We start from the raw sequence: 113,686 nt of genomic DNA on the forward strand, positions 1-113,686 counted from the left end.
TGAAGCCGCTCCCCAGCCGGCCAGCCGCCGACTGGCCGGCGACTTCCGACGGCCGGCGGGTCGGTCCTTCTCAAGGCGCGGAGGGTTTGCCCGCGATCGCGTCGTAGACCCTGATCCGCAGGCGGCGCTGCCAGCCGTCGCGTTCCTCGCGGGCCCGGGCCCGTTCGGCCTTCCGGCTGCCGGCCGGGTAGCGGGCGCGCGCCCAGGGGGAGCCGGGGCGGGCCAGTCGGAGGGCGCCGATCACGGCGAAGAGCGGGACGAGCATCCCGAGCAGACCGGTGAACGCCTTGCCCTTGCTGAGGGCGGCCAGCGCGAAGCCCGCGTTGACGGCCACCACCGACGCGTACGACCAGCCGGAGACCGGTTCGCCGTCCGCTGACGCCTCGTCGGCTCCGAACGGGACCGCTCCGAGCAGCAGCAGTCCGCAGACCGCGGCGCCGAGCACCACGGTGTCCACGGAGAGTCGGCCCTCCTCGGACCAGTAGACGTCCCGCAGATGGAGGATCAGCGCGAACTCGTCCAGGACGAGCGCGGTGCCGATGCCGAAGAGGGCGGCCGCGATGTCGGCCCACGGATGTCTGCCGCCGACCGGCGAGGCCAGGCCCAGGCCGCTGATGATCATGAAGACCACGCCGAAGACCACGTGATGGATGTGCAGCCCGCCGGGCGTGACGTTGTTCGGCCACCAGGAGACCTCGGCCCGGATCATCCGCACGCTCAACCGGATGAAGAGGAACGCCCCGAGGAAGCCCAGCAGCAGGAAGAGCAGCGGCTGCTTGCCCGGGTCCAGGATCTCCTGCCGGTACCAGTCGCCCACTGCTCAGGCTTCCCGCTCGGCCGACTCGGCGGCTTTGGCCCGTCGGCCGCGCCGGGTCCGGGAGAAGATCAGGACCCCCACGAAGACCACCACCGCCGTGATCGCGCCGACCAGGGTGGCGCCGCGGAACCAGGGCGCGTTCACGTCCATCACCCGCTGCCCGGCGTGTGCGGCGCTGCCCCGGCCGACCACCACGCTCAGCGTCCACAGGTTCGGCAGCGCGAGGAGCACGGCCAGCGAGAGCCAGCCGACCACGGCCTTCCAGGACCGCCGCTTGTGCAGACCGATCCAGGCCACGACGAGCGGCAGCAGCGTGCAGCTGACACCGATGGCCAGACCGATCACCAGCCCGGTGCTCAGATGCCCGCGCACCGCGTCGCCGACCCGCTGCGCCCACCAGCGCGGGATGGTCGCGGCCAGGATGAAGTAGGCCGCCACCAGCACGGCCAGCGCCCCGCCGCCCAGCAGCAGCCGCTTGCGCCAGTCGGGGCCTGCCGCCGGCTCGCCGGTCTGATCAGCTCTCATATGCCGATGCTGGCACCGGCGCAGACCGCACGCAGTGTGACGGCCCCTCAAGGCGGTACGTGGCGGAGCCGTGTGGTCTAACGCCTCACCCCGGCAGCGAGCCGGGGTGAGGCGGTGTCAGAACTGACTCGGTCAGCTGTAGTACGGCGAGTCCAGGTCGACGCTGGCGTCCTTGACGATGTCGCCGTCGAACAGTCGGGTCGTTGCCGGGGCTCCGGCCCGGCGGGCTTCCTCGGCGAAGGGGCCCTGGGCGAAGGCCAGGGCGTTCTCGGCGCTGTCGAACTCGTAGAAACCGCCGATGGTGTGGGTGCCGATCCCGGACAGCCAGGTCTTGCGGATCAGACCCGGTGCGGTCTTCAGGGCCACGTTGACCTGGTGCCAGTCGAACCGATCGAACGGCACTGCCGCCTGGATCTCGGTGTAGAGAAAGGTCTTGCCCATGACGGAACCTCCGGCTGCGGGGCCTGTTCGGCCCATCTCGCTAGTACGTGCGTCCTAGCAAGGTGGAGCATGGAGTAGGATGGCCGTACTAGTCAAGGGGGGTCGCGATGGCCGCGGACACGAAGTCCCGCATGATCAGCGCAGCGATCGGGCTGCTGCAACGCCATGGTCTGGCCGCGATGTCCTTCACCGACGTCCTGGCCGAGAGCGGTGCCGCGCGCGGGGCGATCTACCACCACTTCCCGGGCGGCAAGCAGGAACTCGCGCTCGAAGCCGCCCGCCGCAACGCGGAGGACGTCCGCGGTCACCTGCACGAGCTGCCGGCCCGCACGCCACGCGAAGTGGTGGAGGCGTTCCTCGGCAACGTCCGCCCTGTCGTGCAGGCGTCCGCCGGGGGCGGCGGTTGCGCGGTCGCGGCGGTCACCGTCGACGGCGGTGCGGCCATGGCCGACCAGAGCAGCCTGCGCGCTGTCGCGGCCGAAGGATTCGCCGGCTGGGTCGGCGAGCTCACCGGAAAGCTCACCCACGCCGGAATGAGTCCAGCCCAGGCCGCCGATCTGGCCACCCTCATGATCGTCACACTCGAAGGCGCCCACATCCTCTGTCGCGCAGCGGGCAGCATCGCGCCGTTCGACAGCGCCGCCGCTGCCCTGCTCGCCGCCCTCCCGAGCTCGGGCTGACCCGGCGAAAGGCCAACACGCCTCGCTAGCTACGTGCCGCCGCCAACAGGACTTCGGCAGCCTCGGTACGGACGTAGAGCACGTACCGCCCGCTGCGGTGCGCATCCACCAGCCCGGCGGCGCGGAGCGCGGTCAGGTGCTGGGAGACGCCGCCGGCCGTGATCCCGGTGCGCCGGGCCAGGTCGGTGGTCGAGGCCGGGGTGTCGAGTTCGGCCAGCAGGACGGCCCTGGACCGGCCGATGACGGCGGCCAGTGCGTGCGGGGGAGGGGTCCGCCGCTCCCAGAGCGTGGCCACGCCGGGTGGCGGGTAGCGCAGTACGGGCTGCCAGTTCGGGCTGGTGACCGAGAAGACCTGGGGCCAGGCGAACACCGACGGTACGAGGAGCAGACCCTGCCCTCCGAGCTGCCGGCTGCCGCGGACGTGGCGGTGCCGGACGTACAGCGTGTCGGCGTCCCAGGCCACTTGGGGGTCGAGGTCGTTGAGCAGCCGCTGCGCGCCGCCCTCGGCGAGCAGCCTGGCCCGGCGGAGCACGTCGCCCTCCAGCAGGGAGCGCAGCCGCGGCCAGTACGGGGCGAGGGCGATCTCCCAGTAGGCCGCCATGACTTCGGCGAGTTCGGCCAGGCCGCGGTGCGGATTGTCCAGGAGCTGCTCGATCCGCTCGGAACGCGGCGACCGCCGACCGCTGAGACCCGACCGGACCTGCTCCGGCGCGGTGGACTTCAGGACAGCCAGTTCGAGTCCGATGTCGGGGACCGAGGCGGTGGGCGGTGGGGCGATGAACACCGGTATGAGCTGCGGCGGTTGCGGGACCAGGTCGGCGAGCAGGCCCCAGTCGAGGCCCGATGCCGCGAGCCGTGGTCGGACCTCGTCACTCCACGGCCGGAAGAACGGGTGCTCGGCGGGGTGCTTGACGACCCGGACGCTGGCCACCAGCTCCCACAGCGGTGACAGCGCGAACCTGGTGCGGGCCAGATCGCGAGTGGAGAACGCCAAGTCGAGCACGGGTGCGTCCCTTCCGTACGGCAGCCACCCCGGGTGGTCCCGATTCAGTACAGGCTGAATCTATCGCCGTCGGGCCGGGCCTGCCGCAGGCTCCCCTCATGACCACCACCGATCAGACCCGGCAGTCCGGCATCACCACGCCCGCACCAGGACCGCGCCGTTCACTGCTCCGCGACCGGGGCTTCCGGCTGCTGCTCACCGCGGCGACGGTGAGCAGGCTCGGCACCTCGGTCGGCTCCCTCGCCCTCCCGCTGACGGCCGTGCTCGCCCTGCATGCCTCGGCCGGGCAGGTCGGGCTGCTGGCGATGCTGGGCACGCTCTCCTTCCTGCTGATCGGCCTGCCGGCCGGTGCCTGGATCGACCGGATGCGGAAGCGGCCGGTGATGATCGCCGCGGATCTGGCCCGGGCCGCGCTCTTCGGGTCGGTGCCGGCCGCCTGGCTGCTGGGCGTGCTGACCATCCATCAGCTCTATCTGGTCGTGCTGCTGGCGGGCACGGCCACGGTCTTCTTCGACGTCGCCGCCCAGAGCCACCTCCCTGACCTGGTCGAACGGGACCGGCTCACCGAGGCCAACGCCCACCTGGCGACGACGGACGCCGTCACCCAGGTCGGTGGCAGAAGCGCGGGCGGGTTCCTGACGGCGCTGCTGACCGCCCCGGCGGCCGTCGCCGTCGACGCGGTCAGCTACCTGTGCTCGGCGGTCTGCCTGCTGCGGATCCGCCGACCCGAACCGCTCCCGCGGCCGCACCTGGCCGGCCGCAGCCTGGCCGGGGAGATCCGGCAGGGCCTGCGCTTCGTGTTCGGCCACCCGTTGTTGCGGCCCCTGGTCCTCGCCGCGGCGGCCGGCAACCTGTCCATCCAGGTCTGCCAGACCATGCTTCCGGTGGTGTTCGTCCAGGAGTTGGAGCTCCCCGAAAGCGCGCTCGGCCTGTTCTTCGCCACCGGCGGGATCGGTGTTTTCCTCGGCTCGCTGTCGGCCCGCCGGCTCGCGCACCGCCTCGGCGCGGGCCGGGTGTTGTGGCTCATGGGCCTCGCCGTAGCCCCGGTGGGCGTTCTGGTCGCGGTGGTCGACCGGGGCCCGGCCCTGTGGCTGGCCGCCCTGGCCTGGCTCGTCACGACCTTCAAGGTCGGCATCAACAACGTGATCATGGTGAGCTTCCGTCAGAGCGTCACCCCCGACCTGCTGCTCGGCCGGATGAACGCCACCGTGCGCGTGGTGCTCACCGGGTCGCTCGCGATCGGGGCCGCCCTGGCCGGACTGCTCGGCGAGTTCGCCTCGCCCCGCACCGCGCTGTGGGTCGGTGCGGTCGGCCTGGCCACGGCCTGGCTCCCGATCCTCCTCTCGCCGCTCCGTACCGGAGCCGAGCGCTGACGGTTGCTCAGCGGGCGCGGCTCAGTCCGGGCGCGAGGTCCGGACGGCGGTGGCGAGCCGGCGGGCGGCTTCGGTGAGTTCGGACGGGGCAGCGGCGGCGGCGAAGCCGAGGCGCAGGTGGGCGGTCGGCGGTTCGGCGGGGAAGTAGCGGTGACCGGCGTTGACGGAGACGCCGTGGGCGCGGGCGGCGTCGGCGACAACGGCGTCGGTGAGGGCGGGCGGCAGGCGGAGCCAGAGGTGGAGGCCGCCCGCCGGGAGGCCGGCGAGGGTCCAGTCGGGGAGTTCGCGGGCCAGGGCGTCGGCCAGGGTGGCGCGGCGGTCGCGCAGGGCGGTGGACAGCGTCCGCAGGTGGCGGTCCCAGGCGGGGGTGCTGAGCAGTTCGACGGCGGCTTCCTGGAGCGGGCGGGCGATGAAGAAGTCGTCCACCCGGCGCATCGCCCGGAGGCGTCGCATGACCGGGCCGCGGGCGATCACGGCGCCGATCCGCAGGCTGGGCGAGGCGGGTTTGGTCAGCGAGGTCAGGTGGACCACGGTGCCGTCGCGGTCGTCGGCGAGCAGCGGGCGCGGCACGGTACGGCCGTGGCCGAGGTGGCGGGCGAAGTCGTCCTCGATCACGAACGCCCCGGCGGCCCGGGCCACGTCGACGACCTGGCGGCGGCGTTCGGGCGCGAGCACGGTGCCGGTGGGGTTGTGGAAGGTCGGCTGGCAGTAGAGCAGCCGGGCTCCGGTCATGGCGAACGCCTCGGCGAGCAGGTCGGGGCGGATGCCGTCCTCGTCCATCGGAACGGGGACCGGCCGCAGTCCTGCGGCGCGGGCGGCGGCCAGCGCGCCGGGGTAGGTGGGCGACTCGACCAGCACCGGACTGCCCGGCCCGGCGATCGCCCGGAACAGCATGGACAGCGCCCCCTGACCGCCCCCGGTGACCAGGACGTCCTCGGGGCCCACGCCGCTCCCGGCCTGCCGGGCGAAGATCGCGCGCAGCGGCGCCAGGCCCGCTGCCGGGGCGCGGTGCCAGGCGTCCGGACGGCGGGCGGCGCGGGCCAGTGCCGCGCCGAGCGCCTTGGTGGGCTGGAGGCTCTCGTGCAGGTAGCCGCCGGAGAGCGTGAGGACGCCGTCCCGCAGGTGTTCTGACGAGTCGTCGGCTTCGCCGGGGTCGTAGTCGCGGCCGGCCAGGGCGACGGCCTGCCAGGAGGTGTCCGACGCCTCGTCGGCTCGGCCGGGCCGGCGCGGCGCCACGTACGTGCCGCTGCCCGGACGGGTCACCACCACGCCCTCGGCGGCCAGTTGGGCGATCGCGCGGGACACGGTGACCGGGCCGACGCCGTGACGGGCGATCAGATCGCGGCTGCTGGAGAGCCGGTCGCCGGGGGCGAGCCCGGCGATCTCGCTCCGGAGGATGGCCGCCAGTGCCTTGATACTGCTACCGTCATTCATGGAGATACAGAATAGCGCTTCTGCGTCAACGGCGGAACCGCTCCTCGACCTCACCGCCCTGCGAGCCGACACCCCCGGCTGCGATGCGGTGATCCACTTCAACAACGCCGGCTGCGGCCTGACGCCCCGTCCGGTGCTCGACGCGATGGTCGCCCACCTGAACCTGGAGGCCGCCATCGGCGGCTACGAGGCCGCCGCGGCGCGGGCCGCCGAGATCGCCGACTTCCACGCCTCGATCGCCGAGCTCGTCAACACCCGCCCCGAGAACATCGCCTTCGCCGGCAGCGCCACCCACGCCTACTCCAAAGCCCTGTCCGCGATCGACTTCCGTCCCGGCGATGTCGTCCTCACCACCCGCAACGACTTCATCTCCAACCAGATCGCCTTCCTCGCGCTGCGCCGACGCCACGGCGTCGAGATCGTGCACGCCCCCGACCACCCGGACGGCAGCGGCGTCGACGTCGAGGCGATGGCCGCGCTGATGCGGGCCCGCCGCCCGCGCCTGGTCGCCGCCACCCACGTGCCCACCAACTCCGGCCTGGTCCAGCCGGTGGCCGAGATCGGCCGGCACTGCCGCGAACTCGACCTGCTCTACCTGGTCGACGCCTGCCAGTCGGTCGGCCAGTACGAGATCGACGTCGAGCTGATCGGCTGCGACCTGCTCACCGCGACCTGCCGCAAGTTCCTTCGCGGGCCGCGCGGTTCGGGCTTCCTGTACGTCTCGGACCGGGTGCTGCGAGCGGGGTACGAGCCACTGTTCATCGACATGTACGGCGCACGCTGGACCGCGCCCGGCGAGTACCGCCCGGTCGACACGGCCGCCCGGTTCGAGGAGTGGGAGTTCCCGTACGCGACCGTGCTCGGCTGCGCGGCCGCCGTCCGCTACGCGCTCCGGGTCGGCCCGGGGCCGATCGCCAGGCGTACCCCGGCCCTTGCCGGACGGCTGCGCGAACGGCTGGCCGACCTCCCCGGCGTACGTCTGCTCGACCGCGGTCCGGCACCCGCCGCGCTGGTCACGTTCGGGATCGACGGCTGGCGGGCGCGGCCGTTCAAGGCGGCGCTGGACGCACGCGGCATCAACTCGGCGTTGAGCTACCGGGAGTTCGCGCAGTTCGACTTCGCCGACAAGGACGTGGAGTGGTGCCTGCGCCTGTCGCCGCACTACTACAACACCGAGGACGAGGTCGACACGGTCGCCGCCGCGGTCGCCGAGCTCGCGGGGGGCTCCCGATGACCCAGACGTCGATCGGGTCGGGGCCTGGTGCCGCCACTGACGCGTCGTCAGGGGAAAGCCTGTGGCACAACGGCGACTTCCTCAAGTTCTGGCTCGGCGAGACGGTGTCGCTGCTCGGCACCCAGGTCACCAACCTCGCCCTGCCGCTGACCGCCATCAGCGCCTTCGGCGCGACCGACGAACAGGTCGGGCGGCTGCGCTTCCTGCAACTCGTCCCCTACCTCGGGCTCGCCCTGCTGATCGGGGTCTGGACCGACCGGGTGCGGCGCCGACCCGTGATGCTGGGCGCCAACCTCGTCCGGCTGGTCCTGCTCGCCCTGGTCCCGCTGCTGTACTGGTGGCACGCCCTCGACCTGCCCCTGCTGCTGGCGATCGCCTGCGCCGTCGGCATTGCGTCGGTGGTGTTCGACGTGAGCTGGATGTCGTACGTGCCCGTCCTGGTGCGGAAGCCCGAGCACTACGTCGAGGCCAGCGCCAAAACGGGCGTCAGTTCCTCCGCCGCCGACGTGGCCGGGCCCGGGCTCGCGGGCGTCCTGGTGTCGGCGCTCACCGCGCCGGTGGCGCTGGTCGTGGACGCCTGCTCGTACGCGGTCTCCCTGGTCTCGCTGCTGCTGATCCGATCGCGATCTTCGTGCTCTCCTTCTTCACCACCTACCTCGGCCTGGGCGTGGCGGGCGTCATCATCGTCAGCCTGCGGCAGACCGTCACGCCCCGGTCGATGATGGGGCGGATGACGGCGGCCTTCCGGACCCTGCTGTTCGGCGGCGGCGCCCTCGGCGGCCTGACCGCCGGCCTGCTGGCCGGGCGGATCGGCGCCGAGGGTGCGCTGACCGTGGCCGCGATCGGCTCCGCCGTCGTCGTCATCGGCCTGCTCGTCTCCCCGGTCAGCCGGCTGCGGGCCCTGCCCGTCGCACCGTCTGCGCCTGACGCCGCCGGGTAAACGGGCTCGACCACACCCGTCCGGCCTCTCTAGCATGGGCGCCGCCCCGGTACCCGGGTCCTGTTGCCTGAGCTGAGACGGGATCAGATCTTCAGCCGTAACCCCACCCATCACATCGAGCGCGGCCAGACCTACCGGGAGGCGAGACTCCGGGACGCTGTCCGGCCGGCGGTGATCCAGGTGCAGGACTTCCTGCCCGCCGGCCGGGTGGCCGTGATCGACGCCTGGACCGGGCGTTGGCACCGCCCGGTCCCGGTGGAGGCCCTGCACCCCTACCCCCGCACCATCGTCGGCCGGCGACGGCGCAGCGGCTGGATCTTCATCAGCCCCGGTGACCATCTCGCCGAGTACCTCGACTCCGTACTGCCCGGTCCGGACTGGGTGGCCCACGGCTGGACGGGAGTGCGCGACCACTGCTTCTTCGCAGGCAGTGGCACCGTCACGCTCTGGAACCCTGACGACATCGCCCGGGCGATCACCGCCCTCGCAGCCATCGGCTGGTACGCCGACGACATCACCGGCTCGTCCGGAATCCCCGAGCTGAGCGTCCGTCACCTGGGTGCGGTCGGCCTGTGCCCGGTGAGCCTCCACCACGGCGGCACCCTCCTGCGGTGCGCCAGGCCCCGCAACCACGGCGGCCACCACGGGGACGCCGGTCCGGACTGGTCGACTCTGCCACCGTACCTACCGGAGGTGCCTTGACCCGCCCGGTCGGTCGGGCCTACGCCCTGCCGAAGCGGTCCTGGGCGGCGAGGACGGCGTCGCCGTAGGCCGCCGACCAGGCGCCCATCGCGCGGATGGGGGTGAGGAGAGCGGTCCCGGCCTCGGTCAGGGTGTCGTCGACGCGGGGTGGTGCTTCGGCGTAACGGTGGCGCTCCACCAGGCCGTTGTGCTCGAGGCGGCGCAGCGCCTGGTTGAGCACCTTGGGGCTGATCCCGCCGATCCGGTCCAGCAGCGCTCTCGGCCGCATCGGGCCGTCCTCGCCGAGGACGTGGACCACCACGCTGTCCCAGCGGTTCGCCAGGACGTCGAAGGCGATCCGGGCGCGGCAGTCCGCGGCGAACACGTCGCCTCCCATGTCGGCCACTCCGTCCGGTTCTCCCATGGGGACATCCTGCCCCGTCCGATGCCTACCGTGGGGTGTGTACCGGCTCTCCTAGCGTCTGGGCCAAGGCATTTGACGATGTGAACAGGAGTACGGCGATGCGTATCGGCATTCTCGGAACGGGCGCCATGGCGGCGGCACTCGGCGGTGCCTGGGTCCGGGCGGGCACGAGGTCATGGTGGGCGGACGGAGCGAGGAAGCGGCAGCACGGACGTCCGCCGGCATCGGGGCGGCCGGCTACGGCAGTCTCGGCGAGGCGGCCCGGTACGGCCGGGCGGTGCTGCTCGCCGTACCCGCCGGGGCCGCACCGGAGTCGGCCGCGGAGCTGGCCCCGGACCTGGCCGGGCGGGCGGTGCTCGACTGCACGGTGCCGATGGCCCCCGGCACCGGCGGCCCCGGGCTGACCACGGCCGGCGGCACCGATTCGATGGCCGCCCGGATCGCGTCCGCCGCACCGGCCGCACGGGTCGTCAAGGTGTTCGGCATCTGCCACGAGAGCATCTGGACCCTGCCGCGGCCGGTCTTCGAAGGGGCTCCGCTTGTGGTGCCCTTCTGCACCGATGACACGTCAGCCGGCTTCCTGGCGGCAGAACTTGTCACTTCGATGGGGTGCACCCCGCTGGCCTGCGGCGGGCTGGACCGGGCGGGGTTGCTGGAGGCGGCCGCGGTCTTCGCCATCGGCGCCTGGTGGTCCGGCGGGGAGGCCCGCCACGCCTTCCCCTCACCCGCCCTGGCGCCCGGCGCCACGGACGACTGAGGGGCGGGTGCGGGCCTGCCGACGGCGGTGCTCCGTTCGGAGCACCGCCGCTTGTCCGCCGGTGGGTCAGACCGTCTGATAGAGGCCGAGCAAGTCGACGATGAAGTCGATGCTCTGCCCGCCTTGGTTCCAGATGTCGACGATTCCGCCCTTGCCGCCGGGGGTCTGTGCGACGTTCGGGACGGCCGCGCCCGCCGTCCAGTTCAGCGTCGAGGAGGCGGGCGGCGGCGGGGTGGCGGGGGTGCCGCTCTCGTAGTCCGACCAGAAGTTCGGATCGGGGGTGACCGACAGGAAGCCCGGCCCTGTGGTGTTGGTGACCGTGGTGTTCAGCACCCAGCCGTCGACGCGGGGGTTGGTGGTGTCACCCTCCAGCCGCATCGCAAAAAAGCTGCGGGCCGGCAGCTGACCGGCCTTGCGGCCCCAGCTGTCCTTGCGGCTGTCGACGATCCGGAACGGTACCCAGGCCGACACGAAGGCGGAACGGCTGTCGGGGGTGTAGTAGCCGACCACGTCGACGACCACGTCGGCCGCCCGCCCGCTGCCGTTGAGCACGGAGATTTTCCCGTCCGGTCCGACCGGCACGATCACCGCGTTGGCGACCGACTGACCAGCGGTGAAGTTCAGGCTGGAGGTGGACGGCACCGCCTGTCCGCTGGGGTAGACGGTCAGGTAGCCGGCCGCCTGCGGGGCGGTGACCGTTAGGTTGAGCGCCACGGCGGTGACGCCCCTCGGTACGCCGTGGCGCCCGGCTATCTCGGTGTCGAAGCTGATCCGGCCGGGGACCGGGCCCCGGGCCGTCCCCAGGCCCTCGCGGGTGTCGACGGCGCGCACGGACGGCAGCGCCCGGTAGCCGCTGGCCGGTGCGGGGGTGAAGAAGCCGGTGACGTCGGAGACCAGGTCGACTGCCTCCCCGCCGCCGTTGAACAGATGTACGTAGCCACCCTCGCCGACTGTCACGACCACCAGGTTCGGGACGCTCTGACCGGCCACGTAGTTCAGGTTCGACGTCTCGGCGCGCTCGGCGAAGTCCTTCTCGGCCTGCACCGAGACGAAGCCGGCTGCCGTGGTGTTGGTGACGGTGACGTTGAGGACCACGACGGATACCCCGGCCGGGATCTGCGCCGCACCCGCGACCTTCAGAGCGACCGAACTGCGCCCGGCGACCTTGGCCTTGGCCGTGCCGATGCCCTCGCGCGTGTCCAGCAGACGGGTCGGCTGGTGCGGGGTGAACTCGGAGCCCGAGGTGACGACCCTGACCTCGTTCACGGCCTCCAGGCCCTGCGCGGTGTCCTTCACCGTGACCTTGACGTCGTACGAGCCGACCGCAGGGTACGTGTGCTTGGTGTAACGGATGTCCGAGGGATAGCCGAGGACGGTGGCGGAGAAGGTGTCCGTGGTCCCGTCGCCCCAGGCGATGGTGGCGTCGACCTCGGCGCTGCCGAGGATGCTGACGAGGGTCCGCAGCTCGACCGAGTGCGCGCTCGGAGTCGTGGCGTACAGACCCACCGAGAGGTACGAGCCGCTCGGCGCACTCTGCCCCCGCGGCGCTACGTCGGTGCGCTCGCCGGACTTCTGCGACAGCACCATACGGTCGGCGGGACTGCTGAAAGCGCTGCCCCCTCGTGCCGCGTCCGCAGCCGCCCCGAACTGGGGTGAGGCGGCCAGGCCCTGGGAAGCGGGTACCGGGGACGCGGCGCCGGGACCAGCCGCCTCGGCGATCCCGGGGGCGAGACCAACACTGGCTGCCACGAGAGCAGCAGGAACCACGAGTCGGTGAGTGCGCACCGAGCCCCCCGATTTTCAGTCAATGGTCGAACAGTTCGACTACGTGCTCAGGGTACAAGCCGTGCAAGGAGGGACGGTCCCGAGGGGAACCGACGCAGGGCACCCGCGCGCGAGGCGGGACACTCCGGGGCAACCGTGTCAGGCCTCGATCCCTTGGTCTTACGAGCGTGTCGGAGCGACAGCACAGCACCCGCCCGCTAGCGTCAACGGCGTCGGCTTGCGGAAGCTGGCTCCTGCTCGTGGCCCGCCGACCCTCAGGGCCAATGCGGCAGGCAAGGAGCGTGGCTCCATCCGCCCCTCTGCGGAGGGCAACTCACAAAGGCACGGTCTCTGCGAGTCCACACCATGCTCCGTGCTCAGGTCGGCAGCACGGCGGACGGATTTTCCAGTGGCCCGTAGCGTTCTCAGAGATCTCGCGCGTCAGCGTTTGTCCTATACCAACGAGGGCTACCGCAACGCGCTGGAAGCCGTCCGGTCCCTCCCAAGCAGTGGACCGCTGATCCCCCGCGCGGTAGGTGATCAGGAACTCTTTGAAGCCGCAGTCTTTTCTCATCTACTGAAACCCTGTCACTTCGGCCTGCACCCACTGCGGATTGCCGCAGCGCGGCCGTACCCAGAACACTTGGTCCTCGTGATCGACAGCTCCTATCACCTGGTATTTGATGTGCTGCGTGACCTGCTGCCGGTCGGTGACCGCGACGGCGCCGAGGTCCACGGCGTCGAGGGTCTGCGAATCCGTCGGTGGCGACGCGACGGCCTGGATCTCCATCAACCTGGTCGGCGCACGGCGATTCGGCTCATCGGGGCACCGCAGGCGATCTGGCGTCGAGCAGAGCAGCAGATCGCGAACGACGTGGATGGTTCCCTGTTCGTCCCGTGCTGGCGCACCGATCCTGCAGGCTGGACCGCAGGCGAAGTCTCACAGGAGCGTGATGACGGCAGTTTCTACGTCAGGATCGCTCGCTCCGGGGCCTGGCTGGCCAGCGGCCTGCTTCGCCGAGTCGCCATTTTCCACACCACGGCCGTCCCCTGGACCGCCGACGGTTGGCGGGGTTTGTCTCCCCGGTTGTTGTGGAAATTCGACCTGGCCTGCTATCCGGACCTTCCACTGCACATGGACGAGGTCGCTGCGGCGCTGACCCATTCCAGGCTGGGGCTTCCCGTGCGAGCTCACCCGGTGTCGCCCCGCTTTCCGAACGTGCTCCGCCTGTCCGCCATCAACGGCGACGAGGCGTTGGAGCTGCACTTCATGCGCTGGGAGGCGGGCCGTCAGTGGATGATCGATCCTGATTGTGCCCGTACCGTCCGGCGACGTGCTGAGACCGTCGTCGCGCGTCTTGCGCGGCAGTAGCACTGCGATGCGGCGGCTCCGGGCTTTTTGGCGCTTGGGCCGCCGCATCGGCGTCGATCGGACTCACAGTTCCCGGTCGTGAAGGTGCAGTTCGGCTTCGGCGAGCCGGATGACCCAACTTCGAGCCGACGTACGGGTCGCTGTGGCGCCGGTGATCCCTGCTACGGGGTGGGTAAGTGCGGCTACGAGGTCATCCGGAAACGGATAACCGCGCCATTCCAGATCCCATCGGCCGTGGTACCCCCACAGTCGGCAGTCCGATGCCCAGTGCGCCCGCCCGGGTTTGCGGTAGAGCGGATCATTGAACCAGCCACCGAGATGGAAGGTCCCTCCGGGATCGCGTAGGGACATGCGAACCCAGAGCCCGGCCAGGAGCCGCTTCATGGGGGGACTGATCTCAGGAACGGCGGCCAGCATGGCCAGCTCCACTTCAGTGAGCGGATCCGCCATCCCTGACCGTCGCCTCGGGATGGGTCGGCGCTTGCCTCGGTCAGCCGTAGTAGGGAGGGTGGCGCGTTCACAGACGTACAACTGGGCGTTGGTGGTCAGGTGCCGTAGCTGCCACAAGTCATAACCTCGGCACTCCTCCACACGCATGGCAGGCATATTGGGGTTATTCGGGGTTCCGGCAAGGTGGAGCGCTACGTTGTCGCACGCATCGACGATCAGTACCAGATGATCGAATCGAGGAGAGATGATCGGTGCATACGCACCGATGTGCCCGACGGCCCACCGAATGGAAGGCGCCATCAGTGCTCCCTGGTTGAAACACGCCAGAGCCAACAAAGCACGGAGCTCTGTCTGCTCCGGCGTGCAGTGGTCCAGGCCCATTCCTCCGGACCGATCGATCCCTGGACGAGCCGTGGCTTTGGCCTCTCCAGTGAATCGAGCTCGGAGGGCCGAGGCAGCCTTGACTGTGGAGTGCGGCATGGGGACGAATTCCTTCGCTGCTGCCGGGCCAGCAGGGGATCGCATCCGCGTTCGCACATCGTAAGATCTGCTCACAGAAGCGGAGTGGGCGCGCCGCACCCTGAATGAAAACGAGAAGGCCCGGGCTCACCGCTTCACCCACCGGGCCTCCGCGGACCGGTTGTTGCCGACGATACCTGTTGGGCGTTTGGCCGGACCCGAAGTTTGGGACGGTGTCATCCGAACGGACCTGAGGTGTCCGCTGTGGCGATAAGCGGAAGCTGGAAGCGTCAATAAAGTTACTTATCGTAGTAATCGGTTACACTCGGTACTGCCCACGGGAGTTGACCGGCAGGACCGAGGAGATCAGCGCGATGGCCAGCGAGAGCACCGATGTGGACCGTACCGACCCGGTGTACCGGGCGTGGCTCAAGGAGGCGGTGCGCAAGGTGCAGGCCGACTCGAACCGGTCGGCCGACACGCATCTGCTGCGCTTCCCGCTGCCGGAGGAGTGGGGGATCGACCTCTACCTGAAGGACGAGTCGACGCATCCGACCGGGAGCCTGAAGCACCGGCTGGCCCGGTCGCTGTTCCTGTACGCGCTGTGCAACGGGTGGATCCGGCCGGGGAAGCCGGTGATCGAGGCGTCCAGTGGGTCGACGGCGGTGTCGGAGGCGTACTTCGCCAAGCTGATCGGGGTGCCGTTCGTCGCGGTGATGGCGAAGACCACCAGCCAGGCCAAGATCGACCTGATCGAGTTCCATGGCGGCGAGTGTCACCTGGTCGACAGTGCCTGTGAGGTCTACGAGGTCTCGGCGGAGCTGGCCGAGCAGACCGGCGGGCACTACATGGACCAGTTCACGTACGCGGAGCGGGCCACCGACTGGCGGGGGAACAACAACATCGCCGAGTCGGTCTTCGCGCAGCTGCGGCTGGAGCCGCACCCGGAGCCGGCCTGGATCGTCGCCACCGCGGGGACGGGCGGCACCTCGGCCACCATCGCGCGGTACGTGCACTACATGCAGCACGACACCCGGATCTGCGTCGCCGACCCGGAGAACTCCTGCTTCTTCGAGGGCTGGGTCGACCACAACCCGGACGCCACCTGTGACCGCGGGTCCCGGATCGAGGGGATCGGGCGGCCGCGGATGGAGCCGAGCTTCGTGCCCGGGGCGATCGACCGGATGATGAAGGTGCCTGACGCCGCGTCGATCGCCGCGATGCGGGTGCTGGAGCGGGTGCTCGGGAAGACGGCCGGGGCGTCGACCGGGACGGGGCTGTGGAGCGCGCTGCGGATCGTCGCCGAGATGCGGGCCGCCGGGGAGCGCGGCAGCGTGGTGACGCTGATCTGCGACCCGGGCGACCGCTACCTGGACAAGTACTACTCGGACGACTGGCTGGCCGGCCAGGGGATCGACATCGCCCCGTACGAGGTGGAGCTGGAGCGCTTCCTCAAGGGCGAGGGCGGGCTGAGCTGAGCCGCCCGCCGGTTAACCGCTGGCGCCCGGACCTGGTCGGATGATAGTCAGTGCGGCATGAATGATCTTCTGACCGAACGCCTGATCCTGCACCCCTTCACCCCCGAGGAGGCAGGACGGGTGGCCGCCGGCGAGCCCGGCCCCACCGACGTCTGGGCCCCCGGCTACCCGACCGAGGGCGAGCGGACCGGCGCCCGGATCTTCCTGAACGGCTGTCAGGACGGCAACGACCCGCACCCGTTCGGGAACTTCGAGATCCGCCGCCGCGAGGACGGCGCCGCGATCGGCGGCATCGGCTTCCACGGCGGGCCGGACGAGAACGGTGCGGTCGAGGTCGGCTACGGCCTGGCCGAGGCCGTCCGCGGCCAGGGCTACGCCACCGAGGCGGTGCTCGGGGTGCTGGCGCACGCCAGGTCGGCCGGTGCGCTGGTTTTCCGGGCCGAGACCACGGTCGACAACCCGGCCTCCCAGGGCGTGCTGCGCAAGGCCGGGCTGGCGCTGGTCCGCACCGAGGGCGAGTCGCTGCACTACGAACTCCCGCTGTAGCGGCGTCAGTCCGCGATCAGCAGCTCGCGCAGCTGCGTACGGGCCTCGGCGGCGGCCGCGGCCGGGATGCCCGGGTCGGTGACCCAGCTGTCCACGGCGGCGAGTGGGGCGATGGTGGAGAGCGCCACCACGCCCCACTTGGTGTGGTCGGCGACCACCACGGTGCGGCGGGCCGACTCGATCAGCGCGCGGTTGGTCTCGGCCTCGGCCAGGTTGGGGGTGCTCAGTCCGGCTTCGGCGGAGAGGCCGTGGGCGCCGAGGAAGAGCAGGTCGAAGCGGAGTGAACGGATCGCCCGGTCGGCGACCGGACCGACCAGGGCGTCGGAGGGGGTGCGGACGCCACCGGTGAGGATCACCGTGGTGGCCGCGCCGGTGCCCTGGCGGCGGGCCCGTTCGAAGACCTCGGAGACCGGCACCGAGTTGGTCACCACGGTCAGCCGGTCGATCTCCAGCAGCTGCTGGGCCAGCGCGTACGTGGTGGTCCCGCCGGAGAGCGCGATCGCGCTGCCGGGGGTGACCAGGGCGGCGGCGGTCCGGGCGATCTGGTGCTTGGCGGAGGGTTCGAGCGAGGACTTGGCCTCGAAACCCGGCTCGTGGGCCAGCGGGGCACCGGGCGCGACCGCGCCGCCGTGCACCTTCTCCACCGCGCCGGTCCTGGCCAGCGCGTCCAGGTCCCGACGGATCGTCATGTCGGACACGTTCAGTCGCTGGGTCAGTTCGTTGACCCGGACCCCGCCGCGCCGCCGGACCTCGTCGAGGATCAGCGCCCGGCGCTGCTCGGCCAGCAGGTTGCTGGTGTCGGACATCTGATCGGCCCTTCGCTGGATTCCCTCCGCCATCCTGTCAGATCGTCACACCGGGAAGGGCAGCCGCACCGCTCCGGGGCGGGGGCACCGGCAGATCGGCGGGCACCAGCAGCTGGAGCTCCTCGGTGGACGGGTCGGCCAGCTGGGCCACCCGCATCGCGTGCCGCTCCACCATGGTCTCGAAGACCTGCCGCGCGGTCCGGCCGTTGCCGAAGCCCGGGCCGCGCTCCAGCCCGGCGAAGTGCTCCAGCAGGGCGCCCTCGGTCGCCCCGGCGAGGGCGTACTCGTGCTCGGCGCACTGCGATCGGGCGATCTCCAGCAGCTCGGCGGCGGTGTAGTCCGGGAAGGTGACGGTGCGGGAGAACCGGGAGGACACCCCGGGGTTGGCGCTCAGGAAGCGCTCCATCTCGACCGTGTACCCGGCCACGATCACCACCACCTCGTCCCGGTGGTCCTCCATCAGCTTGACCAGGGTGTCGATCGCCTCCCGGCCGAAGTCCCTGGCACCGTCCTCGGGCGCCAGCGCGTACGCCTCGTCGATGAACAGCACCCCGCCCCTGGCCTTGTCGAAGGCGGCCTGGGTGCGGATCGCGGTGGAGCCGATGTGCTCGCCGACCAGGTCGACCCGGGCCACCTCGACCAGGTGGCCCTGCTGGAGCACGCCGAGCGAGGCCAGGATCTCGCCGTAGAGCCGGGCCACCGTGGTCTTGCCGGTGCCGGGGGAGCCGGTGAAGACCAGGTGGCGGCGGAGCGAGGGGGCCTTGAGCCCGGCCTGCCGGCGGCGGCGGCCGACCGAGATCAGGTCGATCAGGGTGCGCACCTCCTGCTTCACGGTGGCCAGGCCGATCAGCGACTCCAGCTCGGCCAGCGCCTCGTCGGCCGGGCGGCAGTCCGGGATCGGGGCGATCGTGGCGGCCACCGGGGCGGCGGCGGTGGTGAGTTGGGCGGTCCTGGGGGCGGGCAGCTCCGGCGCGGCCGGGGCCACGTCGTCGGAGACGCAGCCCTCGGTGACCGGGCCCGGCTCGGAGAACTCGAAGCCCGCCTGCTCGTTCTGCTCGGCCCGGCAGCGGGTCAGCGCGGTGCGGCAGCCGTCCAGCACGTAGAAGCCGAAGCCCTTGCCGTGCGAGACCCGGCAGTCGGTGAAACTGCCCCGGCCCTGGGCGAAGACGTAGACGGCGGCCTCGGCCGCGCCGCGCACCGTGCAGTCGGAGAGCTCGGGGTCGGCGCCCTTGGTGACGATCACCCCGGTGCTCACCTCGGAGATCTCACAGCCGGTCAGCCGCCCGCCGCTGCCGTGGTCGCGGAACCAGAGCCCGGTGCCGGCCTCCTGGATCCGGCAGTCGGCCAGGGCCACCGTGGCGCCGCCGCTGACCGAGACCGCCGAGCTGCCGATCCGGCTGAACGAGCAGTCCGTGGCGGTCACCCGGGAGCCCTGGTCGAGCACCGAGAGGGCGTCCCGCAGGTCGTGCAGCGAGCAGTCGGTGAGGGTGAGTTCGGCTCCGGCGCAGACCCAGACGGCGGGGAAGTCGCTGCTGCTGGAGTGGATCTCGCTGGCCACTGCCTCGGCGTGGGTGCCGGGCTCCCAGACCGAGAGCGCGCCCCGGCCGAAGTCCTGCAGGGTGGTCTGCTCCAGGCGCAGCCGGGAGCCCCGGCGCAGGTCGGCGGCGTTCTCCGGCAGGTCGTGCACCCGGCAGCCGGTCAGGGTCAGCTCGGCGCCGGTGTCCAGGGTGAGGCCGTTGCCGGTGACCCGGTGGATCTCACAGTCGGTCAGCCGGCCGCTCGCCTGGGACTCGGCCTGGACGCCGCTGCCGCGGATCTCGTAGATCTCACAGCCGGTCAGCTCGGCGGTGCTGCCCTGCTCGGCGAGCAGCACCCCGGCGCCGCCCGCGTGGTGCACCCGGCAGTTGGTCAGCCGGGCGCTGGCGCCGTCCAGTACGGCCAGACCGGCCTGGGCGGAGGCGGCCAGTTCGGTGTCCTCGGCGAGCAGCGCGGCGCCGGAGCGCAGCCGTACGCCGAGGCCGCTCGGGTTGAGCACGGTGCAGCCGCGCAGCACCGCCTCGGCGCGGTCGGTGAGTTCGACGCCGACGGCGGCCCGGGTCTCCACCCGGCAGCCGGTGAGCTCGGCGGTGGCGTCCGGGCCGGTGATCAGGACCGCCGGGGCGGTGGACTCGCCGCCCTCGATCACCAGGCCGTGCACCTGGGCGGCGGCGGTGACGGTGAGCGGGACGCCGCCGGCCGGGTTGATCCGGACGCTGCCCGGGCCGTCGGCGGGGCGGAGCACGACGGCCTTGTCCAGGACCACGTTCTCCCGGAAGGTGCCCGCGCGCAGGGTCAGCGTGTCGCCCGGCTCGGCGGCGGCGAGCGCCTCGGCCAGGGTCTCGTACTCGCCCGCCCGGCGCCGCCAGCGCGAGGCGCTGTCCTGCGTGACCCGGACCCTGTGCTCAGCCATGACGACCTGCCATCCCCACCTCAGTCAACGACCTGCCCGGACGCTGCGGTTGCCACACCGGGTACAACGAGCGAGCAGGTTTTCGGTTCCGACGCGCCGGGCCGCGGGGCTACTCCAGGACGGTCAGTTCGTCGCCGAGGTGCAGGGTGCCGAGCAGGCCCCTGAAGCCTTCGGGGCGCTCGGGGATCAGGTTCTGACCGAAGACCAGCTTCTGGCCGATCTTGTGGTGGCGGCCGAGCGCGCGGAGCGGCTCGGGGCCGCGGCGGACGCCGGTCTCCTGGTCGGTGGTGGTGACCAGGCAGCGGCCGCAGGGCCCGGCCACCCGGAAGGTCAGCTCGCCGATCCTGACCCGGCGCCAGTTGTCCTCGGCCCAGGCGGCGGTGCCGTCGACCACCAGGTTGGGGCGGAACCGCTCCATCGGGAGGGCGGCCGCCTTCTGCTCGTCGTCCGGGTGGTCCTCGGCGATCCGGGCGTTCAGCTCGTCGAGCGAGCCGGTGGTGGTGAGCAGCAGGGGGTAGCCGTCGGCCATCGTCACGGTGTCGCCGGGGCCCGCGTGCTCGGGGTCGACCGGCCGGCTCAGCGGGTCGTCCAGGTGCACCAGCCGGACGCCGGGGAAGTAGCCGGCGAACCAGTCGTTGACCTCGGGGGCGGCCAGCGCGGTGGTGAAGAAATCGCCGAACACCTCGGCCTTGACCTCGGGGTCGCCGTCGGCGGTGGAGGGCGCGGCCACCTCCAGCCGGTCGCCGTCGGGCGCGGTGATCGCCAGCGAGCCGTCCGGGGAGGGCAGCACCCGGAACTGGCCGAGGGCGGGTTCTTCGCGCTGGGTGACCGCCCGGCCGCTCTCGTCCACCAGCATCCAGCGCCGGTCGCCGAGCAGTCCCCAGGGCTCGACCTGGGCACTCTCCGGGCTCAGCCGGTAGACGGACTTGATGGGGTAGATGTACAGACCCGTGAGCTGTGGCATGGTCCCATCCTGCCAGTTGTCCCGGCGGCGCCGTACGAGGGTGGTCCGCACACGCGCGGGAGACGCGCGAAGGCCGCCCGGACCGTGGTGCGAAGTGGTCCGGGCGGCCCTCGGGACGACCGTGGTGCCCTGCTCCGTCCGGCTCCCCCCTGGGGCCGGGCAGGTGGTGCGGTGGCTGGGGTCAGTAGGCGTTCCCCTGGAAGCCGGGCTGCGGGTACTGGCCCTGCTCGGCGTACTGCGGGCGGGGCTGCTGGACCGGGCGGACCGGGGCCACCGGAGCGGCCGGGCGGAGCTGGTTGCCGCCGAAGCTCTGGTCCTGGTAGCCCTGCGCGGACTGGCCGTTGAAGCCCTGCGGCGCGCCCTGGTAGCCGCCCTGCGGGGCGAAGTTCGGGGCGGTGGCGTAGCCCTGCGCACCGAAGGCCTGGCCGGCCTGCTGGTACTGCTGGAAGCCGGGGCCGGGTGCGGCGGGGCGCTGCGGCGGCAGGTACGGCTGCTGCTGACCGCCGTAGCCGGGGACCGGCGGCTGCGGGGCGGCGGCGTACTGCTGGGCCGGGATGTACTGGGTGGCGGGGGCGGCACTGCTCGGGCCGGGGCTCAGTGCGAGCCGGGCCGGCGGCAGCGCGGGCAGGTTGCTCGCGGGGCTGTCGAAGCCCGTAGTCCCGTACCCGGAACCGTAGTTGGAGCCGTAGCCGTATCCGCCGGTGGCGGGCGGAAGGGCGGCGGGCACATTGATGGGGGCGATCTGCGGGACACCGCGCTCTGCGACCAAGCTGTCGTAGATGGGCGTGCCGGAGCTGAAGGACGGAGAGGGGTAGCCGACTCCGTCGTAGGAGCGGGGCGAGGTCATGGGGCATACCGTAAGCCCACAATGTGCCTGCTGAGGAGAGTGGGAGGCGTAGGAGTTCCAGTGTTTACGTACTCTTCGCTAGAACAACTCGCTCGAAAGTGTGACAGTCGGACATTTCGCCATCGCTTTCCGGCCAATCAGGGGTTGCGGCGGAGGGCTGACGGAGGGTCGAACGGTCGGCGAACGGACCGTGTCCGCGCGCACCCGTGAACCCGGCGGCGAGCCGAGGGCGCGTGGCGTGATCCGTGAGCCCCCCGGGCCGGGCGCCGGACATGCCGCGGCCCGGCAGCACGGGACTGCCGGGCCGGGCGGGCGCCGCGGGGGCTAGCGGGAGGCGAGCGCCTGGGCCGGGAAGCCGGGGCGGCCGGCCAGCTCCGAGGTGCAGTGCGAGCAGCGCACGGCGGCGGCCGGAATCGAGCTCAGGCAGTCCGGGCAGTCGGTCTTGGCCACCGGGACGTCCTTGATCGGCTCGAACCGCGCCTGCAGCCGGCCGACCGGGAGCACCACGGCGAAGTAGATCACCGCGCTGATCAGGATGAAGCTGATCAGGGCGTTCAGGAACGCGCCGTACGGGAAGCTGGTGCCGCCGATCTCGAAGGAGCGCTTGCTGTAGTCGCCGACCGCGCCGGTGGCGACACCGAGCAGCGGGGTGAGGAAGGCCGTGACGAAGCCGGTCACGACGGCGGTGAAGGCCGCGCCGATCACGATACCGACCGCGAGGTCCACGACGTTTCCGCGCAGCAGGAAGCTGCGGAATCCCTTGAACACCGGGAACTCCAAACCATGAGTAGGCCGGGAGACCGGCCGGGGGAGGGTGGGGCCAGCAGGCCCAGCGGGTCATTCTGCCCACCCAACCCCCTTGTGGTCCAAGTGAGTTCACCCTATCCGCCTAATCGCCGCACCCCCGTGCGAGGCCCGAAAGGGCTTGCCGCCCGGCCCGTGCGGGCACCGGGCGGCAGACCGATGGCCTCAGAGCCCGGCGGCGCGCAGGCGCTCCGCATACGCCTGGATCCGGACCACCGCCGCGGCGGTCCTGCGCACGGTCGCGGCGTCCATCTGGGTCCACAGCGGAACGGTGAGCACGGCGGCGGCCAGCCGGTCGGTGACCGGCAGCGCCTCGGCCTGGCCGAGGTGGGCGTACGCCTGCTGACGCTGCACCGGCGGGTGGAAGTAGCGCCGGGTGTCGATGCCCTCCGCCTTCAGCGCCCGGCCCAGCTCGTCCGCGGTGAGGCCGAAGACCTCGGCGTCCAGGATCAGGGTCAGGTCCTTGAAGGTGGAGACGTCGCCCTCCTCGGGCAGTGCCAGCCGCAGGCCGGGCAGACCCGCGGTGGCCCGGGCGAACTCGGCCACCAGCTCGCCCCGGTGGGCCACCCGCTCGGGCAGCCCGGCCAGCCAGGTCAGCCCGACCGCCGCGTGCAGCTCGCTCATCCGGGCGTTCAGACCGGGGAAGAGAGTGTTGTAGTCACCGGGGTTGCCGTAGTCCCGGCCGTGCCGCAGGGTCTGCGCGAGCGCCGCGTCCCGGGTGGCGACCAGGCCGCCCTCGCCCGCCACCGCGACCTTGGTCGGGCTCATGCTGAACACCTCGGCCAGGCCGAAGTTGCCCACCGGCACGCCCTTGCGGCTGGAGCCGAAGCCGTGCGCGGAGTCGTAGACCAGCGGCAGCCCGGCCGAGTCGGCGATCCGCTGCAGCTCCTCGGTCTGGCAGGGGGTGCCGTAGACGTGGGTGGCCATCAGCGCGGCCGGGTTCTCGGCCGCCTTCAGCCGGGCCTCGGCGTCCGCCGGGTCCAGCGTGATGTCCGCTTCCCTGGCCTCGGCGAACAGCGGGGTGCCGCCCGCCCAGTGCGCCGCGTGCGCGGTGGCCGAGAAGGTGAAGCCCGGCATCAGCACCGGCCGGCCCCCGCCCACCCCGGCGGCCTGCAGCACCAGCATCAGTCCGGCGGTGCAGTTGGACACCGCCACCACGTGCGGCACGTCCAGCAGTTCGGCGGCCCGCTGCTCGAGCTCGGCCACCGTCCGGCCGTTGGTCAGCATGCCGCTGTCCAGCACGGCGCCGAGCCGCTCCAGCAGGCCGGCCCGGTCCGGTACCTGAACCCGGGTCAGCGGCAGTCCTTCGGGGAAGGCGGGCGTGCCGCCGAGGAAGGCGGGCGAAGAAGCATCAGTGGAAGTCATGGTCGGGTCGATCCCCCCTGGGTCGAGGTGGTGGCTGGGAATTGCCGCCGGGACCGCCCACGCGGGCCGGGCGGAGCACGGTGGTCGGCCGGTGTGAACCCCACTGGCCCGGCTGCACCCGCCAGACCGGCGGCCGGGAGCGCCGGCGGCCCGCCGGGCGGTCGTCGGCGCCTTCGGGCCGGGGCACGGCCAGCAGGACGAGCACCAGCGGCAGCACCTGGACCCGCTCGCGGGACAGGATGCCGAGGTTGTTGATGGTCGAGAAGGCCCAGCAGAACAGCAGCGTGTACACCAGCGCGAAGGCGATGTACGAGCGGCGCAGGAACAGCCGGGGCAGCTGACGCATCCTCGGCCAGCCCCGGATGAACATCACCAGCAGGGCGAAGCACTCCACCGACTGGAACAGGCTCTGGATGTTGGACGCCTCGAACGGGAACGGCCGGAACAGCACGCTGACCACGGCCATCGGCAGCCCGGCCGGGTTGAGGCTGAAGGCCGGGGCGGCGTCCTCGGCGGGTGCCTGGTTGATCACCGAATTGCCCTGCGAGGTACGGCGGGAGGTCTCCGAGAGCACCTGGTTGACCGAGTCGCCACCGCCGCCGGTGGTGCCGAAGAAGGTGTTGACCTGTTGCAGCATCAGCATCACCATCGCGCCCAGCACCACCACGGTCACCACCATCCGCAGCGGCCCCAGCGCACTGACCTGCTTGGGCCGCTTGCGCAGCACGTACGCCACGGTGAGCCCGGCCCCGGCCAGCACGGTGACGTGCGGGCGGACCATCGCGGTGCCCAGCGAGCCGAGCGCGATGAACAGGAAGGCCCCGAACCGGCGGTCCAGCAGCCGGGCCACCCCGTAGGTGGTCAGGCCGAGACAGAACATCATCCAGGCGTCCTTGCCGATGCTGGACGGCCAGAACAGCAGCGAGGGCAGGAAGAAGACCAGCTTGGCGTAGCGCCGGGTGTCCGCCTCCGGGAAGGCGATCTGCAGCGCTCGCCAGAACAGCAGCAGCCCCCAGAAACCGAGCCAGGAGAACACCAGGAAGCCACCGACCAGGGACGGACCGGTGATCGCGTAGACCACCCCGGTGACGATGATGATGAAGCCGGTGCCCGCGACCTTCATGCCGAGGTCGTAGTGGATGCCCGAGGAGAAGTCCGCCTGGTCCAGGAAGAGCGCCAGTTCGCCGCCCTTCTGGTGGTACATCTTGGCGTCCGCCGCGCCGCCGTAGAGCACGAAGGCCATCAGGTAGCGGGGGAAGGCGCAGAGCAGTTTGAGCGCCATCGCCAGCATCAGCAGTTTGAAGATGTCCCGCTCGGGGTTGGCGGCGGCCACCCGGGCCAGGATCGGGGTGCCGATCGCCATCAGGGCCGGCAGCACCAGCAGGGCGCCCCAGGTGTCGTAACTGGTGTGCACCATGGCCAGTACGAACACGGTGACGTACCCGAGCACCAGCGCCCCGGCCACCACGGACGGCCAGGGGACCGCCCGCAGCAGCGGGTGCCGGCCCATCAGAAGACCTCCAGGTCACCGAGGGTGAAGCGGAACTCCGTGCGGCCGGGCGGCGGTTGGCCCGCCGGGGTCCTGGCGGCCAGCCGCAGGCCGGTGCGCGGTGCGCGCAGGTAGCCGACCCGCAGCGCCGCCCGGGCGGCCTCGGTGCCGGGGGCCAGATGGGTGGCGACGTGGTCGCCGCCGGCCCGGGCCGCCGCCCGGAGCAGCCGGGCCGCGGCCTCGCCGTCGCCGGGGCGGACGATCAGGTCGGCCAGGGTGAACTCGACCAGCGGCCCGCGTCGCCGGGGCCGGCCGAACGCCACCCCGGCCAGCTCGCCGCCCCGGTGACAGGTGATCACCCGGTAGTCCAGGCCGGGTGCGTCGCCGTACCGCCAGCGCAGGAACTCCTCGGTGCGCGGCACCGCGATCCGGCCGTCCGGCGCGTCCGCCGCCGCTCGCTCGTCGAGCAGTCCCTTGACCGGCTCGGTGCCGAACCAGTCGGCGGCGGTGGGCAGTTCGCAGGCCACCGGGCCGGCCGCGGCCCGGCGCCGGGTGAGCGCGGCGCGGGCGCCCCGGGCGAACGAGAGCGGGCGGGCCACCCGCAGCGTGACCGGGACCTGGCCGAGGTCCTGCCAGCCCATCCGCAGATAGCCGGGCAGGCTGTTGCCGTTCGGCGTGTTGAAGACCAACTCGGTCTCAGGGGCGACCTGTTCGAGCAGGTCGGTGGTCAGGCGGCGGAAGATGCCCCGGCCCTGGAAGTCGGGGTGGGTGGCGGTGTCCACCGGGCGGACGGCCCGGAGCACCTGCCCGGCGCGCTGCCACTCCCAGCGCAGGAACAGCCGGACGCCGACGATCCGGCCCGCCGGGGTGACGGCCACCAGACCGGGGCTGGCACCGAACGGGTTGCGGCGGTGCTTCCAGTCGAAGAACTCGGCGGTCCGGGTACCGGTCGGGCCGCCCGCCAGCGAGGCGGTCAGCAGGTCCAGCACGGCGGGCGTGTCGGCCGGGGCGAGCGGACGGAAGGTCAGCTCGGCGGCTTCGTCCCGGACTTGCTCGGGGCTCGCGCTCACGATGGTGGTCTTCCTCTCGGAGGGCGCTCGGAGGGGCGGGGCGGGCAAGGGGGCGGGTCAGCTCCGCAGCACCTGCTCGTACACCTGCTCGACGGCTCGCTGGGCCCCGGCGACGTCGAAGCGCTCGGCGCGCAGCCGGGCGGCCGCCCCGAGCCGCTCGCGCAGCCCGGCGTCCCCGGCCAGCCGCCCGAAGGCGGCGGCCAGGCCGGCCGGATCGCCCGGCTCGACCAGGAAGCCCTGGCCGCCGTCGTCCAGTACCTCGGGCATCCCGCCGACCCTGGTCACCACCGAGGGCAGGCCGCTGGTCATCGCCTCCATCAGCGCGACCGGCAGCCCCTCCTGACGGGAGCTCAGGGTGAACACGTCGAAGCCCGGCAGCAGTTCGGGCACATCCGCCCGGGATCCGGCGAACACCACGCCCTCGCCCGCGGCCGCCCGCAGCTCGGCCTCCAGCGGCCCCGAGCCGATCAGCACCAGCCGGGCCCCGGGGTGCTGCTCGCGGAGCAGGCCGAACGCGGTCAGCAGGGTGGCCTGGTCCTTCTTCGGGGTGAAGTTGGCGACCGTGCCGATCACCAACGCGTCCGGTGGCAGCGCGAGTTCGGCCCTGGCGTGGGCCCGGGCGGCCGGGCCGCCGGCCGCGCCGCCCAGATCGGGGCCGTGGTGCACCACGTGGACGAACTCGCCGGCCCGGCGGCGGGCCGCCGGGATCGCCGCGGCCACCGCGTGCGAGACCGCGATCACGGCCCGATTGCGCCGGTAGGTCAGCGAGTTGGCCCACCGGGTGGCGGTCCGGTAGCGCTCCCAGACGTTGTGCTCGGTGTGCACCAGCACCGGCTGCCGCCGGCCCAGGGTGAGCAGCCGGGCCGCCGCGGCCGGGATCGGCATGTGCGAGTGCACCAGGTGGTAACGCCGCCGGGCCAGCAGCCGGGCCAGCCGCCACGGCCAGAGCCGCCCGGGCGCCCCGCCCAGGCAGTGCACGGTGACGCCCGCCGCCTCCAGCGCGGGCACCAGCGCGTCCTTCCAGGGCAGCACGTACGCGACCTCGATCTCGTACCGCTCGCGGTCCGCGTGGCGGGCGCAGTTGACCAGCAACTGTTCGGCCCCGCCCCGGCCCAGACCCTTGGTCAGCCAGAGCACCCGGATCCGTCCCGCGGTCACCGGAGCTCTCCCTCGGGGCCGCCGGTGGCCGGCTCGACGGCCGCGGACGGCGGCTGGTTGCGCCGGGCCCAGGTCGGCGAGGCGCGGTGCCTGGGCTCCTCGCCGTGCTGCTGGAGGGCCGGGCCCGCCGGCTGGGCGGGCACCCCGGGCTGGCCGCTGCCGTGCAGACCGTCGCGCTTGCGGCGGCCGGACTGGCCGAGCGTGCCGAGCAGCGCCACCCCGGCCACCGGCACGCCCGTCCGGGAGAGCAACTCACTGACCCGGTCCGCCTGTTCGGGCGTCACATTGCCCGCCATCACGGTCACCAGCACCGCGTCCGCGTGCCGGACCAGGTCGTACGCGTCGTTGGCGTGCAGCAGCGGGGAGCTGTCGATCAGCACCACGTCCGCGTGCCGCCGGGCCCGCCGGAGCACCTCGCCCGCGCGCAGCACCAGGGCGGCCGGGTAGGCGGTGGTGTTGCCGCCGGTGATCAGGTGGACGCCGTCCACGTTGGTCCGCCGGATCAGGTCGTCCAGCTCGGGCAGCTGCTCACCGCTGAGCAGCTCGGCCATCCCCGGGCCCTCGCCCACGCCGAACTGCACGTGCGCCTGCGGATGGCGGAAGTCGCAGTCCAGCACCAGGACTTCACGGCCGGTCTCGGCCAGCGCGGCGGCCAGGTTGGCCACCGTGGTGGTCCGCCCGTCGCCGCTGCGGCCGGACATCACCAGGATCACCGGCGCGGGCTGGGCCAGCCGCCGGGAGACCAGCTCGGCCGGGTTGAGGTTGCCGTCGGCCAGCTGCGCGGCGAGCGCGGGCGGGCCGGTCAGCAGCAGGGTGGAGCGCAGCGAGCGGAACGCCTCGGCGCCCGGGTCGGACGGCCGGGCCACCACCAGCGGGTCGCGCAGCCGCCGCAGCCGCCGGGAGAGTTGCGGGATCTCGCCGATCACCGGGAGGTTGAAGGCCTCCTCCACGCCGTTGCGGGTGCGCACCCGGGTGTCCATCCGACTGAGCATCAGCGCGGCCACCACGCCCAGGGCCAGACCGAGCACCACCGCGAGGGCCAGCCGGACGCCCCGGTTCGGCGAGCTGAGCAGATTGCCGCCGGCCTCCTTGGCGTCGATCGAGCCCCACTGCTGGATGGCGTCGGTCTGGCTGACGTTCTGCAGGTCGCTGATCGCGGTCAGGGTCTTGGTCAGCGAGGCCAGCGCGGCCGTCAACTGCGGCTGCAGCTTGGGCTGGTCGGCCGGCTTGGCGGCGGAGAACTGCTGCTGGAACTTGTTGACCTGCTCCTGCTGGGTGGCCGCCTGGGCCTCCAGCCGCTTGATCGACTCGCCCGCGCTCTTCGCCGACTCCTGGCTGTAGCCGTTGATGGTCGCCTCGGCGAAGGCGGCGGCGGTGTCCGCGCAGTTGTGCTGGGTCGGCCCGATGACGGTGAAGGTGAGCATCTGGGTGCTCGCGGCGGCCACCGTCCGGCGGGCCGCCAGCGCCGCCACGTCCGTGACGCCGAGCTTCTTGGCGGCCGCGGTGGTGACGTCCGAGCCGGCGGCGTAGGAGAGCACCTGGTCGGCCCGGACCGCCTCGCCCGCGCCCGCCACCGGGGTGATCGCCACCTTGCACTGCCACTTGCCGTTGTCGACGGTGTCGACGGCCGGGGTGAGCAGCAGACCGATGATCAGGGCCGCCACCGTGCAGCCCGCCAGCAGGCGCCAGTAGCGGCGCAAAACCAGGAAATGGTTAGCCGGTTCCACCGGTTGGTTCCCCTCGCGTTCGTGATGCGTCCGCCGTGATGCGTCCGCCGTACGGACCGGCGACAGCTCGCAGCCGCGCGACACCCCCCGACGTCGCCGACTCGCCCCGTGACCCCCGAGGCTGATGCTTGCGGCACCTGACGTGCGGCGCAAGCACTTTGGCCAATCTCATCCCCGGCGCAGTGATCTTTCGTAGAACTCGACCATCTGACCGGAGACATGGTGCAGGGTGAACCGGGTCAGGAACCTGGCCCGGGCCGCCTTCACCCGCAGCGCCGCGGCCGAGGGGTCACCGAGCGTCTCCAGCAGCGCGGCCGCCAGCTCGCCCGGCCGCTCCGGCGGCACCAGCCGCGCGTAGTCCTCCGAGCCGACCGTCTCGCGGAGCGCCGCCACGTCGGCGCAGACCAGCGGAACACCGACCCCCATCGCCTCCATCGCCGCACTGCCGAGACCCTCCCAGCGGGACGGCACCGCGAACGCGTCGGAGGCCGCCATCAGGTCGAACACGTCCGAACGTGGCCCCAGGAAGCGGACGTTGCCCGCCTGGTCGGCCAGCTTCTGCAGCCCCGGGGTCTCCGCGCCCGGGCTGCCGGCCAGCAGCAGCACCGCGTCGGGCAGGTCGGCCCGGACCTTCGGCCAGGCTTCCAGCAGCACGTCCAGGCCCTTCTGGTACTGCTGCCGGGCGGCGGCCAGCACCACGGGCGTGTCGGCGGCCAGCTCCAGGCCGGCCCGGACGGCGGCCCGCCGCTCGGGCGTCACCGAGCCGAGCAGCTCGGGGTCGCGGCCGCGCGGCACCACGTCGATCCGGTCCGGCGAGACGTGCAGCCGACGGGCCATCACCTCGGCCACGTGCTTGGTGAGCGCGTGGAACCGACGGGTGCCCTGCGCGGTCGCCGCGTCCACCGCCTGAGCGGCCCGCACCTTCCACGGGTTCAGGCCGCGGGCGTGCAGATGCTCGGGCCCGTACGCGGAGTTGACCAGACTGGACACCACCGGCACCCCGCTGGCCAGCGCGGCGGAACGGCCGAGCACGTCCGACTCGTAGAGCGTGGTGTGCACCAGGTCGGGGCGTCGACGGCGGACCAGCCGGCGGAGCGCCGCGAGCTCGCCGACCCGGCTGCCCGCGTGCACGCCGAAGACGGTGGCACCGGCCCGGGTCAGCTCCGCCTGGAACCCGCCCGGCGAGTGCCGCAGGTACGCCACGTCCAGCTGGACACCCGAGCGGACCAGCTGCGGCGCCATCGCCACCAGGCCCTGCTCGGCACCGCCGATCCGGCTCACGCTGTCGATCACATAGAGCACGTGCACAGCGGCAACCCCCAGCGAGACCCCCGGCGCAGACCCCCCGGCCCCGCGCGCCCTGACATGACGATCAGCATCCCAGGCCGGACGGGGGGTCCGCCAGCGAATGGGCATACCGACCGGATCGGCGAGCCGGCTGTCATTGCCCCGCGCCGCTGGAGCTTGACCCGTCCAGCGAATGTCCCCGAAGGTTGGCCGCATGGCTGACGGACCTCGCGTGCTGCACCTGATCACCGACCCCCGGGCCCGGGGCGCGCAGAATCTCGCCCGCGACCTGCACGCCGAACTGCTGCGCCGGGGCACGCCGTCCGTGCTCCGCGCGCTCCAGCCGCACCCCGATGCGCCCTCGGACCACGACGCCCCGGTGCTCGGCCCGTCCCGGCACCACCCCGCCACGCTGCGCGCGCTGCGGGCCGCCGCCCGCCGGGCGGACGTCGTGGTGGCGCACGGCTCGAGCACCCTGCAGGCCTGCGCCGTCGGGCTGTTGGGGACCGGGGTGCCCTTCGTGTACGTCAACATCGGCGACCCCAGGCACTGGACCGCGAGCCTGTCCCGCCGCCTGCGGGTGGGCGCGTTCCTGCACCGGGCCGCCGCCGTCTCGGCGATCTCCGACGGGGCCAGGGAGGTGCTGCTGGAACGCTTCCGGCTGCCCGCCCGGAGGGTCCGCACCATCCCGAACGGCCGGGCCGCCGACGCGTACCGGCCGACCGCCGACCCGGCCGAACAGCAGGCCGCCCGGGCCCGGTTGGGCCTGCCCCGGCAGGGCCCGGTGGTGGCCTGGATCGGCGCGCTGGCGCCCGAGAAGCGGCTCGACCTGGCGCTGGCCGCGCTCGACCGGCTGCCCGGCGTGCACCTCGCGATCGCCGGCGACGGCCCGCTGAGCGGCAGCTTCCCGCCCACCGAGCGGGCGCACTTCCTCGGGCGGCTGGCCGACCCTGGCGAGCTCTACCGGGCCGCCGACGCGCTGCTGCTGACCAGCGACAGCGAGGGCGTGCCCGGCGTGCTGATCGAGGCCGCGCTGGCCGGACTCCCCGCCGTCGCCACCGACGTGGGCTGGGTCGGCGACGTCGTCCTGGACGGCCGGACCGGCGCGCTGGTCCGGCCCGGCGACCCGGTCGCGCTGGCCGAGGCGCTCGGCGGAGTGCTGGCCGGGGACCGCGCCGCGCTCGGCGCCGCCGCCCGGGCGCACGCGCTGGAGCGCTTCGACCTGGCCGTGGTCACCGACTCCTGGCAGCAGCTGCTCCGGCAGGTCGGCGCAGGGCGTTAACGATTCGTCAGGAACCCGTCCCGACCTCTGGTTCTCCGGTATGGACGCGCGCATACTGTGCCGCGCGGCCACGCCTGGTGACCGCCACGGGGGAGGTCGGACATGGGATTTCTGGCACTGGCGGGCGCGTTGGCCGTGCTCTGGCTGGTCTTCGGGGTCCGGGTCGTGCAGCAGTACGAACGCGGCGTGGTCTTCCGGCTCGGCCGGGTCCGCGGCAGTGTCCGTGACCCCGGGCCGATGCTGCTGATCCCGCTCGTGGACCGGATGCGCAAGGTGAACGTCCAGGTGATCACCATGCCGGTGCCCGCCCAGGAGGGCATCACCCGGGACAACGTCTCGGTCCGGGTCGACGCGGTGGTCTACTTCCGGGTGGTCGACCCGATCCGGGCCACCGTCGACGTGCAGAACTACACCTTCGCGATGTCCCAGGTGGCGCAGACCTCGCTGCGCTCGGTGATCGGCAAGAGTGACCTCGACGACCTGCTCTCCGGCCGGGAGGGCCTGCACCGCGGCCTCGAACTGATGCTGGAGAGCCCGGCGGTGGGCTGGGGCGTGCACATCGACCGGGTGGAGATCAAGGACGTCGCGCTGCCCGACTCGATGAAGCGTTCGATGGCCCGGCAGGCCGAGGCGGACCGGGAGCGGCGGGCCCGGATCATCACCGCCGACGGCGAGTTCCAGGCCGCGAGCAAGCTCTCCGACGCCGCCCGGCTGATGGACGGCACGCCGTCCGCGATGCAGCTGCGCCTGCTGCAGACCGTGGTCGAGGTGGCCGCCGAGCAGAACTCCACCCTGGTGCTGCCGTTCCCGGTCGAGCTGCTCCGGTTCTTCGACAGCATGAACCGGAGCGGGAGCAACTCCGCAGTTCCCGAGCAGGCCCCCGAGCAGCCCGTCCCGCTCGACAAGACCGACGGCTGACGCGGTTGGGCCGTCCGGGCGAAGATTCGCTCCGGACGGCCCGTCAGCTGGCCCGGCAGGCACCGGCGCTGGCAGCATGACCGCCCGTGAACCCGCTTCTGCGCACCGCCGTGCTGGCCGCCGTCGCCAGCGGACTGCTCGTCACCCCGGCCGCCGCCGCACCCGAAGTCCCGCACGAGGGCGGCCTGGTGGGCCGGATCGACAACCCGGGCCCGGTCCGGGCGATGAAGCAGGAGGCGGTCGAGTTCTTCTGGTACGACTGCGGGCACTCCCAGCAGCTGGAGATCCCGCTCGAGCGCTGGGCGGAGAAGCACCGGTCCGACGTGACGCTCCGTCGGGTGCCGGCGGTCTGGCCGGGCAGCCGCGAGGAGGAGACCCAGCGCGGGCACGCCCGGCTGTACTACACGCTGGAGCAGCTCGGCGAGGTGGACCGGCTGCAGCTCGCGGTGTTCCGCGCGGTGCGCGAGCGGGAGACCGACGTCACCACCGAGGAGACCGCCACCGCCTGGGCGCTGACGGCGGGTCTGGATCCGGACAAGTTCCGGGCGGCGTACCGGTCTTCGGAAGTCGAGCGGGCCACCGAGGAGGCCGGCGAGCTGCTGGCCCGGTACCAGGTGGACGAACTGCCGACCGTGCTGGTGCAGGGCGGCCATCGGGTGCAGCCGAGCCGGGACGGCGGGGTCGAGGGGATGCCCGCCGCACTGGACCGGCTGGTCGACTGACCTCCGACCGACGCGGGCTCTGAGCAGCCCGAATTCTTCACCGAACCAGCCCCTTGCTCGCACACTCTGTGCCAGAGTGGTCGCCGCGGCCGAACTGCCTCAGCAGCGGCCCGGATTCGAGGCTCGTACCTCGGACATCACTCGGCACCGGAGAAGGCGGGGTTCCGTGGGGGGACAGCGCGCGCAGGTCCTGGACCAGCGCGACAACCAGACCGAGGCGCGGCGGGCGGGGGCCGACGGTCCGCCTGCTGAACTGATCTTCAAACGAAGGCTGCGGCCCGCCCAGGTGGCCCGCGAACTGCTCGGAGCGCGCGAGTTGGTCCGCGCGCTCGCCGAACGTGACCTGCGGGCCCGGTACAAGCAGGCGGTGCTCGGCTTCGCCTGGGCGGTGCTCACGCCGCTGGCGCTGTGCGCCATCTTCACGCTGGTGTTCCAGCGGGCGGTGAAGATCGACACCGGCGGGGTGGCCTACCCGCTGTTCGCCTATGTCGGCCTGATCGTCTGGCAGTTCTTCAGCAACACGATGAACCAGGGTGCGCTCAGCCTGGCCAACAACCTCAGCCTGCTGAACAAGGTCTACTGCCCGCGCGAGGTCTTCCCGCTCGCCACCATGCTGGTCGCCAGCGTGGACATGCTGATCGGCATCGGCGTGCTCGGCCTGCTCTTCCTGGCCTTCTGGACGCCCCCGGCGATCACCTTCTTCTGGGTGTTCCCGCTGCTGCTGATCCAGCTCGCCTTCACCTACGGCGTGGCCCTGGTGCTCTCGGTCGCCGTGGTCTACCTGCGCGACGTCCGGCACCTGCTGCCGATCATCACCCAGATGGGCGTGTTCGCCACCCCGGTCGCCTACCCGCTCTCGCAGATCCCGCAGGGGCTGCAGGAGATCTACGTCGGGTTCAACCCGCTCGGCGCCGTGATCGAGGGTTACCGCCGCGCGCTGCTGTACGGCCAGGCGCCGGACCTCGCCCTGACCGGCATCGCCGCCGCCAGCTCGGTGGTCTTCCTGGTCGGCGGCTACCTGGTCTTCAAGAAGCTGGAAACGGGGATCGCCGATGTCGCCTGAGTACCCGCTGGGCACCATCAGGACCGAGCAGGTCTGGAAGCGCTTCAAGGCCGACCAGCAACGGATGCTGCTGCGCGACAAGGTCGAGCAGCTGACCCGCAAACTGCGCGGCGGCCGGGGCGAGGACTGGCGCTGGGCGCTGCGGGACATCAACCTGCACATCGAGCCCGGCGAGTCGGTCGGCCTGATCGGCTCCAACGGCTCCGGCAAGTCCACCCTGCTCAAGATGCTGACCCGGGTGATGTACCCGTACGGCGGGGTGATCGACGTGCGCGGCCGGATCGGCGCGCTGATCGAGATCCGGGCCGGCATCCACCCCGACCTGACGGGCCGGGAGAACATCTACCTGTTCGGCGCGCTGCTCGGCCTCAAGCGCCGGGAGGTGGCCTCCCGGTTCGACGCGATCGTGGAGTTCGCCCGGCTCGGCGGGGCGATCGACCGTCAGGTCAAGTACTACTCCTCGGGCATGCAGATGCGGCTCGGCTTCGCGGTGGCCGCCTACCTGGAGCCGCACGTGCTGCTGGTGGACGAGGTGCTGGCGGTCGGCGACGCGGTCTTCCAGCAGCGCTGCCTGGACCGGATGCGCGAGGTCGCCGAGCAGGGCACCACGATCGTCTTCGTCTCGCACGACCTGCCCGCCGTCGAGTCGATCTGCCGCCGGGGCGTCTGGCTGGAGCAGGGCTCGATCCGGGTGGACGCGGGCATCAAGGAGGCGATGTCCGGCTACCGGGACTCGATCGAGGCGCAGTCCGAGGCCGGTGGCCGGGTCGGCGAGCCGCTCCAGCTGCTCAAGCACGAGATCGTCGGCGACGGCCGGGAGAACCTCACCACCGACGAGCCGATGACCGTCGAGCTCACCCTCGGCGGCGACTACCGGGGCGACGCCACCCTGCACCTGGGTGTCAGCGAGGGCACCTCCAGCCCGATCTTCCAGATCAGCCACGAGATCCGGCTCACCGGCGAGGACCACCAGGTCGCCTGTATGATCCCCAACCTGCCGCTGCCGCGCGGCCGTTACACGCTCTGGGCCGGTGTCTACAGCATCGGCAAGACCGACGGCGGCACGCTGATGAGCTGGCACTCGGTCGGCCAGTTCGACGTCTTCGGCCCGATGCTGGACACCCCGCCACGGGCCGTGGTGCTGGCCGCACCGGTCTTCGTCCCGCACCGCTGGGAGGAGTGAACCGGTGAGCGGCCTCAGAGTACTGGTCCACCTCAACAACCTGGCGCTGGGCGGCGCGCAGCTGAACGCGGTGGACATCGCCAGGACCCTGCGCGACCGGGGCCACCACCCGGTGCTGTTCGCCCAGGGGGTGGACGGGCCGGCCCCGCTGGTCGAACTCGCCGCCGGGCACGGCCTGGAGCTGGTGGTCGAGGGCGGCCCGGACACCCCGGCCCGGGCGGTCCGGCAGCGGCTGAACCGGGTGGCCGAGCAGCACGGCAGCCAGCTGCTGCACGCCTGGGAGGTCCGGGCCGCCCGGAACTCCTTCTTCGGCCCCGGCCGGCTCGGCCGGCTGCCGGTGATCACCACCTTCTACGGCATCCGGATGCTGCGCGGCCTGCCCCGGCACCAGCCGCTGGTGCTCGGGCTCGGCGCCCTGATGGGGGACGGCCGGGCCTTCGGGCACCGCGACGTCCGGCTGATCGAACCGCCGGTGAACACCGTGACGGACGCCCCCGGGGTGGTGGACGGCGCCGCGTTCCGTCGCGAACACGGCATCGGTGAACGGGAGTTGCTGCTCGCCATCGTCACCCGGCTGGTGCCCGACCTGGAGAAGGACGCGGGCGCGCTGCTCACCATCGAGGCGGTCCGCCGGCTGGCCGACCCACGGGTGCGGCTGGCCGTGGTCGGCGCCGGGCCCAGCCTGGAGCGGCTGCGGGCCGCGGCGGCGGCCACCAACACCGCGCTGGGGCGCCAAGCCGTCCTGGTACCGGGCCAGTTGGCCGATCCCCGGCCCGCCTACCAGGCCGCCGACGTGGTGCTCGGGATGGGCGGCTCGGCGCTGCGCGGCCTCGCCTTCGGCAAGCCGGTGGTGGTGCACGGCGCCGCCGGGTACACCGCGCTGCACGAGCCGGGCCCGCTGGTCGAGCCGCATGCGTCCCGCTGCATGTACGGCTTCGGCGACGGCTCCGGATCACCCGAGCGGCTGGCCGGGCAGCTCCGTCCGCTGCTCGACGACCCGGCCCGCCGGGCCGGGCTCGGCGACTGGGGCCGGGACTGGGTGGTCGGCAGGTTCTCGCTGGAGAGCGTCGCCACCGCCTTCGAGGAGCTCTACCGCGAGGTGGTCACCACCCCGCCGGGGCGGGCGAGTTGGCTCCGTGACCTGGAGCAGATGAGCCGGTTCGAGTACAGCAAGCCGACCGCCGCCCGGCTGCTCGGACGGTAGGTCTCCGGCAGGCGAGGCGCCTGCCGGAGACCCGACGGTCCGTCAGTCGGCGCGCCGGAGCAGCAGGGTGAGGAAACCGAGGGTGCCCCGGTAGCCGCCGAGCCAGCCCAAGCGGTGCTCGGCGGCGATCGTGGCGGCCTCGGCGCTGTCCGGGTGCTCGGGGTGGTCCAGGGCCCACTCGGCGAGCGAGCCGGTCCAGGCCCACTCGTAGTCGTCCCACTCCTCCGACGTGCTGATGTGGCCGAGTACAGGCACCCAGCCGGCCTCGGTGACCAGCCGGATGGTGCCGGTCAGATCGGCGTGGTCGTCCGCGTTCGGGACGCCGAGCCCGGCCAGTGCGGCGGCGTCCGGCTCCTGCTGCCAGAAGCAGTCGCCGATCAGCACCAGTCCGCCCGGCGCCAGGTGCTCCCGGGCGGCGGCCAGGGTCGGCAGCAGCCCGCCGTAGGCGTGCGTCGCACCGACGGTGAGCACCACGTCGAACGGCTGGTGGGCCTTGAACTCCTTGGCGTCCTGGTGGTGCAGCCCGATCCGCCGGGCCACCCCGAGCGCCTCGGCGCGTTCCCGGCCGAGGGTCAGCGCGGCCTCGTCCAGATCGACGCCGACCGCCTCCAGTTCCGGGTGTGCGGCCAGTGCCCGGAGCAGCCAGGCGGCCTCCCCGCAGCCGAGGTCGAGCACCCGCCCGGTCCGGCCCCGGAGGGCCCGGTCCAGCAGTCGCTGGACGTTCCGGTCGGACAACGGCGCGGCGATCGGGTGATCGGAGTGGGCGATCCTGCCCCTGAGTTGACGGTCCATCGGGTCAGTCTGACGCAGGACCGTCACCCGGTTCCAGTGTCTTTCCGTACGTCCGCCCCTTCCACGCCGCGCCGCGCCCGCGCCAGTGCTGGACGGCCGAGTCCACCGTCATCAGCAGGTACAGCAGCGCGGTGAACGGCAGCAGCAGCGCGGCCGCCACCGGCTGCCCGTAGTAGCGGAGCATCGGCGTGAAGGTCCCGGCCATCAGCGCCCAGGCCGCCGCGCCCGCCCCCGCCACCCACCACGCCCCGGCGGCCGCCCCGGCCACGGCCGCCACCGGCGGCACCAGGTACACCAGCGTCAGCCCGAGCACCGTGCCGAGCAGCAGCAACGGCGAGTGCCGCAGCTGCGCGTACGCGCTGCGCGAGACCATCCGCCAGAGCTGCGCCAGCTCCGGGTAGGGCCGGACGCTGTCCACCTGCTCGGCCAGTCCGAGCCAGGTCCGGCCGCCGGTGCGCTTGACCGCCCTGGCCAGGTTCACGTCGTCGATCACCGCGCCCCGGATGGCGGCGATCCCGCCCGCCCGCTCCAGCGCCGTCCGGCGCACCAGCGAGCAGCCGCCCGCCGCCGCGGCGGTCCGGGAGCCGGGCTTGTTGCTCCACCGGAACGGGTACAGCTGGGCGAAGAAGTACACGAAGGCCGGCACGATCAGCCGCTCCCAGCCGGTCTCCACCCGCAGCCGGGCCATCTGCGAGACCAGGTCGAGCCGATGGCCCTCGGCCGCCGCGACCAGGGCGGCCAGCGAATCGGGGCGGTGCGCGATGTCGGCGTCGGTCAGCAGCAGGTACTCCGCCCCGCCCGCCTGCTCGACGCCGTGCCGCAGCGCCCAGAGCTTGCCCGTCCAGCCCGGCGGCAGCGGCGGGGGAGTGGTCACGGTCAGCGCCAGGCCGCCGTCGGCCCCGAGCCGCCGGGCCAACTCACCCGTCCCGTCCGAGCTGTGATCGTCCACCAGCACCACCCGGGCCCGCCCCGGATACCGCTGCGCCAGCAGACTGGGCAGACTCACCGGCAGCACCTCGGCCTCGTCCCTGGCCGGCACCAGCACCACCACCTCCGGCCACCGCCCGGTCGCCACTGGAGCGGGCAGCCGCTGGTCGGTCCGCCAGAAGAACCCCTGAGCCAGCGTCAGCCACACCCAGGCCGCCAGCGACAACCACACCAGTACGGTCACCTTCGGCAGTCTGCCACCGCGAGGGCCGCTCACGCCGTAGGCAGGCGCTCAGCCATGGCGCAGCCAGGGGCTCGGGGCTGCGATTCTGCAGGGCGCCCGGTTGCACTATCCAGGGGCTCGGGGAACTGCGAGGAGATCTGGCGCCGGGGTCACATGCGAAAGTGCCTGACCACCCACGCAGCGATCACCTTGCAAGAGGCCGGCGTCGCAGTTCCCCGAGCCCCAGGCCGTAGATCCCCGGCCGGTGCCGACAGCTCGCCGCCGGTCTCAAGTAGAGTCGTGAACCGTGAAGATCGCACTGGTGGACTCCGGAATCGGCCTGCTCGCAGCCGCCGCGGCCCTGCGCCGTCGCCGCCCCGACCTGGACCTGGTGCTCTCCTCCGACCCCGACGGCGTGCCGTGGGGCCCGCGTACGCCCGAGGACATCGCCGCGCACGCGCTGGCCTGCGCCCGGGCGGCGGCCGAGCTCGCGCCGGACGCGCTGGTGATCGCCTGCAACACCGCCTCGGTGCACGCGCTGGACGTGATCCGGGCCGAGCTGGAGCCCGGCCTGCCGGTGATCGGCACCGTCCCGGCGATCAAGCCCGCCTCGGCGGCCGGTGCCCGGGTGGCGATCTGGGCCACCCCGGCGACCACCGGCAGTCCCTACCAGCGCCAGCTGATCCGGGAGTTCGGCGGTAGCGCGACGAGCGTGACCGAGGTGGCCTGCCCCGGCCTGGCCGACGCGGTGGAGCGGGCCGACCAGCAGGCGATCGCCGCCGCCGTGGCCGACGCCGCCGCCCGGACGCCCGCGCACACGGACGCGATCGTGCTCGGCTGCACCCACTACGAGCTGCTGGAGGACCAGATCCGGGCCGCCGTGGCCGCCCCGGGCGGTCCGCTGCCGGTCTGCCACGGCTCGGCCGACGCGGTCGCCGCCCAGGCGCTGCGCCGGATCGGCACCGGCCGGCCCGAAGGCACCGGCACCCTCACCGTGCTGCACAGTGGCCGGGTCGGCAGCCTGTCGCCCGCCGTCCTGCACTACCCCGAGGGCCGGCTGCTGGCCGAGCCCGCCGCGGCGTTCTACCAGTGACCGGGGTGCCGCAGCGCTGACGGCAGCCGGGTGCTCGCGTCGCCGCGGGCCGCGTTGAGCTGAGCCTGGGTCAGGAAGAGCGCCCCCGTCAGGTCGGCCCCGGTCAGGTCGGCGTCCCGGAAGTCCACCCCGATCAGGTCGGCCTCGCGCAGGTCGGCCCGCTTCAGGTCGGCCGCGATCAGGTACGCCCCGCGCAGGTTGGCGCCGCGCAGGTTCGCCCCGGCCAGCTTGGCGCCCATCAGGTCGGCGCCCCGGTGGTTGCGCTTCTTGCCCGGAACCCCGGCCCGGACCAGCTCGCTGACCCGCAGCAGCAGCTCGCCGACCTCTTGACGGATCGTCGGCACGTCCGCCGCGACCAGCTCCGCCGCACTGCCCCGGGTCAGCGTCTCGATCCGCTCCAGGGCCGTCCGCAGCTGTCCGTGCACCGACTTCGCGGGCCGCAGGGCGAGCCCCTCGGTCAGGTAGTACAGCAGCTCGTGCAGCTGCCGCATCACGGGGAACACCTCGTACATCGCCCCAGCGGTCTCCGGTGCCTCCCGCCAGCTGCGCCCCTCGAAGGTGACCTGGGACACCTTCTGCCCGGCGCCGAAGCAGTCGAAGACGGTACAGCCGGTGAAGCCGGAGGTGCGCAGCTCGGTGTGGATGCCGCAGCGGAAGTCGGTCCGCAGGTTCTTGCACGGCGTGCCCGCCGCCTTGGTGACCGCGAAGTCGGCCGAGCGCGCGAACGGCAGGGCCACGCAGCACAGCCCGAAGCAGTTCGCGCAGTCGGACAGCAGCTCAAGGTTCTCGGACACCACTCGGGCACTCCCAGCGCAGGACGGACACCGTGCTTCCCCCGGCGCCCTGGACCGGTCCATTGTCCCCGATCGTCCGGCCGCTCCGCCCCGAGGCCCGGCCGTTCGGATGCGGTCGGACGGCTGCTGGCCAGCGGGGACGGGTTACGTGTATACCAAGAGATCGATGACCGGTCGCAGGACGGTCGCAGCCCCTGACCGAAAGGCCCACGGAGCCGATGTCCCCCCGACTCTCCGTCGTCGTCCCGATCTACAACGTCGAGCGCTACCTCCAGGAGTGCCTCGACTCGATAGCCGCCCAGACCTTCGAGGACTTCGAGTGCGTGCTGGTCGACGACGGCTCGACCGACGGCAGCGCGGCGATCGCCGAGGCGTACGTCGCCAAGGACTCGCGTTTCCGTCTGGTCCGGCAGGAGAACAAGGGCCTCGGCGCAGCCCGCAACACCGGTTGGCGGCACCTCGCCCCGGGCACCGAGTACCTGACCTTCGTGGACAGTGACGACACCCTGCCGACCGGCGCGTACCAGCTGATGATCAGCACCCTGGACGAGACCGGCTCGGACTTCGCCGCGGGCAACGCGCTGCGCCTGCGGGTGGCCGGCCTGTTCCCCTCGCACGGTCACCGCAAGCCGTTCGCCGAGACCCGGCTGCGGACCCACGTGCGCGAGGTGCCCAGCCTGGTCACCGACCGGACGGCCTGGAACAAGGTCTACCGCCGCTCGTTCTTCGACGCCGCCGGGGTGCTGTACCCCGAGGGCATCCTGTACGAGGACGCCCCGGTCAGCGTCCCGCTGCACTTCCTGGCGAAGAGCGTGGACGTGCTCTCCGAGCCGATCTACCACTGGCGGGTCCGGGAGAGCGGCGACCTGTCGATCACCCAGGTGAAGACCGACCCCCGGGGCGTGATCGACCGGGTCCGCTCGATCGAGCTGGTCCGGGAGTGGCTGCTGGCCCGGGACGAGCCCGAGTACGCCGAGTACCTGCGGTCGTACGACCACAACACGCTGGTCGAGGAACTGCCGATGTTCTTCTGGTCCGTGCCGGACGGCGACCGGGCCTACCGGGCGGCCTACCAGGAGCACGTCAGCCGTCTGCTGCGGGCGATCGGTGTCGACCGGATCGACGCGCTGAACGCCCAGCTGCGGCTCAAGTACCGCCTGACGCTGGCCAATCGGATGGAGCGGTTCGTCGCCGTCCAGCGCCTGCACCGCAAGGTCCGCAACCTCCGCTCCCGGCGCGCGGCGGCCTGAGCAGGCCGGCTCGGCTCCCGGTCGCCGGGAGCCGAGCCACCGTCACTCCGCGACGGTCGGGCCCTTGCGCCAGCGCTGCACGGCGGGCTCGAGGCCGGACAGGATGGTGTCGAAGCGCCGGGAGCTGGTGGTGCTGTCGACCTGGAGCCGGCTGATCCGGAGCGGGTGGACGGGCAGCCGGGGGCCGAGCCGGTGGTCGGACAGGAAGCCGAGCCGGTAGCCGAGCTGGCGGAGCAGCGTGTCGGCGCGCGGGTCGTAGCCGCCGTTCGGATAGGCGAACGCGGTCGGCGGCTCGCCGAGCCACCGGGTGAGCGCCTGGTGCGCCCCGGTGATCTCGGCGTGCACGGTCGAGTCGTCGCAGCGGGCCAGGCACGGGTGGCCGAGCGTGTGGTTGCCGATCGCGACGTTGCCGTCCTGCAGGGCCCGCAGGTCCTCGGGGGAGAGCTGGTCCTGACCGGGCGGCCGGCGGCGGGCGCTCACCCGCAGCTCGTGCAGGCTGCGGCGGCGGTCCGGATCCGGCAGCGCCTTCAGCCGGGCGAGCAGCTGCTCCGGCCGGACGTGGCTGCGCAGCGAACGGGCCTGCCCGCCGTGCCGGGCCAGGAAGGCCGCCTCGTGCCACCAGAACGGCCGGTCGGTGCCGATGAGTTCGGAGATCACGAAGGCGGCGGCCGGGATCCCACGGGCCGTCAGCTCGGGCAGCGCGTGGGTGAGCACCGAGCGGTCGGCGTCGTCGAAGGTGATCAGCACCGAGCGCGGCGGCAGCGGCTTCCCCTCGGCGATCGCCTGCTCGACGTCGCACACCGAGACCGGAGTGGCCAGCCGGCGCAGCCGGTCGAGCTGGGCGCCGAACGACCGGGGGTCGGTCACCCCGTGGTACGCGAGCACCGCGAGCCGCTGGGCGGCCCGGGCGCGGAACAGCGGCTGGGCGGGCGAGAACCGCAGCCAGCCGCCCCGGTCGGCCTCGGCCTGGTCGGTGGCGGTGGTGGCAGCGGTGCTGGTGGTCGGTGGTGGGCTGCTGACGGTACTGCTGAGCGTGGTGGCTTCGGACTGCGGCACTGGGCCCCCCTCGGTCGCCGGTGCGGCGTGGTGGTACCACCGGAGGGCGGTGAACGGCCTCCGGCCCCGGGGCGCGGCGGCGCCGCCCTCGGCTCGGCCGATCACGGTGGGGACTCCCAACCCGCTCCGTGGACGGCCTGGTTCGCTGCTCAACTGGTGCTGATTCTCCTGGACCGGACTGACGACGGGCGGTGTGTGGCCACCGTCCGACCGGCAGCCAGGCTCGATCTGGATCGCTCAATGTAGTGGAGACCACCCAAGGGCACCGATGGTTGTACGGCGTTTCGGCGAGTTTTCGCGGGCGTGCGCGGAGCGCCCGGAGGAGCGCGGTAGGGTGCGCCGGTCGCCCGGCCGGGCAGCTGCCGCCCAGGGGCGCCGGGTATACCGTGGGTGGCATGGGAGAGACGCAACGTGATCATGGCGTGACGCGCGCCGCCCGGCTCTGGAGCGGAGCGGCCCTGCACCGGCACCAGCTGCTGCTGGCGGTGGTCGGCGCGGCCTGTATCGCGATGGGCATCCTGACCGCGGTCCTGGTCCCGGAGAGCGAGGGCCCGGCCTGGGCGATGGCCGTGGCCGGCTGCCTGGCCGCGGGCGTGCTGCTGCTCGGCCGGATCGTCTTCGCCCTGCTTCGCCCGAACGGCCGTACCGCCCTCTAGGTCCCCCTCTCACCACGATCGACCCGGTCAGAAGCGGTCCGTCATGGTGACCGGCTGATCGGACCGGCCGATTTTCGGCCTATCTGCGCGCTTCTTTCACAACTTCCGGGCATCAGCCCCACACATCCCCCTAGTGTGGGTCCCGCTCGGCAGCCGACTGCCGCCGTGCGCACGGCCACTTGCACTGCCGGGGAGGGCAGCGCAGAGGGGGGAACGATGGCGGGCAGTGCTGTGTCCGGGGGCGTCCGGGGCAGGGTCAAACAGCAGTTGGCGCGGGTGGCCGGGGGTGTCCCCGGCGAGGGCGCCACCGTGCTGATCTACCACCGCGTCGGCGGCGGCTCCGCCGACGAACTCGACGTCACCACCGCCGACTTCACCGCCCAGGTGGACCTGCTGGCCGAGCTGCCGCCCGGCCGGGTGGTCGGCCTGGACGAGGCCACCGACCGGCTGGAGGCCGGCCGCCGGACCCCGAGCACCGTGCTGACCTTCGACGACGGCTTCGCCGACGTGTACGAGAACGCCTGGCCGCTGCTCAAGGAGCGCGGTCTGCCGTTCACCGTCTACCTGGCCAGCGGCCAGGTCGGCGGCGAGATGCGCTGGGAGGGCTCGACCGCGAAGGACTCCGGTGCCCCGGGCCTGAGTTGGGACCAGCTCCGGGAGATGGCCGGCTCCGGCCTCTGCACGGTGGCCAACCACACCCGCAGCCACGCCCGCCCCGCCCTGCTCAGCACCGCCGAGCTGGACGCCTGCAACGACGACGTCGAAGAGCACCTCGGCACCCGCCCGAAGCACTTCGCGTACACCTGGGGCGTCCCCGTACCGCACATGGACGCCGCGCTGCGGGCCCGGTTCCGCACCTCCGCCACCGGCCAGGTCGGCCGGAACGACCCCGGCTTCGACCCGGTCCGGTTCTGCCGGGTCCCGGTCCGCCGTACCGACCCGATCGACTTCTACCGGGCCAAGCTCTACGGCCGCCTGCTCCCCGAGCGGGCCTACGCCCGGATCGTGGCCACCGCGAAGGCGGTCGGCGCCCGTGCCTGAGACGCCGTCACCCCGGCTGCGCGGCCCCGAGGGCCGGCCGCTTCGGGTGGCCCACCTGACCACCGTGGACATGAGCTTGCACCTGCTGCTCGCCACCGAGCTCAAGGTCGACGTGGAGTCCGGCTTCGAGACCTACGGCATCAGCGCCCCCGGTCCGTACCTGTCCCAACTCGACGCGATCGGCATCCGGCACGAGCCGCTGCCCTCGCTCACCCGGGCCTGGCAGCCGGGCGCGGACCTGGCCGCGGCGCGCGAACTGCTCGCCGCGCTGCGCCGGATCAAGCCCGACGTCCTGCACACCCACAACCCGAAGACCGGCGTGCTCGGCCGCATCCTCGGCCGGCTGGCCGGTGTCCCGGTGGTGGTCAACACCTGCCACGGACTCTGGGCACAGGCCCACGACCCGTTCGCCAAGCGGCTGTTGGTGCTCGGGGCGGAGGCCGTCGCGGCCCGGTTCTCGCACGCCGAGCTGTACCAGAACGGCGAGGACCGGCGGGCGCTGGCCCGGTTCGTGCCGGCCCGCCGCTCCCGGGTGGTCGGCAACGGCGTGGACCTCTCCCGGTTCGGCCCCGACCAGGCGGCCCGGGCCCGGATCAGGGCCGAACTCGGCGTCGCAGACGACGAGTTGCTGGTGGCCGGAGTCGGCCGCCGGGTGGCCGAGAAGGGCATCGTCGAGTACGCGACGGCGGCCCGCGCGCTGGCCGGAAAGGCCAGGTTCGTCTGGATCGGCCCGCAGGACACCGACAAGCCCGACGCACTGGCGGGGGAGGAGGCCGGGGTCGAGTTCCTCGGCAGCCGCTCCGACATGCCCGAGCTGTACGCCGCACTGGACGTCTTCGTCCTCCCCTCCTACCGGGAGGGGTTCTCCCGCTCCGCCATGGAGGCCGCCGCCAGCGGCCTGCCGATGGTGCTCAGCGACATCCGGGGCTGCCGCGAGATCGGCACCCACGGCGAGCACCTGCTGCTCGCCCCACCCGGCGACGCCGGGGCCCTCACCACCGCGCTCGGCCGGCTCCTCACCGAGCCCGCCCTGCGTGAGCAGCTGGGCACGGCGGCCCGTCGCCGCGCCCTGGCCGAGTTCGACCAGTGCGGTGTCGCGGCGGTCTCCCTGGAGACCTACGCGGCCGTGGCCAGAGCCAAGCGGTTGGCCTGGTCGGTCGGCTGAGCCAACCTCACACCACACCCGCTGGGGGAGAAATGAAACGAGGGGGGGACCTCGTGGTCACCGTGCTGGCCGGAAGCATCGCGCTTCCGCTCGGACTGGTGATCGCGATCCTGATCCGCTGCACCATGGGCGGGCCTGTGCTGTTCCGGCAGACCCGGACCGGCCGCGCCGGTGCGGAGTTCGAGATCCTCAAGTTCCGCACCATGCGGGACAAACGCTTCGACGACGAACCCGACGCGCCCCGGATCACCCGGCTCGGCGCACTGCTCCGCACGACCAGCCTGGACGAGCTGCCGCAGCTCTGGAACGTGGTGCGCGGCGAGATGGGCGTGATCGGCCCCCGGCCCACGCTGCCCGAGCAGGTCGTCCACTACTCGCCGCGCCAGCGCGGCCGGCTGGCGATCCGCCCCGGCCTGACCGGCTGGGCCCAGGTCAAGGGACGCAACTCGATCAGCTGGCCGGAGCGGATCGAGCTCGACCTCTGGTACATCACCAACCGCACCTTCGGACTCGACCTCCGCATCCTCCTGATGACCGCCCGTCAGCTGCTCCGCCCGGCCGGCATCACCGCGGCCGGCGGCGTCAACCCGGGCTTCCCGATCCCGACCCCCACCCGCATCGTCCTGCCCCGCCAGGCAACGGCTCCGCGTATCCCGGTGGAAGAGGCTTCCTGACGGGCAGACGTTCGGAAGGCAGGGGCTCGGGGCTCTGCTGATGTGCGGCTCCGCCGCGTGGGCGACGCCGGCCCCGGAAAACGTCACGCGCGCGTAGGCGGTCAGGTACTTTCGCAGTGACCCGCACATGACGAGGAGCGGAATGAACCTGTGGATCGCCGGAGCCGGCGGCGTCGGCCGCGAGGCGCTGGACACCGCGCTCGCGGCCGGTGTCCCGGTGGCCGGGTTCCTCGACGACCGGGGGCAGGGCGGGACGGTGCGCGGCCTGCCGGTGCGGGCACCGAAGGAGCTGCCGCCCGGAGCGGCGTACCTGATCGGGATCGCCGATCCCGCCGTGCGGGCCCGGCTTTCGGTGCTGCTGGACGGCCTCGGCGGGCGCGCGGAGACCCTGGTGCACCCGAGGGCGATCGTCGCGCCGGAGACGGAGCTCGGCCCCGGCTGCCTGGTGATGGGGGGCGCGTACGTCTCCAGCAGCGTCCGGATCGGCGCGCACTGCCAGGTGCACTACAACGCGACGGTCGGTCACGACACGGTGCTGGCCGATCTGGTGACGGTCTATCCGGGCGGCAACGTGTCCGGCTCCGTGCACGCGGAGCGGGGCGCCACCGTCGGCAGCAACGCCGTGGTGCTGCAGGGCCGCAGACTGGGCCGGTACGCGTTCGTCGGCGCCGCCGCGGTGGTCACCCGGGACGTCCCGGCGGCTGCCACGGTGATCGGCTCCCCGGCCCGCCCGATGGCCGGCCGGGGGGCCTGACCCGGGGTCAGGGGCGGCCGACCGCGCGTTCGGCCGCTCGCAGCTCGGCGACGAAGGCCGCGACCTCCGGCCCGTCCTCGCTCTCGTCGTCGTGGGAGTCCGCCAGACCGTCGGCGAGCTGGGTCAGGAGTGCGCGGGCGCCCGCCAGGTCGCCGAGGGTCTCCAGGCAGGCGGCCGCGGCCTGCACGACCTGGACGGCCTCCGGCAGCTCGCCCTCCGCGTCCAGGTGGGCGTTGCCCACCTGGACCAGCAGTTCGGCGTCGAGCGGCCGGACGGCCGCACCGGCGGCGTTCCGCAGCAACTGCACGGCTCGGTCCGGCTGTTCGAGGCGCCGGAAGGCCCGGGCGAGCTGCAGCCAGGCCCGGCCGGTGAGCCGGTGGTCGCCGCTCGTCGAAGCGGTGAGTTCGGCCAGCTTCAGGACCTCGACCGCCTCGGCGGGCTCGTCCGCCGCGATCAGGACCTCGCCGAGCCGGATCCGGACCCGGTTCGTGGCCCGCTCGTCCGCGTGGTGCTCGTGGTGGTCCAGCGCCGTGCGGAGGGTGGCGATCGCCTCCGTCGGCCGGCCGAGGGCCGAGAGTGCCTCGGCGATGCCCAGTTCGGCCTCGCCCCGGGTCTTCCGGCCGGGCAGCGCGAGCAGTGCACGGAACTCCCGCAGGGCCTCCTCGGGCTCCCCGGTCCGGAGCAGGCACCGGCCCAGCATGGCCCGGACGGTGGCGAGTTGGCCGGGCCGGTCCAGCCCGGTGAGCAACCTGACGGCCCGCCGGTATGCGGCCAGGGTCTCGTCGAGCCGTCCCAGACCGGACAGGGCCTGCCCGAGGCCGGTCAGCGACTGGGCCTCGCCGAACAGGTCCTCGTCCTCCCGGGCGGAGGCGATCGCCTCCTCGAAGCAGGTGATGGCCTCCGTCACCTGTCGGACGTCGAGCAGGGCCGCACCGAGCGAGTTGAGCGCGTCCCGGAGCACCGGACGGAACGGCATCCCCGCCGCCACCTCCGGCACCAGCTCGGCGGTGGGCAGCTCCCGGGCGATCTGCACGGCGACCAGGGCGTTCCCGACCGCGTACCCGATCAGGTGCCGTCGCTCGAGGTAGCTCTCCAGGCCGTGGCAGAGCAGCAGCCGGAGATCCGGCGGGCCGTCACCCCCGGCCAGCAGGAAGGCGGTCGTCCAGTTGTCGTCCAGCCACTGCAGGGCCCGGGTCCTGAGCACCGCGACCGGCTGCCCGGCCCTGGGGGCGGTGGCGGTCAGGTCCCGGACGACCGCGTGGACGGTGTCCACCCAGTGCAGCGTCAGCCGGGTCAGCGCCTCCCGCGCTTCCGTGTGCTCCCCGGGGAGGCCGAGCACGAACAGCTCGGTCAGCAACGGCAGCGACCACCGGGTCTCCTGCGAGCCGCCGCTCTCCACCAGATGGGCACTGACCAGGGCGCGCAGCAGTTTTCGGGTGGCCTTCTCCGAGGTCCCGTTCAGCGTCGCGGCGTCGGTGATGCCCACCGGCCCGCCGGGGAGGGCCAGCAGCCGGAGCAACCGGGCCTGGTCCGCCGGCAGCTGACGGTAGGACAGCTCGATCAGCGCCCGCAGGGTCTGCTCGTCGTCGGCGATGTCGTCCAGCAGGGTGCCGAGGTCGGCGAGCTCCGCCACCACCTCGTGCAGCGGCTGGTCCCGGTCCTGGGCGATCAGGGCACCGAGCATCCGGAGCGCCACCGGCAGGTTCTGGCAGAACCAGGTGAGCTCGGCGGCGGCCTCGGGCTCCCGCGCGAAGCGGCCGTCGGGCTTGCCCAGGACGGCCCGGACGGTCAGCTGGAGCACGTCGAGCGCGGCCGGCCCGTCCAGCGCCGCCAGCTCCAGCAGCTGTGCGCCGGACGGTGCGAAGGAGTGCCGCGAGGTGACGATCACCCGGGTCAGCCCGTCGCCGGGCAGCAGCGGTTCGACCTGACCGGCGGAGGCCGCGTTGTCGAGCAGCACCAGGGTGGGCCGCCCCTCGGCCGCCCGCTCCGCCAGCAGCGAGCGGTACAGCTGGGCCCGTTCGGCCTCCCCGGCGGGGAGGTCGGTGGCGGAGACGCCCAGGGCGACCAGCAGGACACCGAGCGCCCGGACCGGGTCCAGGCTCCGTTCCGGCCGGTAGCCGTGCAGGTCCACGAAGAGTTCGCCGCCCGGGAACAGCTTCCCGGCCCGGGCCAGGTGCGCGGCCTGGAGGGCGAGTTCGGTCTTGCCGATCCCGGCCGGGCCGGTCACCAGCACCACCGAGGCGGGATCGGGCTCCGGGGCCGGACCGGCCGGGGCGCCCGCCCCGGGCTGCTCCCACAACGCGTGCCGGATCGGCAGCAACTGGCCGGACGGGCTGCGGACGGCGAACATCCTGAGGTTGTCCGGGATCGGTACGATGCGCCCGTCCGGGGTGGCCATTTCCCAGATCAGGCCGGAGTCGTCCTCGTCGTGGCCGTCCGGCCCGGAGGGCTGCGGCGGTGGCCACGGCACCAGTCCATGGCGCTCCATCAGTTCCGGCAGGGTCCGCTCGGGGCGCACCGCCGGTGCCGCCGGCGGGGGCCGGGTGTCATCGGGGGCGAGCAGCGCCAGCAGTGCGGCCAGCTCCTCCGCCCGCCCGGCGAAGGTCCGGCTGCGGGCCGGTAGGCCGGCCGCCGCGATCCGGCCGGTCTGCGGGGCGGCGACGGTGAGCTGGTCGATCCGGCCGGCCTGGATCACGTCCCGGGCGGTGACCTGGCCGTCGATCAGGTTCCGGATCCAGTCCGAGGTCGGCAGGGGTGGTTCCCCAGCACGTAGGCTCGGGTCCATGGCGATTCCTTCCTTCCTGGCGGAGCTGCGCTCCTTCGTCGGCACCCGTCCGCTCTGGCTCTCCGGCGTGGGGGCGGTGGTCCGGGACGACCAGGGCCGGGTGCTGCTCAACCGCCGCTCCGACTCCGGCCGTTGGTCGATCGTCGGGGGCATCCTCGATCCGGGTGAGCAGCCCGCCGACGGGCTGGTCCGAGAGGTGTTCGAGGAGACCGGCCTGGTGGTCGAGCCGGAGGCACTGGCCTCGGTGACGGTCTCGCCGCTGCTCAGCTACCCGAACGGGGACCAGGCCCAGTACCTGGACCTGACCTTCCGCTGCCGCCGGGTCTCCGGCGAGGCGCGGGTGAACGACGACGAGTCGCTGGAGGTGGCCTGGTTCGCCCCGAGCGAGCTGCCCGAGCTGGACGACTACGCCCGCTACCGGCTGGAGGTGGCGCTGGCCGGGAAGACCGAGACGGTGTTCTCCTTCACCCCGCCCACGGGCGACCCGGCCTGACCTCCGGACGGTCCGTCAGAGCGTCCGGAACCACTCGGCGGTGCGTTCGATGCCCTCCCGCAGCGGCACCGGCACCACCTCGGGGAACAGCTCCCGGAGCCGGCTGTTGTCGGCCTGCGAGTCCCGGACGTCACCGGGCCTGGGCTCGACGTGCTCGGCGGCCAGCGGCAGGCCGAGCACCGAGCCGAGCTCGTCGATCAGCTCCAGCAGGGTGGTCCGGGTGCCGAAGGCCAGGTTCACCGGGTCGGCGTGCACCACCCTCCGGACCACCGCCTCGCTGATCACCTGGGTGACCGTGCCGACGTAGGTGAAGTCCCGGCTCTGGCCGCCGTCCCCGTGCACGGTCAGCGGCCGTCCGGCCAGCGCCGCGTCGAGGAAGGCGGGCAGCACGGCCGCGTACGCGTGCCCGGCGGGCTGCAGCGGGCCGAACACGTTGAAGAACCGCAGCGGCAGCACGCCCAGCCCGTAACAGTGGTGATAGGCCGCCAGGTACGCCTCGGTGGCCAGCTTGCTGACCGCGTACGGGCTCATCGGCGCCGTCCGCATGGTCTCCCGCTTGGGCAGCTCCCGGTTGGCCCCGTAGACCGAGGACGAGGACGCCGCCACCAGGTAGCCGACGCCCGCCCGGCGGGCCGCCTCCAGCACCTCCAGGGTGCCGGTGGCGTTGGCGTGGTGGCTGGCCAGCGGATCTGCCACCGAGCGCGGTACCGAGGGCAGCGCGGCCAGGTGCACCACCGCGTCGGCGCCCGCGAAGGCGGCGTCCAGCAGGGCCGGGTCCAGGATGGTGCCCTCGTGCAGGGTCACGTCCAGACCGGCCAGGTTGGCCTTGCTGCCGGTGCTGAGGTTGTCGACCACGGCCACGTGGTCCACCTCGGGACGGGCCAGCAGGGCCCGGGCGAGGTTGGCCCCGATGAAACCGGCTCCGCCGGTCACGACCACCCGCATGTTCAAGCTCCCCCCACCGTCGGCCCGCGGCCTCCCCGCCTCGGGCGCACTGCGCCGCATGCTATCGGCGCGACCGCCGCCGACGTGCGGATCTGGTGAACTCCGGTGCCGGGAGCAGGGATCGCAGGCTCAGAGCTTGCGCTGGCGGTACATCTCCTCGGCCGCGTCCAGCACCGCCGTCAGGTCGCCGCCCGCGCTGGCGGTGGCCACCGCCGCCACCGCCCCTTCCACGAACGGGGCGTCCGCCAGCCGGACCGGGAACGGCAGACCGTGCTCGTCCGCGTCGGAGAGCAGCGCCCGGACGGTGCCGACCGCGCTGCCCAGGTCGGCCAGCACCGCGACCCCGTGCCCCTGGTCCACCCGGCGGGCCGCCGCGGCGACCAGGACCGCGCTGGTGCCGAGCCCGTCCGCCAGGCTGCCCCCGGTGGCGGCCACGGCCGCCGGGTCCCCGGTGGTGAGCCCGACCGCGAGCGCGGCGACCGCCTCGGCCAGCCGCTGGCTGTGCGAGACCAGCACCACGCCGACCCGCCCGAGCCCGGCCGGCCGGGGGTGCCGCGGAGCCTCGGGTTCCGGCTCGCCGGGGTGTGGCGCGGACGGGGCCTGTGAGATGGGAATCACATCGGCCCGGGGGTCCTCCCGGCGTTCCATGACTGCTCCTCGGGGCCTCTGCGGTACGCGGTCTGACGGGACGTCTTCTGACGGGACGTGGAACAACACTCTCGCAGGCGCACCCGGGCCGCGACCGGATCCGCCCCGGGTGTGTCCGCCTAGCACAGCACGGTCCGCGGGCGGGGCGGAACGACTTATCCGGCCCCGTGCGGAGGAGCGAAAGCCGCAAGTCCGCCCGGGTCGGGACCGGCTGGATACGCTGGGGCCACGTTCGACAGGGAGGAAGAGTCCAGTGGCGGTCGACAGCGGCACCAGCGTGGCGGGCGAGATCGGGACGGCGGTCCAGGGGTTCGGCCCGAAGCCGGAACTGGACCTCACCGGGGCGGAGTGGCTCTCCAGCGACCAGGGCGACGGTGCGGTACAGATCGCCTTCGTCGGCGAGTACATCGCGATGCGCGACGGCCGGGAGCCGGACGGCCCGGTGCTGGTCTTCACCCCGGCCGAGTGGCGGGCCTTCGTGCTGGGCGCGCGGGACGGCGAGTTCGACCCGAGCTGACCGCTACTTCGTCAGCTCGCCGGGCGGGCGTCGACCCCGGAAAGAAATCTGATGGACCGATAGTCGTTGACTGTTCGACAAGTAACGGCCCACAGTTAGAAGCAGACAGACGCCGTGCCCAACGCCCCCACGCGTCCAGGCACGGCGCCTGCTGTGCGGTCCGGGCACAAGTGCCGGACCTCCTCCCGAGGTAGAACCCCGGACGCACCAGGGTGCGCCGTCGCCGGGAGGCGTGGCCTCGACGCCGAGAGCGACTCGGACGCCGGTGCCGGGTTGCCCGGGATCCGCACGCCCCCACGCGGCGGTGTCCCGGGCAGGTTCGCGAGCTGCGACGGGCCGGGGCCCCGCGAACCTGGTCTATGGGTGTTGTGTGTGTACTGCTCTGCCTGACGCTACTCGACGGTCGGTGGACAGCGGAAAGTGCCTGTGCAGGTGACTCGGGTGTCGCACGACGATGTGCATGAGGGAACGCGCACGTGGGCGCGCTGCGACAACACCGCCCCCCGGTGGATCGAGTCCACAGCGGCTGTCGTGCTGAACCGAACGTAGCCCGGACGGTTGCTCAGAGTCAACATTGGTCTCTGAGCGTGGATCTCGCCCGGGGCACCCACCCGCCCCGTGAGCAGGGCGTGACCGCACCGTACGATGGTGTCATGTCATTTCTCCGCCGCCGCTCCGGCTCTCCCGCGGGACCGGACTTCGACGTGCTCGCGATGGACCCGGGCGACTGGCCGGGCGACTTCGGCGCCATGATGATGAGCGGCCCGGACGGCTCCTGTCAGGGCATCTTCCTGCGGTACGACCTGTTCGGCGGCCGCGGCCCCGCGATGTTCATCGGCAACCTGCCCGAGGGATCGCCGGCCCGGGACGCCGAGGACGGCGTGCCGTTCGAGATCCGCCAGCTGCTCACCGCGCTGGAGAACGAGGAGCCGGTCGAGTTCGTCTCGGCCGAGGACTTCCCGGTCATGCTCGGCGACGACCTGCTGATCGTCCGGAAGGTCAAGGTCAGCGAGGAGCGGGTGTTCTGCGCCCAGTTCGGCCGCAGCGACGGCGTCCAGGTCACCATCGCCTCCTGGGACCGGCCGATCGCCGACGACCTCTACCAGTTGCTCAAGCCGCTCCCGGCGGACATGTTCCAGCAGGGCTGATTTCCGGCCAGACCCTGCTTGACGGTACTGATCAACGCTTCGTACAGTCACCAGCATGTCGTGTCGCCGTCTGCTGCTCACGCGCCGCAGCTATCTGGACCTGCGGCGCACCGCGAGCGCGGCGTGTCCGGGCCGCTGAGGGGGAGTCGACTCCTCCGGCGGCCCGCTTCCGGCTGATTCCGGCCGTTCCGCACGAGGTCGCCCTACGGTTCCGCGCGCCACCGCCGGTGCGCCCGCCCGCAGTTCGTCGCGCACCACGCTGCCGCCCGGAGGCACCCGCACATGACCGTCACTGATGGCACCTCACCCGTCGCGGACGCCCTCGCCCGACTGCCCAGGGTGGTCGACCTGCTGGCGGCCCGGGCCGAGGAGCACGACCGGGACGCCACCTTCCCGTACCAGGGCATCGAGGCCGTGCACGAGGCCGGTCTGCTCAACCTGACCATCGGTCAGCGCTACGGCGGCCCCGGCGGCACGCTCGCCGACACCGTCCAGCTGCTCGCCCAACTCGGGCGCGGAGACGCCTCGGTGGCGGTGCTCACCGCCTTCACCCTGCTCCAGCACGCCGAGCAGGCCAGAAACGGCAACTGGCCGGCCGGGGTCTACCGCCGGCTGCTGACCGAATCCCGCCGCGGCCCGGCCCTGGTCAACACGCTGCGCGCGGAGCCGGGCGGCCGGCTGGCCACGGTGGCCCGCTGGGACGGCACCGGCTGGCGGCTGACCGGCCGGAAGACGTTCTGTGCGGGCGCCGAGGCACTGGCCTGGCTGGCGGTCCGGGCCAGGACCGACGAAACGGTTCCGCGGACCGGCCTGTTCCTGGTCCGCGGCGACAGCCCGGGCATCGAACTGGACCCGGTCTGGGACCAGTTGGGCCTGCGGGCGAGCGCCGGGCACGACGTGCTGCTGACCGACGTCGCGGTGCCCGCCGACGCGGTGGTCGGCCTGGCCGGCACCCCGGCCGAGGAGCCGCCCGCCGACCGGCTGGACCGGGCCTGGCGTGAACTCGCCCTCTCCGCCGTGCACCTGGGCGTCGCCCGGGCCGCCCAGGAGTGGCTGGTCCGGTTCCTCGGACAGCGGACTCCGGCCAATCTGACCGAGCCGCTGGCGACCGTGCCCCGCTACCGGACGGCGGTGGCCGAGATCGAAGCCTCGCTGATCGGCGCCGAAGAGCTCCTGTACGGCCTGGCCGCCCGGGTGGACCGCGGCGACCAGGCGGCCGCCGCCCGGTCCGGGGCGGCCCAGCTGCTGATCAACCGCACCGCCACCGCAGCCGTCCAACAGGCCGTCACCCTCACCGGCAACCCCGGCCTCAGCCGCCGCCACCCGCTGGAACGCTACCTCCGCGACGTCCTCAGCGGGCGCACCCACCTGGCGTCGGAAGACGTCATCCTCGACGGGATCGCGCGCACCACCCTGGGCTGACGCACTGCCTCAGCTGTCTACGGTCCAGGGGCTCGGGGAACTGCGACGCCGACCTCGGAAAACGTGATCCATGCGTAGGTGGTCAGGCACTTTGCCCTTTTCGGTCAGCGCGTGCCCACCGCAGTGCGGACCGCCCGGCGGGCGAGCGCTGCGTCGTCGTAGAGCCGGCGGATCATGATGCGCTGCTCCTCGCCCGCGCCCGGCACGTCGTGCAGGCGGATCTCCCGCATCAGTACCAGCACCAGGTTGACCAGGAACGCGTCCCGCGCCACCGTCCCGCCGGACTGGGCGAGTTGGCTGATCTGGCGGCGGGCGGCCGAGTCCCCGGAGAGGACGCTCCAGAGCACCGCCAGGTCGTACCCGGGCAGGTACCAGCCGGCCTGCTCCCAGTCGACCAGGACCGGGCCGGACGGCGCGAGCAGGATGTTGCCGAGCAGCGCGTCGCCGTGGCAGAGCTGGAGCGGGCTGCCGGCCAGGCCGTGCAGCAGGGCCCGCAGGTCGCCCGCGTCCCGGTCGGTGAGCTGGCCGACCGAGTGGAAGCGGGAGATCTCCAGCTGGTAGTCGAGCGGCTTGCCGAACACGTCGGTCGGCGGCCGCCAGAGGTTCAGCGAGCGGATCGAGCCGAGTACGGCGCGCAGCTCGCCGGGGGTCGGCGCGCTCACCGGGTGCCGCTCGCGGGCGGCCTGACGGCCCGGTACCCGCTCCATGACCAGCACGCAGCGGTCGTGGTCGGCGGCCACCAGCCGGGGCAGCCGGACCGGCGGACGGTGCCGGACGAAGGCCCGGTAGACCGAGACCTCGTGGTGGAAGCGTTCGATCAACTGCTCGGCGTGCTCGCTGCGAAGCGCCTGCGGGGCAAGGCACTTGGCGACCACGGGTGCCCGGCCGATGGTGCCGGCGATCAGGATGTGTCGGCTGCCTTCCCGCAGGACCTGGCGGGGAAGGAAGCCAGGGCATATCCGCGCGATGTTGGCGAGCGCGGCCCGTACGGCGGGGGTCTGCAGGGCGGCGGGGTCGAGCCGGTCGGCGGTGGCGGCCTCGAGGGCGCGGCCGCGCTGCATCCGGTCGGTGCCGTTGCGGGCGGCCAGTTGGTCGGCCTGACGGGGGAGCAGGCCGCGTGCGGTGGCCAGCGCCCTCGGGTCGCGGTACGGGGCCGGACCCTGACCGGGGCGACCGCCGGCTGCGGTGGGGGGGCGCAGCGCGGTACGGGTCTGGGTGGGGGTGCCGGTGGTCGCTGAGGAGTACATGGGGTGGTGAGGGTCCCTTCCTGGCCGGCGGCTGGCCTCTGCCGGTGTCTGCTGCGGACTGCCCCGGGTGGCGGAGGTGTGCACCGTCGCGGTGCACCGCCGGGGCGAGGGGTGGAGCGCAGGCGCCGGGCACGGAACTTGACGGGTCGTCACGGCCCGCACCCTGGGGAATGCGTGCCGTGCGCCTGCCTGGCCATGCCCGGCGCCAGTGCGCCACCCTGCCGCGCCACCCCCTCGGATGAGGCCCCGGAAAGTCCGTTGACGGCTGCTCAGGGCAGTCCCTGAGCCGTTTTCGGGCCTTCCGACCCGGAGTCGGGGTGGCGCATCTCTACCTGACACCCGGTCAGCACTGGTGCACCATGTGGCGGACCCTGGCGAAGCGTGGCGAATGGTCGCGCGGCACATGCCAGCGCACTAGGGTCGAGAGCAGCCGAGGATCCTGGGGGCTTCACGTGAGCAAGGGGCCGAACGCCAGATTCGCCGACCTCTTCGCCCTGACCGGTTGGTCGAAGGGCGAGTTGGCGAGGCTGGTGAACCGGCGCGGTGCGGCGATGGGACAGCAGCAGCTGTCCACCGACACCTCGCGGGTACGGCGCTGGATGGAGCAGGGGGAGATCCCCCGCGATCCGGTGCCGAGACTGCTGGCCGCCGTGTTCACCGAGCGGCTCGGCCGTGTCGTCACCACTGAGGACCTCGGTCTGGAACGACACCGGCCCACCAGGTCCGGCAGCACGCCGTCAGCAGAGCCCTGGGAGCCGGATCGGACGGCTGAAGTCCTCACCGAGTTCACGGGAATGGACCTCATGCTCAACCGACGCGGACTGGTGGGCGCGGGCACCGCGCTCGCCGCGGGAACGGTCATCGGCGACAACCTCTACGACTGGATGCGGGGCGCCGACGTGGCGTCGGCGGCCGAACGGCCGGGCCCGCGCAGGATCATCACCCAGGGCGGGCCCCGGCCGGTGGTCGACGTCTACGAGCCGGGCCCGGTGGGCGCGGAGGAAGTGACCGCGCTGGAGCGGTCGGTGGAGGTCTTCCGGGCCTGGGACGCGTCCCGGGGCGGCGGCCTGCAGCGCAAGGCGGTGGTCGGCCAGCTGAACGAGGTCGGCGGGCTGCTCACCCACGACCTGCGGCCCGAGGTGAAGCAGCGGCTCTGGATCGTGGCCGCCAACCTGGCGGTGCTGGCGGGCTGGATGTCGCACGACGTGGGCCTGGAGCCCACCGCGCAGCGGTACTTCGTGATCGCCGCGCAGGCGGCCAAGGAGGCGGACGACCGGCCGCGGGCGGGCGAGGCGATCTCCCGGGCCGCCCGGCAGATGCTCCATCTCGGCCGGGCCGACGACGCGTTGGAGCTGATGCAGCTGGCCCGGGCCAGCAGCGGTGACCGGATGCTGCCGCAGACCAGAGCCATGCTGCACACCGTGGAGGCGTGGGCGCAGGCCGCGCTCGGCCGGGCGGAGGCCACCCGCCGGGTGCTCGGCGAGGCGGAGGAGCTGTTCGTCCAGCACAGCGACCTGGCGGTGCCGACCTGGATGGCCACCTTCAACGAGGCCGAGCTGCACGGGATGCAGGCGCTGGTCTACCGGACGCTGGCGGAGCACGACCCGGGCGCGGCCCGGCTGGCCGAGCAGCACGCGCAGCGCGCGATGGACCTGCGGGCGACCACCGGCCGGGAGCGCTCCAGCCTGCTCGACGAGATCACCCTGGCCTCGGTCTACTGGCTCTCCGGCGAGCCGGAGGGGGCACTGACCCACGCCAAGCTGGCGCTCAACTCGATCGGCCAGACCTCCTCGACCCGGACCTGGGACCGGCTGCGCGAGATGTACCGGCTGTCCAGCCGCTACCAGGGCGTGCCGGCGGTGGCCGAGCTGCGGGCGGAGATCCACGCGGTGCTGCCCGAGCCCCGTCGCGAGGCGTGAGGCCGCGGGCGGTTCAGGCGAGTTGACGGAGTGACATCCGCAGGGCGGTCACCTGGCCGTCCTGGTCGAGCATGGGCTCACCGGTGACCTGGAGGCGGCGCGGTTCGTCGCCGGGCCGTTCGATCGGCACCAGGCCGGATTCGGCCTGCCCGCGCAGCAGGGCGGAGGTGACCACCCGGCGGAGCGTGGGCCGGTCCGCCCGGAGCAGCTGGTCGAGGCTGAGCGGGCCGAGCCGCGGGTCGCGGCCGAGCAGCCGGTAGACCTCGGGCTGCCAGCTGACCTGGTCGGTGCGCAGGTCCCAGACGGCGGTGCTCATCGCTGCCCCTCACGACATATGGGTACGACCCTCCGGCGGTGGACCGACTCTGCCACGAGGGCGCGGCGGCTGTGAGGGGTTCCGGCAAATCCTTCACGGAATTTCCATTGGCATATGCGGCAACAGGGTCGAAGGCCGACCTGATCGGTCCTGTGTGCGTAAGGGGCGCCCAGGCGGTAACCTACGGTGATTCCGGCGCCCGGGCGCCCTTGCAGGAGCCATCAGAACCCCCGGCGACGGAAATCCCGTTGCCACCACGACCGCCGCAACGGATGCTGACGTCATGTTCGAGCCAGTGATAGCGCCCAGTGCCAGCCTCCTCGGCCTCCTCCAGCGAGGCCGTGGTGACGGACAGCTGCATGCGCTCGCGGCCGATCGTCACGAAGCGATCGCCGCTCTGGAGGAGTGCGTCACCAGCGACCCCAGGGCCGACTGGCAGGTCGAGAACCGCTCCCTTTACTACGCCCGCCTCTTCATGGAGCTGGAAGCACCGCTCACCGGGCTCGAACAGCATCTGCACTGCGCGGAGGACGTCCTCGAGCCGGACGACTCCCGGACCGGCCTGGCGCTGGCGGTGCTCGGTCACCTGGCCGCCTACGGCCGCCGGGACGCCCTGGACCTGCTGCGCGGCTACGTCGCGGTCGGCACCAACTGGGCCTGGGCCCTGGACGAGCTGGCCCTGCGCGACGACGACCGCGCGCTGCTCTCGCTGGCCTCCTCGGTGCTCGGCCGCTTCCCGGCCGACCCACAGGGCGACGCCGAGCTCCGGGCCGCGATCAGAGCCGCGTACGAGCCCCGGCCGTGGCGGCTGTGGGCTGCGCACCACCCCCGGATCGCCGCCGCGAGCGAGCAGTCCCCGTTCGATTTGTGGCAGCGGCAGCTGAACCGTGGCGGCATCACCCCCGGCTGGAGCACCACCGACGTGCTCGCCTGGGCCGACCAGGCCGAGCCCGGCAGTTCCACCGAGCGCCGCTCGGCCGCCGCCGCCCGCTGCCTGGCCGCCGTGGTGCGTCCCGAGGACCGGCAGACGGTGCTGGAGGCCGCCCGTACGGGCTCACCCGGCGCCCGGACGGCCGCCCTCCGCTACCTGGTGGACCAGCAGGATCCGGACGCCGCCGAGCTGATCGAGGCCGCCGCCGCCGACATCGACGAAAGGGTCGTCAATGCGGCCCTGTCGGTGCTCGGCCGGATGCGCGGCCCGGCCGCGATGGCCCACGCCCGCCGCTGGGCCGACCCCGCCACCGGCGGTGCCGACAGCGCGCTCGGCGAGGTCGCCGTCCAGTTGCTGGCCGACGCCGGCGACCCGGCCGACGGGCCCCTGGTGGTCGACGGGCTGCGCCAGTGGATCTCGGTCCGCGGCGTGACCGGAGCCGGTCTGGGCACCCTGGTCGACGGTGTGGGGCGGCTGGCCGCCGCCGGAGCCGTCCCCGCCCTGCGCCACGTGTACGGGGAGGCGGCCTCCTCCGAACTGCGCGGCCGGGCCGCCCGCGCGCTGGCCGCCACCGACCCGCACTTCGGGCGCGGGATAGCGGTCGAGTGCCTCTGGGACTGCGAGGAGGCCACCCGCGAGCTGGCCGCCCGCCACGTCACCACCACCGGCGACGTCCGGGTGCTGGAGCGGCTGCGCCGACTGGCCGCCGATCCGGCCGAGGAGGCCGAGGTGCACGCGGTCATCCGCGGGCGCCTGACCGGGCACTGAACAGTGGCTCTTTCGTGCCGCTGAGCGTGAGGCGACTGGCATGATGGACGGGCCCTCCGCCCGTCCGCACCCAGGAGCCTCGCCGCTGATGAACCGTTACCGCTCGCTCGCCCGCGTCGCCACCCCGATAGCCGCCCTGGCCGGGGTGGTGCTGCTCGGCGGTCCCGCCTTCGCGCACACCGGGGTCACCTCCCAGCAGGCCCAGGCCCTCGCGGTGGACGCGGTGCTGTCGTTCAAGGCCGCGGGGGAGTCGGACACCGCCGGGATCGACGAGGTACAGGTGGTGCTGCCGGCCGGGATCGCGCCGGCCGACGTGAGTCTGGTGAAGGCGCCCGAGGGCTGGACGTTCAAGCCGGGGGCCGAGGGCTTCACGGTGGCCGGGCCCGGCCTGGCGCCGGGGAAGAACGCCGAGTACCAGGTGAAGGTGCGTCAGCTGCCGGATGCGCAGCAGGTGGTGTTCAAGACCCTGGTGATGTACACCGACACCCAGGTGGACCGCTGGATCGAGGTCCCGCAGGGCGGCAGTGAGCCGAAGAACCCGGCGCCGGTGCTCAAGCTGGCCAAGGCCGCGCCGGGCGCCGTGGTGCTGGCCGCACCGAGCCCGAGCCCGAGTCCCACCCCGTCGCCGACCCCGACCCCGACCCTGTCGCCTTCGGTGGCAGCTCCCACCGCCGCCAGCGCCGCTCCGGTGCCGGCCGCGAAGTCGGCCGACCAGGGCAACGGCGCGGTCGTCATCGGTGCCGTAGCGGTGCTGCTGGTCGCCGTCGGCGGAGTGATCTGGTGGCGCCGCCGCTCGGCCGACAGCTGAGCGACGGAGCCACCGGGGTCACTTGACCGGCACGCCCGCGTCCGGAGCCAGCACACCTGCCGTCACCAGGCCGATGATCACGATGCCGAGCAGCACCCGGTACACCACGAACGGCATGAAGCTGTGGCTGGAGATGTACTTCAGGAACCAGGCGATGGCGGCGTAGCCGACCACGAAGGCGATCAGGGTCGCCATGATGGTCGGCCCCCAGGCCGGGGCCGGGCCCTCGCCGATCTTGAACAGCTCCAGCACACCGGAGGCCAGTACGGCCGGGATGGCGAGCAGGAAGGAGTACCGGGCCGCCGCCTCCCGGCTGTAGCCGAGCAGCAGGCCCGCGCTGATCGTGCCGCCCGAGCGGGAGACGCCGGGGATCAGCGCCAGTGACTGCGCCAGCCCGTACCCGATGGCATGAGGCAGCGTCAGCTCGCTGATCGGCTTGGCGTGCCGGACCGCCCGGGTGCGGTCGGCGACCGCCAGGATCACGCCGAAGACGATCAGCGTGGTGCCGATCACCCGGAGGTCGCGCAGGGTGGTCTCGATGGTGTCCTGGAAGAGCGCCCCGAAGATGCCGATCGGCAGCGTGCCGAGGATCACGAACCAGCCCAGCCGGGCGTTCGGGTCACTGCGCCGCTCGCGCTTGAAGAGCGCGACCACCCAGGCCGAGACGATCGCCGCGATGTCCTTCCGGAAGTAGATCAGCACGGCCGTCTCGGTACCCAGCTGGGTCACCGCGGTGAAGGCCGCCCCCGGGTCCTGCCAGCCCATCAGGGCCGAGAACACTCGCAGGTGGGCGGAGGAGGAGACCGGGAGGAACTCCGTCAGCCCCTGGACGAGGCCGAGCACGGCGGCGTGGAACCAGTCGATCACCGGGCACCCGCCGCGGTTATCTGGGGGAGGGTGCGCATCAGCTCTGGTCCTCTTCTGTTCACGGAGTCCGGGGCGCGCCGCCCCGCCGTCGCACCGGCACCGCCGGGCTCACAGGGCACCGTCCGGCGCAGCCAGATGATAAGGCTTCAAGATGTACGGCCGCTGCCGAGGGCCCGTACCGAGGACGGCTGATGAACGGTCAGCTCGGTCGCCGACAGGGTGGTCGCGGTGGCGTCGGGCTCGCCGGTGCCGGGATTGCGGGCGTACCGGGGGTGCGGTGCGCCGCCCAGCTGGAGGCGGAGCCGGTGCCCGGCGGCGAAGCGGTGCGCGGTGTGGTCCAGCTCGACCGTGACGGCGGCCGGTCGGCCGCCGGTCGGGGCGAGCCGCAGCACGCCGTCGCAGACGTTGACCGAGCGGCCGCGCGGGTCCACGTCGCAGAGCCGGGTGAACAGGTCCGTGTGCCCGGCGGTGACCAGCAGGTCGACGGCGACCGGGCCGAGCAGCTCGACGGGCTCGGTGAGCGGCCCGGTGCTGAAGGTCAGCACGTCCGGGCGGGCCTCCCGGCGGTTGTTCCGCCGGGGACCGGCCTGCTGGGAGAGCAGCGGGCCGCCGGCCGGGGGCGCCGGGTCGGCCGGGTCGATCCTGACGGTGACCGGCCCCGCCGGCGTCGGCCGCTCGGTGACGAGCCGTCCGTCCGCCAGGTACCAGCGCAGCCCGGTGCCCCCGCCCGGCCAGTCGGCCAGCTCGCGCCAGCCGCCGTCCAGGCTCACCCGGACGGGCTGCGCCCGCAGGCCCGACGGGTCGTCACACAGGTGCGCCCGCAGCCAGGCCAGGCTCTCCCGGAACACCTCGGGCAGGCCGGGGCCGAGCGTGGAGGTGTGCGTCCAGGGCCCGATCAGCAGTGAGCCTGCGCAGCCGGCCGCCCGCAGCCGCTCCCACTGCCGCAGGGTCTGGCCCAGGCAGACGTCCGACCAGCCGGTGACCAGCGCGGTCGGTATGGCGTGCCGCTCGGCGACCGGGCCGAGGTCGCTGCCCGCCCAGTACGGGTCGGCCGGGTCCGGGTGGTCCAGCGCTCCGTCCAGGGCCGCCAGCCGGCCCCCGGTCGCGGCGGGGTACGCGTCGCGCAGCGGCAGGCCCCGGGTGGCGCGGCGCAGGTTGCGCTGCAGGCGTGCGGAGGCGCGCAGCAGTGTGCCGGGGCCGCGGTCGAAGTTCGCCAGGCCGACGGCGGCGACCAGCGCGTTCTCCAGATTGAGGACGCCGCCGGAGTGGAAGAAGGCGTGCGGGTCGTGGATGCCGTTCTGCACCACCATGGCGCGCAGCTCCGGCGGCGGGTCGGCGGCCAGCGCCCACTGGGTGTAGCCGAGGTAGCTCGGGCCGATGGTGCCGAGCCGTCCGTCGAACCACGGCTGTTCGCGCAGCCACTCGACGGTGGCCAGGCCGTCCGCCCGTTCGTGCCGCCAGAGTGCGGCCTCGCCGCCGGAGCCGCCGGTGCCCCGGCAGCTCTGGATCAGCACGTGGAAGCCCTGCTCGGCGAGCGCAAGCCCGTACAGCGGCGCCCAGGGGAAGCCCCGCCCGTACGGCGAGCGGAGCAGGACGGTGGGGAACTCGCCGTCGCCGAGCGGGAGGTAGTGGTCCGTCAGCAGCCGGGCGCCGTCGGCGGCGGGCACCGGCAGGGCGGGGTGGTGACCGACCCGGTACCGGCGGGGCGGCAGCCCGCGCAGGGTGCGGCGGAGCAGGCGGGCGGTGCGGGGCGGGCGCTGGTGGGTGGTGGTCGTCGGCATGGCGGCCTCCTGGAGTGTTTCCGTACTTAGTACGAGAATAGCGAGTGCTTGGATGGAAGTCAGTACCCGGAGGAGAGGAGTGCCCGTGCACGGTGAGGTGGACCCGGAACGGCTCTGGCTGACGGCGGATCAGCCCCGGACGGGGCGGCGCCCCCGGCACAGCCGGGCCGAGATCACCGCCGAGGCGGTGGCCCTGGCCGACGCGGAGGGCCTGGCGGCCGTCACCATGCGGGCCGTCGCGGCCCGGCTCGGGGTCGGCACCATGTCGCTCTACACCTACGTCCCGGACAAGGACACCCTGCTGGAGCTGATGATCGACCAGGCCGGCGGCGACCTGGCCCTGCCGCCCGTCACCGGCGACTGGCGCGCCGACCTGCACGCCCTGGCCCGGGCCCAGCGCACCCTGATGCACCGTCACCCCTGGCTGCCCGCCGCCTACCCGCTGCGCCGCACCATCGGGCCCGGCACGCTGGCCGCCCTGGAGCACGCCCTCGCGGCCCTGGCCCCCACCGGGCTGCCCGGCGCCGCCCGGCTGGAGGTCTTCGCCCTGCTCACCGGCTTCGTGGCCAGCCACGTCGGGTACGAGGTGGCCCAGCGCGAGGCACTGGAACGCTCCACCCGGAGCGCCGCCGACCTCGGCGCGGCCCAGCTCCGCTACCTCACCGCGATGGCGGCGAGCGGCCGCTACCCCCAACTCGCCGCCACCCTGGCCGAACCGCCCGCGCCCGCCGACCCGGAGGCCACCTTCGAACGGCTGCTGGGAAGGCTGATCAACGGGTTGTCGCCATGAGCACGGCATATGGCATCATCCCGGGATGATCACTGCAGCGAACTCCGGTACCTGGACCCTCGGCGACCTGACCGTCAACCGGATCGGCTTCGGTGCGATGCGGCTCACCGGCAGCGCCGCCTTCGACCTCGGCGCCCCCAGCAACCGCGACCGCTCGATCGCGGTGCTCCGGCAGGCCGTCGAACTCGGCGTCAACCACATCGACACCGCCGCCTTCTACTTCTCCTCGCTGCGCTCCGCCAACGAGCTGATCAACCGGGCGCTCGCCCCGTACGACGACGAGCTGGTGATCACCACCAAGGTCGGCCCCGGGCGCGACCCGTCCGGCGACTGGCTGGACTGGGCCCGGCCCGACCAGCTGCGCGGCCAGGTCGAGGAGAACCTGCGTCAGCTCGGCCGCGACCACCTCGACGTGGTCAACCTGCGGATGTACGGGCGCGACTCGCTCGCCGAGCACTTCGGTGTGCTGGCCGGGCTGCGCGAGGCGGGGATGATCCGGCACCTCGGCCTCTCCAACGCGGACGCCGCGCAGCTGGCCGAGGCCCGGTCGATCGCGCCGGTGGTCTGCGTGCAGAACCGCTTCGGCCTCGGCGCCACCGACGCCCAGCAGGCGGTGCTGCGCACCTGCGGCGAGCAGGGCGTGGCCTTCGTCCCGTTCTTCGCGATCGCGGGCGAGGGCAAGGAGAGCGGCGCGGGCGGCACCGACAGTCCCGCGGTGCTCGCGGTGGCCGAGGCGCACGGCGCCTCCCCGGCCCAGATCCGGCTGGCCTGGACGCTGGCCCAGGGCCCGCACGTGCTGGCCATCCCCGGCACCGGCAACCCCGACCACCTGGTGGAGAACATCGCGGCCGGCGCCCTGCGGCTGTCCGCCGCCGAGCTGGCCGCCCTCGACGCTCCGGACCCGCGCCGATGACCACCTCCGCAGCGGAGCTGGCGCTCCGTCACATCACGGCCCGGGCCACCGGCGGGCCGCTGGCCCCCGGCCTGCGGGTCACGCTGAACTTCCACCCGGACCGGGGCCTGCCGGACGGCCGCCCGATCCTGCGCGCGCTGGCCGAGGACGGCGTCTACCACTCGCAGTTCGTCACCGGCACCAGCAACGGTGGCCTGACCGCCCACCCCGGCGGTGACCGCTGGCACTGGGAGAGCCGGATCTTCGGCGGCGCGTACGACGCCGCAGCCGCCGAACAGCGCCCGGTGTACGGCGCGCTGAACTTCCGTCAGCGGCCGGACGGGGCCGCCCCGCGATTCGGCTCCGCGCACTTCCGGCTGACCGCCGGGACGCTCGCCCGGACCACCTTCTGCTACCCCGACAGCTTCCTGGAGCCCGCCGACTTCGGCACCGCCACCCGGATGTCCCTGCTCGAACTGGCCGAGGCCGACGAGCAGGACCTCCTGGACGACTACGTCGAGGCTCATGTGCACGGCGGGGTCCGGCTGGACCACGACGTCGAGGCGCTGGTGCTGGACCCGAGCTTCCGGGGCACCGCCGTCGAGGCCGACGCCGCCCGGCTGCCCTGCCCGGTCGAGTGGCACCCGGGCCACCGGCTCATGGTGGCCGAGCTGCGCCGCCACCCCGGCTACCGGGGCCCCGAGTACGTCGAGCTGGGTGCCGTGATCGCCGAGGACGGGTGGCTCGACCCCCGCGTGCTCGGGGTGGCGGTGGCCGGTGGGGAGCACGACCCGCAGGACCTGAAGCGGGTCTGGCACTACCTGGCCCGGTTCGGTACGGCCGGCTGAAAAGGACGCGCATTCGCGGGCGGCGGTCGGTAGCCTGCGCGGCATGGACCTCGACGCACTGCCCACGATGGAGTTCGCCTTCCCCGGACCGCTGCGCGACCAGCTGGTCGCGGCGGTCCTGTCCGGCGCCAAAACCACCACCACCGCGTTGGTGGCCGGCTACGAGTACGACGGCGAGCCGCTGCCCGAGGCCGGCCGACGGTCCGCGGTGATCGACTCCGCGGGCCGCCGGGTGGCGGCGATCGAGCTCACCGAGGTCCGGGTGCTCCGGCTCGCCGACGTCGACCTCCGGCACGCCCTGGACGAGGGCGAGGGCGACGAGTCGGTGGCCCAGTGGCGGGCCGGGCACGAGGAGTTCTGGCACAGCCCGGAGATCCGCGCGGAGCTCGGCCCCGACTTCACGGTCGACGACGACACCCTGCTGGTGACCCAGCGCTTCCGGCTGCTGCAGGTGGCCTGAGCCGTGTCCTCCGGCCGTGCCCTGCGACCCGGGCCGGTGAGATCATTTGTATGAGAACCCTGGAAGGGGGCGCAATGTCCGCGATCAAGGAATCCGTTGACATCGACCGCCGTCCCGAGGAGGTCTACTCGTACGTCACCGACTTCTCCCACCTGCCGGAGTGGCAGGAGAGCGCGGTGTCCGCCCGCAAGGTCGACGACACCCCGTTCGGCGTGGGCAGCAAGGTGGAGGTGCTGCGCCGGATCGGCCGGCGCGAGTTCCCGATGACCATGGAGGTCACCGAGTTCGACCCGCCGAGAAGCTGGCACCTGCACGGCATCGACGGCCCCGTCCGAGGAGAGCTCCAGGGCACGATCGAGCCCCTCGACGACGGCCGGGGGTCGCGCCTGACCCTGAATCTCGACTTCGAGGCGCACGGCCTGGGCAAGGTGCTCGTACCGCTGGTCGTCCGCCCGCACGCCCGCAAGGAGATGCCGAGGAACGAGCAGACCCTCAAGACCCTGCTGGAGCACGGTTCCTAGCTGTTGGTACGGTGGCGCTCCACCTCACCGTGACGTGCCCGATGGAGAACCCGTGCCCTTGATCGCCGCAGTCGCCGGCCGTACCCCGAAGGTCGACCCGAGCGCGTTCGTCGCGCCGAATGCCGTGGTGGTCGGATCGGTCACCCTCGGCCCGGGCGTGAGCATCTGGTACGGAGCTGTCCTGCGGGGCGACGCCGAGTCGATCACGGTCGGCGCGGACACCAACATCCAGGACAACTGCACCCTGCACGCCGACCTGGGCTACCCGGCCGTGCTCGGCGAGCGGATCTCGGTCGGCCACAACGCGGTGCTGCACGGCTGCACGGTGGAGGACGACGTACTCGTCGGGATGAGCGCCACCGTGCTCAACGGCGCCCGGATCGGCGCCGGTTCGCTGATCGCGGCGGGCGCGGTGGTCCCGCAGGGCATGCAGGTCCCGCCCGGCTCGCTGGTGGCCGGAGTGCCCGCCAAGGTCAAGCGCGAACTCACCGAGGACGAACGCTCCGGCATCAAGGCCAACGGCCAGGGGTACCTGTTGCTCGCCCAGGCGCACGCCACCGAGCTCGGCTAGAGCCGAGAGCGTCAGATCCGTGCCGTGATCCCGCAGTCGGTGGACCAGGCACGGTCGAACGGTGCATCGTCCGCGCTTGCCGGGCTACTTCACCTGGCGGCCGTCCTCATCTGGACCCGCACCGCACAAGCGTGCCAGTCGCAGCCGTAGGGCTGACTGAGCGGATGAGATGCGAGGTGCACGGGGCCAATCGAGTCTGCCGTTAGGCCAAATTCGTCGTACTTCAGCTGCCCTTGAGTGTGCCGCAGGAAGGCACGCCCGGGTGCCGTGGAACCCTTCCCACACTGACGCCCTGTGTGAAGAAGGCATAAAAAGAATGAACCTTAATAGGCGGGCCGTTTTGGTAACCCTCGCAACGGGTGTTGCGGTCTCAGTGAGTCTGTCGCCGATCGCTCAGTCCTCAACCCGCAGCGTAGGGGGTGACGTGACCTCGCGTATCGGCCAGAAGGTGCGGGCCGAACCGACGACGAAGTCGAAGGAAATCGGCCAGTACGCCACCGGGGCGAAGGTCCGGCTCGCCTGCAAGGTCCACGGCGAAAACGTGAACGGCAACGACCTGTGGTACCGGCTCGCCAACCGGGACGGGTGGATGAGCGCGAGGTTCGTACGGAACTCCGCTCCGGTGGCCTTCTGCAGCGATACCGGTGCGGCTGGTGCAGCCGGGGTGGCTGGTGCGCAAGGCCCGAAGGGCGATGCCGGTCCGGTGTGGGATCCGACGAAGGCTACTCCGGAGGAGCTTGCCAAGGTCAAGGGCGACAAGGGCGACGCTGGTGCTCAAGGCCCGAAGGGTGATGCTGGTCCGGTGTGGGATCCGACGAAGGCTACTCCGGAGGAGCTTGCCAAGGTCAAGGGCGACAAGGGCGACGCCGGTGCGGCTGGTGCTCAGGGTCCGAAGGGTGACGCCGGTGCGGCTGGTGCTCAGGGCCCGAAGGGTGATGCCGGTGCGGCTGGTGTTCAGGGGGCGAAGGGTGATGCTGGTCCGGTGTGGGATCCGACGAAGGCTACTCCGGAGGAGCTTGCCAAGGTCAAGGGCGACAAGGGCGACGCCGGTGCGGCTGGTGCTCAGGGTCCGAAGGGTGACAAGGGCGAGCCAGGCGTTGAAGGGACGGTGGGCCCCCAGGGCCCGAAGGGTGACAAGGGCGATAAGGGCGACGCCGGTGCCGCTGGTGCGGCGGGCACTCAGGGCCTGAAGGGCGACAAGGGCGATAAGGGCGACGCCGGTGCCGCTGGTGCGGCGGGCACTCAGGGCCTGAAGGGCGACAAGGGCGATACCGGAGCCGCAGGTGCGGCCGGTGCCCAGGGTTCCAAGGGTGACAAGGGCGACGCCGGTGCGGCTGGCGCGCCCAAGGCCGCCTCGTACGTCAGGGCTTCAGGCACTGTCCCCGGCAACCAGGAGATCAACCTCGATGCCTCCTGCTCGACGGGTGAGACGCTCACTGGTGGCGGTGCCGAGCAGGATGGCACCACCGTGCGGATCATGAAGTCGTTCCCGAGGAATGGCTCCACATGGCGCGCTACCTTCCGCAACGACTCCAGCGGGTCTGTCTCGGTGTACACCTACGCCATGTGCCTTCCCCTCTCCTAGAGCCTGCCTCCTCGATGGGTTGTCTGCGCTGGTCCGACCGGCGGCAGGGACCTTGTGCGGGATCAGGGGCGGTCCGTGTGACCGCCTCTGATGACCCGCCAGTTTCGGGTTCCGCCCGATCGGTCTCCGGCCGGGTGGAACCCGACGTCATGCCAGAGAGCCCGGGGCCGTCTCTTGCATCGGGGCGGCCCCCTCTCGTCCGCCCCGCCGGTTGCCTGCTTCACACGTCGCGGCGCCGGATCACCAGCAGCGCGAGGGCGAGTGTGACGAGCGGCCAGAGCGCGAACACGGCCCAGGACTCCGTGACGGTGGCGATGTGGATCGAATCGCCGGGGAGCTGACCCCAGGTCTGGACGAGCCGGCGCCAGGCGCTGACCACCATCAGCTGGTTGACGTCGGCGGACCACTGCTTGGACACCGGGAAGAGCATCGGCAGGACCAGCAGGCCGAAGCAGGTGCCGAGGACGGCCGCCGCGCCGTGCCGGATCAGCGCGCCGAGGCCCAGGCCGGTCAGCGCGCAGACCGGGGCCACCAGGGCGCAGGCCGCCATCGCCCGCAGCACCCCGGGGTGGGTGATCGGCACCCCGGCGTCCGATCCGCTCAGGATCGCCTGCGAGAGCAGGAAGGCGGCCGGCGAGACGACCGCCCCGAGCACGCCCCAGACCGCGCTGAGCAGCACCGCCTTGGCCAGCAGTACCGAGCGGCGGGCCGGGACGGCCACCGTGGTGGTGCGGATCAGCCCGCTGCCGTACTCGGCGGCGACGGTGACCGCGCCGATGCTGCCGGCCACCAGCATCAGCGTGACGTAACCGGCGGGCGGGAAGGCGTCGAAGCACAGGAAGCCCTGGTAGTTCCGGGACTCCGGGGTGGTGCCCGCCAGGTTCTGACGGTCCGCCAGGGCGGCGGTCACCGCCGAACCGAGGATGAACAGGGTGGTCAGGGCGAGCGTCCACCAGGTGGAGCGGAGCGAGCGCATCTTGATCCACTCTGCGGCGACCAGATCGCCGAAGCGGGCGGCGGGCGGGGCGGGGGCGAGCGTGGTCATCGGGTTCGTCCTGCCTGGTGGTCGATCCGGTCGGCGGTCAGTTCCATGAACGCCTGCTCCAAGGAGGCGGTCCGGGTGGTCAGTTCGTGCAGCGCGATCCGGCGGTCCAGGGCGAGCGCCCCGATCCGGGCGGCCGGAAGCCCGGTCACGGCGAGCTGCTCGGGACCGACGGGCTCCACCGAGGCGCCCGCCACGGTCAGCACGGCGGCCAGTTCGGCGGTCTGCGGGGTGCCCACCAGGACGCTGAGCCGGGCGCTGCGGGCGGCAAAGGCCCGGAGCGGCTCGGCGGCGATCAGCCGGCCCTGACCGATCACCACCAGGTCGTCGGCGGTCTGCTCCATCTCGGTCATCAGGTGGCTGGAGAGGAAGACCGTACGGCCCTCGGCGGCCAGCCGGCGGAACAGGTGGCGCACCCAGAGCACGCCCTCCGGGTCCATGCCGTTCACCGGCTCGTCGAACATCAGCACCGGCGGGTCGCCGAGCAGCGCGGCCGCGATGCCCAGCCGCTGCTTCATGCCGAGCGAGAACCCGCCGATCCGCCGCCCGGCCACCTCGGCCAGGCCGACCTCCGCGAGCACCTCGTCCACCCGCCGCAGCGGGATGCCGTTGCTGCGGGCGAGTGCGGACAGGTGGGCGGCGGCGCTGAGTCCGCCGTGGACGTGGCCGGCGTCGAGCAGCGCGCCGACGTGGTGCAGTCCGCGCCGGTGCTGCCGGAAGGGGACGCCGCTGACGGTGGCGCTGCCTCCGGTGGGTGCGTCCAGGCCGAGGATCATCCGCAGCGTGGTGGTCTTCCCGGCGCCGTTGGGGCCCAGGAAGCCGGTGACCCGGCCGGGCCTGACGGTGAATGAGAGGCCGTGGACGGCCGTCTTGCGGCCGTAGGTCTTGGTGAGTTCGTTGACTTCGATCACGGGAGCAACACTGCCGCCGAGCCCCCGGAGCGGGCATCGGCCCGCGGGCGGCAACCGTCCGGGCAGGTCAGCCCGGGGGCGTACGCCCGTGGGCCAATGTCCGGCGGGTGGTGGACGGCTAGGGTCGCCGCATGACGAAGACGAGGCCGATGGCCTGGGGCGGGGCCCTGCTGTACCCCCTGGTACTGCTGCTGTTGGTGGGCGGCGCGTTCCGCTCCCCGAACCTGTACGGGCTGGGGGCCCTGCTCGCGGGCGGCCTGCTGATCGGGGTGCTGCGCCGATCCCCGGTGTGGGCGCTGGTGTTGACCCTGCTCGGTGCGGTCTCGATGGTGGCGGTGGGCGGCCCGGCGGAGAGCCCGGGCCGGTTCCTGCCGTTCCTGACGGCCGATCTGGTCCTGGGCTACCTCGTCGCCGACCGGTCCCGGCGGGTCTCGGTCACCGCCGCCGTGCTGTCCTCGCTGGTGCAGGTCGTCACCGCCTTCGCCTTCATGTCAGGGGCCGACCACCAGCTCGCCGTCGCGATGATTGCCGTGCTGCTGCTCGGGACCTGCTGCCTGGGCGGCCTGCTGTTCCGGGAGCGTCGCGAGCACTCGGTGGCGCTGCGCACGCAGGCGGTGGCCGAGGCGGTGACCGCCGAACGCCTGCGGATCGCCCGGGAGTTGCACGACATGGTGGCGCACAGCATCGGGATCATCGCGATCCAGGCCGGGGTCGGCAGCCGGGTCATCGAGACCCAGCCCGCCGAGGCCAGGGAGGCGCTGCGGGCGATCGAGGCGACCAGCCGGGAGACCCTGTCGGGGCTGCGCCGCACACTGGTGGCGCTCCGTCAGGCCGACCCGCAGAGCGGAGCGGGGGCGCCGCTCGGCCCCGCCCCGGGCCTCGCCGACCTGGAACGGCTGGCGGTGGCGACCACGGACGCCGGGGTCCTGGTCGAGCTCCGGTGGGCCGGTGAGCGGCGTCAACTCCCCGGTGACATCGACCTTTCGGCCTACCGGATCGTGCAGGAGGCGCTGACCAACGTGGTCCGCCACGCGGGCACCGGGCACTGCCGGGTGACCGTCGACTACGGAGCGGAGGAGCTGTCCGTGGAGGTGCTCGACGAGGGGCGCGGGGTGCCGGGCACGGCGGGCTCCGGCTTCGGGATCACCGGGATGCGGGAGCGGGTCAGCCTGCTGCACGGCCGCTTCAGCGCCGAGCCGCGCCCCGAGGGCGGCTTCCGGGTGGCGGCCCGACTGCCGCTGCCCGAGCCGGTCGTGGCCCGGGCGGGGTCCCGATGAGCATCCGGGTGGTGCTCGCCGACGACCAGCCGCTGGTCCGCTCCGGCCTGCGGGTGATCATGGCCGACCACTCCGACCTCGAGGTGATCGGCGAGGCCGGGACGGGCGCCGAGGCGGTCCGGCTGGCCCGGGAGCTGGTCCCCGACGTGGTGCTGATGGACATTCGGATGCCCGGCACGGACGGCATCGAGGCCACCCGCCAGATCGTCTCGGCGGGCGGCCCGACCCGGATCCTGATGCTGACCACCTTCGACGAGGACGACCACGTCTACGGCGCACTGCGGGCCGGCGCGAGCGGATTCGTGGTCAAGGACATGGCGGTGGACGACATCCTCGGGGCGATCCGGGTGGTCGCCGCCGGTGACGCCCTGATCGCCCCGGGCGTCACCCGCCGCCTGATCGCCGACTTCCTCGGCGGGCCCGGTCCTGCCGCCGGGCGCGCCCCGCAGCCGGTCGAGGGCATCACCGAGCGCGAACGGGAGGTCCTCACCCTGGTCGGCCGGGGCCGCTCGAACACCGAGATCGCGGAGGAGCTGTACATCTCGGTGGCCACCGCCAAGTCCCACGTGGCCCGCCTGTTCAGCAAACTGGGCGCCCGGGACCGGGTCCAACTCGTCATCACCGCCTACGAGATGGGCCTGGCCGGCGCGTCACGCTGAGCGGCTGGACAGGCCAGGCCCGGGGTCAGCCCATGAGCAGCGCGGCGAGCTCGTGGACCCGGGCGACGGTGATGCCCTCGCGCTGCTCGACGGCGAGGGGATGGTCGGTGGGTTCGAGTTTGATCAGCGGGCGGGTGCCGACAGCGCGGGTGTGCACGTGGGTCTTGAGCAGGAGGGTGCTCTCGGGGTAGACCGGCAGTTCGGTGGAGAGCCAGCCGAAGTACGCGGGCTCCTGCTCCCGCTCCGGGTCCTCCCAGAGGTCGTGCATCCGGGCGAAGTTGGGTTCACTCAGGGAGACCCAGACGCCCCAGGAGAACATCTCCTCGCTGTCGCGAACCGGTATCTCGATCAGGCCGTGAACGTAGAAGTGCTGCCCCTTGATCATGCACTGGTCCGCCGTGAGCTCGCTGTCTCGCCGGAGGGCGTACCGCCGCTTCCAGCCCACCGGCGCCGGGGAGCCGTACGAGAACGGGGGCCCGTCCAGGTTCTCGGCGCAGCAGGAGCAGGTGTGGTGCTGATCAGCAGACATGGTGCCGAGCCTATGCGCCGCCGAAACGTACCTGCTCAGCGGGTGAGCGGGACGAAGCGGACCGGGGTGCCCGGGCGGGTCTGGGCGGCGGCGGGCAGGTCGGCGGCCGGGACGACGCCGATCACCGGGTAGCCGCCGGTGGTGGGATGGTCGGCGAGGAAGACCATCGGGCGGCCGTCCGGCGGGACCTGGACGGCGCCGAGCACCATGCCCTCGCTGGGGAGTTCGTCCGCCCGGGCGCGGGGGAGCGGTGGGCCCTCGGTGCGCAGGGCGATCCGGTTGCTGGCGGGCCCGACCAGGTAGCGGGAGCGGGCCAGCAGCGGGCGGGCCGCCGCCGCGAACCAGTCCAGGTGCGGTCCCGGTTGGAGCCGGAGCACCAGCTCGGCCGGGGGCGCGGGCAGCGGGACCAGATCCGCCCGGTCACTCGCGAAGGGCGGCCCGACCGGCAGCAGCTGACCCACCGTCAGCGGGGCCGGGCCGAGGCCGGAGAGCAGATCGGCGGAGCGGCTGCCCAGCACCGGCGGAACGGTCAGGCCGCCCGCCACCGCGAGATAGCCCCGGACCCCGTGGGTGGCCGGGCCGAGGTCGAGCACCGAACCGTCCGGTACGGCGACCGCCGCGCCCCAGGCGACCGGCCGCCCGTCCAGCCGGACCGCCGCCGGTCCGCCTGTGACGGCGACCAGCTGCGGGCCGACCGCACGCAGCGTCACCCCGCCGAGGGTGGTTTCCAGACCGGCCGTCCCGGCGGGGTTGCCGACCAGCCGGTTGGCGGCCCGCAGCGCGGGCTCGTCCAGCGCCCCGGCCCGGGGTACGCCGAGGTGGGCCACCCCGCGCCGTCCCAGGTCCTGAACCGTCGTCAGCGGCCCGGGCCGCACCACCAGCAGCCCGGTCACGCGGCCGCCACCGGCACGAACCGCACCCGCACGCCCGGCGCGAGCAGCGCGGCCGGCTCCCGATCGGTGTCCCAGAGCGCCACCGAGGTCCGCCCGAGCAGTTGCCAGCCGCCGGGCGAGGAGCGCGGGTAGACCCCGGTGTACGGGCCGGCCAGCGCGACCGACCCGGCCGGGACGGAGCTGCGCGGGGTGTCCCGCCGGGGCACCTCGTACGGGGCGGGCAGCCCGGTCAGGTAGCCGAAGCCGGGGGCGAAGCCGCAGAACGCGACCCGGTACTCGAAGGAGCTGTGCAGCCGGACGGCCTCCGCCGGGGAGCACCCCCAGAGCGCGGCGACCTCGGCCAGGTCCGCGCCGTCGTACACGGTGGGCAGCTCGATCAGCGGGCCGTCGGCGGGCGGGTGGGGCGGCAGCCGCCAGCCGGCCAGCCGCTGCCGGGTCAGCTCCGGGTCGGCCAGGCCGTCGAGCAGGACGGTACGGGCGGCGGGCACGATCTCGGTGATCGCCGGAAGCTCGTCCCGCCGGGCCAGCAGGGCGGCGTACAGCGCGGCGACGGTCTCGCCGTCGGGGGCCCGCACCAGCAGTGCGTCGGCGCCGACCTGGCGGAACGTCAGGTCCATCAGACGAAAGCCTCCACGCGAACCCCGGCGGAGGCCAGCGCGCCCCGGACCCGCCAGGCGAGCTGGGCCGCGCCGGGGGTGTCACCGTGCACGCAGAGGGAGCGGGCCTCGACCGCGACCGGCTCGCCGCCGACGGCGGTGACCAGGCCGTCCCGGGCGATGCCGACCGCGCGGGCGATCACCGACTCGGGGTCGTGCACCACGGCCTCCGGGTCGCGGCGGGGCACCAGGGTGCCCGCCCAGGTGTAAGCGCGGTCGGCGAACGCCTCGGTGACCACCGGGAGTCCGACCCCCTCGGCCACCGCGAGCAGCCGGGAGCCCGGCAGGCCGAGCACCGGCAGCGGGCCGTCGCAGACCGCACCGGCCCGGAGCACGCCCGCGACCACGGCCTCGGCCTGCTCGGAGTCGGTGACCACCTTGTTGTAGAGGGCGCCGTGCGGTTTGACGTAGGAGACCCGGGAGCCGGCCGCCCGGGCGAAGACCTGGAGGGCGCCGATCTGGTACGCGATCTCGTCGGCCAGTTCATCCGGCGGGACGTCCATCGGGCGGCGGCCGAAGCCGGCCAGGTCGCGGTAGGAGACCTGGGCGCCGATCCGGACGCCGCGTTCGGCGGCCAGCGCGCAGACCCGGCGCATGGTGGAGGGGTCGCCGGCGTGGAAGCCGCAGGCCACGTTGGCGCTGGTGACCACGGAGAGCAGGGCCTCGTCGTCGGTCAGGGTCCAGCGCCCGAACCCCTCACCGAGGTCCGCATTGAGATCGATCACCGATTCGGTCACGCCAACGCCCGCCTCCCGCACCCGGCATCCGCCGCCGTTCGCTGGGGGTGATCGTAGGGCCTGCGCGCGGGCGCGTGTGCACGTGACCCGAGCCCGGAGCGCGCACCGAACGGTGCGCGCTCCCTCACATGGCGGAACGTTTCCTCCCCGTTCACTGTTCCGGGCTGAGGACCGGTCAGGCCGCCAGCACCGGCGGAGCCTGACGCAGGGCCGCGGCCCACTCCAGTCGGCGGATGCCGCGGAGCACGATCAGCAGCGGGATCACCCCGACGACCCCGAACGACATGTCGACGAATCGCCACGCCAGCGGTATCCCGCGCAGCGGCCCGCAGATCAGCGCCAGCGGGATGATTGCGGCGCAGGCGGTCATCGCCCACCGGATCACCCAGACGTTGCGGACCGGGTCCCGGTACGGCCCCCAGAAGGCGATCGCGATCACCAGGTGGGCGAAGGCCAGCCAGTCGGTCCCGTACGCGAGGAAGGGGTAGCGGACGTTGGTCTCGGCCACCCCGTCCCGGACCCGCTCGGCCCAGGCGGCGGCCGCCGGGAAGTGCTCGGCGAGCGGCGAACCGTCGACCAGGCCGGCCAGCCAGCGGGTCTCGGTCTCCAGCGGAAAGGCCGTCAGGCCACTGAGCGCCAGGCAGACGATGAAGATCACGATCCACCGTCGGACCCGGCGCAGGGTGGCGGTTTCGGCGGCCTTCTGATCCTCGGTCATGTCGCAAACCCCCCATACGGGTAGTGCGGGTCGAGTTCACTGCCCCGACCTGCGCGGAGCTGACTCTAGAGGGATAACTGAACACGTTCAACTTGCTTCGGAAACGGGGACAACGGGGTCGTTTCGGACTCTGTCGGGGTGAACCTCTAACCTTGTCCACCGTGACCGCCATCGCAGACCGACCCACCGGGCAGCCGCTCCGCCCGCCCGCCCCCGGCACCGCCCGGCCCGCCCCGGGCCCGGCCGCCGACGAGGGGCTGGCCCGGCGGCTCAAGGCGCTGGCCTGCACCGCTCCGCTGCACGACCTGGAGAGCCGGAAGGTCAACCTGGCCGGCGAGTACACCTCGTACGCGATGGCCGAGATCGGGCTCGCCGTGATCGACCTGGTCACGCTCAACATGGACTTCGACACCGGGGCCGACCGCGACATAGTGCTCGGCCGCCTGCACCCCCGGGTCGCCGCGCAGAACCCGGGCCGCCCCGCCGCCGAGCACGAGCGGGTGGCCCGCTGGGTGCTCGAGTCGCTGATCAACGTCGGCAGCGTGGACCGCGGCTTCCGCGCCGTCTACGGCACCTTCGGCTCCGACGGCAGCTACGTCCGCCGGGACTACGACTTCAAGCTGATCGAGGAGGTGCCGGGCCCCGACGGCGGCGTCTACCTGCGCACCACCGACGAGGCGGTCAACGTCCTGGTCGGCGCCCTCGACACGGACGTGACGTCCGCTCAGATCGCCGCCGAGGTCAAGCTCGAGGTGCTGATCAGCCGGGGCCGGCTGGCCGACGCCCAGCTCGCCGCCGAGCAGGCCCGCTACCGCACCGTCCAGTACGCCGAGACGCTGCGCCGCGCGCTGGACGCCACCCGGCGCAACGTCCGCGCGGTGGACTGGATGCAGGCCGTCCCCGACCTGATCGACGAGGCGCTCGACCACATCGCCGACCGCTACCGGCACGAGAACGCGATCCTCACCAACATCCGCAAGGCCCGCGACGAGTCCGAGGACGCCGAGCAGAAGCGCCGCGCCGCCGAGCTGGTCGACATCGTCAAGGACTGCATCCGCCGCCACACCCAGCTGCAGACCCGCCTGCTCGAGGCCGGCCCGCTGTTCCGCGCCGAGCAGGACCGGCAGGCGTTCGCCGCCCCCACCGCGCGCAGCGGCATCGACCTGTACGGGCAGCTGCTCGCCCCGCTGCTGGAGCTGCCGGTCGACCAGGCCATCCGGCCCACCGACGCCTTCTTCGCCCGGGGCATCGGGCTGCGCACCCCGGTCTCGGTCCGGGTCGCCGACCTGGTCGACCTGCTGCTCACCCCGCCGGTCGAGCGCGAGCACCTCGGCGCCGAGCTGCCCGACCCCGACCTGGTCGCCACGCCCGACGACAGCCGCTTCACCGAAGCCCAGCTGGAATCCGCCCTGGAGCTGCTCGATCTCCCCCCGGACGCCCCCCGGCGCCTCTCCGGCCTGCTCGCCGAAGCCCGCACCCGGGACGCCGACCTGCCCTACCTGGTCGCCCTGCTCGCCGTGCACGCGGCCAGCCCCCCGGTCGGGACGGCGTACCGTCAGGGCGAGGAACGGCTGCTCTTCGCGGTGGACGACGGCACCCGCCTCGACGACCCGGAGTTCGGCGGCGCGGACCTGATCGTGGGCAGCGCGCTGCTCGACGCCGCCGGCATGGCAGCGGACCGCAAGGACGCATCGTGAAGTGGGTTCACCAGCGAGATCGGTGTACCCAGGGGCGCGGGGAACTGCGCGAAACGGGAGGCAACCCGTCCCGCACGTTCCGCCGGAGAGCACGTCGCACCATCCCGCCGTCGCGGAGTGGCCACCTGGAGACCTTCCGATTCGCGCAGTTCCCCGCGCCCCTGACTTGGCATCACCAATCCCGCAAAGAGGAGCCGACCCCGTGAGCACCGACACCTGGGAGCCCGAGGCCGAGCCGCAAGCCGCCCCGGCGGTAGCCGCCCTCACCCCCGCCGACGTGGCCGACGCCGCGCGCCTGGTCTCGTTCGGCCTGCAGGCCAAGCTGCTCCCCGCCCGCGACGCGGAGTACGCCGAGCTGATCCGCCGTCACCGCGAGGACCCGGCGTTCGCCCGGCTGGCCGACGCGGTGGCGACCGGCATGGGCCTGGTGGTGCTGGAGGTCTCGCCCCGCGCCGGCATGGCGGTGGCGGCCGACGAGGACTCGGTGTTCGCGGTCCGGATGGGCGACTACTCGCGCCGGGCCGCCGGTGAGACCACCGACCGCTTCCTGCACGGGCTGGCCCACCTCGCGGTGGCCGCGATGGCGTTCCCCCGCCCGGAGGACCTGGCCGACGACGGCTACCTCGGCCGGATCACGGTGAACGGCATCGACGCCTTCGTCCGGCAGGCCTGCCGCCGGCTGGAGGAGCGCGCCGAGGCGGCGGGCACCAACACCGACCCGACCAGCGACGCCCCCGGCTTGGAGGCGGCCTGGCGGGTCTGGGCCCGCCGCTCCGCCACCGGCGCCACCAAGGACGCGCGGCGCCTGTCGGGATCGACCATCGGCATCGTCTCCAAGGCGGTGCTCTTCCTGGTCGACTCCGGCTTCCTGCAGAAGACCTCGGACGACGCCGGCGGGACGTACCGCACCACCGCCCGCTACCAGCTCCAGGTCCGCGACCTGGCGGGCAGCGCCGCGATGGCCGAGCTGCTCGACCTGGGCGTCGTCCCGGTCAGCGACGGCACCGCCACCCTGCTGCCCGCCGACCACAGCGAGGAGCTGGTGGCCGACGCGGGCTTGCCCTTCCACTCGCTCTGACCCACCGACCCACCGTTCCTTCTGATCCGCCGTCAAGCTGGAGAACCGCCGCACATGTACGAGCTCAACCGGGTCCGCCTGTACTCGATCGGACCGGCCGGTGCGCGCTACGCCGACACGGTGCTCGACCTGCGCGGAGTCGGTGAGCCGGTGGCCGAGCCCCGGCCGCAGCAGATCGGCCTGTTCGGCGAGGAGCCGGAGGGCCCGCAGCGGCGCCCGGCCCCGGCCGGGGTGCTGTTCCTGGAGAACGGCGGCGGCAAGTCCGTCCTGCTCAAGCTGATCTTCTCGGTGATGCTGCCCGGCCACCGCAACACGCTGGGCGGCGCCAGTTCCGGCGTGCTGCGCAAGTTCCTGCTCGCCGACGACTGCGGTCACGTCGCGCTGGAGTGGCAGCACACCGTCACCGGCGAGCTGATCGTGGTCGGCAAAGTCAGCGAGTGGCGGGGCCGTCAGGTCTCGTCCGACCCGCGCAAGTTCGCCGAGACCTGGTACTCGTTCCGCCCCGGCGACGGGCTGACGCTGGACGCGCTGCCGGTGGCCGAGCGGATCAGCCTGGCCGGTGACCAGCGGGTCCGCGGCCGACGCCGCACCATGAAGGGCTTCCGGGACGCGCTGACCGAGGCGGGCAAGGCGTACCCCGCCCTGGAGCTGGTCTTCGAGGACGGCCACGACCGGTGGAACGAGCACCTCGCCGACCTCGGCCTCGACCCCGAACTCTTCCGCTACCAGCGCGAGATGAACGCCGACGAGGGCGAGGCGGCCGGTCTCTTCGCGGTCAAGCACGACGCCGACTTCACCGACCTGCTGCTGCGCGCCGTCACCGACACCCGGGACACCGACGGCCTGGCCGACCTGGTGCACGGCTTCGCCGCCAAGCTCGGCCGCAGGGCCGAGCTCACCGCCGAGCGGGACTTCACCGCCGGATCGGTCGACCTGCTCCAGCGGATCATCGACGCCACCACGGCGCGCGAGTCGGTCCGCGAGCTGCACCGCACCACCGAGCGCCGCACCCGCAGGCTCGCGCACGCCCTCGCCGCCCGCGGCAGCGGGGAGCGCGAGCGGGCGCACGACCTGGCGATCGAGGTGGCCGCCGCCGCGAGCGCCGTCACCGCCGCCGAGTCCGACCGCACCCGGCACTCGCTGATCACCGCCGAGCTGACCTACCGTCACGCCACCCTCGGCCTGGCCGCCGCCACCACCGAGGCCGCCGCGCTGCGCCGCGAGCTGACCGAGGCCCGTACGCTGCACGCCGCCTGGCAGGCCGCCGAGGCGGTGCTGCGCCAGCGCGCCGCCGCCGACCGGGTGGCCCGGGTCGCGGTCGCGATCCGGGAGGCCGAGCTGGACGCCGCCCCCGCGCTGGCCGCCCGGGCCCGCGCGGCCGGGGCGCTGGCCCGCGCGCTGGAGAGCGCCGCCGGGGCCGCCGAGCTGAGGGCGGATCAGGAGGAGCTGCGGGCCGGGGAGCTGCAGTCCGACGGCGCCGCCGCGCAGGCCGAGGCCACCGCCGCCGCGACGGCTGCCCAGAAGGCCCGCTCCGAGGCGGGCCACCTCGGCCAGCGGCTGGCCGAGGTGGAGCAGGAGACCAGGGCCGCCGTCGAGGCGGGCTGGATCGACGCGGACACCGACGAGCCGGACCCGGCCCGCGCCGCCCTGCACGCCGCCGACGCGGAGCAGGCCGCCACCGCCGCGCTGGAGCAGTCCAGGGCCGCCGCCGAGCAGGCCGCCGCCCGGGCCCGGGAGACCGCCGCACTCGAGGCGAAGGCCGAACTGGCCGCCGCCCGCGCCAGCGACGCGTACCAGAACGCCCACCGCGCGCTCTCCGCCGAGCAGCGCACCGCCGCCGCGCTGGCCGCCGAGCCCCGGCTCGCCGAACTGCTCGGCCTGGCGCCCCATCAGGGCGAGGACGAGGACGGCGCGCTCACCCCGGCCCTGCTGGACGCCAACGCCGAGGCGCTGCGCGAGCAGCTCGACACCGCCGTCGGCACCGCCGAGCGCACCCTCTTCGACCTGCGCACCGCCGCCGCCGACGACTCCCGGATCCTGGCCGCGCTCGGCGACGGCGGCCTGCTGCCGCCGGGCCCGGACGTGCTGGCCACCGTCGAGTTCCTGGGGGAGCACGGCATCCCCGCACTGCCCGGCTGGCGCTACCTGGCCCAGTCGGTCGACCCGGCCGACCACGAGGCGATCCTGGCCGCCCGGCCCGAGCTGGTCGACGGCGTGGTGGTGACGGACCCTCAGTCCCTCGACCGGGCCCGCGAAGCGCTCCAGGCCGCCGCCCTGCTGCCGCGCTCCACCGTGGCGGTCGGCACCGCAGCCGCGCTGATCGCGCCGATCGGGGCCGAGCCGCCGTTCTTCCTGGTGCCGCCGAACCCCGCGATGCACAACGAGGGCGCGGCCGACGACGAGCGCCGCCAGCTGCGCACCCGGGCCACCGCCCGGGAGGAGCACATCCGCGAGCTGGCCGCCCGGCTCGGCGGCGACCGCGCGCTGAACGCCCGGCTCGCCTCCTGGCACCAGCAGTGCCCGCCCGGCACGCTGGCCGAGCTCACCGAAGCCACCCTGGCCGCCGCCACCCAGGCCGAGACCGCCGCCGCCGAACTGGCCACCCTGCGCGCCGAGCACGCCGAGGCCGAGGCCGACCAGCTCGCCGCCGCCGCCGCGCACGAGGAGCGCCGGGAGGCCGCCCAGCGCACCCGCCGCCGGGCCGACGCACTGGCCGGTCTGGCCTTCCGGCTCCGCGAGCGCGGCAACTGGACCCGCCGGCAGCGCGAACTGACCGAGGACGCCGCCGAGTGCGACCGCCGCCAGGCGGTCTGCGCCGAGCGGGCCCGCACCTGCGACGAGGACCGCCGGGCCGCCCAGCGGGCCGCCGACGACGCCCGCCGCACCGCCCGTACGCTGCGCGCCGAGCGCTCCGAGCTGTCCGCCGTCGCCGAGACCGAGGAGCTCACGGAGGTCCCGGCCTCGCTGCCCGCGCTGCGCGAGGCGTACCGGGCCGCCGCCCAGCTGTACGAGAAGGTCGGCGTCGGCGCCGACCTGCGGGCCGAGCAGGCCAGGGCCGAGGGCGACGAGGCCGCCGCCGCCACCGAGCTGGACCGGCTCACCAACAAGGTCCGGGTCCGGGCCGAGGAGCTGCTGGCCAGCCCGGACGGCGCCGACGGCCCGGCCAGGCAGGCCGCCGCGACCCGCGCCGAGGAGCTGGTCGCCACCATCGAGGCCCGCTCCGCGACCGCGTCCGAGCAGCTCGGCCGGCTGCGCGGCGAGGCCGAGCGCTCCGCCCCCGCCAGCGGCGAGGAGCACACCGCGCTGCCCGAGGACCTGGTCCCGGCCGACCCCGAGCACGCCCAGCTGCTGCTGCGCACCGCCACCTCCCGGCTCGCCGAGCGGCGCGAGCTGGTGGAGAACGCCCGGACCGCCCACGCCGACCTGCAGCGCACCCTGGACGCCGCGCAGAGCGCCGCCGCCGACTTCGACGAGAGCGCGGCCCAGCTCCGCGACGGCCTGCGCGACCACCACCCGGAGGAGAACGAGCAGCCCGCCGAGCCCTACCTCGGCTCGCTCACCGAGGCCCGGAGCGCCGCCGCCGAGTCGCGCCGTACGCTGCGGACCGCCTCCACCGAGCTGACCGCCGCCGAACTCGCCGTCCGGGACGCCGCCGACGCCCTGGTCCGGCACGCCAACGCGGCCCGCTACGAGGCCGTCCGCACCCCCGCCCGGCAGCAGATCCGCGAGCTGCCCGCCGCCGCGCTGCCCGACCACGCGGCCGCCTGGGCCACCGCCTTCGCCCCCCGACTGCGGGTGCTCACCGACGAGTTGGCGCAGCTGGAGCGCAACCGGGGCTCGATCGTGGACCGGCTGCGCGGCCTGGTGGAGAGCTCGCTCGCCACCCTGCGCGCGGCCCAGCGGCTGTCCCGGCTGCCCGAGGGCCTGGGGGAGTGGTCCGGGCAGGAGTTCCTCCGGATCCGCTTCGAGGACCCGGACCACGCGCTGCTGGTCGAGCGGCTCGGCGAGGTGATCGACGAAGCCACCCGGTCCGCCGTGAAGAAGAACTCCGACCTGCGACGTGACGGCATGTCACTGCTGCTGCGCGGGGTGGCCGCCGCGATCGGCCCGAAGGGCGTCGCGGTGGAGATCCTCAAGCCCGACGCGGTGCTGCGGGCCGAGCGGGTGAGTGTCGGTCAGATGTCGGACGTGTTCTCCGGCGGCCAGCTGCTCACCGCCGCGATCGCGCTGTACTGCACGATGGCGGCCCTGCGGGCCAATGACCGGGGCCAGTCGCAGCTGCGGCACGCGGGGACGCTCTTCCTGGACAACCCGATCGGGCGAGCCAACGCGACGTACCTGCTGGAGCTCCAGCGGGCGGTGGCCGACGCGCTCGGCGTCCAGCTGATCTACACCACCGGGCTCTTCGACACCACGGCGCTGGCCGAGTTCCCGCTGGTGATCCGGCTGCGCAACGACGCCGACCTGCGGGCGGGCCTGAAGTACATCTCGGTCGAGGAGCACCTGCGCCCGGGCCTGCCCGCCCCGCAGGACCCGGACGGCCCGGCCATCCACGGCGAGATCACCGCCACCCGGATGTTCAAGCGCCCCGCCGACTGAGACCCTCCGGCGATTGGGGGGTGGGTGAAGGAGCGGCGTTGGGGTGCGTGCATCGGCGGCGCCGAGGAGGAAGTCCATGCGGAGCATCGGCGACCGACGAGAAGCCGGCGAGGTGCGTGCCCCGGCGTCGCGACGCCGCCCCCCAATCGCCGGAGGGTCTGAGCCGACGCTCGTGTGGCCCGGCCCGTCGGCCGGGCCGTGCGGGCGTTTGGTGCGATGCTTGACGTGTGTTCGAGGAAGAGCTCCGTGAGCAGTTGGACCAGGCCCGCCTCGCGCTGGCGGCGGCCCGCGAGGCGGGCGACGACGAGGGCGTCGAGGCCTACCAGGGCCGGATCACCGCCCTGATCAGGATCGCCGCCCACCACGGCATCGTCCTCCCGCACAGCAAGGACGAAGAGGTCGACTGACCGCGCCCTAAGGCCGGCCGGCCTCCGCGAGGTGCGCGGCGAGGATGCCGTCGAGCAGACCGGGGAAGAGCGTCCCCAGGTCCGCGGTGCGCAGGTGGCTCATCCGGGACGTGCCGCGGCGGCACTGGCGGATCACGCCGGCCTCGCGGAGCACCTTGAAGTGGTGCGTGGTGGTCGACTTGGTCACCGGCAGGTCGAACGCCTGGCAGGCCAACTCGCCCTGGTCGCGCGCGAGTTCGGCGGCGATCTGGAGTCGGATCGGATCGGCGAGGGCGTGCAGGACCGCCGCGAGCCTGATCTCGGCCAGGGCGGGTTCGGGGAGCTGGGTGTCGGCCACCCGTTCATAGTACGAGAAACATCGTAGTTTGACAGTCGCCGTACTACGAGAGTTATCGTACAAGCCTCTGATGCCCCCTGCCGAGGAGCCGACCGTGAGTGCCCTGTTCGAACCCATGACGCTTCGCTCGCTGACCGTGCCCAACCGGATCTGGCTGGCGCCGATGTGCATGTACTCGGCCGCGGCGGAGGGGCCCGAGACCGGTGTCGCGACCGACTTCCACCTCGCCCACCTGGGGGCCAGGGCGGCCGGCGGGGCCGGTCTGGTGATGGCCGAGGCCACCGCGGTCAGTTCCGAGGGCCGGATCTCCCCGTGGGACCTCGGGCTGTGGAACGACCGCCAGCAGCAGGAACTGGCCCGGATCGCCGCGCTGGTGAAGTCGCACGGCGCCGTCCCGGCGATCCAGCTCGCCCACGCCGGCCGCAAGGCGGCCACCGACCGGCCGTGGCTGGGTGGCAAGCCGCTGTCGATCGCGGCGGGCGGCTGGCAGCCGGTCGGCGCCTCCCCGGTGTCGTTCAGCGCGGAGCACCAGGTGCCGGACGAGCTGACGGTGGAGGAGATCCAGGGCGTGGTCCGAGCGTTCGCCGAGGCGGCCGGGCGGGCGCTGGCGGCCGGGTTCGAGGCGGTGGAGATCCACGGTGCGCATGGCTACCTGATCCACTCCTTCCTGTCACCGCACTCCAACCACCGCACCGACGCCTACGGCGGGGACTTCGCCGGGCGCAGCCGGTTCGCGCTGGAGGTGGTGGCGGCCGTCCGCGAGGTCTGGCCCGCCGAGCTGCCGGTGCTCTACCGCGCCTCCGCCACCGACTGGCTGGAGGGCGTGCCGAGCTGGACGGTGGAGGACACCGTCCGGCTCGCCAAGGAGCTGCACGCGGCCGGGGTGGACCTGCTGGACGCCTCCTCGGCCGGCATCGACCCGGACGCGAAGATCGCGGTCGCGCCCGGCTTCCAGGTGCCGTTCGCGGCCCGGATCCGCTCCGAGGCCGGGCTGCCCACCGGGGCGGTCGGGCTGATCACCGAGCCCGCCCAGGCCGAGCGGATCGTGGCGAGCGGCCAGGCCGACGTGGTCTCGCTCGGCCGCGAGCTGCTGCGCGACGCGTACTGGCCGCACCGCGCGGCGGCCGAGCTCGGTGCCGAGTCGCGCTGGCCGGTCCAGTACGGCTACACCCTGCGCAAGCGCGGCTGATCGACCGGCCCGGGCCCCGCTCGCCGCTCCCGACTGCCCGTCATCGGGTCGGCCGAGTTGGGCCCGCGCCGCCGCTGGGCGGCGATCTGACGCGAGATCAGGATCTCCAGCAGGCACCAGGCGGTGCCGAACACCCCGAGCGCGGTGGCCATCAGCGCCGGGGTGAGCAGCCAACTCCGCGCGTACGAGGCCAGCGTGGCCACGATCAGACTGATCAGCGTGCAGGAGAGGAACATCCACGCGCGCACGGCGGCGGCCCGCACCTCGTCCGGCAGACGGCGGCGACGGCGAGCAGCGGGCATCGGCATCCCCCGGGGTGTACGTGAGCAGAACGTCCGTACCCAGCCTGCCCGCTCCGCGTCCGCCCATTCAAGGCGGGGGTCAGCCCAGCGTCGCGTCCAGCTCCGCGAGCGCTCCCTGCACGATGGTGCGCATCGCCCGCTCGGCCTCCTCGGCCTGCCCGGTGCAGATGGCGTCGGCCACCTCGCGGTGCAACTTCACCGCGTACGGCTCCGGTTGATGCGGCATCAGCTGGTGCTCGGTGCGGCCGGTGAGCACCGCGCCGACGGTGTCGCCGAGGTGGGCGAACATCTCGTTGCCGGAGGCGCGCAGGACGGTGGCGTGAAAGGCGATGTCGTGCCGCAGGAAGGTGGTCAGGTCGGCGGCCCGGGCGGTGACCGTCAGCTCGACGGCCAGCGCGCCGAGTTCGCGGCGCTGGTCGTCGGTGGCGTGCACGGCGGCCAGCGCGGCGGCGGCCGGTTCGACCGCGACCCGGAGCGAGCCGAGCGAGCGCAGCTGGGCCGGACGGTCGGCGCCGGCCAGCCGCCAGCGGATCACCAGCGGGTCGAAGACGTCCCAGTCGGACTTGGGCTGCACGGTGATGCCGACCCGGCGGCGGGAGGCCACCATCCGCATCGACTCCAGGATCCGGATCGCCTCCCGGACCACGGTGCGGGACACCCCGTACTTCGCCTCCAGCTCCTCGCCGCGCAGCACCGCGCCCTCCGGGATCTCACCGGAGGCGATGGCCGGACCGAGGTCCGCGAGCAGTCGTCCTGGCAGGCCCTGGATCTCCATCCGATCATGATATCCAGGTACATATGTATGACGATTGTGTTTCGGCCTCTTGAATAAGTCATACCTTTGCGGCACTGTCGGTCGTGACCAGCCAGAACAGGAGCACCAGCCATGGGTCTCAGCGTCGAGAACCAGCCGCCCACCCTCGTGGTGATGGGCGTCTCGGGTGTCGGCAAGACCACCGTCGCCCGGCTGCTGGCCGAGCGGCTCGGCCTGCCGTACGCGGAGGCCGACGACTTCCACCCGCCCGCCAACATCGCCAAGATGGCGGCCGGCATCCCGCTGGACGACCAGGACCGGCAGCCGTGGCTGCACGCCCTGGCCGACTGGCTCGGCGGCCGGGTCGCCGCCGGGACCGGCGGAGTGGTGGCCTGTTCGGCGCTCAAACGCGGCTACCGGGACATCCTGCGCGGCCAGGCCCCGGCCACCCGCTTCCTGCACCTGACCGGGGATCAGACCCTGATCCGGGCCCGACTGGCCGAGCGCAGCGGACACTTCATGCCCGCCTCGCTGCTCGACTCCCAGTACGCCACCCTCGAACCGCTCCGGCCGGACGAGTCCGGCGTCGAACTCGACGTCACCCACACGCCGTCCGAGCTCGTCGACCTGGCCTGCAAGCTGCTCGGCCCCCACCACCCGCGCCCCGTCAACGGAGACCTCGCGTGACCACCCTGACCGCTGCCCTGCCCCACACCGACAGCGACGGTGTCCTGCTGCTCGCGGTGCTGCTCAGCATCGGCGTCATCGTGCTGCTGATCACCCGTCTGAAGCTGCACCCCTTCCTCGCCCTGACCCTCGGCTCCGGCGTGCTGGCCGCCGTCGCGGGCGCGCCGTTCGACAAGCTGCTCAGCAGCTTCGCGAGCGGCTTCGGATCGACCGTCAGCAGCGTCGGCCTGCTGATCGGCCTGGGCGCGATGCTCGGCAAGCTGCTCGCCGACTCCGGCGGCGCCGACATCGTCGCCGACACCGTGCTGCGTCGCTCCAGCAAGCGGATGCTGCCCTGGTCGATGGCGCTGATCGCCGCCGTGCTCGGGCTGCCGCTGTTCTTCGAGGTCGGTGTGGTGCTGCTGATCCCGATCGTGCTGCTGGTCGCCCGGCGCGGGAACATCCCGGTGATGCGCCTGGGCATCCCCGCCCTGGCCGGACTCTCCGTCCTGCACGGCCTGGTGCCCCCGCACCCCGGCCCGCTGGTCGCTGTCGACGCGCTGAAGGCCGACCTCGGCGTCACCCTGGCGCTCGGCCTGCTGATCGCCGTCCCCACCCTGATCGTCGCGGGCCCGCTGTTCGCCCGCTTCGCCGAACGCTGGGTCGGCCCGCTGGAGCTGCCCCCGGCCCCCGCCGCCACCGAGAAGCCCGACCGCACCCCGAGCTTCGCGGCCGTCCTGACCACCATCCTGCTTCCGGTGGTCCTGATGCTCGGCAAGGCACTCGCCGACGTGGTCATCGACGACCCCAAGGCCGGCCCGCAGCGGGTGCTGGACTTCATCGGCTCCCCGCTGATCGCGCTGCTCGCCGCCACCCTGCTGGCGATGTTCACCCTCGGCCGCGCGGCCGGCTTCACCAAGGCCCGGGTCTCCAGCACGATGGAGAAGTCGCTCGCCCCGATCGCGGGCATCGTCTTCATCGTCGGCGCGGGCGGTGGCTTCAAGCAGACCCTGATCGACGTCGGTGTCGGCAACGCGGTCAGTGAGTGGTCCGCCAAGTGGCACATCTCCGCCCTGCTGCTGGGCTGGCTGATCGCCGTCCTGATCCGCCTGGCCACCGGCTCCGCCACGGTCGCCACCATCACCGCCGCGGGCATCGTCGCCCCGCTGGCCGCCGGCCTCTCCACCACCCACGCCGCCCTGCTGGTGCTGGCCATCGGCGCCGGTTCGCTGTTCTTCTCGCACGTCAACGACGCGGGCTTCTGGCTGGTCAAGGAGTACTTCGGCATGACGGTCGGTCAGACCCTGAAGTCCTGGTCGGTGATGGAGACGGTCATCTCGGTCACCGCCATCGCCCTGATCCTCCCGCTCAGCCTGATCATCTAGCGCTGCACGGGTGGTAGGCGAGCTGCCGCTCGACCTGGGCCGCCGCGCAGTTGCCCAGCCCGTTGACGACCTTCCCGGCGGCAGAGCAGTTGACCACCCACAGAAGAGGACATCTGGACCATGGCCGACCGCATCCGCCCAACCCGGCACCGCGTGCTGACGGCGGTGACGCTGTGCGGTGTGCTCGCGGCGGTCGCGAGCGGATGCTCCGCGTCCGACGGCGAGGACGCCGCCGCGTCGGCCCGGTCCTCCGTCGCTCCGCCGACCGCTGCCGGACCGACTGCGGGCAGCGGGGACGGGGGCAAGGTGGTTCTGCCCGAGCAGAACATCTCCTTCGACTACCAGATCGGTGGTGCCTACCCGCCGCCGCCCGGTGTACGCGCGGTCTCCCGCGACCGTGCCGCGAAGCCCGCGCCCGGGCTGTACAACATCTGCTACGTCAACGCCTTCCAGGCCCAGGCGGACGCCACCGACTGGTGGCAGACCCACCACCCCGACTTGCTGCTCCGCGGCTCCGGTGGCGCACTGGTCGAGGACAAGGACTGGCACGAGGCCCTGCTCGACATCTCTACGGCTGCCAAGCGCGAACAGCTCGCCGGGATCGTGGGCGAGTGGATCGACGGCTGCGCCGCGGCCGGATTCCAGGCAGTCGAGGCCGACAACCTCGACTCCCACGAGCGGTCCGACGGGCTCCTGACCGCCGACCACGACCTGGCCTTCGGGAAACTGCTCGTCGACCGTGCTCATGCGGGCGGTCTGGCGATCGGTCAGAAGAACGCCGCGGGCCTGGCACGCAAGGGGCGCAGCCTGGGGTTCGACTTCGCGGTCGCCGAGGAGTGCGGCCAGTACGACGAATGCGACGCCTACGCCTACGCGTTCGACGACCGAGTCTTCGTCATCGAGTGCAAGGCCGACTGGCTCGCCGCCGCCTGCAAGTTGTGGGGCAAGCGGCTGTCGGTGGTCCTGCGCGACCGGAACGTCGTCCCGGCCGGGGACGGGGCCTACCGTCGCTGCGCCTGCTGAGCCGGTCCAACGGGCGGACATTCGCGGCATCCGCTCCCGGTCACGGCACTAGCTCAGCAGCGCCGCCGGCCGGGCGGAAGTTCGGCGCGAGAGCAGCACCATGACGCAAGTGACCAGGCCGATGAGGAAGGCCGTGCCGGAGGTGGCCAGGCTCACCGGGACCGAGTCGATGTTCGGGGCGGTCGTCGCCATCACGGCCGCTGCGGTGTGAGTGGTGCGCAGTGCGCGCAGTCGTTTGCCGGCGTGGACGTGGAGCGGTACACCCTCGTTGGGGGTCGCCCCTTCTCGGCTGCCGTTCAGCATGCCGATGACGGCGGCCATGATGGTGCCGAGGATGGGGACGAGATTGCGGTCGGCGACCAGCAGCAGGAGGGCGATGACCGAGATCAGCATGCTCAGGCCGGCGGTCCTGACGACATTGGTGAATTCGCTGTCGGCCAGCCGGTAGGCGAGATCCACTCTGATCCGAGCCGTCCCCTCGCCGGGGGAGATGTCGAACTGTTGCGGGGCGGTGGCCGGTTGCTCGGTGCGGACCGGGACCAGTCGGGCGCCGTCAGCCTGGGGCTCCCCAGCGAGGACCATGCCGGGCGGGGGCACGATCTGGAGCCGGTTGCGCAGCTCCAGCGGCAGCGTCAGCTCGAGTGAGACCACCACCCCACCGAGGCCGGTCCGGCGTGCCGTGCACTCGTCCTCGTAGCCGTAGCTCAGCTCCGAGGACAGCCCCGGATGGACGTCCACCATGGCCACCACCGGCGTGTAGCGCATCAGTTCGCCGATGCGCTCTCGGAGGAAGCCCTCGACCTCCTCCGTCTGCCGGGCGCGGTCCAGCAGCGTGGTGAGGTCGTCCGCGTTGCTCTGCGCGTCGAGATGGCCGAGCCGGCGCGACAGCTCGGCCCGGGAGGAGTCGTCGCCCGCCCGTTCATGGGTGTCCAGCAGTCGGCGGACTCCCTTGGCGACGACCTGGACGGTGTCCTCCGTACCGAGCACGCTCACCGGACGGGCGCCGCGTTCGCTCGGGTTCAGATGGTCGAGATCCTCCCAACGACCCGCTGGCAGGACGTCCGCGAGCACCATCCGGCGCCCGGCCCGGTCCCCGGCGTCGAGCTTGGTGGTGACCTGGTGCCGGCAGGTACCGCTGGAGGTCAGCTCCACCCGGTGGGTCCGGTTGGTGATGGTCCTGGCGGGCCGGGTGAGGTCCTCCAACAGTTGGAGTTCACTGCCCAGGACCGGGACGCCCCGGGGGTCGATGGCCGTGGTGAGGTCCGGCGCCACCAGCGCGGTCAACGCCGTTGCCGACTCCGGGCGTTCGGTGAAGTACGTGACCAGATCACGCCCGAGCAGGACGAGCCGGGTCGCCGCCAGATTGGCCGGTGCGTCGTAGCGGGCGAGCAGATCGTCCAGGCGGAGGAGCGTGCCGTGCTCGACCTGGGCGGGTGCGTTCAGGATCTCCGCCACGGCCGCGATGATCTCGGGCAGCGGCCGATCGGCCGGGGCGAGGGCGGGCAGCGTCGCGGCGGCGGCCCGGCTCGCCGCCTCGGGGTAGCCCGCGAGCAGCGCGACATGGGCGAACGAGGCCAGTCGCCTTAGTGCGAACTCCGGCTGATAGCTCGCGAGATGGTTGATTTCCAGGATGTACCGGCCGAGCCGCCCGGTGTGCAACGGCTCCAGTTCTTGGTGGTGATAGGTCGCGGCGATCCGGTGGGCCTGGCGGAGGACCGTCGGCCGCTCTGCGGCCAGCCGCGCGGTGAGCGCGGTCCGTAGGACGGGCCGGAGGCTGTACCGGGGTGCTTCCTCGGGATCGACGGCCGGGGCCCGGTCCTCGACGACGAACGGGGAGGCCGTCACCTGCTCCGGTGTCACCTCGACCCCCAAGGCGTCGGCGGTGTGGGCCACCAACTCGGCGTCGAACCACCGGTGGACGGCCAGCGCCTCCCAGAACCCGGCCTCCTCCCGGGGCAGTCGGTCCACCGCGGCCAGCGCCTGCGCGGCGAGGGATTCCTGTGTCACGGCCGCTGCGCCCCTCTCCGGTCGACGCCCTGCTGTCGCGGCAGCCCGGCCCGGCCGAATGCGAGGTGGCCTGTGAAGAACTCGTCCAACAACATCGGGATGCCGCCGTACTCCTGATGGATCGCCAGAGACTTCGCGTGAAGCTCGGTGACGCCGAGCGCCTCGATCCACTCCTGCACGGCCTCGACGTCGAACGGCGGCAGCACCATGGTGTGCACCGAGGTGGAGTCCGGGTGGGTCAGCCGGGGCACCTCCCGGCCGGCCAGGAAGACGCCGGCGTCCTTGCGGGAGAGCAGATTCGGCAGCAGGGAGTCCCCGAGCCACTTCCGCATCGGCTGCCCGCAGCGCTCGAAGCCGTCCAGGCAGAAAACCGGCCGCCGGTCGTCCGCCAGCAGGTTGTCCAGCAAGGCGTCGCTCAGTGCCGCCGTCCGCAGGATGCGGTCCTCGGTCTGGCCGATGATCTGGAACGCCGAGGCGCGGGCCCGCACGTTAGTGAACTCCACGTTCAGTGACCCGGCCTGCTCGGCGAACCGGTCCCGGGCCGTCCGGTAGCTCGGCGTCTCGACCCGCTGGCCGCGCGCCTGGATGGCCAGGGTCTCGAGCACGTCGTACTCCCGGACGGTGCGCTCCAGATCGACGAAGTAGGCGCCGTTCTCCCGGTGCCGGTCGTGGATCTCGAACAGCAGCGAGGACTTGCCGATGCCCTCCGGGCCCTCGAAGAAGAGCGCGCGCTGTCCGGTCTCCTCGCCCGAGGCGAGGCGGGCCGCGCGCGACAACTGCTCGGCGCGGTCGATGTGCTGACGCTGCGACGCCGAATCGGCCACCGTGCTCCCGGTCCTCCTGTGTGGTCCGCCGAGGGGGTCAGTTGCTCTGCGGGTCGGTGGGCGCAGCGCTGTCCGTGATCTCCACCGCACTGTCCTCGAAGCTGCTCCGGCGGAACTTCGTGGTGGCCCCCTTCACCACCTTGATGGACGACCGACGCGTCTTGAGCCGATCGCTCTCGAACGTCCGATGCGGCTCGGGTGCCACAGGTTCGTGGCCCTCCACAGCGGCCCGGACACCCACGGCCCTGAGCTCGGCCTTTTTCAACGAGCCGCGCCGCAACCCGTACACGATCAGCCCCAGGGCGATCACCACGACGCCGCCGATGACCAGGAGCTGGGTGACAGTCAGATCGACCATGCCGCCACACGCCTTTCTGCCGTACCGCTTACCGAGTTCGGCAGAACCCTCCCATAACGTCCCCCCACCGGGCAGGTTTCCGGCCAAGCTGTTTCTACTCCGTGACACGACGATGCCCTGCCCGAACAGACGCTCGGGCAGGGCACTATGACTGATCGTCAACTGTTCTTGTCGCGCTTCGCGAGGCTGTGCTTACTTGGTTCCACGCTTCGCGAGGAAGGCCTCGACCTGCTGCCGGATCTCCGGCGTGTCCAGCCCACGGACCGTCATGGTGGTGCGGCGGCGCAGCACGTCGTCGGCGGTGTACGCCCACTCGTTGTCGGCGGCGTACGCGACCTGGGCCCAGACGTCCGGTCCGTCGGCGTGGATCGGCTCGCCGAGCTCCGGGTGCTGCGCGATCAGGTGGGCGATCTCGAAGGAGAGCGTGCCGTAGTGCGAGGCCAGGTGCTTGGCGACCAGCGGCTCCATCCGGGAGCCGGGCTCGCGGTCCACCAGCAGGCGGTGCGCGACGGCGTTCGGCGCGCCGACACCCGGCAGCGGGACGGTGGCCGGGATCGGCGACATGTCCTCGCGCAGGCCGGTGCCGGGCACGTGGGCGAGCTTCTCCAGCACGGTGCGGCCGATGTGACGGTACGTCGTCCACTTGCCGCCGGCGACCGAGAGCATGCCGCCCCGGCCCTCGGTGACCACGGTCTCGCGCTTGGCGGCGGAGGTCTCGCCGGGGCCGCCGGGCAGCACCCGCAGGCCGGCGAAGGCGTACGTGATCAGGTCGCGGTCGAGGTGCTCGTCGCGGATCGCGTGGCCGGCCTCGTCCATGATCTGGTCGATGTCGGCCTCGGTGGCGCGGACGTCCTGCGGGTCGCCGGTGTACTCCTCGTCCGTGGTGCCGAGCAGGACGTGGTCCTCCCACGGGATGGCGAAGGAGACGCGGTACTTGTCGATCGGGATGGTGAGCGCCGCGCGCCACGGGGTGCGGCGCTTGACCACCACGTGCGCGCCCTTGGAGAGCCGGATGGACGGGGCCGCGCCCGCGTCCTCCATCTTGCGCAGGTGGTCGACCCAGGGGCCGGTGGCGTTCAGCACCAGGCGGGCGCTGATGCCGAACTCGGTGCCGTCCAGACGGTCCTTCAGCTCGGCGCCCGTCACCCGGGTGCCGGTGAACCGAAGGCCCGTCACCTCGGCGTGGTTGAGCACCACGGCGCCCGCCTCGACGGCCGCGCGGACGGTCATCACGGCGACCCGGGAGTCGTTCATCTGGTGGTCGCCGTAGACCGCGACCGAGCGCAGGCCCTCGGTGCGCAGCGCGGGCACCTGCTGGGCGGCGTGCGCGGCGGTGGAGACCCGGCCCATGCCGTCCCGGAAGGCGGACAGCGCGGAGTAGAGGAAGACACCGGCGCCGAGCTTGGCCGCGCCGTGCGGGCCGCCCTTGTAGACCGGCACGAAGAAGGTCAGCGGGTTGACCAGGTGCGGGGCCACGTCACTGGAGAGCACCCGGCGCTCCTTGTGGTTCTCCGCGACCAGCTTGACCGCGCCGGTCTGCAGGTAGCGCAGCCCGCCGTGGACCAGCTTGGAGGAGGCGCTGGAGGTGGCACCGGCGAAGTCGCCCGCGTCCACCATGGCGACCTTGAGGCCCGACTGGGCGGCGGTCCAGGCGGTGGCGGTACCGAGGATGCCGCCGCCGATCACCAACAGGTCGTAGGTGGCCTTGCCGAGCAGCTCGCGGGTCTCGGCACGGGAGGCGGTGTGGCCGTTGGTGTAGCCGGCGCCCAGAGTCGGGATGGTAGCCATGGTGTGTGTTGCGGCGCTCGGTGCGGGCGGCGCCGCTTCTCCTCTCGATGGTGCGGGTGCGGTCTCCGCGGAGACCGGGTCGGCCTCCTGAGAGGCCGTCAAACGGCGTTGGCCGGTCGGGGCCGCTGCTGGCCCCGACCGGCGTGACGGTCAGCTCTCCTCGTCCTCCTCCACCCAACCCATGGTGCGCTCGACAGCCTTCAGCCACTTCTTGTACTCGCGCTCCCGGGTGGCCTCGTCCATTCGGGGAGTCCACTCGGCGGCGCGGTGCCAGTTGGCCCGCAGGGTGTCCAGGTCGGGCCAGAAGCCCACCGCGAGACCGGCCGCGTAGGCGGCGCCGAGCGCGGTGGTCTCGGCCACGTACGGGCGCTCGACCGGGGCGTTCAGCACGTCCGCGATGTTCTGCATGAGCAGGTTGTTGGAGGTCATGCCGCCGTCGACCTTGAGGGCGGTCAGCTCGACGCCGGAGTCCTTCTGCATGGCGTCGACGACCTCGCGGGTCTGCCAGGCGGTGGCCTCCAGCACGGCGCGGGCCAGGTGGCCCTTGGTGACGTACCGGGTCAGACCGGCGATCACACCGCGGGCGTCGGAGCGCCAGTACGGGGCGAACAGGCCGGAGAAGGCCGGCACGAAGTAGGCGCCGCCGTTGTCCTCGACGGTGGAGGCCAGGGTCTCGATCTCGGCGGCGGTGGAGATGATGCCGAGCTGGTCGCGCAGCCACTGCACGAGCGAGCCGGTGACCGCGATCGAGCCCTCCAGGGCGTAGACCGGCTTCTGGTCGCCGATCCGGTAGCCGACCGTGGTCAGCAGGCCGTGGTAGGAGTTGACGATCTGCTCGCCGGTGTTCAGCAGCAGGAAGGTGCCGGTGCCGTAGGTCGACTTGGCCTCGCCGGGCGAGAAGCAGGTCTGGCCGAACAGCGCGGCCTGCTGGTCACCGAGCGCGGCGGCGACCGGCACGCCGTCCAGGACGCCGACCGCGTGGCCGTAGACCTCGGCGGAGGAGCGGATCTCCGGCAGCACGGTGAGCGGCACGCCCATCGACTCGGCGATCTTCTCGTCCCAGGCCAGGGTGGAGAGGTTCATCAGCATGGTGCGGCTGGCGTTGGTCACGTCGGTGACGTGCTTGCCGCCGTTCACACCGCCGGTGAGGTTCCAGATCACCCAGGTGTCCATGGTGCCGAACAGGATGTCGCCGGCCTCGGCGCGCTCGCGCAGGCCCTCGACGTTGTCCAGCAGCCAGCGGATCTTCGGGCCGGCGAAGTAGCTGGCCAGCGGCAGGCCGGTCTCGCGGCGGAAGCGGTCCTGGCCGACGTTGCGGCCCAGCTCGCGGCAGAGCGCCTCGGTCCGGGTGTCCTGCCAGACCAGCGCGTTGTGCACGGGCTTGCCGGTGTTCTTGTCCCACAGGACGGTGGTCTCGCGCTGGTTGGTGATACCGATCGCGCGGATGTCGTCCTTGGTCAGACCGGCCTTCTCCAGCGCGCCCGCGACCACGGACTGCACCCGGGTCCAGATCTCGGCGGCGTCGTGCTCGACGTAGCCGGGCTGCGGGAAGATCTGGCTGTGCTCCTGCTGGTCGACGGCGACGATCCGGCCGTCGGCGCCGAAGATGATGCAGCGGCTCGACGTGGTGCCCTGGTCGATCGCGGCGATGTAGTTGCCAGTCGTGGTCATGAGGTCCTCGGCTCGAATGAGGGGTTCAGGAAGAGGGGCGGGCCTGACGAGAGGTCAGTCCCCGTGCACAGGCCTGGGGCAAACCAACGGGGCGTCAGAACGCCAGGTGGTAGAAGCCGCCGGCCAGCAGACCGCCGACGACCGGGCCGGCCACCGGGATCCAGGCGTACGACCAGTCGGAGCCGCCCTTGTTCGGGATCGGCAGCAGCGCGTGCATGATGCGCGGGCCGAGGTCACGGGCCGGGTTGATCGCGTAGCCGGTCGGGCCGCCGAGCGAGAGGCCGATGCCGACCACGGTGAAGGCGACGATCAGGATGCCGGTGCCGGAGAGGCCGAGGCCCGCCGTGAGGCCCTGGGTGAGGATGGCCAGGCAGAGCACGAAGGTGCCGATGATCTCGGTGAGCAGGTTCTGTACCGGGTTCCGCACCTCGGGGCCGGTGGAGAAGATGCCGAGGGTGGGCTCCTCGTTCGCCTGGAACTGGCCGAGGTAGGTGACCCAGACCAGGGCGGCGCCGATCAGCGCGCCGAGCAGCTGGGAGCCGATGTAGAGCGGCACCTTGCCCCACTCGCCGGTGTTGGCGGCGATCGCGAGGGTGACGGCCGGGTTGAGGTGGGCACCCGACTTCGGCGCGGACATGTACGCGGCGATCATCACCGCGAAGCCCCAGCCGAAGGTGATGGCGAGCCAGCCGGCGTTGAGGGCCTTGGACTTCTTCAGCGTGACGGCGGCACACACGCCGCCGCCGAGGAGTATCAGAGCGGCGGTGCCGAGGGTTTCGCCGACAAAGATGTCGCCGTTGGAGAACGCGGACACTAAGGACTCCTTCGTCCGTGACCGGAGCAGGTGGGGGAGAGTGGCGCTTCCCGTCCCGGGGTCGCGCCGCGACGGTGGCGTTCCGTTTGCTCCGGACACCGTTCGACAATGTCGACCGTCATGCGGAAGCTTCCCCCCGTCGTTGCCCTCACGTCAAGACGGGGTGACACACCTGTGATCCATCACTCAACGTGATCACACCATGGCGCCGAAACTAGCAGTCGGATGGCATAAAAACTGGACAAAACACCAAAGCGCGGGCAGGCCGAAGCCCACCCGCGCTCGCGGGAATCTCACCAAGCGTCAGAACCGGCCGGCACCAAGGTCCCGGGAGATCGCCCGGGCCGCGCTGCGCACCGAGGCCACCAGCGAGGGCCGGACGAAGCCGTCCTCGCAGACCCGCTCCACCGCACCGCTGATGCAGACCGCGCCCACCGGATTGCGCCGCCGGTCCTGGATCAGTGCACCGATCGAGGCCACGCCCTCCCAGGTCTCCTCGACCGCGTCGGCCCAGCCGCGCTCCCTGATCAGCCCGCACTCCTCGTCCACCGAGGCCAGATCGGTCAGCGTCCGCGAGGTGTACGACTCCAGCGGCTCCTCGCCCAGCTCACCGCGGGCCACCGGGTCGTACGCCAGCAGCACCTTGCCCAGCGCGGTGGAGTGCAGCGGCTGCATCGAGCCGACCTCCAGCACCTGGCGGGTGTCGTCCGGGCGGAACACGTGATGAACGATCAGCACGCCGCGCTGGTGCAGCACCCCGAGGTAGACCGTCTCGCCGCTGGCCCGGGCCAGGTCGTCCGCCCAGACCAGTGCCCTGGCCCGGAGCTCGTGCACGTCCAGATAGCTCTGGCCGAGCCGGAGCAGCTCGGCACCCAGCTGGTACTTGCCGGTCTCCGGATCCTGCTCGACGAACCCCTCCTGCTGGAGGGTGCGCAGGATGCCGTGCGCCGTCCCCTTGGCCAGCCCCAGTGCGGTGGCCACCTCCGACAGACCGAGTCGCCGCTCGCCGCCGGCCAGCAGCCGCAGGATCGCGGCAGCCCGGGAGAGCGACTGGATCGGGCCGGGCATTGCGTACCTCCGCTGACAGGCGGTCGACATTGTCGACCGCAGTGGTATCGCTCAGAGTCTGCCAGGCCGACGGGTGGGCGTGCACCTTTCCCGGCAGGACCCGTCAGTTCCCGACGGCCTCGGCCAGCGCAAGGATCTGCCCCGGACCGACCCGGCAGCAGCCACCCACCAGCCGGGCCCCGTCCGCCAGCCACCCCGCCACCCGCTCGGGACGGAAGGTCGGCTGGCCCTGCCAGGCCCGGTCCTCCCAGCTCTCCCCGCTGTTCGGGTAGACCACCACCGGCTTGCCACTCGCCCGCGCCGCGACCCGTACGGCGGCGTCCGCGTCCTCCGGCGAGCAGCAGTTCACCCCGACCGCCACCACCCCGGGCGCGTCGGCCGCCAGCGCGAACGCCTCCGCGATCGGCTGCCCCGCCCTGGTCCGGTCACCCGCGATGCTGAACGACAGCCAGACCGGGACCTCGACCCCCTCCAGCGCGCGCAGCACCGCCGCCGCCTCGTCGGTGTCCGGGATCGTCTCCACCGCCAGCACGTCAGGACCGGCCGCCACCAGCGCCTCGATCCGCGGCCGGTGGAAGTCCACCAGCTGACCCTCGGTCAGCCCGTACCGGCCCCGGTACTCCGAACCGTCCGCCAGCACCGCCCCGTACGGCCCCACCGAGGCCGCCACCCAGCCCGGCCCCGCCGCCCGCGCCAGCTCGACGCTCCGGCCCAGCAGCGCGGCAGCCTGCTCCCGACCGACACCCCGACGGGCGAAGCCCTCGAAGCTCGCCTGATAGCTGGAGGTGATCGCCACCTGCGCGCCCGCCGCGAAGTACGCCCGGTGTGCCGCAGTGATCGCCGACGGATCGTCCGCCAGCAACCGGGCCGACCAGAGCTCGTCGGACAGATCGTGCCCCGCGTCCGCCAACTGGTTGGACAACCCACCGTCCAGCACCAGCGGCCCCGCCGCGAGCGCCTCTGCGAACGAACCCACCATCATGTCCTCCTCGAATCCTTCCGCACTCTAGAACGCCCCAGCTCAACGCCCCGTGCCAGGTCCGCTGCGCGAGACACTGACACGCCGTCACCCGTTGCGACTAGCATCCAGTCATGACCGGCCCTTACTCGCACTGCCACTTCTGCGGAACGCCGTACGCGGCGGCCGGCACCGTCTGGCCGCGCACCTGCCCGGGCTGCGGCGAGATCAGCTACCGCAACCCGCTGCCCGTCGCCGTCGCCCTGCTCCCCGTCGAGCCGCCGGACGGCACCCGCAGCCTGCTGGTCATCCGCCGCACCATCGAGCCCGGCTACGGCGAGCTCGCCCTCCCCGGCGGCTACATCGACTTCGGCGAGACCTGGCAGCAGGGCGCCTCCCGCGAACTCCGCGAGGAGGCCGGCATCGACGTCGACCCCGCGAGCGCCCGGCTGGCCGACACCGGCAGCGACGAGCGCGGCATGTTCCTGATGCTCTTCGCCCTCTTCCCGCCCCGCCCCCTGGCCGAGCTGCCGCCCTCCGTCCCCACCGACGAGACCGACGGCTGGTACCTGATCAACACCCCCACCCCGCTGGCCTTCCCGCTGCACACCCAGGTCGCCGACGCCTGGTTCAAGGGCACCTTCGACTAAGCGTCGCTCGGCCCCGCTTCGGGGGCCGCCGACGGCAGCGGGATCCGCACGGCTCCCCGGCGCCTCGGTGCGGCACCGGACCGGGGCACCGTGGGGCGCTCCGTCCGAGGCAGCGGGAGCCGACCGGCACGAGCGAGGACCCGGCGCGCGGCAGGCTCCTGCTGGTGCACGCGCAACCCGGTGCGCAGTTCGCGCAGGGCGGCGTCACCGCGAGCCGACGTGACGTTCGGATAGTCGTCGAGGAACCTGTCCCAGGTGTGGCAGGCGAGCTCCAGGTGCCCTTGGCGCAGCTGGAGGCTCGCGAGGCGGGCCGTGGTGAGCATCCGAGCCCTGCCCTCCTCCGAAGGCCGGTGGCGCAGCGAGTGGGCGAGTGCTGCGCAGGCCCCCGGAATGTCGCCGGTGGCAGCGAGCACCTCGGCCTGCTGGTGTGCGAAGGCGGCCTGGTGGTAGCCCCCGAGCAGAACGCGGCTGTCCGGGGGAGTCTGATCCAGCAGGCGCTGGGACCGGCCGAGGCACGCCAGTGCCCGCCGCCGTTCGCCCGTACACGCCAGGGCCAGCGCCTCCTGCCCGGTGACGAAGGCCGCGGACTCGGTCGGCAGCGCGCCGCGTTCCCTGGCCGCGTGCTGGGCGAGCTGCAGCGCCAGCCCGGAGTTCCCCAGGAAGACCGCCTGGACGCTCATCTGACGGAGCGCCATCGCGTGGCGGAGCCGGTCGTTCGCCTCGGCGGAGAGCTGTGCGGCGATCCGGAAGTAGGACTGGGCCGCGCCCTGAAGGTTCTCGTCGAAGGACACGAAGCCGGCCAGATAGGCGAGATCCGCCGCGGCCTGGTGGAATCGCCGACCGACCGACGGCGCGGTCGCGCAGTCCAGCTGGGCGGCGATGTCGACGGACAGGTACGCGGTCAGTGCCGGGCGGATACGTGCTCCTCCGAACGCCTTGTCGGCGTCGGCGAAGAGCGTCACCAGCAGCTCGGCGGTGCGGACGTGAGCGGTGCCGATCCGGCTGTGGGCGCGGTCCCCACCGGAGGGCGGTGCGGGCTCGGGCAGCTCCGGATCGAGCGAGTACGGCAGCAGGCGCAGCGCTCGGCGGGCGCTCGGCGTGTTCTCCGCGAGTTCGCGCAGCCGCTCGTGCGGAGCCGCGGTGGAGGAGGCTTCGCTCCTGGTCTCGGCAGCGAAGCCCGCCTGCTCGGGCCCGACGGTCCGGCCCAGGGCCTGGGACAGCACCTGGCAGACGAGCGCGCAGACGTGCTCGCGCGGACGGGTGCCGGCCAGCCAGTGCGCGACGGAGCTGCGGTCGTAGGTGACGACCATCGCTCGTCGGGCGCCTTCGTGGTTCACGGCCTGGGCCAGTCTCTGACCGGTCCAGCCGGTTTCGTCGAGCAGGGAGCGGAGTCTCAGATTGGGATTTCGTCGGGAACTCATGGCAACCCCATTTACGCAGGACAATGACCGACGAGGTATCAGGTCCCCGACCGCTCAAGGCTTTTCGACACTGTGCGCGCTGACCGGCCGCCGTGGCAAGGGCACCTCTGGGCCATGGGCACAACAAGCCCGAAAACGGATCGCGTCGCAGGTTTCAGCACGTGGAGAAATTCAACAAGGCCGGGCCCGCAAGTCATGGAAGTCGTCCACCCCGGCCGTGCATTCTCGGATTGTCCGTTCCGTCGGCCCGGCCCGAACGGTGAGGAGCCTACGACAAGGAATTGGCATGCGGACCGTGCACGTCCATCTCTTCCCCGGCCAGGGGGACTTCACGATCGCCTCACTGGTGCGGGAGACCCGCTCGGGCGGGGGGCTGCGAGAGGTGGCGCGGCAGGTCTACGAGCAGATCGACGAGGTCACCGCCGAACGTCGGCTGCCGGCGCTCGCGCCGTGGCTGTTGGGCCCGAATCCCCCCGGCGGCCGAGAGCTGGCCGAGGCTCCCGTGGGAACCTCCCAACTCGCCCTGTTCGGAGCATCGATGACGGTCCACCAGGCGCTCTGCGCATCGCGTGGCGAACCGGCCACCCTGCTGGGTGTGAGCTTCGGGGAGATCGCGGCCCTCACCGCGGCCGGCGCCTTCGCCGTCGACGACGGTGCCCGGATCGCGTACGACCTCGCCCAGGTGCTCGCCACCTGCCCCGGCGGGCTGACGCTGCTGCGGTGCTCGGAAGACACGGCCCAGACCCTCATCGACCTGCTGGAGCTGACCGGGGAGGCGGTGGTCGCCTGCGTCAACGATGACCGGGAGACGATTGTGAGCGGTCCGACAGCCGCGCTGGAGGCCGTCGAACTGGCCGCCCGTGGCGAGGACTTGGCGGCTGTCCGGCTGAGACTGCCGTTCTCCTCCCACCATCCCGGTCTGCACGATCAGGCGAAGGTGTTCGAGCAGGCCGTACGGGCCTATCCGGTCGCCCCGCTCGGTCCCGTGGTCTACTCCGCGGTTGCCGGGCGGGCCTACACCTCCACCGAGGACCTGCCCCGTCGACTGGCCGACTGCCTGGTCCGCCCGGCCCGGCTGCCACCGGTCCTGCGCCTCGCGGGCCGGGCCCGGCCCGCAGCGCTCTTCGAGGCCGGGCCCGGCAGCGCGCTGGCCGACAGCGCGCGGCGGGTGCTCGCCGGACCGGACACGACCGTCCACGCGCCGTTGGGCGACGCGGGCTTCCGCTGGTGATCCCGCTCCGCCGTGACTGTGCCCCCGACCCCTCTGGAGATCCGCCATGTCCTCTGGCCCCCCGCCGCAGGGAGAGCCGCGCACCCACCTCGAGGAGCTCATCCACGGGCCGGTGTCCGCATCGTTCCTCCGTACTCTCAGGGCTTCCCTCTCCGACGACTCGGGTCCGCCCGGCCCCGACCCGGCAGACCGCGAGCCCCGGCTCCGGCGTCGGCTGCGCCGACTTGCCGATTCCCTGCCCCCGGGGCGGGAGTTGCTGGACCGGCCGGAGCAGCTGGGCGCACTGTTCGGCTGGGCCGCCGTCGCCGACCCGCCGTTGACCATGGTGCTCATCAACCACTACCTGTTGGCCCTCAACTCGATGGACCGGCTCGCTCCCGACCACGACCTGCTCAAGAGCCGCTTCGGAGCGATGGAGTCGGGTCGCGCCAAGGGCGTGTTCATGATCACCGAGGTCGGCCTCGCCAACAGTCATCTGGCGACGCGCACCACCGCCGAATTCGACCCCGTGAGCCGGGAGTTCGTTCTCGACAGCCCTGATCCGGCGGCGGCGAAGTTCACCGCCGGCACCCTGGACGACGGGCCGCTGATCGGCACAGCGCTCGCCCGGCTGGTGGTCGCCGGCGCCGACTGCGGGGTCTTCTCCTTCGTGGTGGACCTCGTCGACAAGGACGGTCTGCGGCCGGGAGTGGAGATGTCCGACACCATCGAACTCAGCGCTCTCCCGCTGGACTACGCGCAATTCCGGTTCCACAACCTCCGCCTCCCCTATGAGCACTGGCTGCGCGACAGCGCCGTCATCGACGCGGACGGCGTCTTCCGCGACCCGCTCGGCTCACCCGATCTGCGCCTGCAACGCACGCTCTGCGTCGGACAGGTCCTGTGGGCGGTGCTGCCGTCCGCGCTGGCAGCGATATCCCGGCAGTCCGCCGTACTGGCACTGCGCTACGCGCGCCGGCGCCGCACCCAGGGGCGGCTGGCGCCCGGCACTCCGCTGCTCGACTACCGCACCCAGCAACACGGCGTCCTGGGCGCCCTGGCCGAGGCGTTCGCGCTGACCTGCGCCGCCTCCCGGTCCCTGACCGTGCTGGCCGAGTCGGGAGTCGCGGCCGGCGACGGTGCGGTCCGGGAGGTCGACGGGCCGATGACCTTCGCACCCTGGTCGGCCGTCAGCAGACCGCTCTCCGCGTACAAGGCCCACACGGTCCGCGCGGCGGCCCGGATCACCGCCGACTGCCAGCGGCACTGCGGGTTCTCCGGGCATCTGGACGTCAACCGGCTGGCCGCCTATCACGGGTTCTCCCGCTCCTTCGACGCGGCCGGCGGCGACAGCCAACTGATCTTCTTCGACCTCGGTCGCGCGCTCCTCGACGAGGCACCCCGGCCCGACGAGCCGGCCGCCGGGCGCCCGAGCCCGGGCAGCCCCGATTGGTGGCCGTCCGTCCTCCGCTCGCACGAACAGCGGCTCACCGACCGACTGCGTCGCCTGCGCGACCGGAGCGCGCCGGGTGCGGACGAGTTCGCCGTCTGGAATCCGCTGCTCTCCGACGCCGGTGAGCTGGGCGAGACCTATGCCGCCCGGCTGGTCGCCGACGATGTGGCCCGCGCCGCGGCCGACCTGGGCGTCCGGCACCCGGAGTCGTCGGCCGCCGTATCCGCGCTGGCCGGTCTCTACGGTGCGGTGTCCGCGCGACGGCTGGCCGGCTCCCTGCTGACGGCCGGGACCCTCCGGTCGGCGGAGATCCGACAGCTGCCCGCGATCGTGGATCGGCTCTGCGACCGCCTGCTGCCTCACCTCGGCTCCCTTGAAGAGGAGTTCGGGTATCCGCAGGCGGTCGTGGGCGCGCCGCTCGGCGAACCCGACTTCAACAGTGCGCTGGCCGGCTCGCTCGGCTGGCACCGGGGAGGGCCCTCATGAACACGGACGCCGTACCGCCTCGGATCGGAATCTGGGGCACCGGCAGCTACCTGCCCAGCCGGATCCGTACCAACGAGGAGGTGGCCGAGGCGACCGGCGTCACGCCCGAGTGGATCCAGGAGCGCACCGGTGTCCGCTCACGCCACGTGGCGGCCGCCGAGGAGGCCGCCTCGGACCTGGCCGCGGCCGCCGTCCGGTCCGCCGCACACGCGGCCGGTGTCGACCCGACGGAGATCGGCCTGCTGGTGTGCGCCACCTCCACTCCCGACGAGCTGGGCCCGTCCACGGCCTGCCGCGTCCAGGGGCTGCTGAAGGCCGACCGGGCGGTGGCCCTCGATGTCAGCGCGGCCTGCTCCGGCTGGCTGTTCGCCGCCAAGGTCGCGCACGACTGGCTCCGCGAGGACCCCTCCAAGGGCTACGCCGCCGTCGTGGGGACCGAGGCGTACTCGAAGTTCCTCAACCCGACCGACCGGGGCACGGCCGTGCTCTTCGCGGACGGCGCGGCCGCGGCGATCCTGGGCCCGGTCCCCGAGCCGTACGGCTTCACCGACTTCACGTTCGGGTCGGACGGCTCGCTCGCCGACCTCGTCCTCATACCGGCCGGCGGCAGCCGCCGACCTGCCGATCCTGCCACCCTCCGGGACCGGGGGCACACGATCCAGATGGACGGACGAGCCGTCAGCCGGTTCATCAGGGACGTCTTCCCCCGGCTCGTCCACGACAGCCTCGAACGCAACGGACTCAAACTGCGGGACGTCGACCGCATCGTCACCCACCAGCCGAATCCGGTACTGCTGCGTGCTCTCGCGCAGCAGATCGGCATCCGCGACGAGCAGTTGGTCGTGGTGGGTGACGAGGTGGGCAACATCGGCGCGGCCAGTGCCCCGTACGCCCTCGCCACCGCCGCCCGGGGATCGCTCCGGCCCGGCGACACCGTTCTTGTCACCGTGTTCGGTGCCGGCATGACGTGGGGCAGTGCCCTGCTGACCTGGCACCGCCCTGAAGAGAGGCCGATCCCATGAGTACCTCCACCAACGCCCTGGACGCCTTCCGCCTCGAGGGCGCGCTCGCACTGGTCACCGGCGCGTCCCGGGGGATCGGCCGGGCCACCGCGGAAGCGCTTGCGGACGCGGGCTGCGATGTCGCGGTGGCGGCACGCAGCGTCGCGGCGCTCGACGACGTGGTCCGGGCCGTCCACGACCGGGGACGCAAGGCGCACGTGGTCGTCGGCGACCTGGCCGATCCGAACGCGGCCACCGCGATCGTCCACCAGGCGGCGGACGCCCTGGGCGGACTCGACGTCGTCGTCCACAACGCGGGCACCCTGCCGATGGCGGATGACCTGACGCCGGTGCTGACACCGTTCCAGAGCTCGGAGCAGCACCAGTGGGACACCGTCATGTCCGTCAACCTCGACGCCACCGCCGCGCTGTGCCGGGCCGTGCACCCCTACCTGGCCGGCTCCTCCCGGGCCAGCCTGCTGCTGATGTCGTCGGTGGCGGGCCTGATCGGTACGCCCATGATGGAGGCGTACGCGGTGACCAAGGCCGCCCAGGTCTCCCTCGCCCGGTCCCTCGGCGTCGGCTGGGCCCGGCAGGGCATCCGCGTCAACGCGCTCTGCCCCGGGTGGACCAGGACCGACATGACGGAGTTCGCCGCCGGTGCCGCACCGCTGTCCGACTGGCTGATCAGCCACGTTCCGATGGGGCGATGGGCCGAAGCCGACGAGGTGGCCCGCGTCGCGCTCTTCCTCGCGTCCCCCGCAGCCTCCTTCGTCACCGGCCAGGCCGTCGTCGTGGACGGCGGGCTGACCGTCCCCGACGGTGGCCTGGCCGGTATTCCCAAGCCGGCTTCGCCGTTCGCGGGGGCGTGACCGGCGTGCGCTTCGAGGAGACGACCGCCGTCATCACCGGGATAGGCGCCGGCCTGCCTGAACAGGTCCTCGACAACGCGGCCGTCATCGAGGCCGGCCGGCTCCGGACGACCGACGAGTGGATTCGAACGCGTACCGGCATCGTCCACCGACGGCGCGTCGCACCGGGCATCAGCACCGGAGACCTGGCCGTCGCCGCCGGCCGGGCGGCCATCTCCTCCGACGGCGGATCAGCCCCGGACCTGCTGGTGCTGGCCACCAGTACCCCGGACCAGCCCTGTCCGGCCACCGCACCGTACGTCGCCCACCGGCTCGGCCTCGGCACCGTTCCGGCCTTCGACGTCGGTGCGGTCTGCTCCGGCTTTCTCTACGCCCTCGCCACCGCCACCGCCCTCCTGCACAGCGGCCTGTGCAGGGCGCCGCTGGTCGTGGGAGCCGACACCTACTCCAGCATCGTCGATCCGACCGACCGTGACACCGCCGCCCTCTTCGGCGACGGGGCCGGCGCCGTCCTGCTGCGGCCCGGCCGGATCGACGCGCCGGGAGCGGTGCTGGCGGCCGCTCTCGGCGCCGACGGGAGCGGTCACCAGCTCATCGCCGTCCCCGGCGGGGGCTCCCGGCAACCGATGCACCTGCCCCAGGTCGACCCGAAGGCAACGACCTTCCGGATGCAGGGCCGCGAGGTCTACGCACATGCCGTCCGACGCATGGTGGCTTCCGCGCGCGAGGCGCTCGACCGTGCGGGCTGGCCGGCGGAGACCGTGGAGGCGTTCATCGGCCACCAGGCCAACCAGCGCATCCTCGACGCGGTCGCCCAGCGCCTCGGCATCGGCCCGGAGCACCGCTTCGGGAACATCCGCGACGTCGGGAACACGGCGGCAGCCTCCATTCCGCTGGTGATGGCCGATCCCACCACCCAGCGCGCCCTCACCCCCGGTCGGCGGACCTTGCTGACCGCCTTCGGTGGTGGCCTGACCTGGGCCTCCGTAGCACTGAACTGGCCCGCCACCGTCCCCCGGACCCGACCGCCGAGCCCGGAGTTCGACCTCACCCCACTCAGCAGCACCGACCTTCTGAGGAGCCACGCATGGACGCCGTCAGCCAGCACCTCGTCACCCTCCTGACCGAGAAGTTCGAGGTGCCCGCCGAGCACATCGACCCGCAAGCCACACTGGCGGACCTGGAGCTGGACTCCCTGGCCGTCGTCGAGCTCTACCTGACGCTCCAGGAGCGCTGGAACATCCCGCTGGACGAGAACGGGGCCGATGCGGAGCACACCGTCGACGCGATCGCCCGCCGGATCACCGAGCTGCTCGCGGCCGCTGCGACCGAATCCGAGGGCGCCTAGTGCGCGGGGCCGTCGTGGTGACCGGCACCGGACTGGTGACCCCGGGCGGCATCGGTACGGACGCGACCTGGTCGAGTGTGTGCGGCGGCCGCTCCGCCGCCCGTCCCGACCCCGAGCTCGTGGGCCTGCCGGTGGCCATCTCCTGCCGGGTGCCCGGTTTCGCACCGGACACGGTTCCGGTCCGCCAGCCCTGGCGCTATGACCGCAGCACCCTGCTCCTCCTCGCCGCCGCTCACGAGGCGATGGCCGACGCGGGCCTTTCCAGTGGCAGTTGGGACGGCACGCGGGTGGCCCTGGTGGTCGGCTCGGCCGCCGGTGGCATCGGCACCCTGGAGACCCAGCACCGCAGGCTGCTGTCCGGCGGCCCCACCAACGTGTCACCGCTCACCCTCACCGGATATCTCCCGAACATGGCCGCCGGCCACGTGGCGCTCGAACTGGGCATCAGGGGCCCGTCCCTGCAGACCTCCACCGCCTGCGCCTCGGGCGCCACGGCCGTCATCACCGCCGCCCTGCTGCTGGCGGCGGGCCAGTGCGACCTCGCGGTGGCCTGCGGCACCGACGCCATGGTCACCCCGCTGTGCGCCGCGGCCTTCGCGAAAATGGGCGCGCTCTCCCGCCGCGACCGCGATCCGGCCCGGGCCTCCCGCCCCTTCGACCGGGACCGCGACGGCTTCGTCCTGGCCGAAGGAGCGGGTGTCCTCATCCTCGAACGCGCCGAGCACGCCGCAGCGCGCCGGATCCGGCCGCACGCCACCCTGGCCGGCTACGCCACCACGAGCGACGCTCACCACGCCACCGCACCCGACCCACGCGGAACCGGCCTGCGCCGCGCCGTCACCACCGCCCTGGGCGCTGCGGATGCCACCCTCACCGAGGTCGACCACATCAACGCCCACGGCACCGGTACACCGCTCAACGACCGAGCCGAAGCCACCACGATCCGGGAGCTGTTCACCCGTCACACGCCCACCGTGACCTCCGCCAAAGGGTGCCTGGGGCACACCATGGGCGCTGCGGGAGCCATCGAGGCGGTCCTCACGGTTGCCAGCATCGTCCGGCAGACGGTTCCCCCGACCGCGAACTTCACGGCACCCGACGACCACACGGACCAGATCGACGTGGTCGCCGGTAGCGCACGTCCCCAGCAGATCGACCTGGCGTTGAGCCACTCCCTCGGCTTCGGGGGCCACAACACGGTGCTCGCCTTCACCCGCTAGTGGCACTTGCATGAAATCCGAATATCGCATATTCGTGTTCGGCGGCCGTCGGAGTGAATTATCCGATCCGGAGCGAAAGCATTGCCGAGCGATCGAAGATCATGCTTGTGTCATATGACGTGGCCGATTTTCAGGTGGAAGGCACCGATGAACCGCACCCGTATGTCCGAGCAACTGACAACCAGTGAGGAGTTGCCCGACGACGTGGTGGTGGCGACGAGCGTCGTGCATCCCGGCCGCGGTCGGATGGACTGTCCCGCGGCGCCGCTCCTGCGTGCCTGGCTGACAGACCGGGGCGTTCGCGCCGGGCTGGCTCCGCTGGAGCAGCCGCTCACGTCCGGCGGACCAGGCACGGCCTCGGTTCCCACGGTCAGCTATCTGGACCCGGACGGGCGGGCGGTGGGCCTGGCCGTCGCCGCGCGGAAACGGTACGCCGACCTCGCGCGGGAATGCGTCGACGAGTGGTCGGCGGTGCTGAGGACCCGGCGGGTCATCCTGCCGGCCTGGCCCGAGCGGGGGAGAGGCCGACGGGAGATCCGCGTACCGGGAGCCCGGGCCGCGGAGTGTGCCAAGGCAAGCAGGGCCTGGGCCTCGGCGCGGAGGTTCCGGGAGCGGGGGGACACGGTCCTGCTGCTCGGCCACGCGAACGGCCACCGGCAGGACCGTCCGGCAGCGGCCGACCCCGAGGGCTGTGTGACGGTGGCGGAGATGGCGGACCTGACGCGGCTCGGGGACCTGGACGGCAGTCGGTTGTCGTTCGTGATCCGCCCCTGTGCGCCGATCGAGGACGTGACCCCGCTGCTCCGGGCCCTGCGCGATCAGTTCCCGCTGCTCCGGGGCCAGCATCCCAGCGAGTGGTGCTACGTGATGTCGGACCGGCGCAGCAGCCTGCGGCTCGCGACGGAGGGGGCCGATCTGCTACTCGTCCTCGGCCGACCGGACGGCCCCCCGCCGACCCCCCGGGACTCGGTACCGGTCCGCTATCTGGCGTCACTCGGTGACCTTCAGCCCCAGCACCTGCTCAGGACCTACACCATCGCGGTGAGCGCGACGGAGTCGTCCACCCCGACCCCCGAGGAGCTCATCGGCGCACTGTCGGGCCTCGGGCCGCTGAGCGTGGTGAAGCACCGCGTGAGCAGCAGGATCACCAGCTCCGAGGCGGTGTTGGCACACGTCACGTCCTGACGGGCCATCAGCGGCCTTCGGGTGGGACGGTCCACCCTGGCGTCCGGGACGATCACATGGCAGAGTCCAGCACCGTCAGCTCCACTCCGGGGCGGGCCGCCACAAGCCGGTCCCGTCCCCACCGACCGGCCGGGAGACCACCACCGTGAGCACCCCACCCCAGGACCAGCCGCTCTGGCGGCCCGACCCCGCTCGCGCCGCCGCCACCCAGATCGTCGCCTTCCAGGCCTGGGCCGCCGAACACCACGGCGCCCCCGCCGCCCCGCTCGCGCCCACCGGCAGCGACGACGAGGCCGCCGCCCGGTACGCCGCCCTGCACGACTGGTCCATCGAGGACCTGCCCCGGTTCTGGGGCGCCGTCACCGAGTGGTTCGACGTCCGGTTCAGCACCGAGCCCGAGGCCGTGCTCACCGACCGTTCCATGCCCGGCGCCCGCTGGTTCCCCGGCGCCCGCCTCAACTACGCCGCCGAGGCCCTCCGCCGCGGCGAGGAAGAGAGCTACCGGGGCAAGCCCGCGATCCTCCACCTGGACGAGAGCGGCGAGCCGCCCACCGAGCTCAGCTGGGCCGAACTCCGCCGCCAGGTCGGCTCGTTGAGCGCCGCCCTGCGTGAACAGGGCATCCGCCCGGGCGACCGGGTGGCCGGCTACCTGCCGAACATCCCGGAGGCCGTGGTCGCCCTGCTGGCCACCGCCGCCGTCGGCGCCGTCTGGACCAGCTGCGCCCCCGACTTCGGCGCCCGCAGCGTGCTCGACCGCTTCCAGCAGCTCGAACCCGTCGCCCTGATCACCGTGGACGGCTACCACTACGGCGGCAAGAACCACGACCGCCGCGAGGTGGTCGCCGAACTGCGCCGCGAGCTCCCCTCCCTGCAGACCGTGGTGCACGTCCCGCTGCTCGGCACCGAGGCCCCCGCGGGCACCCTGCCCTGGAGCGCGCTGACCGCCGCCACTGCAACATCGGGAGCGGGCGAGCCGGTCTTCGAGCCCGTCCCGTTCGACCACCCGCTCTGGGTGCTCTACTCCTCCGGCACCACCGGCCTGCCCAAGCCCATCGTGCAGAGCCAGGGCGGCATCCTGGTCGAGCACCTCAAGCAGGCCGGCCTGCACCTCGACCTCGGCCCCGACGACCGGTTCTTCTGGTACACCTCCACCGGCTGGATGATGTGGAACTTCCTCATCGCCGGCCTGCTGGTCGGATCCACGATCGTCACCTACGACGGCAGCCCCGGCCACCCCGACACCGGCGCCCTCTGGTCGGTCGCCGCCCGCACCCGCGCCAACGTGCTCGGCACCTCCGCCGCGTACGTCATCGCCAGCCGCAAGGCCGACCTGCACCCCGGCCGCGACCTCGACCTCTCCGCCGTCCGCTGCATCGGCACCACCGGTTCGCCGCTGCCCCCCGACGGCTTCCAGTGGATCTACGACGAGGTCAAGCAGGACGTCTGGCTCGCCTCGGTCAGCGGCGGCACCGACGTCTGCTCCTGCTTCGTCGGCGGCGTCCCCACCCTCCCGGTCTACCTCGGCGAGATCCAGGCCCCCTGCCTCGGCTCCGCCGTCGAGGCCTGGGACGTCAGCGGCCACCCGCTCACCGACCAGGTCGGCGAACTGGTCGTCACCCAGCCGCTGCCCTCGATGCCGATCGGCTTCTGGGGCGACAAGGACGGCAGCCGCTACCACGACAGCTACTTCGACACCTACCCCGGCGTCTGGCGGCACGGCGACTGGATCACCGTCACCTCGCGCGGCACCGTGGTGATCCACGGCCGCTCCGACTCCACCCTCAACCGGCAGGGCGTCCGGATGGGCTCCGCCGACATCTACGAGGTGGTCGAGCGGCTCCCCGAGATCACCGAGTCCCTGGTGATCGGCCTGGAGGAGGCGGAGGGCGGCTACTGGATGCCGCTGTTCGTCGTGCTCGCCCCCGGCGCGACCCTGGACGAGGACCTGACCGGCCGGATCCGCAGCTCGCTGCGCACCGAACTGTCACCCCGTCACGTCCCCGACGAGGTGATCGCGGTGACCGGCCTGCCGCACACCCTCACCGGCAAGCGGATCGAGGTCCCGGTCAAGCGCCTGCTGGCCGGCACCCCGCTGGAGCAGGCCGTCAACCCCGGCTCCGTCGACAACCTCGACCACCTGCGGTTCTTCGAGCAGCTCGGCCGCGACCGCCGGGCCTGACCGGAAACGCCGAAGCGGCGCTCTCCACCCCCACGGGGAGAGCGCCGCTTCCGTTCTGGGGGCTACTCGCCGGACAGCACCTGCTGCGCCGCGGCCCGGGCCTCGTCCGCGGTGTCCGTCGCGCGGGCCGCCTCGGCCGCCCGCTGACACTGCGCCAGGGTGTACTTCGCCAGCGTCGAGCGCACGTACGGGATCGACGCCGCGCCCATCGACAGGCTGGTCACCCCGAGCCCGGTCAGCACACAGGCGAGCAGCGGGTCGGAGGCCGCCTCGCCGCAGACGCCACAGCTCTTGCCGACCGACTTCGCGGCCTCGGCCGAGAACGCCACCAGGTCGAGCAGCGCGGGCTGCCACGGGTCCTGGAGCCGGGCCAGCGCACCGACCTGGCGGTCCGCCGCGAAGGTGTACTGAGCGAGGTCGTTGGTGCCCAGCGAGAGGAACTCGACCTCGTTCAGGATCGAACGGGCCCGCAGCGCGGCGGAGGGGATCTCCACCATCGCGCCGAACTTCGCCTTCAGCCCGGCCTCCCGGCAGGCGTCGGCGAAGGCCCGGGCATCCACCCGGTCGGCCACCATCGGGGCCATCACCTCGAGGTACACCGGCAGACCCTCGGCAGCCTTGGCCAGCGCGCGCAGCTGAGTCTGCATCACCTCGGGGTTCTCCAGCAGCGTGCGCAGCCCGCGCACACCGAGCGCAGGGTTGGGCTCGTCCGCCGGGGTGAGGAAGTCCAGCGGCTTGTCCGCGCCGGCGTCCAGCGCCCGCACCACCACCCGGCCCTCCGGGAAGGCCTCCAGCACCTTGCGGTACGCCTCGATCTGCTTCTGCTCGCTCGGCGCCTTCGCCGAGTCGTCCAGGAACAGGAACTCGGTGCGGAACAGCCCGACGCCCTCGGCACCGTTCTCCAGCGCGGC

Annotated in this window: 107 protein-coding genes (1 of these 107 cut by a window edge); 57 read left to right on the plus strand and 50 right to left on the minus strand. The window is 72.8% G+C overall.

Translation table 11 applies throughout. The annotated features are described in order from the left end of the window. Positions 1-70: 70 nt before the first annotated feature. The 3 genes from F4556_RS31355 to F4556_RS31365 all read right to left on the minus strand — a co-directional run bounded on the left by F4556_RS31355 (position 71) and on the right by F4556_RS31365 (position 1,783). Positions 71-817, minus strand: a complete 747-nt coding sequence (locus tag F4556_RS31355; protein WP_184922118.1) for a hypothetical protein — start codon at positions 815-817, stop codon at positions 71-73. 3 nt (positions 818-820) lie between these two features. Beyond that, positions 821-1,342, minus strand: coding sequence for a permease (locus tag F4556_RS31360; RefSeq protein ID WP_184922120.1), 522 nt, complete (start codon positions 1,340-1,342; stop codon positions 821-823). 132 nt (positions 1,343-1,474) lie between these two features. After that, positions 1,475-1,783, minus strand: a complete 309-nt coding sequence (locus tag F4556_RS31365) for a hypothetical protein (RefSeq protein ID WP_184922122.1) — start codon at positions 1,781-1,783, stop codon at positions 1,475-1,477. Positions 1,784-1,890: 107 nt separating this feature from the next. Between F4556_RS31365 and F4556_RS31370 the strand changes: the two genes are divergently transcribed. After that, complete coding sequence (locus F4556_RS31370) at positions 1,891-2,463, plus strand: TetR/AcrR family transcriptional regulator (RefSeq protein ID WP_184922124.1); 573 nt, start codon at positions 1,891-1,893, stop codon at positions 2,461-2,463. A gap of 25 nt (positions 2,464-2,488) precedes the next feature. On the opposite strand, the gene F4556_RS31375 is transcribed toward F4556_RS31370, so the two are convergent. After that, entirely contained in the window at positions 2,489-3,466 is a 978-nt protein-coding gene (locus tag F4556_RS31375) for an ArsR/SmtB family transcription factor (protein ID WP_184922126.1), read from the minus strand. Between the two features lie 98 nt (positions 3,467-3,564). Between F4556_RS31375 and F4556_RS31380 the strand changes: the two genes are divergently transcribed. Beyond that, entirely contained in the window at positions 3,565-4,839 is a 1,275-nt protein-coding gene (locus F4556_RS31380) for an MFS transporter (protein WP_184922128.1), read from the plus strand. 21 nt (positions 4,840-4,860) lie between these two features. Here the strand turns inward: F4556_RS31380 and F4556_RS31385 are convergent, their stop codons facing one another. Next, positions 4,861-6,273 (minus strand): aminotransferase-like domain-containing protein, encoded by a 1,413-nt coding sequence (locus tag F4556_RS31385; RefSeq protein ID WP_184922130.1) that lies wholly within the window; start codon positions 6,271-6,273, stop codon positions 4,861-4,863. On the opposite strand from F4556_RS31385, the gene F4556_RS31390 reads away from it, so the two are divergent. The 4 genes from F4556_RS31390 (at position 6,272) to F4556_RS31400 (ending at position 9,149) form a co-directional block, all read left to right on the plus strand. Then, positions 6,272-7,507: an aminotransferase class V-fold PLP-dependent enzyme gene (locus tag F4556_RS31390; RefSeq protein WP_184922132.1), complete on the plus strand. Its 1,236-nt coding sequence runs from the start codon at positions 6,272-6,274 to the stop codon at positions 7,505-7,507. The two genes, F4556_RS31385 and F4556_RS31390, sit on opposite strands and share 2 nt — an antisense overlap. Next, entirely contained in the window at positions 7,504-8,229 is a 726-nt protein-coding gene (locus tag F4556_RS31395) for an MFS transporter (RefSeq protein WP_246511142.1), read from the plus strand. The genes F4556_RS31390 and F4556_RS31395 overlap by 4 nt, the downstream gene beginning before the upstream one ends. A gap of 8 nt (positions 8,230-8,237) precedes the next feature. Then, positions 8,238-8,447 carry a hypothetical protein gene (locus F4556_RS38650; RefSeq protein ID WP_246511143.1) on the plus strand — a complete coding sequence of 70 codons (210 nt, stop codon included), beginning with the start codon at positions 8,238-8,240 and terminating at the stop codon, positions 8,445-8,447. Positions 8,448-8,510: 63 nt separating this feature from the next. Continuing rightward, positions 8,511-9,149 carry a hypothetical protein gene (locus tag F4556_RS31400; RefSeq protein ID WP_184922134.1) on the plus strand — a complete coding sequence of 213 codons (639 nt, stop codon included), beginning with the start codon at positions 8,511-8,513 and terminating at the stop codon, positions 9,147-9,149. Positions 9,150-9,168: 19 nt separating this feature from the next. Here the strand turns inward: F4556_RS31400 and F4556_RS31405 are convergent, their stop codons facing one another. Then, a complete protein-coding gene (locus F4556_RS31405) occupies positions 9,169-9,552 on the minus strand; it encodes a winged helix-turn-helix transcriptional regulator (protein WP_246511144.1) in 384 nt (127 codons plus the stop codon). 175 nt (positions 9,553-9,727) lie between these two features. Between F4556_RS31405 and F4556_RS31410 the strand changes: the two genes are divergently transcribed. Continuing rightward, positions 9,728-10,309, plus strand: a complete 582-nt coding sequence (locus tag F4556_RS31410; RefSeq protein ID WP_246511145.1) for an NADPH-dependent F420 reductase — start codon at positions 9,728-9,730, stop codon at positions 10,307-10,309. Between the two features lie 66 nt (positions 10,310-10,375). Here F4556_RS31410 and F4556_RS31415 read toward each other — a convergent pair whose 3' ends face one another. Continuing rightward, the gene (locus F4556_RS31415) at positions 10,376-11,896 is read right to left on the minus strand and encodes a PKD domain-containing protein (RefSeq protein ID WP_184922136.1); all 1,521 of its coding nucleotides are present in this window, start codon (positions 11,894-11,896) and stop codon (positions 10,376-10,378) included. Between the two features lie 586 nt (positions 11,897-12,482). On the opposite strand from F4556_RS31415, the gene F4556_RS31420 reads away from it, so the two are divergent. Next, positions 12,483-13,445, plus strand: a complete 963-nt coding sequence (locus F4556_RS31420; RefSeq protein WP_184922138.1) for a hypothetical protein — start codon at positions 12,483-12,485, stop codon at positions 13,443-13,445. Positions 13,446-13,508: 63 nt separating this feature from the next. Here the strand turns inward: F4556_RS31420 and F4556_RS31425 are convergent, their stop codons facing one another. After that, a complete protein-coding gene (locus F4556_RS31425) occupies positions 13,509-14,195 on the minus strand; it encodes a hypothetical protein (protein WP_184922140.1) in 687 nt (228 codons plus the stop codon). Between the two features lie 533 nt (positions 14,196-14,728). Here F4556_RS31425 and F4556_RS31430 point away from each other — a divergent pair. Further along, the gene (locus tag F4556_RS31430) at positions 14,729-15,832 is read left to right on the plus strand and encodes a PLP-dependent cysteine synthase family protein (protein WP_184922142.1); all 1,104 of its coding nucleotides are present in this window, start codon (positions 14,729-14,731) and stop codon (positions 15,830-15,832) included. Between the two features lie 57 nt (positions 15,833-15,889). Then, positions 15,890-16,378, plus strand: coding sequence for a GNAT family N-acetyltransferase (locus F4556_RS31435; RefSeq protein WP_184922144.1), 489 nt, complete (start codon positions 15,890-15,892; stop codon positions 16,376-16,378). Between the two features lie 5 nt (positions 16,379-16,383). Here the strand turns inward: F4556_RS31435 and F4556_RS31440 are convergent, their stop codons facing one another. From F4556_RS31440 to F4556_RS31490, 11 genes are all read right to left on the minus strand, one after another. Then, positions 16,384-17,184: a DeoR/GlpR family DNA-binding transcription regulator gene (locus tag F4556_RS31440; RefSeq protein WP_184922146.1), complete on the minus strand. Its 801-nt coding sequence runs from the start codon at positions 17,182-17,184 to the stop codon at positions 16,384-16,386. A 37-nt stretch (positions 17,185-17,221) separates the two neighbouring features. Then, positions 17,222-19,633, minus strand: coding sequence for a right-handed parallel beta-helix repeat-containing protein (locus F4556_RS31445; protein ID WP_184922148.1), 2,412 nt, complete (start codon positions 19,631-19,633; stop codon positions 17,222-17,224). A 109-nt stretch (positions 19,634-19,742) separates the two neighbouring features. Next, a complete protein-coding gene (locus F4556_RS31450) occupies positions 19,743-20,597 on the minus strand; it encodes an MOSC domain-containing protein (RefSeq protein WP_184922150.1) in 855 nt (284 codons plus the stop codon). 181 nt (positions 20,598-20,778) lie between these two features. Next, a complete protein-coding gene (locus F4556_RS31455; protein ID WP_184922152.1) occupies positions 20,779-21,444 on the minus strand; it encodes a DUF6643 family protein in 666 nt (221 codons plus the stop codon). A gap of 324 nt (positions 21,445-21,768) precedes the next feature. After that, on the minus strand, positions 21,769-22,212 hold the full coding sequence (gene mscL, locus F4556_RS31460) for a large conductance mechanosensitive channel protein MscL (protein WP_184922154.1): 444 nt from the start codon (positions 22,210-22,212) through the stop codon (positions 21,769-21,771). Positions 22,213-22,413: 201 nt separating this feature from the next. Beyond that, on the minus strand, positions 22,414-23,613 hold the full coding sequence (locus F4556_RS31465) for a DegT/DnrJ/EryC1/StrS family aminotransferase (protein ID WP_184922156.1): 1,200 nt from the start codon (positions 23,611-23,613) through the stop codon (positions 22,414-22,416). Next, positions 23,600-25,123 (minus strand): hypothetical protein, encoded by a 1,524-nt coding sequence (locus F4556_RS31470; RefSeq protein ID WP_184922158.1) that lies wholly within the window; start codon positions 25,121-25,123, stop codon positions 23,600-23,602. Before F4556_RS31470 ends, F4556_RS31465 begins: the two co-directional genes overlap by 14 nt. Beyond that, entirely contained in the window at positions 25,123-26,172 is a 1,050-nt protein-coding gene (locus tag F4556_RS31475; protein ID WP_313068916.1) for a GNAT family N-acetyltransferase, read from the minus strand. Before F4556_RS31475 ends, F4556_RS31470 begins: the two co-directional genes overlap by 1 nt. A gap of 57 nt (positions 26,173-26,229) precedes the next feature. Continuing rightward, positions 26,230-27,330, minus strand: a complete 1,101-nt coding sequence (locus tag F4556_RS31480; RefSeq protein WP_184922159.1) for a glycosyltransferase — start codon at positions 27,328-27,330, stop codon at positions 26,230-26,232. Further along, positions 27,327-29,057 carry a tyrosine-protein kinase family protein gene (locus tag F4556_RS39580; RefSeq protein WP_184922161.1) on the minus strand — a complete coding sequence of 577 codons (1,731 nt, stop codon included), beginning with the start codon at positions 29,055-29,057 and terminating at the stop codon, positions 27,327-27,329. The genes F4556_RS31480 and F4556_RS39580 overlap by 4 nt, the downstream gene beginning before the upstream one ends. A 168-nt stretch (positions 29,058-29,225) precedes the next feature. Beyond that, the gene (locus F4556_RS31490) at positions 29,226-30,365 is read right to left on the minus strand and encodes a glycosyltransferase family 4 protein (RefSeq protein ID WP_184922164.1); all 1,140 of its coding nucleotides are present in this window, start codon (positions 30,363-30,365) and stop codon (positions 29,226-29,228) included. A 193-nt stretch (positions 30,366-30,558) separates the two neighbouring features. Between F4556_RS31490 and F4556_RS31495 the strand changes: the two genes are divergently transcribed. From F4556_RS31495 to F4556_RS31520, 6 genes are all read left to right on the plus strand, one after another. Continuing rightward, the gene (locus tag F4556_RS31495) at positions 30,559-31,626 is read left to right on the plus strand and encodes a glycosyltransferase (RefSeq protein ID WP_184922166.1); all 1,068 of its coding nucleotides are present in this window, start codon (positions 30,559-30,561) and stop codon (positions 31,624-31,626) included. A gap of 102 nt (positions 31,627-31,728) precedes the next feature. After that, positions 31,729-32,544 carry a slipin family protein gene (locus tag F4556_RS31500; RefSeq protein WP_184922168.1) on the plus strand — a complete coding sequence of 272 codons (816 nt, stop codon included), beginning with the start codon at positions 31,729-31,731 and terminating at the stop codon, positions 32,542-32,544. An 86-nt stretch (positions 32,545-32,630) separates the two neighbouring features. After that, a complete protein-coding gene (locus F4556_RS31505; protein WP_184922170.1) occupies positions 32,631-33,266 on the plus strand; it encodes a thiol:disulfide interchange protein DsbA/DsbL in 636 nt (211 codons plus the stop codon). 166 nt (positions 33,267-33,432) lie between these two features. Beyond that, the gene (locus F4556_RS31510; RefSeq protein ID WP_184922172.1) at positions 33,433-34,329 is read left to right on the plus strand and encodes an ABC transporter permease; all 897 of its coding nucleotides are present in this window, start codon (positions 33,433-33,435) and stop codon (positions 34,327-34,329) included. After that, positions 34,319-35,512, plus strand: coding sequence for an ABC transporter ATP-binding protein (locus tag F4556_RS31515; RefSeq protein ID WP_184922173.1), 1,194 nt, complete (start codon positions 34,319-34,321; stop codon positions 35,510-35,512). Before F4556_RS31510 ends, F4556_RS31515 begins: the two co-directional genes overlap by 11 nt. Before the next feature lie 4 nt (positions 35,513-35,516). Next, positions 35,517-36,716, plus strand: coding sequence for a glycosyltransferase family 4 protein (locus F4556_RS31520; RefSeq protein WP_184922175.1), 1,200 nt, complete (start codon positions 35,517-35,519; stop codon positions 36,714-36,716). A 42-nt stretch (positions 36,717-36,758) separates the two neighbouring features. Here F4556_RS31520 and F4556_RS31525 read toward each other — a convergent pair whose 3' ends face one another. Then, complete coding sequence (locus tag F4556_RS31525) at positions 36,759-37,508, minus strand: SAM-dependent methyltransferase (protein WP_184922177.1); 750 nt, start codon at positions 37,506-37,508, stop codon at positions 36,759-36,761. A 4-nt stretch (positions 37,509-37,512) separates the two neighbouring features. Beyond that, complete coding sequence (locus F4556_RS31530; RefSeq protein WP_184922186.1) at positions 37,513-38,679, minus strand: glycosyltransferase; 1,167 nt, start codon at positions 38,677-38,679, stop codon at positions 37,513-37,515. A 286-nt stretch (positions 38,680-38,965) separates the two neighbouring features. Between F4556_RS31530 and F4556_RS31535 the strand changes: the two genes are divergently transcribed. Continuing rightward, positions 38,966-39,751, plus strand: coding sequence for a glutamate racemase (locus F4556_RS31535; RefSeq protein WP_184922195.1), 786 nt, complete (start codon positions 38,966-38,968; stop codon positions 39,749-39,751). On the opposite strand, the gene F4556_RS31540 is transcribed toward F4556_RS31535, so the two are convergent. Further along, the gene (locus F4556_RS31540; RefSeq protein ID WP_184922198.1) at positions 39,742-40,608 is read right to left on the minus strand and encodes a pentapeptide repeat-containing protein; all 867 of its coding nucleotides are present in this window, start codon (positions 40,606-40,608) and stop codon (positions 39,742-39,744) included. The two genes, F4556_RS31535 and F4556_RS31540, sit on opposite strands and share 10 nt — an antisense overlap. Positions 40,609-40,763: 155 nt before the next feature. Here F4556_RS31540 and F4556_RS31545 point away from each other — a divergent pair, with 155 nt between their 5' ends. After that, positions 40,764-41,795 carry a glycosyltransferase family 2 protein gene (locus tag F4556_RS31545; protein ID WP_184922200.1) on the plus strand — a complete coding sequence of 344 codons (1,032 nt, stop codon included), beginning with the start codon at positions 40,764-40,766 and terminating at the stop codon, positions 41,793-41,795. A 42-nt stretch (positions 41,796-41,837) separates the two neighbouring features. Here the strand turns inward: F4556_RS31545 and F4556_RS31550 are convergent, their stop codons facing one another. Next, a complete protein-coding gene (locus tag F4556_RS31550) occupies positions 41,838-42,851 on the minus strand; it encodes a polysaccharide deacetylase family protein (protein WP_184922209.1) in 1,014 nt (337 codons plus the stop codon). 395 nt (positions 42,852-43,246) lie between these two features. Between F4556_RS31550 and F4556_RS31555 the strand changes: the two genes are divergently transcribed. The 5 genes from F4556_RS31555 (at position 43,247) to F4556_RS31575 (ending at position 47,141) form a co-directional block, all read left to right on the plus strand. Beyond that, on the plus strand, positions 43,247-43,507 hold the full coding sequence (locus tag F4556_RS31555) for a hypothetical protein (protein WP_184922210.1): 261 nt from the start codon (positions 43,247-43,249) through the stop codon (positions 43,505-43,507). A gap of 216 nt (positions 43,508-43,723) precedes the next feature. Next, positions 43,724-44,548, plus strand: a complete 825-nt coding sequence (locus F4556_RS31560; protein WP_184922212.1) for a polysaccharide deacetylase family protein — start codon at positions 43,724-43,726, stop codon at positions 44,546-44,548. Next, positions 44,541-45,713 carry a glycosyltransferase family 4 protein gene (locus F4556_RS31565; RefSeq protein ID WP_313068921.1) on the plus strand — a complete coding sequence of 391 codons (1,173 nt, stop codon included), beginning with the start codon at positions 44,541-44,543 and terminating at the stop codon, positions 45,711-45,713. Before F4556_RS31560 ends, F4556_RS31565 begins: the two co-directional genes overlap by 8 nt. A 32-nt stretch (positions 45,714-45,745) precedes the next feature. Further along, entirely contained in the window at positions 45,746-46,387 is a 642-nt protein-coding gene (locus tag F4556_RS31570; protein ID WP_184922214.1) for a sugar transferase, read from the plus strand. Positions 46,388-46,529: 142 nt separating this feature from the next. After that, positions 46,530-47,141 (plus strand): acetyltransferase, encoded by a 612-nt coding sequence (locus F4556_RS31575; protein ID WP_184922216.1) that lies wholly within the window; start codon positions 46,530-46,532, stop codon positions 47,139-47,141. A gap of 7 nt (positions 47,142-47,148) precedes the next feature. Here the strand turns inward: F4556_RS31575 and F4556_RS31580 are convergent, their stop codons facing one another. Continuing rightward, a complete protein-coding gene (locus F4556_RS31580; protein WP_184922218.1) occupies positions 47,149-49,926 on the minus strand; it encodes a tetratricopeptide repeat protein in 2,778 nt (925 codons plus the stop codon). On the opposite strand from F4556_RS31580, the gene F4556_RS31585 reads away from it, so the two are divergent. Beyond that, positions 49,925-50,419, plus strand: coding sequence for an NUDIX hydrolase (locus F4556_RS31585; protein WP_184922220.1), 495 nt, complete (start codon positions 49,925-49,927; stop codon positions 50,417-50,419). The two genes, F4556_RS31580 and F4556_RS31585, sit on opposite strands and share 2 nt — an antisense overlap. Positions 50,420-50,434: 15 nt before the next feature. Here F4556_RS31585 and F4556_RS31590 read toward each other — a convergent pair whose 3' ends face one another. Together F4556_RS31590 and F4556_RS31595 are read right to left on the minus strand one after the other, a co-directional pair. Next, entirely contained in the window at positions 50,435-51,364 is a 930-nt protein-coding gene (locus F4556_RS31590) for an NAD-dependent epimerase/dehydratase family protein (protein ID WP_184922222.1), read from the minus strand. A 129-nt stretch (positions 51,365-51,493) separates the two neighbouring features. After that, complete coding sequence (locus F4556_RS31595; protein ID WP_184922224.1) at positions 51,494-52,012, minus strand: PTS sugar transporter subunit IIA domain-containing protein; 519 nt, start codon at positions 52,010-52,012, stop codon at positions 51,494-51,496. A gap of 277 nt (positions 52,013-52,289) precedes the next feature. Between F4556_RS31595 and F4556_RS38660 the strand changes: the two genes are divergently transcribed. From F4556_RS38660 to F4556_RS31610, 3 genes are all read left to right on the plus strand, one after another. Further along, on the plus strand, positions 52,290-52,529 hold the full coding sequence (locus F4556_RS38660) for a DUF397 domain-containing protein (RefSeq protein ID WP_184925497.1): 240 nt from the start codon (positions 52,290-52,292) through the stop codon (positions 52,527-52,529). A gap of 653 nt (positions 52,530-53,182) precedes the next feature. Further along, positions 53,183-53,677, plus strand: a complete 495-nt coding sequence (locus F4556_RS31605; protein ID WP_184922226.1) for a hypothetical protein — start codon at positions 53,183-53,185, stop codon at positions 53,675-53,677. Between the two features lie 282 nt (positions 53,678-53,959). Further along, the gene (locus F4556_RS31610; RefSeq protein ID WP_184922228.1) at positions 53,960-55,099 is read left to right on the plus strand and encodes an acyl-CoA dehydrogenase family protein; all 1,140 of its coding nucleotides are present in this window, start codon (positions 53,960-53,962) and stop codon (positions 55,097-55,099) included. A 104-nt stretch (positions 55,100-55,203) separates the two neighbouring features. Here F4556_RS31610 and F4556_RS31615 read toward each other — a convergent pair whose 3' ends face one another. Further along, positions 55,204-56,346: an aminoglycoside phosphotransferase family protein gene (locus F4556_RS31615; protein WP_184922230.1), complete on the minus strand. Its 1,143-nt coding sequence runs from the start codon at positions 56,344-56,346 to the stop codon at positions 55,204-55,206. 452 nt (positions 56,347-56,798) lie between these two features. Here F4556_RS31615 and F4556_RS31620 point away from each other — a divergent pair, with 452 nt between their 5' ends. Next, positions 56,799-58,265 carry a DNA-binding protein NsdB gene (locus F4556_RS31620; protein WP_184922232.1) on the plus strand — a complete coding sequence of 489 codons (1,467 nt, stop codon included), beginning with the start codon at positions 56,799-56,801 and terminating at the stop codon, positions 58,263-58,265. Between the two features lie 13 nt (positions 58,266-58,278). Here the strand turns inward: F4556_RS31620 and F4556_RS31625 are convergent, their stop codons facing one another. Beyond that, positions 58,279-58,581, minus strand: a complete 303-nt coding sequence (locus F4556_RS31625) for a PAS domain-containing protein (RefSeq protein WP_184922234.1) — start codon at positions 58,579-58,581, stop codon at positions 58,279-58,281. Positions 58,582-58,864: 283 nt separating this feature from the next. On the opposite strand from F4556_RS31625, the gene F4556_RS31630 reads away from it, so the two are divergent. Further along, the gene (locus F4556_RS31630) at positions 58,865-60,280 is read left to right on the plus strand and encodes a HEAT repeat domain-containing protein (protein ID WP_184922236.1); all 1,416 of its coding nucleotides are present in this window, start codon (positions 58,865-58,867) and stop codon (positions 60,278-60,280) included. An 88-nt stretch (positions 60,281-60,368) separates the two neighbouring features. Next, on the plus strand, positions 60,369-61,088 hold the full coding sequence (locus F4556_RS31635; protein ID WP_184922238.1) for a DUF1775 domain-containing protein: 720 nt from the start codon (positions 60,369-60,371) through the stop codon (positions 61,086-61,088). Positions 61,089-61,106: 18 nt separating this feature from the next. Here the strand turns inward: F4556_RS31635 and F4556_RS31640 are convergent, their stop codons facing one another. Further along, on the minus strand, positions 61,107-61,952 hold the full coding sequence (locus F4556_RS31640) for an undecaprenyl-diphosphate phosphatase (protein WP_184925500.1): 846 nt from the start codon (positions 61,950-61,952) through the stop codon (positions 61,107-61,109). Between the two features lie 149 nt (positions 61,953-62,101). Beyond that, the gene (locus tag F4556_RS31645; RefSeq protein WP_184922247.1) at positions 62,102-63,736 is read right to left on the minus strand and encodes a CocE/NonD family hydrolase; all 1,635 of its coding nucleotides are present in this window, start codon (positions 63,734-63,736) and stop codon (positions 62,102-62,104) included. Positions 63,737-63,788: 52 nt separating this feature from the next. Here F4556_RS31645 and F4556_RS31650 point away from each other — a divergent pair, with 52 nt between their 5' ends. The 7 genes from F4556_RS31650 to F4556_RS31680 all read left to right on the plus strand — a co-directional run bounded on the left by F4556_RS31650 (position 63,789) and on the right by F4556_RS31680 (position 69,403). Next, complete coding sequence (locus tag F4556_RS31650; RefSeq protein WP_184922249.1) at positions 63,789-64,526, plus strand: TetR/AcrR family transcriptional regulator; 738 nt, start codon at positions 63,789-63,791, stop codon at positions 64,524-64,526. 25 nt (positions 64,527-64,551) lie between these two features. After that, positions 64,552-65,439, plus strand: coding sequence for an aldo/keto reductase (locus tag F4556_RS31655; RefSeq protein ID WP_184922259.1), 888 nt, complete (start codon positions 64,552-64,554; stop codon positions 65,437-65,439). Next, complete coding sequence (locus F4556_RS31660) at positions 65,436-66,266, plus strand: DUF3626 domain-containing protein (RefSeq protein WP_184922276.1); 831 nt, start codon at positions 65,436-65,438, stop codon at positions 66,264-66,266. The genes F4556_RS31655 and F4556_RS31660 overlap by 4 nt, the downstream gene beginning before the upstream one ends. Positions 66,267-66,309: 43 nt before the next feature. After that, complete coding sequence (locus tag F4556_RS31665; protein WP_184922278.1) at positions 66,310-66,726, plus strand: ASCH domain-containing protein; 417 nt, start codon at positions 66,310-66,312, stop codon at positions 66,724-66,726. A gap of 74 nt (positions 66,727-66,800) precedes the next feature. Continuing rightward, on the plus strand, positions 66,801-67,247 hold the full coding sequence (locus tag F4556_RS31670) for an SRPBCC family protein (protein ID WP_184922280.1): 447 nt from the start codon (positions 66,801-66,803) through the stop codon (positions 67,245-67,247). Positions 67,248-67,305: 58 nt separating this feature from the next. Continuing rightward, the gene (locus F4556_RS31675) at positions 67,306-67,818 is read left to right on the plus strand and encodes a gamma carbonic anhydrase family protein (RefSeq protein ID WP_184925503.1); all 513 of its coding nucleotides are present in this window, start codon (positions 67,306-67,308) and stop codon (positions 67,816-67,818) included. A gap of 424 nt (positions 67,819-68,242) precedes the next feature. Further along, a complete protein-coding gene (locus F4556_RS31680; RefSeq protein ID WP_221503744.1) occupies positions 68,243-69,403 on the plus strand; it encodes an SH3 domain-containing protein in 1,161 nt (386 codons plus the stop codon). A gap of 220 nt (positions 69,404-69,623) precedes the next feature. Here the strand turns inward: F4556_RS31680 and F4556_RS31685 are convergent, their stop codons facing one another. Both F4556_RS31685 and F4556_RS31690 read right to left on the minus strand, forming a co-directional pair. Beyond that, the gene (locus F4556_RS31685) at positions 69,624-70,448 is read right to left on the minus strand and encodes an ABC transporter permease subunit (protein ID WP_184922284.1); all 825 of its coding nucleotides are present in this window, start codon (positions 70,446-70,448) and stop codon (positions 69,624-69,626) included. Then, positions 70,445-71,356, minus strand: coding sequence for an ATP-binding cassette domain-containing protein (locus F4556_RS31690; RefSeq protein WP_184922292.1), 912 nt, complete (start codon positions 71,354-71,356; stop codon positions 70,445-70,447). The genes F4556_RS31685 and F4556_RS31690 overlap by 4 nt, the downstream gene beginning before the upstream one ends. 131 nt (positions 71,357-71,487) lie before the next feature. On the opposite strand from F4556_RS31690, the gene F4556_RS31695 reads away from it, so the two are divergent. Continuing rightward, the gene (locus F4556_RS31695; RefSeq protein ID WP_184922294.1) at positions 71,488-72,633 is read left to right on the plus strand and encodes a sensor histidine kinase; all 1,146 of its coding nucleotides are present in this window, start codon (positions 71,488-71,490) and stop codon (positions 72,631-72,633) included. Further along, positions 72,630-73,292: a response regulator gene (locus F4556_RS31700; protein WP_184922296.1), complete on the plus strand. Its 663-nt coding sequence runs from the start codon at positions 72,630-72,632 to the stop codon at positions 73,290-73,292. The genes F4556_RS31695 and F4556_RS31700 overlap by 4 nt, the downstream gene beginning before the upstream one ends. Before the next feature lie 25 nt (positions 73,293-73,317). On the opposite strand, the gene F4556_RS31705 is transcribed toward F4556_RS31700, so the two are convergent. From F4556_RS31705 to F4556_RS31725, 5 genes are all read right to left on the minus strand, one after another. Further along, entirely contained in the window at positions 73,318-73,821 is a 504-nt protein-coding gene (locus F4556_RS31705) for a DUF2199 domain-containing protein (protein ID WP_184922298.1), read from the minus strand. A 35-nt stretch (positions 73,822-73,856) separates the two neighbouring features. Then, positions 73,857-74,714 (minus strand): 5-oxoprolinase subunit C family protein, encoded by an 858-nt coding sequence (locus F4556_RS31710; protein WP_184922299.1) that lies wholly within the window; start codon positions 74,712-74,714, stop codon positions 73,857-73,859. Then, complete coding sequence (locus F4556_RS31715) at positions 74,711-75,331, minus strand: 5-oxoprolinase subunit B family protein (RefSeq protein WP_184922301.1); 621 nt, start codon at positions 75,329-75,331, stop codon at positions 74,711-74,713. Before F4556_RS31715 ends, F4556_RS31710 begins: the two co-directional genes overlap by 4 nt. Then, positions 75,331-76,107 carry a LamB/YcsF family protein gene (locus tag F4556_RS31720; RefSeq protein WP_313068925.1) on the minus strand — a complete coding sequence of 259 codons (777 nt, stop codon included), beginning with the start codon at positions 76,105-76,107 and terminating at the stop codon, positions 75,331-75,333. The genes F4556_RS31715 and F4556_RS31720 overlap by 1 nt, the downstream gene beginning before the upstream one ends. Positions 76,108-76,282: 175 nt before the next feature. After that, on the minus strand, positions 76,283-76,825 hold the full coding sequence (locus tag F4556_RS31725; protein WP_184922303.1) for a hypothetical protein: 543 nt from the start codon (positions 76,823-76,825) through the stop codon (positions 76,283-76,285). A gap of 161 nt (positions 76,826-76,986) precedes the next feature. Here F4556_RS31725 and F4556_RS31730 point away from each other — a divergent pair, with 161 nt between their 5' ends. The 4 genes from F4556_RS31730 to F4556_RS31745 all read left to right on the plus strand — a co-directional run bounded on the left by F4556_RS31730 (position 76,987) and on the right by F4556_RS31745 (position 84,606). Next, a complete protein-coding gene (locus F4556_RS31730; protein ID WP_376775758.1) occupies positions 76,987-78,522 on the plus strand; it encodes a hypothetical protein in 1,536 nt (511 codons plus the stop codon). Between the two features lie 202 nt (positions 78,523-78,724). Next, on the plus strand, positions 78,725-79,600 hold the full coding sequence (locus F4556_RS31735; protein WP_184922305.1) for a hypothetical protein: 876 nt from the start codon (positions 78,725-78,727) through the stop codon (positions 79,598-79,600). 54 nt (positions 79,601-79,654) lie between these two features. Further along, entirely contained in the window at positions 79,655-84,199 is a 4,545-nt protein-coding gene (locus F4556_RS31740) for a hypothetical protein (protein ID WP_184922307.1), read from the plus strand. Between the two features lie 227 nt (positions 84,200-84,426). Then, complete coding sequence (locus F4556_RS31745) at positions 84,427-84,606, plus strand: hypothetical protein (protein WP_184922309.1); 180 nt, start codon at positions 84,427-84,429, stop codon at positions 84,604-84,606. 7 nt (positions 84,607-84,613) lie between these two features. Here the strand turns inward: F4556_RS31745 and F4556_RS31750 are convergent, their stop codons facing one another. Then, on the minus strand, positions 84,614-84,943 hold the full coding sequence (locus tag F4556_RS31750; protein WP_313068926.1) for an ArsR/SmtB family transcription factor: 330 nt from the start codon (positions 84,941-84,943) through the stop codon (positions 84,614-84,616). Positions 84,944-85,037: 94 nt separating this feature from the next. Between F4556_RS31750 and F4556_RS31755 the strand changes: the two genes are divergently transcribed. Continuing rightward, complete coding sequence (locus F4556_RS31755) at positions 85,038-86,132, plus strand: NADH:flavin oxidoreductase/NADH oxidase (protein ID WP_184922313.1); 1,095 nt, start codon at positions 85,038-85,040, stop codon at positions 86,130-86,132. On the opposite strand, the gene F4556_RS31760 is transcribed toward F4556_RS31755, so the two are convergent. Beyond that, positions 86,108-86,440: a hypothetical protein gene (locus tag F4556_RS31760; RefSeq protein WP_184922315.1), complete on the minus strand. Its 333-nt coding sequence runs from the start codon at positions 86,438-86,440 to the stop codon at positions 86,108-86,110. The genes F4556_RS31755 and F4556_RS31760 overlap by 25 nt on opposite strands. 73 nt (positions 86,441-86,513) lie before the next feature. After that, complete coding sequence (locus F4556_RS31765; protein ID WP_184922317.1) at positions 86,514-87,209, minus strand: FadR/GntR family transcriptional regulator; 696 nt, start codon at positions 87,207-87,209, stop codon at positions 86,514-86,516. A 111-nt stretch (positions 87,210-87,320) separates the two neighbouring features. Here F4556_RS31765 and F4556_RS31770 point away from each other — a divergent pair, with 111 nt between their 5' ends. From F4556_RS31770 to F4556_RS31780, 3 genes are all read left to right on the plus strand, one after another. Then, positions 87,321-87,875: a gluconokinase gene (locus tag F4556_RS31770; protein WP_184922318.1), complete on the plus strand. Its 555-nt coding sequence runs from the start codon at positions 87,321-87,323 to the stop codon at positions 87,873-87,875. Continuing rightward, positions 87,872-89,239 (plus strand): GntT/GntP/DsdX family permease, encoded by a 1,368-nt coding sequence (locus tag F4556_RS31775; RefSeq protein ID WP_184922320.1) that lies wholly within the window; start codon positions 87,872-87,874, stop codon positions 89,237-89,239. Before F4556_RS31770 ends, F4556_RS31775 begins: the two co-directional genes overlap by 4 nt. A 120-nt stretch (positions 89,240-89,359) precedes the next feature. Then, positions 89,360-90,262 (plus strand): endo alpha-1,4 polygalactosaminidase, encoded by a 903-nt coding sequence (locus F4556_RS31780; RefSeq protein ID WP_184922322.1) that lies wholly within the window; start codon positions 89,360-89,362, stop codon positions 90,260-90,262. 48 nt (positions 90,263-90,310) lie between these two features. Here the strand turns inward: F4556_RS31780 and F4556_RS31785 are convergent, their stop codons facing one another. The 8 genes from F4556_RS31785 to mmuM form a co-directional block, all read right to left on the minus strand. Continuing rightward, on the minus strand, positions 90,311-92,269 hold the full coding sequence (locus tag F4556_RS31785) for a hypothetical protein (RefSeq protein WP_184922324.1): 1,959 nt from the start codon (positions 92,267-92,269) through the stop codon (positions 90,311-90,313). Continuing rightward, positions 92,266-93,093: a P-loop NTPase family protein gene (locus F4556_RS31790; protein ID WP_184922326.1), complete on the minus strand. Its 828-nt coding sequence runs from the start codon at positions 93,091-93,093 to the stop codon at positions 92,266-92,268. The genes F4556_RS31785 and F4556_RS31790 overlap by 4 nt, the downstream gene beginning before the upstream one ends. A gap of 37 nt (positions 93,094-93,130) precedes the next feature. Beyond that, positions 93,131-93,451 carry a hypothetical protein gene (locus F4556_RS31795; protein WP_184922329.1) on the minus strand — a complete coding sequence of 107 codons (321 nt, stop codon included), beginning with the start codon at positions 93,449-93,451 and terminating at the stop codon, positions 93,131-93,133. Positions 93,452-93,643: 192 nt separating this feature from the next. Next, positions 93,644-95,239 carry a glycerol-3-phosphate dehydrogenase/oxidase gene (locus tag F4556_RS31800; RefSeq protein WP_184922331.1) on the minus strand — a complete coding sequence of 532 codons (1,596 nt, stop codon included), beginning with the start codon at positions 95,237-95,239 and terminating at the stop codon, positions 93,644-93,646. Positions 95,240-95,389: 150 nt separating this feature from the next. Continuing rightward, complete coding sequence (glpK, locus tag F4556_RS31805; RefSeq protein ID WP_184922334.1) at positions 95,390-96,910, minus strand: glycerol kinase GlpK; 1,521 nt, start codon at positions 96,908-96,910, stop codon at positions 95,390-95,392. A gap of 94 nt (positions 96,911-97,004) precedes the next feature. Beyond that, positions 97,005-97,724: an MIP/aquaporin family protein gene (locus F4556_RS31810; protein ID WP_184922336.1), complete on the minus strand. Its 720-nt coding sequence runs from the start codon at positions 97,722-97,724 to the stop codon at positions 97,005-97,007. Positions 97,725-98,027: 303 nt separating this feature from the next. After that, complete coding sequence (locus tag F4556_RS31815) at positions 98,028-98,792, minus strand: IclR family transcriptional regulator (RefSeq protein WP_184922338.1); 765 nt, start codon at positions 98,790-98,792, stop codon at positions 98,028-98,030. 103 nt (positions 98,793-98,895) lie between these two features. After that, positions 98,896-99,771 carry a homocysteine S-methyltransferase gene (gene mmuM, locus F4556_RS31820; protein WP_184922340.1) on the minus strand — a complete coding sequence of 292 codons (876 nt, stop codon included), beginning with the start codon at positions 99,769-99,771 and terminating at the stop codon, positions 98,896-98,898. Between the two features lie 113 nt (positions 99,772-99,884). Between mmuM and F4556_RS31825 the strand changes: the two genes are divergently transcribed. Then, positions 99,885-100,400, plus strand: coding sequence for an NUDIX domain-containing protein (locus tag F4556_RS31825; RefSeq protein WP_184922342.1), 516 nt, complete (start codon positions 99,885-99,887; stop codon positions 100,398-100,400). On the opposite strand, the gene F4556_RS31830 is transcribed toward F4556_RS31825, so the two are convergent. After that, entirely contained in the window at positions 100,397-101,821 is a 1,425-nt protein-coding gene (locus F4556_RS31830; RefSeq protein ID WP_221503748.1) for an NsdA family TPR-like regulatory protein, read from the minus strand. The two genes, F4556_RS31825 and F4556_RS31830, sit on opposite strands and share 4 nt — an antisense overlap. Positions 101,822-102,107: 286 nt before the next feature. Between F4556_RS31830 and F4556_RS31835 the strand changes: the two genes are divergently transcribed. From F4556_RS31835 to F4556_RS31875, 9 genes are all read left to right on the plus strand, one after another. Next, positions 102,108-103,052, plus strand: coding sequence for an acyltransferase domain-containing protein (locus F4556_RS31835; RefSeq protein ID WP_184922346.1), 945 nt, complete (start codon positions 102,108-102,110; stop codon positions 103,050-103,052). A 46-nt stretch (positions 103,053-103,098) separates the two neighbouring features. Next, positions 103,099-104,970: an acyl-CoA dehydrogenase family protein gene (locus F4556_RS31840; RefSeq protein WP_184922348.1), complete on the plus strand. Its 1,872-nt coding sequence runs from the start codon at positions 103,099-103,101 to the stop codon at positions 104,968-104,970. Continuing rightward, positions 104,967-105,992, plus strand: coding sequence for a 3-oxoacyl-ACP synthase III family protein (locus tag F4556_RS31845; RefSeq protein WP_184922349.1), 1,026 nt, complete (start codon positions 104,967-104,969; stop codon positions 105,990-105,992). The genes F4556_RS31840 and F4556_RS31845 overlap by 4 nt, the downstream gene beginning before the upstream one ends. Next, positions 105,989-106,843, plus strand: a complete 855-nt coding sequence (locus tag F4556_RS31850) for an SDR family NAD(P)-dependent oxidoreductase (RefSeq protein ID WP_184922351.1) — start codon at positions 105,989-105,991, stop codon at positions 106,841-106,843. Before F4556_RS31845 ends, F4556_RS31850 begins: the two co-directional genes overlap by 4 nt. Beyond that, complete coding sequence (locus F4556_RS31855; protein ID WP_376775759.1) at positions 106,840-107,967, plus strand: beta-ketoacyl-ACP synthase III; 1,128 nt, start codon at positions 106,840-106,842, stop codon at positions 107,965-107,967. The genes F4556_RS31850 and F4556_RS31855 overlap by 4 nt, the downstream gene beginning before the upstream one ends. Further along, positions 107,931-108,191 carry an acyl carrier protein gene (locus F4556_RS31860; protein ID WP_184922353.1) on the plus strand — a complete coding sequence of 87 codons (261 nt, stop codon included), beginning with the start codon at positions 107,931-107,933 and terminating at the stop codon, positions 108,189-108,191. Before F4556_RS31855 ends, F4556_RS31860 begins: the two co-directional genes overlap by 37 nt. Then, positions 108,191-109,411, plus strand: coding sequence for a beta-ketoacyl-[acyl-carrier-protein] synthase family protein (locus tag F4556_RS31865; RefSeq protein WP_184922356.1), 1,221 nt, complete (start codon positions 108,191-108,193; stop codon positions 109,409-109,411). The genes F4556_RS31860 and F4556_RS31865 overlap by 1 nt, the downstream gene beginning before the upstream one ends. Positions 109,412-109,558: 147 nt before the next feature. Further along, entirely contained in the window at positions 109,559-110,596 is a 1,038-nt protein-coding gene (locus F4556_RS31870; protein WP_184922358.1) for a hypothetical protein, read from the plus strand. A 145-nt stretch (positions 110,597-110,741) separates the two neighbouring features. Then, the gene (locus tag F4556_RS31875; RefSeq protein WP_184922360.1) at positions 110,742-112,775 is read left to right on the plus strand and encodes an acetoacetate--CoA ligase; all 2,034 of its coding nucleotides are present in this window, start codon (positions 110,742-110,744) and stop codon (positions 112,773-112,775) included. A 62-nt stretch (positions 112,776-112,837) separates the two neighbouring features. Here the strand turns inward: F4556_RS31875 and ptsP are convergent, their stop codons facing one another. Continuing rightward, positions 112,838-113,686 carry the 3' portion of a phosphoenolpyruvate--protein phosphotransferase gene (ptsP, locus tag F4556_RS31880; RefSeq protein ID WP_184922362.1) on the minus strand. The gene runs 822 nt beyond the window's last position, so only the last 849 of its 1,671 coding nucleotides appear in the window; its start codon lies beyond the right edge, outside the window; it ends in the stop codon at positions 112,838-112,840.

Source organism: Kitasatospora gansuensis, from assembly GCF_014203705.1.
In the GTDB taxonomy this organism is placed as follows: domain Bacteria; phylum Actinomycetota; class Actinomycetes; order Streptomycetales; family Streptomycetaceae; genus Kitasatospora; species Kitasatospora gansuensis.

Coding starts and splice junctions, on each gene's coding strand:
- F4556_RS31360 (WP_184922120.1), bottom strand. CDS start 1,342: ATGAGAGCTGATCAGACCGGCGAGCCGGCGGCAGGCCCCGACTGGCGC.
- F4556_RS31365 (WP_184922122.1), bottom strand. CDS start 1,783: ATGGGCAAGACCTTTCTCTACACCGAGATCCAGGCGGCAGTGCCGTTC.
- F4556_RS31370 (WP_184922124.1), top strand. CDS start 1,891: ATGGCCGCGGACACGAAGTCCCGCATGATCAGCGCAGCGATCGGGCTG.
- F4556_RS31380 (WP_184922128.1), top strand. CDS start 3,565: ATGACCACCACCGATCAGACCCGGCAGTCCGGCATCACCACGCCCGCA.
- F4556_RS31390 (WP_184922132.1), top strand. CDS start 6,272: ATGGAGATACAGAATAGCGCTTCTGCGTCAACGGCGGAACCGCTCCTC.
- F4556_RS31385 (WP_184922130.1), bottom strand. CDS start 6,273: ATGAATGACGGTAGCAGTATCAAGGCACTGGCGGCCATCCTCCGGAGC.
- F4556_RS31395 (WP_246511142.1), top strand. CDS start 7,504: ATGACCCAGACGTCGATCGGGTCGGGGCCTGGTGCCGCCACTGACGCG.
- F4556_RS38650 (WP_246511143.1), top strand. CDS start 8,238: ATGACGGCGGCCTTCCGGACCCTGCTGTTCGGCGGCGGCGCCCTCGGC.
- F4556_RS31405 (WP_246511144.1), bottom strand. CDS start 9,552: ATGGGAGAACCGGACGGAGTGGCCGACATGGGAGGCGACGTGTTCGCC.
- F4556_RS31410 (WP_246511145.1), top strand. CDS start 9,728: ATGGTGGGCGGACGGAGCGAGGAAGCGGCAGCACGGACGTCCGCCGGC.
- F4556_RS31415 (WP_184922136.1), bottom strand. CDS start 11,896: ATGGTGCTGTCGCAGAAGTCCGGCGAGCGCACCGACGTAGCGCCGCGG.
- F4556_RS31425 (WP_184922140.1), bottom strand. CDS start 14,195: ATGGCGCCTTCCATTCGGTGGGCCGTCGGGCACATCGGTGCGTATGCA.
- F4556_RS31430 (WP_184922142.1), top strand. CDS start 14,729: ATGGCCAGCGAGAGCACCGATGTGGACCGTACCGACCCGGTGTACCGG.
- F4556_RS31435 (WP_184922144.1), top strand. CDS start 15,890: ATGAATGATCTTCTGACCGAACGCCTGATCCTGCACCCCTTCACCCCC.
- F4556_RS31440 (WP_184922146.1), bottom strand. CDS start 17,184: ATGTCCGACACCAGCAACCTGCTGGCCGAGCAGCGCCGGGCGCTGATC.
- F4556_RS31445 (WP_184922148.1), bottom strand. CDS start 19,633: ATGGCTGAGCACAGGGTCCGGGTCACGCAGGACAGCGCCTCGCGCTGG.
- F4556_RS31450 (WP_184922150.1), bottom strand. CDS start 20,597: ATGCCACAGCTCACGGGTCTGTACATCTACCCCATCAAGTCCGTCTAC.
- F4556_RS31455 (WP_184922152.1), bottom strand. CDS start 21,444: ATGACCTCGCCCCGCTCCTACGACGGAGTCGGCTACCCCTCTCCGTCC.
- F4556_RS31465 (WP_184922156.1), bottom strand. CDS start 23,613: ATGACTTCCACTGATGCTTCTTCGCCCGCCTTCCTCGGCGGCACGCCC.
- F4556_RS31470 (WP_184922158.1), bottom strand. CDS start 25,123: ATGGGCCGGCACCCGCTGCTGCGGGCGGTCCCCTGGCCGTCCGTGGTG.
- F4556_RS31495 (WP_184922166.1), top strand. CDS start 30,559: ATGGCTGACGGACCTCGCGTGCTGCACCTGATCACCGACCCCCGGGCC.
- F4556_RS31500 (WP_184922168.1), top strand. CDS start 31,729: ATGGGATTTCTGGCACTGGCGGGCGCGTTGGCCGTGCTCTGGCTGGTC.
- F4556_RS31515 (WP_184922173.1), top strand. CDS start 34,319: ATGTCGCCTGAGTACCCGCTGGGCACCATCAGGACCGAGCAGGTCTGG.
- F4556_RS31525 (WP_184922177.1), bottom strand. CDS start 37,508: ATGGACCGTCAACTCAGGGGCAGGATCGCCCACTCCGATCACCCGATC.
- F4556_RS31540 (WP_184922198.1), bottom strand. CDS start 40,608: ATGGACCGGTCCAGGGCGCCGGGGGAAGCACGGTGTCCGTCCTGCGCT.
- F4556_RS31545 (WP_184922200.1), top strand. CDS start 40,764: ATGTCCCCCCGACTCTCCGTCGTCGTCCCGATCTACAACGTCGAGCGC.
- F4556_RS31555 (WP_184922210.1), top strand. CDS start 43,247: ATGGGAGAGACGCAACGTGATCATGGCGTGACGCGCGCCGCCCGGCTC.
- F4556_RS31560 (WP_184922212.1), top strand. CDS start 43,724: ATGGCGGGCAGTGCTGTGTCCGGGGGCGTCCGGGGCAGGGTCAAACAG.
- F4556_RS31570 (WP_184922214.1), top strand. CDS start 45,746: ATGAAACGAGGGGGGGACCTCGTGGTCACCGTGCTGGCCGGAAGCATC.
- F4556_RS31575 (WP_184922216.1), top strand. CDS start 46,530: ATGAACCTGTGGATCGCCGGAGCCGGCGGCGTCGGCCGCGAGGCGCTG.
- F4556_RS31585 (WP_184922220.1), top strand. CDS start 49,925: ATGGCGATTCCTTCCTTCCTGGCGGAGCTGCGCTCCTTCGTCGGCACC.
- F4556_RS31580 (WP_184922218.1), bottom strand. CDS start 49,926: ATGGACCCGAGCCTACGTGCTGGGGAACCACCCCTGCCGACCTCGGAC.
- F4556_RS31590 (WP_184922222.1), bottom strand. CDS start 51,364: ATGCGGGTGGTCGTGACCGGCGGAGCCGGTTTCATCGGGGCCAACCTC.
- F4556_RS31595 (WP_184922224.1), bottom strand. CDS start 52,012: ATGGAACGCCGGGAGGACCCCCGGGCCGATGTGATTCCCATCTCACAG.
- F4556_RS31605 (WP_184922226.1), top strand. CDS start 53,183: ATGTCATTTCTCCGCCGCCGCTCCGGCTCTCCCGCGGGACCGGACTTC.
- F4556_RS31610 (WP_184922228.1), top strand. CDS start 53,960: ATGACCGTCACTGATGGCACCTCACCCGTCGCGGACGCCCTCGCCCGA.
- F4556_RS31615 (WP_184922230.1), bottom strand. CDS start 56,346: ATGTACTCCTCAGCGACCACCGGCACCCCCACCCAGACCCGTACCGCG.
- F4556_RS31625 (WP_184922234.1), bottom strand. CDS start 58,581: ATGAGCACCGCCGTCTGGGACCTGCGCACCGACCAGGTCAGCTGGCAG.
- F4556_RS31630 (WP_184922236.1), top strand. CDS start 58,865: ATGTTCGAGCCAGTGATAGCGCCCAGTGCCAGCCTCCTCGGCCTCCTC.
- F4556_RS31635 (WP_184922238.1), top strand. CDS start 60,369: ATGAACCGTTACCGCTCGCTCGCCCGCGTCGCCACCCCGATAGCCGCC.
- F4556_RS31645 (WP_184922247.1), bottom strand. CDS start 63,736: ATGCCGACGACCACCACCCACCAGCGCCCGCCCCGCACCGCCCGCCTG.
- F4556_RS31650 (WP_184922249.1), top strand. CDS start 63,789: ATGGAAGTCAGTACCCGGAGGAGAGGAGTGCCCGTGCACGGTGAGGTG.
- F4556_RS31655 (WP_184922259.1), top strand. CDS start 64,552: ATGATCACTGCAGCGAACTCCGGTACCTGGACCCTCGGCGACCTGACC.
- F4556_RS31660 (WP_184922276.1), top strand. CDS start 65,436: ATGACCACCTCCGCAGCGGAGCTGGCGCTCCGTCACATCACGGCCCGG.
- F4556_RS31665 (WP_184922278.1), top strand. CDS start 66,310: ATGGACCTCGACGCACTGCCCACGATGGAGTTCGCCTTCCCCGGACCG.
- F4556_RS31670 (WP_184922280.1), top strand. CDS start 66,801: ATGTCCGCGATCAAGGAATCCGTTGACATCGACCGCCGTCCCGAGGAG.
- F4556_RS31685 (WP_184922284.1), bottom strand. CDS start 70,448: ATGACCACGCTCGCCCCCGCCCCGCCCGCCGCCCGCTTCGGCGATCTG.
- F4556_RS31695 (WP_184922294.1), top strand. CDS start 71,488: ATGACGAAGACGAGGCCGATGGCCTGGGGCGGGGCCCTGCTGTACCCC.
- F4556_RS31700 (WP_184922296.1), top strand. CDS start 72,630: ATGAGCATCCGGGTGGTGCTCGCCGACGACCAGCCGCTGGTCCGCTCC.
- F4556_RS31705 (WP_184922298.1), bottom strand. CDS start 73,821: ATGTCTGCTGATCAGCACCACACCTGCTCCTGCTGCGCCGAGAACCTG.
- F4556_RS31715 (WP_184922301.1), bottom strand. CDS start 75,331: ATGGACCTGACGTTCCGCCAGGTCGGCGCCGACGCACTGCTGGTGCGG.
- F4556_RS31725 (WP_184922303.1), bottom strand. CDS start 76,825: ATGACCGAGGATCAGAAGGCCGCCGAAACCGCCACCCTGCGCCGGGTC.
- F4556_RS31740 (WP_184922307.1), top strand. CDS start 79,655: ATGTACGAGCTCAACCGGGTCCGCCTGTACTCGATCGGACCGGCCGGT.
- F4556_RS31760 (WP_184922315.1), bottom strand. CDS start 86,440: ATGCCGATGCCCGCTGCTCGCCGTCGCCGCCGTCTGCCGGACGAGGTG.
- F4556_RS31765 (WP_184922317.1), bottom strand. CDS start 87,209: ATGGAGATCCAGGGCCTGCCAGGACGACTGCTCGCGGACCTCGGTCCG.
- F4556_RS31770 (WP_184922318.1), top strand. CDS start 87,321: ATGGGTCTCAGCGTCGAGAACCAGCCGCCCACCCTCGTGGTGATGGGC.
- F4556_RS31780 (WP_184922322.1), top strand. CDS start 89,360: ATGGCCGACCGCATCCGCCCAACCCGGCACCGCGTGCTGACGGCGGTG.
- F4556_RS31795 (WP_184922329.1), bottom strand. CDS start 93,451: ATGGTCGATCTGACTGTCACCCAGCTCCTGGTCATCGGCGGCGTCGTG.
- F4556_RS31800 (WP_184922331.1), bottom strand. CDS start 95,239: ATGGCTACCATCCCGACTCTGGGCGCCGGCTACACCAACGGCCACACC.
- glpK (WP_184922334.1), bottom strand. CDS start 96,910: ATGACCACGACTGGCAACTACATCGCCGCGATCGACCAGGGCACCACG.
- F4556_RS31815 (WP_184922338.1), bottom strand. CDS start 98,792: ATGCCCGGCCCGATCCAGTCGCTCTCCCGGGCTGCCGCGATCCTGCGG.
- mmuM (WP_184922340.1), bottom strand. CDS start 99,771: ATGGTGGGTTCGTTCGCAGAGGCGCTCGCGGCGGGGCCGCTGGTGCTG.
- F4556_RS31825 (WP_184922342.1), top strand. CDS start 99,885: ATGACCGGCCCTTACTCGCACTGCCACTTCTGCGGAACGCCGTACGCG.
- F4556_RS31830 (WP_221503748.1), bottom strand. CDS start 101,821: ATGAGTTCCCGACGAAATCCCAATCTGAGACTCCGCTCCCTGCTCGAC.
- F4556_RS31835 (WP_184922346.1), top strand. CDS start 102,108: ATGCGGACCGTGCACGTCCATCTCTTCCCCGGCCAGGGGGACTTCACG.
- F4556_RS31840 (WP_184922348.1), top strand. CDS start 103,099: ATGTCCTCTGGCCCCCCGCCGCAGGGAGAGCCGCGCACCCACCTCGAG.
- F4556_RS31845 (WP_184922349.1), top strand. CDS start 104,967: ATGAACACGGACGCCGTACCGCCTCGGATCGGAATCTGGGGCACCGGC.
- F4556_RS31850 (WP_184922351.1), top strand. CDS start 105,989: ATGAGTACCTCCACCAACGCCCTGGACGCCTTCCGCCTCGAGGGCGCG.
- F4556_RS31860 (WP_184922353.1), top strand. CDS start 107,931: ATGGACGCCGTCAGCCAGCACCTCGTCACCCTCCTGACCGAGAAGTTC.
- F4556_RS31870 (WP_184922358.1), top strand. CDS start 109,559: ATGAACCGCACCCGTATGTCCGAGCAACTGACAACCAGTGAGGAGTTG.